The 115,343-nt window shown below is 51.5% G+C and carries 117 protein-coding genes, 1 pseudogene and 1 other annotated feature; of the genes and pseudogenes, 47 read left to right on the top strand and 71 right to left on the bottom strand.

The features are described 5' to 3' along the window. The first annotated feature begins 234 nt into the window (after positions 1-234). The 8 genes from ppsR to OGW16_RS23295 all read left to right on the top strand — a co-directional run bounded on the left by ppsR (position 235) and on the right by OGW16_RS23295 (position 8,321). Positions 235-1,068 carry a posphoenolpyruvate synthetase regulatory kinase/phosphorylase PpsR gene (ppsR, locus tag OGW16_RS23330; protein WP_043016583.1) on the top strand — a complete coding sequence of 278 codons (834 nt, stop codon included), beginning with the start codon at positions 235-237 and terminating at the stop codon, positions 1,066-1,068. Positions 1,069-1,194: 126 nt separating this feature from the next. Continuing rightward, positions 1,195-2,241 (top strand): 3-deoxy-7-phosphoheptulonate synthase AroH, encoded by a 1,047-nt coding sequence (aroH, locus tag OGW16_RS23325; RefSeq protein ID WP_286519042.1) that lies wholly within the window; start codon positions 1,195-1,197, stop codon positions 2,239-2,241. Positions 2,242-2,411: 170 nt separating this feature from the next. Then, entirely contained in the window at positions 2,412-2,600 is a 189-nt protein-coding gene (gene hemP / locus OGW16_RS23320; RefSeq protein ID WP_072033381.1) for a hemin uptake protein HemP, read from the top strand. A gap of 74 nt (positions 2,601-2,674) precedes the next feature. Beyond that, the gene (locus OGW16_RS23315; RefSeq protein ID WP_075146068.1) at positions 2,675-4,660 is read left to right on the top strand and encodes a TonB-dependent hemoglobin/transferrin/lactoferrin family receptor; all 1,986 of its coding nucleotides are present in this window, start codon (positions 2,675-2,677) and stop codon (positions 4,658-4,660) included. 47 nt (positions 4,661-4,707) lie between these two features. Continuing rightward, a complete protein-coding gene (gene chuS, locus OGW16_RS23310) occupies positions 4,708-5,739 on the top strand; it encodes a hematinate-forming heme oxygenase ChuS (RefSeq protein ID WP_286519040.1) in 1,032 nt (343 codons plus the stop codon). Further along, positions 5,736-6,557, top strand: a complete 822-nt coding sequence (locus OGW16_RS23305) for a heme/hemin ABC transporter substrate-binding protein (protein ID WP_043016587.1) — start codon at positions 5,736-5,738, stop codon at positions 6,555-6,557. The genes chuS and OGW16_RS23305 overlap by 4 nt, the downstream gene beginning before the upstream one ends. After that, the gene (locus tag OGW16_RS23300; protein WP_043016588.1) at positions 6,557-7,549 is read left to right on the top strand and encodes a FecCD family ABC transporter permease; all 993 of its coding nucleotides are present in this window, start codon (positions 6,557-6,559) and stop codon (positions 7,547-7,549) included. The genes OGW16_RS23305 and OGW16_RS23300 overlap by 1 nt, the downstream gene beginning before the upstream one ends. Then, a complete protein-coding gene (locus OGW16_RS23295) occupies positions 7,542-8,321 on the top strand; it encodes a heme ABC transporter ATP-binding protein (RefSeq protein ID WP_286519038.1) in 780 nt (259 codons plus the stop codon). Before OGW16_RS23300 ends, OGW16_RS23295 begins: the two co-directional genes overlap by 8 nt. Here the strand turns inward: OGW16_RS23295 and selO are convergent. The 14 genes from selO to thrS all read right to left on the bottom strand — a co-directional run bounded on the left by selO (position 8,318) and on the right by thrS (position 21,102). Beyond that, positions 8,318-9,760 (bottom strand): protein adenylyltransferase SelO, encoded by a 1,443-nt coding sequence (gene selO, locus OGW16_RS23290; RefSeq protein WP_043016590.1) that lies wholly within the window; start codon positions 9,758-9,760, stop codon positions 8,318-8,320. The two genes, OGW16_RS23295 and selO, sit on opposite strands and share 4 nt — an antisense overlap. Positions 9,761-9,821: 61 nt before the next feature. Further along, the gene (locus tag OGW16_RS23285) at positions 9,822-10,535 is read right to left on the bottom strand and encodes an EAL domain-containing protein (protein ID WP_043016591.1); all 714 of its coding nucleotides are present in this window, start codon (positions 10,533-10,535) and stop codon (positions 9,822-9,824) included. 318 nt (positions 10,536-10,853) lie between these two features. Beyond that, positions 10,854-11,318, bottom strand: a complete 465-nt coding sequence (locus tag OGW16_RS23280) for an NlpC/P60 family protein (RefSeq protein ID WP_003832591.1) — start codon at positions 11,316-11,318, stop codon at positions 10,854-10,856. 77 nt (positions 11,319-11,395) lie between these two features. Then, positions 11,396-12,145: a vitamin B12 ABC transporter ATP-binding protein BtuD gene (btuD, locus tag OGW16_RS23275; RefSeq protein WP_200001483.1), complete on the bottom strand. Its 750-nt coding sequence runs from the start codon at positions 12,143-12,145 to the stop codon at positions 11,396-11,398. Further along, a complete protein-coding gene (locus OGW16_RS23270) occupies positions 12,145-12,696 on the bottom strand; it encodes a glutathione peroxidase (protein WP_047411703.1) in 552 nt (183 codons plus the stop codon). The genes btuD and OGW16_RS23270 overlap by 1 nt, the downstream gene beginning before the upstream one ends. Positions 12,697-12,756: 60 nt before the next feature. Further along, positions 12,757-13,737: a vitamin B12 ABC transporter permease BtuC gene (gene btuC / locus OGW16_RS23265; RefSeq protein WP_043016594.1), complete on the bottom strand. Its 981-nt coding sequence runs from the start codon at positions 13,735-13,737 to the stop codon at positions 12,757-12,759. A gap of 121 nt (positions 13,738-13,858) precedes the next feature. Further along, positions 13,859-14,158 (bottom strand): integration host factor subunit alpha, encoded by a 300-nt coding sequence (ihfA, locus tag OGW16_RS23260; RefSeq protein WP_003030571.1) that lies wholly within the window; start codon positions 14,156-14,158, stop codon positions 13,859-13,861. A gap of 4 nt (positions 14,159-14,162) precedes the next feature. Further along, a complete protein-coding gene (gene pheT, locus OGW16_RS23255; protein ID WP_286519034.1) occupies positions 14,163-16,550 on the bottom strand; it encodes a phenylalanine--tRNA ligase subunit beta in 2,388 nt (795 codons plus the stop codon). Positions 16,551-16,565: 15 nt separating this feature from the next. Next, positions 16,566-17,549 carry a phenylalanine--tRNA ligase subunit alpha gene (gene pheS / locus OGW16_RS23250; protein WP_043016596.1) on the bottom strand — a complete coding sequence of 328 codons (984 nt, stop codon included), beginning with the start codon at positions 17,547-17,549 and terminating at the stop codon, positions 16,566-16,568. Between the two features lie 124 nt (positions 17,550-17,673). Next, positions 17,674-17,798, bottom strand: a sequence feature (Phe leader region). Beyond that, entirely contained in the window at positions 17,749-17,793 is a 45-nt protein-coding gene (pheM, locus tag OGW16_RS23245; protein WP_001386830.1) for a pheST operon leader peptide PheM, read from the bottom strand. It overlaps the preceding feature by 45 nt. 123 nt (positions 17,799-17,921) lie before the next feature. Beyond that, positions 17,922-18,278 (bottom strand): 50S ribosomal protein L20, encoded by a 357-nt coding sequence (gene rplT / locus OGW16_RS23240; RefSeq protein ID WP_003030578.1) that lies wholly within the window; start codon positions 18,276-18,278, stop codon positions 17,922-17,924. A 55-nt stretch (positions 18,279-18,333) separates the two neighbouring features. Continuing rightward, positions 18,334-18,531 (bottom strand): 50S ribosomal protein L35, encoded by a 198-nt coding sequence (gene rpmI, locus OGW16_RS23235; RefSeq protein ID WP_003030583.1) that lies wholly within the window; start codon positions 18,529-18,531, stop codon positions 18,334-18,336. A gap of 96 nt (positions 18,532-18,627) precedes the next feature. Next, positions 18,628-19,170: a translation initiation factor IF-3 gene (gene infC, locus OGW16_RS23230; RefSeq protein ID WP_048997935.1), complete on the bottom strand. Its 543-nt coding sequence runs from the start codon at positions 19,168-19,170 to the stop codon at positions 18,628-18,630. Positions 19,171-19,173: 3 nt separating this feature from the next. Further along, a complete protein-coding gene (gene thrS, locus OGW16_RS23225; protein WP_003832572.1) occupies positions 19,174-21,102 on the bottom strand; it encodes a threonine--tRNA ligase in 1,929 nt (642 codons plus the stop codon). 304 nt (positions 21,103-21,406) lie between these two features. On the opposite strand from thrS, the gene yniD reads away from it, so the two are divergent. Further along, entirely contained in the window at positions 21,407-21,514 is a 108-nt protein-coding gene (gene yniD / locus OGW16_RS23220) for a small membrane protein YniD (RefSeq protein ID WP_003030590.1), read from the top strand. Positions 21,515-21,680: 166 nt separating this feature from the next. Here the strand turns inward: yniD and OGW16_RS23215 are convergent, their stop codons facing one another. Beyond that, positions 21,681-22,439, bottom strand: coding sequence for a DUF481 domain-containing protein (locus OGW16_RS23215; protein ID WP_003030592.1), 759 nt, complete (start codon positions 22,437-22,439; stop codon positions 21,681-21,683). Between the two features lie 287 nt (positions 22,440-22,726). Here OGW16_RS23215 and pfkB point away from each other — a divergent pair, with 287 nt between their 5' ends. After that, positions 22,727-23,656, top strand: a complete 930-nt coding sequence (pfkB, locus tag OGW16_RS23210) for a 6-phosphofructokinase II (RefSeq protein WP_043016597.1) — start codon at positions 22,727-22,729, stop codon at positions 23,654-23,656. A gap of 270 nt (positions 23,657-23,926) precedes the next feature. After that, on the top strand, positions 23,927-24,787 hold the full coding sequence (locus OGW16_RS23205; RefSeq protein WP_087053186.1) for a fructosamine kinase family protein: 861 nt from the start codon (positions 23,927-23,929) through the stop codon (positions 24,785-24,787). Between the two features lie 53 nt (positions 24,788-24,840). Here the strand turns inward: OGW16_RS23205 and OGW16_RS23200 are convergent, their stop codons facing one another. Continuing rightward, positions 24,841-25,377, bottom strand: a complete 537-nt coding sequence (locus tag OGW16_RS23200; protein ID WP_043016599.1) for a YniB family protein — start codon at positions 25,375-25,377, stop codon at positions 24,841-24,843. A 167-nt stretch (positions 25,378-25,544) separates the two neighbouring features. Between OGW16_RS23200 and hxpB the strand changes: the two genes are divergently transcribed. The 4 genes from hxpB to tcyP all read left to right on the top strand — a co-directional run bounded on the left by hxpB (position 25,545) and on the right by tcyP (position 29,332). Further along, entirely contained in the window at positions 25,545-26,213 is a 669-nt protein-coding gene (hxpB, locus tag OGW16_RS23195; RefSeq protein ID WP_043016600.1) for a hexitol phosphatase HxpB, read from the top strand. Between the two features lie 147 nt (positions 26,214-26,360). Then, positions 26,361-27,122 carry a 2-dehydro-3-deoxy-D-gluconate 5-dehydrogenase KduD gene (kduD, locus tag OGW16_RS23190; protein WP_043017928.1) on the top strand — a complete coding sequence of 254 codons (762 nt, stop codon included), beginning with the start codon at positions 26,361-26,363 and terminating at the stop codon, positions 27,120-27,122. Positions 27,123-27,205: 83 nt separating this feature from the next. Beyond that, positions 27,206-27,805 carry a metal-dependent hydrolase gene (locus OGW16_RS23185; protein WP_087050648.1) on the top strand — a complete coding sequence of 200 codons (600 nt, stop codon included), beginning with the start codon at positions 27,206-27,208 and terminating at the stop codon, positions 27,803-27,805. 135 nt (positions 27,806-27,940) lie between these two features. Continuing rightward, on the top strand, positions 27,941-29,332 hold the full coding sequence (gene tcyP / locus OGW16_RS23180; RefSeq protein WP_043016601.1) for a cystine/sulfocysteine:cation symporter: 1,392 nt from the start codon (positions 27,941-27,943) through the stop codon (positions 29,330-29,332). Between the two features lie 63 nt (positions 29,333-29,395). Here the strand turns inward: tcyP and cedA are convergent, their stop codons facing one another. Beyond that, positions 29,396-29,659, bottom strand: a complete 264-nt coding sequence (gene cedA, locus OGW16_RS23175) for a cell division activator CedA (protein ID WP_072025560.1) — start codon at positions 29,657-29,659, stop codon at positions 29,396-29,398. A gap of 192 nt (positions 29,660-29,851) precedes the next feature. Here cedA and katE point away from each other — a divergent pair, with 192 nt between their 5' ends. Further along, a complete protein-coding gene (gene katE, locus OGW16_RS23170; RefSeq protein WP_221922463.1) occupies positions 29,852-32,110 on the top strand; it encodes a catalase HPII in 2,259 nt (752 codons plus the stop codon). 35 nt (positions 32,111-32,145) lie between these two features. Here katE and chbG read toward each other — a convergent pair whose 3' ends face one another. From chbG to osmE, 7 genes are all read right to left on the bottom strand, one after another. Next, positions 32,146-32,904 carry a chitin disaccharide deacetylase gene (gene chbG / locus OGW16_RS23165; protein WP_172863099.1) on the bottom strand — a complete coding sequence of 253 codons (759 nt, stop codon included), beginning with the start codon at positions 32,902-32,904 and terminating at the stop codon, positions 32,146-32,148. A gap of 12 nt (positions 32,905-32,916) precedes the next feature. Further along, positions 32,917-34,272, bottom strand: coding sequence for a 6-phospho-beta-glucosidase (locus OGW16_RS23160; RefSeq protein WP_100194466.1), 1,356 nt, complete (start codon positions 34,270-34,272; stop codon positions 32,917-32,919). A gap of 124 nt (positions 34,273-34,396) precedes the next feature. Continuing rightward, positions 34,397-35,239 (bottom strand): transcriptional regulator ChbR, encoded by an 843-nt coding sequence (gene chbR, locus OGW16_RS23155; protein ID WP_087050652.1) that lies wholly within the window; start codon positions 35,237-35,239, stop codon positions 34,397-34,399. Positions 35,240-35,249: 10 nt separating this feature from the next. Next, positions 35,250-35,597, bottom strand: a complete 348-nt coding sequence (chbA, locus tag OGW16_RS23150; protein WP_003030618.1) for a PTS N,N'-diacetylchitobiose transporter subunit IIA — start codon at positions 35,595-35,597, stop codon at positions 35,250-35,252. Between the two features lie 54 nt (positions 35,598-35,651). Beyond that, entirely contained in the window at positions 35,652-37,010 is a 1,359-nt protein-coding gene (chbC, locus tag OGW16_RS23145; RefSeq protein ID WP_043016606.1) for a PTS N,N'-diacetylchitobiose transporter subunit IIC, read from the bottom strand. An 87-nt stretch (positions 37,011-37,097) separates the two neighbouring features. Then, positions 37,098-37,418 (bottom strand): PTS N,N'-diacetylchitobiose transporter subunit IIB, encoded by a 321-nt coding sequence (gene chbB, locus OGW16_RS23140; protein ID WP_003030620.1) that lies wholly within the window; start codon positions 37,416-37,418, stop codon positions 37,098-37,100. 298 nt (positions 37,419-37,716) lie between these two features. After that, the gene (gene osmE / locus OGW16_RS23135; RefSeq protein ID WP_003030621.1) at positions 37,717-38,058 is read right to left on the bottom strand and encodes an osmotically-inducible lipoprotein OsmE; all 342 of its coding nucleotides are present in this window, start codon (positions 38,056-38,058) and stop codon (positions 37,717-37,719) included. A gap of 335 nt (positions 38,059-38,393) precedes the next feature. On the opposite strand from osmE, the gene nadE reads away from it, so the two are divergent. Continuing rightward, positions 38,394-39,224, top strand: coding sequence for an NAD(+) synthase (nadE, locus tag OGW16_RS23130; protein ID WP_075146061.1), 831 nt, complete (start codon positions 38,394-38,396; stop codon positions 39,222-39,224). A 132-nt stretch (positions 39,225-39,356) separates the two neighbouring features. Beyond that, positions 39,357-40,244: an excinuclease Cho gene (gene cho / locus OGW16_RS23125; protein ID WP_219921269.1), complete on the top strand. Its 888-nt coding sequence runs from the start codon at positions 39,357-39,359 to the stop codon at positions 40,242-40,244. Here cho and ves read toward each other — a convergent pair. The 7 genes from ves to astC all read right to left on the bottom strand — a co-directional run bounded on the left by ves (position 40,204) and on the right by astC (position 47,985). Beyond that, positions 40,204-40,779: an environmental stress-induced protein Ves gene (gene ves, locus OGW16_RS23120; RefSeq protein WP_003030626.1), complete on the bottom strand. Its 576-nt coding sequence runs from the start codon at positions 40,777-40,779 to the stop codon at positions 40,204-40,206. The genes cho and ves overlap by 41 nt on opposite strands. Positions 40,780-41,126: 347 nt before the next feature. Then, positions 41,127-41,612 (bottom strand): ATP-independent periplasmic protein-refolding chaperone Spy, encoded by a 486-nt coding sequence (gene spy / locus OGW16_RS23115; protein WP_286519029.1) that lies wholly within the window; start codon positions 41,610-41,612, stop codon positions 41,127-41,129. 348 nt (positions 41,613-41,960) lie between these two features. Then, entirely contained in the window at positions 41,961-42,926 is a 966-nt protein-coding gene (gene astE / locus OGW16_RS23110; protein ID WP_087053181.1) for a succinylglutamate desuccinylase, read from the bottom strand. Then, positions 42,919-44,262, bottom strand: a complete 1,344-nt coding sequence (astB, locus tag OGW16_RS23105) for an N-succinylarginine dihydrolase (RefSeq protein ID WP_100194467.1) — start codon at positions 44,260-44,262, stop codon at positions 42,919-42,921. Before astB ends, astE begins: the two co-directional genes overlap by 8 nt. Next, positions 44,259-45,737, bottom strand: a complete 1,479-nt coding sequence (gene astD / locus OGW16_RS23100) for a succinylglutamate-semialdehyde dehydrogenase (RefSeq protein WP_181231348.1) — start codon at positions 45,735-45,737, stop codon at positions 44,259-44,261. Before astD ends, astB begins: the two co-directional genes overlap by 4 nt. Continuing rightward, the gene (astA, locus tag OGW16_RS23095; RefSeq protein WP_043016613.1) at positions 45,734-46,768 is read right to left on the bottom strand and encodes an arginine N-succinyltransferase; all 1,035 of its coding nucleotides are present in this window, start codon (positions 46,766-46,768) and stop codon (positions 45,734-45,736) included. The genes astD and astA overlap by 4 nt, the downstream gene beginning before the upstream one ends. After that, positions 46,765-47,985 (bottom strand): succinylornithine/acetylornithine transaminase, encoded by a 1,221-nt coding sequence (gene astC, locus OGW16_RS23090; RefSeq protein ID WP_047411738.1) that lies wholly within the window; start codon positions 47,983-47,985, stop codon positions 46,765-46,767. The genes astA and astC overlap by 4 nt, the downstream gene beginning before the upstream one ends. A 444-nt stretch (positions 47,986-48,429) precedes the next feature. On the opposite strand from astC, the gene xthA reads away from it, so the two are divergent. The 7 genes from xthA (at position 48,430) to OGW16_RS23055 (ending at position 55,559) form a co-directional block, all read left to right on the top strand. Continuing rightward, positions 48,430-49,236, top strand: coding sequence for an exodeoxyribonuclease III (gene xthA, locus OGW16_RS23085; RefSeq protein ID WP_043016615.1), 807 nt, complete (start codon positions 48,430-48,432; stop codon positions 49,234-49,236). Between the two features lie 223 nt (positions 49,237-49,459). After that, positions 49,460-50,125 (top strand): TVP38/TMEM64 family protein, encoded by a 666-nt coding sequence (locus tag OGW16_RS23080; RefSeq protein WP_170928009.1) that lies wholly within the window; start codon positions 49,460-49,462, stop codon positions 50,123-50,125. Next, positions 50,113-50,823, top strand: a complete 711-nt coding sequence (locus OGW16_RS23075; RefSeq protein ID WP_075146054.1) for a TVP38/TMEM64 family protein — start codon at positions 50,113-50,115, stop codon at positions 50,821-50,823. Before OGW16_RS23080 ends, OGW16_RS23075 begins: the two co-directional genes overlap by 13 nt. Before the next feature lie 31 nt (positions 50,824-50,854). Next, the gene (locus OGW16_RS23070; RefSeq protein ID WP_043016619.1) at positions 50,855-52,024 is read left to right on the top strand and encodes an ABC transporter substrate-binding protein; all 1,170 of its coding nucleotides are present in this window, start codon (positions 50,855-50,857) and stop codon (positions 52,022-52,024) included. Further along, entirely contained in the window at positions 51,997-53,532 is a 1,536-nt protein-coding gene (locus tag OGW16_RS23065; RefSeq protein WP_286519024.1) for an ABC transporter permease family protein, read from the top strand. The genes OGW16_RS23070 and OGW16_RS23065 overlap by 28 nt, the downstream gene beginning before the upstream one ends. Beyond that, a complete protein-coding gene (locus tag OGW16_RS23060; protein ID WP_043016621.1) occupies positions 53,532-54,164 on the top strand; it encodes an ATP-binding cassette domain-containing protein in 633 nt (210 codons plus the stop codon). The genes OGW16_RS23065 and OGW16_RS23060 overlap by 1 nt, the downstream gene beginning before the upstream one ends. A gap of 87 nt (positions 54,165-54,251) precedes the next feature. Next, on the top strand, positions 54,252-55,559 hold the full coding sequence (locus tag OGW16_RS23055) for a sulfurtransferase (RefSeq protein ID WP_286519021.1): 1,308 nt from the start codon (positions 54,252-54,254) through the stop codon (positions 55,557-55,559). Between the two features lie 44 nt (positions 55,560-55,603). Here OGW16_RS23055 and OGW16_RS23050 read toward each other — a convergent pair whose 3' ends face one another. Both OGW16_RS23050 and OGW16_RS23045 read right to left on the bottom strand, forming a co-directional pair. Further along, entirely contained in the window at positions 55,604-56,227 is a 624-nt protein-coding gene (locus tag OGW16_RS23050; protein ID WP_172863106.1) for a CDP-alcohol phosphatidyltransferase family protein, read from the bottom strand. Beyond that, a complete protein-coding gene (locus OGW16_RS23045; protein WP_075146049.1) occupies positions 56,220-56,789 on the bottom strand; it encodes a carboxymuconolactone decarboxylase family protein in 570 nt (189 codons plus the stop codon). The genes OGW16_RS23050 and OGW16_RS23045 overlap by 8 nt, the downstream gene beginning before the upstream one ends. A 79-nt stretch (positions 56,790-56,868) precedes the next feature. Here OGW16_RS23045 and OGW16_RS23040 point away from each other — a divergent pair, with 79 nt between their 5' ends. Further along, positions 56,869-57,282, top strand: coding sequence for a pyrimidine (deoxy)nucleoside triphosphate diphosphatase (locus OGW16_RS23040; RefSeq protein ID WP_075146048.1), 414 nt, complete (start codon positions 56,869-56,871; stop codon positions 57,280-57,282). On the opposite strand, the gene OGW16_RS23035 is transcribed toward OGW16_RS23040, so the two are convergent. Continuing rightward, a complete protein-coding gene (locus tag OGW16_RS23035; protein WP_075146047.1) occupies positions 57,242-57,517 on the bottom strand; it encodes a YnjH family protein in 276 nt (91 codons plus the stop codon). The two genes, OGW16_RS23040 and OGW16_RS23035, sit on opposite strands and share 41 nt — an antisense overlap. Positions 57,518-57,754: 237 nt before the next feature. On the opposite strand from OGW16_RS23035, the gene gdhA reads away from it, so the two are divergent. Beyond that, positions 57,755-59,098 carry an NADP-specific glutamate dehydrogenase gene (gdhA, locus tag OGW16_RS23030; protein WP_075146046.1) on the top strand — a complete coding sequence of 448 codons (1,344 nt, stop codon included), beginning with the start codon at positions 57,755-57,757 and terminating at the stop codon, positions 59,096-59,098. A gap of 49 nt (positions 59,099-59,147) precedes the next feature. Here gdhA and topB read toward each other — a convergent pair whose 3' ends face one another. From topB to OGW16_RS23015, 3 genes are all read right to left on the bottom strand, one after another. After that, positions 59,148-61,094, bottom strand: a complete 1,947-nt coding sequence (gene topB / locus OGW16_RS23025) for a DNA topoisomerase III (RefSeq protein ID WP_043016627.1) — start codon at positions 61,092-61,094, stop codon at positions 59,148-59,150. A gap of 4 nt (positions 61,095-61,098) precedes the next feature. Beyond that, on the bottom strand, positions 61,099-62,142 hold the full coding sequence (selD, locus tag OGW16_RS23020) for a selenide, water dikinase SelD (protein WP_043016628.1): 1,044 nt from the start codon (positions 62,140-62,142) through the stop codon (positions 61,099-61,101). Between the two features lie 116 nt (positions 62,143-62,258). Next, the gene (locus tag OGW16_RS23015) at positions 62,259-62,810 is read right to left on the bottom strand and encodes an NAD(P)H nitroreductase (protein WP_047411778.1); all 552 of its coding nucleotides are present in this window, start codon (positions 62,808-62,810) and stop codon (positions 62,259-62,261) included. Between the two features lie 175 nt (positions 62,811-62,985). Between OGW16_RS23015 and sppA the strand changes: the two genes are divergently transcribed. From sppA to pncA, 3 genes are read left to right on the top strand one after another with little or no spacing between them, the layout of a single operon-like run. Beyond that, positions 62,986-64,842 carry a signal peptide peptidase SppA gene (gene sppA / locus OGW16_RS23010; protein ID WP_286519017.1) on the top strand — a complete coding sequence of 619 codons (1,857 nt, stop codon included), beginning with the start codon at positions 62,986-62,988 and terminating at the stop codon, positions 64,840-64,842. 55 nt (positions 64,843-64,897) lie between these two features. Then, positions 64,898-65,914, top strand: coding sequence for an asparaginase (gene ansA, locus OGW16_RS23005; protein ID WP_286519015.1), 1,017 nt, complete (start codon positions 64,898-64,900; stop codon positions 65,912-65,914). Positions 65,915-65,927: 13 nt separating this feature from the next. After that, positions 65,928-66,566, top strand: coding sequence for a bifunctional nicotinamidase/pyrazinamidase (pncA, locus tag OGW16_RS23000; protein WP_390646920.1), 639 nt, complete (start codon positions 65,928-65,930; stop codon positions 66,564-66,566). Positions 66,567-66,603: 37 nt separating this feature from the next. Here the strand turns inward: pncA and OGW16_RS22995 are convergent, their stop codons facing one another. From OGW16_RS22995 to OGW16_RS22960, 8 genes are all read right to left on the bottom strand, one after another. Further along, positions 66,604-67,962, bottom strand: coding sequence for an MFS transporter (locus tag OGW16_RS22995; RefSeq protein WP_286519012.1), 1,359 nt, complete (start codon positions 67,960-67,962; stop codon positions 66,604-66,606). Between the two features lie 140 nt (positions 67,963-68,102). Further along, positions 68,103-68,861: a DeoR/GlpR family DNA-binding transcription regulator gene (locus OGW16_RS22990; RefSeq protein WP_043016634.1), complete on the bottom strand. Its 759-nt coding sequence runs from the start codon at positions 68,859-68,861 to the stop codon at positions 68,103-68,105. A 136-nt stretch (positions 68,862-68,997) separates the two neighbouring features. Continuing rightward, the gene (ydjG, locus tag OGW16_RS22985) at positions 68,998-69,981 is read right to left on the bottom strand and encodes an NADH-dependent methylglyoxal reductase (protein WP_075146043.1); all 984 of its coding nucleotides are present in this window, start codon (positions 69,979-69,981) and stop codon (positions 68,998-69,000) included. Positions 69,982-69,990: 9 nt separating this feature from the next. Next, on the bottom strand, positions 69,991-70,938 hold the full coding sequence (locus OGW16_RS22980; protein WP_181231340.1) for a sugar kinase: 948 nt from the start codon (positions 70,936-70,938) through the stop codon (positions 69,991-69,993). 4 nt (positions 70,939-70,942) lie between these two features. After that, positions 70,943-71,779, bottom strand: coding sequence for a ketose-bisphosphate aldolase (locus OGW16_RS22975; protein ID WP_043016637.1), 837 nt, complete (start codon positions 71,777-71,779; stop codon positions 70,943-70,945). Between the two features lie 24 nt (positions 71,780-71,803). Continuing rightward, positions 71,804-72,847, bottom strand: a complete 1,044-nt coding sequence (locus OGW16_RS22970; protein ID WP_286519009.1) for an NAD(P)-dependent alcohol dehydrogenase — start codon at positions 72,845-72,847, stop codon at positions 71,804-71,806. A gap of 17 nt (positions 72,848-72,864) precedes the next feature. Beyond that, a complete protein-coding gene (locus OGW16_RS22965) occupies positions 72,865-74,244 on the bottom strand; it encodes an MFS transporter (RefSeq protein WP_213733108.1) in 1,380 nt (459 codons plus the stop codon). 26 nt (positions 74,245-74,270) lie between these two features. Next, entirely contained in the window at positions 74,271-75,347 is a 1,077-nt protein-coding gene (locus tag OGW16_RS22960) for a zinc-binding dehydrogenase (protein WP_043016640.1), read from the bottom strand. Positions 75,348-75,643: 296 nt separating this feature from the next. Here OGW16_RS22960 and chiD point away from each other — a divergent pair, with 296 nt between their 5' ends. Both chiD and yajD read left to right on the top strand, forming a co-directional pair. Beyond that, entirely contained in the window at positions 75,644-76,897 is a 1,254-nt protein-coding gene (gene chiD / locus OGW16_RS22955; protein WP_286519005.1) for a chitinase ChiD, read from the top strand. A 93-nt stretch (positions 76,898-76,990) separates the two neighbouring features. Continuing rightward, on the top strand, positions 76,991-77,335 hold the full coding sequence (gene yajD, locus OGW16_RS22950; RefSeq protein ID WP_043017929.1) for an HNH nuclease YajD: 345 nt from the start codon (positions 76,991-76,993) through the stop codon (positions 77,333-77,335). 44 nt (positions 77,336-77,379) lie between these two features. Here the strand turns inward: yajD and OGW16_RS22945 are convergent, their stop codons facing one another. Next, positions 77,380-77,655: a YeaC family protein gene (locus tag OGW16_RS22945; RefSeq protein ID WP_043016642.1), complete on the bottom strand. Its 276-nt coding sequence runs from the start codon at positions 77,653-77,655 to the stop codon at positions 77,380-77,382. A gap of 42 nt (positions 77,656-77,697) precedes the next feature. Continuing rightward, on the bottom strand, positions 77,698-78,111 hold the full coding sequence (gene msrB / locus OGW16_RS22940) for a peptide-methionine (R)-S-oxide reductase MsrB (RefSeq protein ID WP_043016643.1): 414 nt from the start codon (positions 78,109-78,111) through the stop codon (positions 77,698-77,700). Positions 78,112-78,452: 341 nt separating this feature from the next. On the opposite strand from msrB, the gene gapA reads away from it, so the two are divergent. Next, on the top strand, positions 78,453-79,448 hold the full coding sequence (gene gapA, locus OGW16_RS22935; RefSeq protein ID WP_003030697.1) for a glyceraldehyde-3-phosphate dehydrogenase: 996 nt from the start codon (positions 78,453-78,455) through the stop codon (positions 79,446-79,448). A gap of 199 nt (positions 79,449-79,647) precedes the next feature. Then, positions 79,648-80,532 carry a D-hexose-6-phosphate mutarotase gene (locus OGW16_RS22930; protein WP_043016644.1) on the top strand — a complete coding sequence of 295 codons (885 nt, stop codon included), beginning with the start codon at positions 79,648-79,650 and terminating at the stop codon, positions 80,530-80,532. Between the two features lie 82 nt (positions 80,533-80,614). Here OGW16_RS22930 and OGW16_RS22925 read toward each other — a convergent pair whose 3' ends face one another. The 4 genes from OGW16_RS22925 to OGW16_RS22910 form a co-directional block, all read right to left on the bottom strand. Continuing rightward, entirely contained in the window at positions 80,615-81,469 is an 855-nt protein-coding gene (locus tag OGW16_RS22925; RefSeq protein WP_286519003.1) for an aldo/keto reductase, read from the bottom strand. Between the two features lie 174 nt (positions 81,470-81,643). After that, a complete protein-coding gene (locus tag OGW16_RS22920) occupies positions 81,644-81,997 on the bottom strand; it encodes a hypothetical protein (RefSeq protein WP_043016646.1) in 354 nt (117 codons plus the stop codon). Positions 81,998-82,007: 10 nt separating this feature from the next. After that, a complete protein-coding gene (locus OGW16_RS22915) occupies positions 82,008-82,250 on the bottom strand; it encodes a hypothetical protein (protein ID WP_043016647.1) in 243 nt (80 codons plus the stop codon). A 579-nt stretch (positions 82,251-82,829) separates the two neighbouring features. Then, positions 82,830-83,576 carry a MipA/OmpV family protein gene (locus tag OGW16_RS22910; protein WP_043016648.1) on the bottom strand — a complete coding sequence of 249 codons (747 nt, stop codon included), beginning with the start codon at positions 83,574-83,576 and terminating at the stop codon, positions 82,830-82,832. Between the two features lie 433 nt (positions 83,577-84,009). On the opposite strand from OGW16_RS22910, the gene yeaG reads away from it, so the two are divergent. Together yeaG and OGW16_RS22900 are read left to right on the top strand one after the other, a co-directional pair. Continuing rightward, a complete protein-coding gene (gene yeaG / locus OGW16_RS22905; RefSeq protein WP_043016649.1) occupies positions 84,010-85,944 on the top strand; it encodes a protein kinase YeaG in 1,935 nt (644 codons plus the stop codon). Between the two features lie 130 nt (positions 85,945-86,074). Continuing rightward, entirely contained in the window at positions 86,075-87,358 is a 1,284-nt protein-coding gene (locus OGW16_RS22900; protein WP_286519001.1) for a YeaH/YhbH family protein, read from the top strand. Positions 87,359-87,433: 75 nt separating this feature from the next. On the opposite strand, the gene OGW16_RS22895 is transcribed toward OGW16_RS22900, so the two are convergent. The 3 genes from OGW16_RS22895 to OGW16_RS22885 are packed head-to-tail and all read right to left on the bottom strand — an operon-like array spanning position 87,434 to position 89,302. Next, positions 87,434-88,072, bottom strand: coding sequence for a CatB-related O-acetyltransferase (locus OGW16_RS22895; protein ID WP_286518999.1), 639 nt, complete (start codon positions 88,070-88,072; stop codon positions 87,434-87,436). A gap of 35 nt (positions 88,073-88,107) precedes the next feature. Next, positions 88,108-88,518 carry a hemerythrin domain-containing protein gene (locus tag OGW16_RS22890; RefSeq protein ID WP_043016652.1) on the bottom strand — a complete coding sequence of 137 codons (411 nt, stop codon included), beginning with the start codon at positions 88,516-88,518 and terminating at the stop codon, positions 88,108-88,110. A gap of 13 nt (positions 88,519-88,531) precedes the next feature. Beyond that, positions 88,532-89,302: a class I SAM-dependent methyltransferase gene (locus tag OGW16_RS22885; RefSeq protein WP_043016653.1), complete on the bottom strand. Its 771-nt coding sequence runs from the start codon at positions 89,300-89,302 to the stop codon at positions 88,532-88,534. A 165-nt stretch (positions 89,303-89,467) separates the two neighbouring features. Between OGW16_RS22885 and dgcJ the strand changes: the two genes are divergently transcribed. The 3 genes from dgcJ (at position 89,468) to OGW16_RS22870 (ending at position 92,091) form a co-directional block, all read left to right on the top strand. Then, positions 89,468-90,958, top strand: a complete 1,491-nt coding sequence (gene dgcJ, locus OGW16_RS22880) for a diguanylate cyclase DgcJ (RefSeq protein ID WP_043016654.1) — start codon at positions 89,468-89,470, stop codon at positions 90,956-90,958. 44 nt (positions 90,959-91,002) lie between these two features. Continuing rightward, complete coding sequence (locus tag OGW16_RS22875) at positions 91,003-91,506, top strand: YbaK/prolyl-tRNA synthetase associated domain-containing protein (RefSeq protein ID WP_043016655.1); 504 nt, start codon at positions 91,003-91,005, stop codon at positions 91,504-91,506. A gap of 138 nt (positions 91,507-91,644) precedes the next feature. Next, a complete protein-coding gene (locus tag OGW16_RS22870) occupies positions 91,645-92,091 on the top strand; it encodes a DUF441 domain-containing protein (protein ID WP_043016656.1) in 447 nt (148 codons plus the stop codon). Here the strand turns inward: OGW16_RS22870 and OGW16_RS22865 are convergent. Further along, positions 92,068-92,866 (bottom strand): annotated as a pseudogene (locus OGW16_RS22865) (AraC family transcriptional regulator). The gene OGW16_RS22870 and the pseudogene OGW16_RS22865 sit on opposite strands and share 24 nt — an antisense overlap. 98 nt (positions 92,867-92,964) lie before the next feature. Between OGW16_RS22865 and OGW16_RS22860 the strand changes: the two are divergent. After that, a complete protein-coding gene (locus tag OGW16_RS22860; RefSeq protein ID WP_087053164.1) occupies positions 92,965-94,152 on the top strand; it encodes a CynX/NimT family MFS transporter in 1,188 nt (395 codons plus the stop codon). 37 nt (positions 94,153-94,189) lie between these two features. On the opposite strand, the gene OGW16_RS22855 is transcribed toward OGW16_RS22860, so the two are convergent. Next, on the bottom strand, positions 94,190-94,897 hold the full coding sequence (locus OGW16_RS22855; RefSeq protein WP_181231334.1) for a CTP synthase C-terminal region-related (seleno)protein: 708 nt from the start codon (positions 94,895-94,897) through the stop codon (positions 94,190-94,192). A gap of 198 nt (positions 94,898-95,095) precedes the next feature. On the opposite strand from OGW16_RS22855, the gene OGW16_RS22850 reads away from it, so the two are divergent. Next, positions 95,096-95,443: a DUF488 domain-containing protein gene (locus OGW16_RS22850; protein ID WP_181231333.1), complete on the top strand. Its 348-nt coding sequence runs from the start codon at positions 95,096-95,098 to the stop codon at positions 95,441-95,443. Positions 95,444-95,450: 7 nt separating this feature from the next. Here the strand turns inward: OGW16_RS22850 and OGW16_RS22845 are convergent, their stop codons facing one another. Beyond that, positions 95,451-95,699, bottom strand: a complete 249-nt coding sequence (locus OGW16_RS22845; protein WP_047411803.1) for a putative hemolysin — start codon at positions 95,697-95,699, stop codon at positions 95,451-95,453. Between the two features lie 186 nt (positions 95,700-95,885). On the opposite strand from OGW16_RS22845, the gene OGW16_RS22840 reads away from it, so the two are divergent. From OGW16_RS22840 to yoaJ, 3 genes are read left to right on the top strand one after another with little or no spacing between them, the layout of a single operon-like run. Further along, the gene (locus tag OGW16_RS22840; protein WP_080625060.1) at positions 95,886-96,911 is read left to right on the top strand and encodes a sensor domain-containing diguanylate cyclase; all 1,026 of its coding nucleotides are present in this window, start codon (positions 95,886-95,888) and stop codon (positions 96,909-96,911) included. Between the two features lie 47 nt (positions 96,912-96,958). After that, positions 96,959-97,057, top strand: a complete 99-nt coding sequence (locus OGW16_RS22835) for a YoaK family small membrane protein (protein ID WP_032941789.1) — start codon at positions 96,959-96,961, stop codon at positions 97,055-97,057. Positions 97,058-97,059: 2 nt separating this feature from the next. Continuing rightward, positions 97,060-97,134: a protein YoaJ gene (gene yoaJ, locus OGW16_RS22830; RefSeq protein ID WP_099530266.1), complete on the top strand. Its 75-nt coding sequence runs from the start codon at positions 97,060-97,062 to the stop codon at positions 97,132-97,134. A 49-nt stretch (positions 97,135-97,183) separates the two neighbouring features. Here yoaJ and OGW16_RS22825 read toward each other — a convergent pair whose 3' ends face one another. Next, positions 97,184-97,432 carry a GlsB/YeaQ/YmgE family stress response membrane protein gene (locus OGW16_RS22825; protein ID WP_043016663.1) on the bottom strand — a complete coding sequence of 83 codons (249 nt, stop codon included), beginning with the start codon at positions 97,430-97,432 and terminating at the stop codon, positions 97,184-97,186. A 361-nt stretch (positions 97,433-97,793) separates the two neighbouring features. Between OGW16_RS22825 and fdhF the strand changes: the two genes are divergently transcribed. Continuing rightward, positions 97,794-99,941, top strand: coding sequence for a formate dehydrogenase subunit alpha (gene fdhF, locus OGW16_RS22820; RefSeq protein WP_047411813.1), 2,148 nt, complete (start codon positions 97,794-97,796; stop codon positions 99,939-99,941). Positions 99,942-99,993: 52 nt separating this feature from the next. Here fdhF and OGW16_RS22815 read toward each other — a convergent pair whose 3' ends face one another. From OGW16_RS22815 to OGW16_RS22765, 11 genes are all read right to left on the bottom strand, one after another. After that, positions 99,994-100,638, bottom strand: coding sequence for a hypothetical protein (locus OGW16_RS22815; protein WP_087050671.1), 645 nt, complete (start codon positions 100,636-100,638; stop codon positions 99,994-99,996). Between the two features lie 218 nt (positions 100,639-100,856). Then, complete coding sequence (locus tag OGW16_RS22810; RefSeq protein ID WP_003832433.1) at positions 100,857-101,039, bottom strand: DUF1869 domain-containing protein; 183 nt, start codon at positions 101,037-101,039, stop codon at positions 100,857-100,859. Between the two features lie 3 nt (positions 101,040-101,042). Continuing rightward, positions 101,043-101,405, bottom strand: coding sequence for a DUF1971 domain-containing protein YeaR (yeaR, locus tag OGW16_RS22805; RefSeq protein ID WP_003030735.1), 363 nt, complete (start codon positions 101,403-101,405; stop codon positions 101,043-101,045). Positions 101,406-101,578: 173 nt separating this feature from the next. Further along, a complete protein-coding gene (gene leuE, locus OGW16_RS22800; RefSeq protein ID WP_003840862.1) occupies positions 101,579-102,217 on the bottom strand; it encodes a leucine efflux protein LeuE in 639 nt (212 codons plus the stop codon). 140 nt (positions 102,218-102,357) lie between these two features. After that, entirely contained in the window at positions 102,358-102,987 is a 630-nt protein-coding gene (zinT, locus tag OGW16_RS22795) for a metal-binding protein ZinT (RefSeq protein WP_181634715.1), read from the bottom strand. A gap of 96 nt (positions 102,988-103,083) precedes the next feature. Beyond that, entirely contained in the window at positions 103,084-103,602 is a 519-nt protein-coding gene (locus tag OGW16_RS22790) for a phospholipase D family nuclease (protein ID WP_075146029.1), read from the bottom strand. Position 103,603: 1 nt separating this feature from the next. Continuing rightward, positions 103,604-104,221, bottom strand: a complete 618-nt coding sequence (locus OGW16_RS22785; protein WP_043016668.1) for an ATP-binding cassette domain-containing protein — start codon at positions 104,219-104,221, stop codon at positions 103,604-103,606. Beyond that, positions 104,205-104,999 carry an ATP-binding cassette domain-containing protein gene (locus OGW16_RS22780; RefSeq protein WP_193144949.1) on the bottom strand — a complete coding sequence of 265 codons (795 nt, stop codon included), beginning with the start codon at positions 104,997-104,999 and terminating at the stop codon, positions 104,205-104,207. Before OGW16_RS22780 ends, OGW16_RS22785 begins: the two co-directional genes overlap by 17 nt. After that, positions 104,993-105,805, bottom strand: coding sequence for an ABC transporter permease (locus OGW16_RS22775; protein WP_043016670.1), 813 nt, complete (start codon positions 105,803-105,805; stop codon positions 104,993-104,995). Before OGW16_RS22775 ends, OGW16_RS22780 begins: the two co-directional genes overlap by 7 nt. Further along, positions 105,795-106,769: an ABC transporter permease gene (locus OGW16_RS22770; RefSeq protein WP_047413516.1), complete on the bottom strand. Its 975-nt coding sequence runs from the start codon at positions 106,767-106,769 to the stop codon at positions 105,795-105,797. Before OGW16_RS22770 ends, OGW16_RS22775 begins: the two co-directional genes overlap by 11 nt. Next, positions 106,769-108,355, bottom strand: a complete 1,587-nt coding sequence (locus tag OGW16_RS22765) for an ABC transporter substrate-binding protein (protein ID WP_047411829.1) — start codon at positions 108,353-108,355, stop codon at positions 106,769-106,771. Before OGW16_RS22765 ends, OGW16_RS22770 begins: the two co-directional genes overlap by 1 nt. Before the next feature lie 430 nt (positions 108,356-108,785). On the opposite strand from OGW16_RS22765, the gene OGW16_RS22760 reads away from it, so the two are divergent. Next, positions 108,786-110,873 carry a TonB-dependent receptor gene (locus OGW16_RS22760; RefSeq protein ID WP_193144950.1) on the top strand — a complete coding sequence of 696 codons (2,088 nt, stop codon included), beginning with the start codon at positions 108,786-108,788 and terminating at the stop codon, positions 110,871-110,873. 104 nt (positions 110,874-110,977) lie between these two features. Here the strand turns inward: OGW16_RS22760 and pdeG are convergent, their stop codons facing one another. After that, positions 110,978-112,501 (bottom strand): cyclic di-3',5'-guanosine monophosphate phosphodiesterase PdeG, encoded by a 1,524-nt coding sequence (pdeG, locus tag OGW16_RS22755; protein WP_087053161.1) that lies wholly within the window; start codon positions 112,499-112,501, stop codon positions 110,978-110,980. A 241-nt stretch (positions 112,502-112,742) separates the two neighbouring features. On the opposite strand from pdeG, the gene OGW16_RS22750 reads away from it, so the two are divergent. Next, the gene (locus OGW16_RS22750) at positions 112,743-113,015 is read left to right on the top strand and encodes a hypothetical protein (RefSeq protein WP_043016674.1); all 273 of its coding nucleotides are present in this window, start codon (positions 112,743-112,745) and stop codon (positions 113,013-113,015) included. Between the two features lie 75 nt (positions 113,016-113,090). On the opposite strand, the gene OGW16_RS22745 is transcribed toward OGW16_RS22750, so the two are convergent. Further along, positions 113,091-115,343 (bottom strand): autotransporter outer membrane beta-barrel domain-containing protein (locus OGW16_RS22745; RefSeq protein ID WP_286518066.1); only part of this gene is annotated, 2,253 nt, incomplete at its 5' end.

Genomic DNA, 115,343 nt, shown 5'->3' with positions numbered 1-115,343 from the left:
AAGCAACTTTATTTTTTATTTTTTCAGATTGTTTACGCATTTGCGCAAACCCGCGAGCCACAGGGGATCACCACAAAAACTATCGGTATAAACATTTGTTCCGAAAAATGAAATGTACTTTTCATTAAATATAAAAATACCGTTTCATTTTATAAAATAGATGCAGCAATATTCGCTTCTGGCGAATTTTAATTTATGCTTTCAGAGAATTATGTCAGCCCCAGGATGAGCAAAATGGATAATGCTGTTGATCGTCACGTATTTTATATTTCTGATGGTACGGCCATCACCGCCGAGGTATTGGGCCACGCGGTAATGTCGCAATTTCCGGTCACGATCAGCAGCATTACGCTGCCGTTTGTGGAAAATGAGAGTCGTGCGCGGGCGGTTAAAGACCAGATTGACGCGATCTACCAACAAACTGGGGTGCGCCCTCTGGTGTTTTACTCCATCGTCTTGCCGGAAATTCGCTCAATCATTCTACAAAGCGAAGGATTTTGTCAGGATATCGTGCAGGCATTGGTTGCCCCACTGCAGCACGAAATGAAGCTCGATCCCACGCCGATAGCCCATCGTACCCACGGTCTGAATCCCGGCAACCTCAACAAGTACGATGCGCGCATTGCCGCCATTGATTACACCCTGGCCCATGACGACGGTATTTCGTTGCGCAACCTCGATCAGGCGCAGGTGATCCTGCTCGGCGTTTCTCGCTGCGGCAAAACCCCAACCAGTCTTTATTTGGCGATGCAGTTTGGTATTCGTGCGGCCAACTACCCCTTTATTGCCGATGATATGGATAATCTAGTGCTGCCAGCGTCACTGAAGCCGTTGCAGCATAAATTATTCGGCCTGACCATCGACCCTGAGCGCCTGGCGGCCATCCGCGAAGAGCGCCGGGAGAACAGCCGTTACGCCTCCATGCGCCAGTGCCGTATGGAGGTGGCTGAGGTGGAAGCGCTGTATCGTAAAAATCAGATCCCATGGCTGAACAGTACCAATTATTCGGTAGAAGAGATTGCTACCAAGATCCTCGACATAATGGGGCTGAATCGCCGCATGTACTAGAATGCTAGTGCATTGGTTCGATTTTTTGTTATTATGCTCGCCACCAGGCAGGATGAGTGTGATATTGTGATGTACATCACTTCCCGGTAGTCCTGCCGTTGAAGCAACAAATTTCTGAGACAAGTAATGAACAGAACCGATGAACTCCGTACTGCGCGTATTGACAATCTGGTCACTCCAGCAGAGCTTGCGCAACGGCATCCTGTTTCTTCCTCCGTCGCCCGTCATGTCACGGAATCCCGACGTCGGATAGAAAAAATATTAAATGGTGAAGACGCTCGTTTGCTGGTGATCGTAGGTCCCTGCTCGATTCACGATCTTGATGCCGCCATGGAATACGCGACCCGCTTGCAGGGGCTGCGCGAAAAACATCAGGCGCGCCTGGAAATCGTGATGCGCACCTATTTTGAAAAACCGCGCACCGTCGTGGGCTGGAAAGGCTTAATTTCCGACCCGGATTTAAACGGCAGCTACCGAGTGAACCACGGCATTGAACTGGCGCGCAAGCTGCTGTTGCAGGTCAATGAACTGGGCGTACCCACGGCAACAGAATTCCTCGACATGGTGACCGGTCAGTTTATTGCCGATTTAATCAGTTGGGGAGCCATTGGCGCGCGCACCACCGAAAGCCAAATCCACCGTGAAATGGCGTCTGCGCTCTCCTGTCCGGTCGGCTTTAAAAACGGCACGGATGGCAACACGCGTATCGCTGTCGATGCGATCCGCGCCTCCCGCGCCAGCCACATGTTCCTCTCTCCGGATAAAACCGGCCAGATGACCATTTATCAAACCAGCGGTAATCCTTACGGACATATCATTATGCGCGGCGGTAAAAAGCCGAATTATTATGCTGAAGATATTGCCGCCGCCTGCGATACCCTGCACGAATTTTCCCTGCCTGAGCATCTGGTAGTCGATTTTAGCCACGGCAATTGCCAGAAGCAGCATCGTCGTCAGTTGGACGTTTGTGATGACGTGTGTCAGCAAATTCGCAACGGTTCGACGGCGATTGCCGGGATTATGGCCGAGAGTTTCCTGCGTGAAGGTACGCAAAAAATCGTTAGCGGCCAGCCGCTGGTTTACGGTCAGTCCATTACCGACCCATGCCTGAACTGGGAAGATACTGAACTGCTGGTTGAAAAACTCGCCTCTGCGGTTGAAAGCCGTTTTTAATGTTGTTCGCCGGGTAACATCACGTTGCCCGGTGCTAATCCTTTGTTTTTCCCCTCCTTGTTGTACAAAATCTATTCTCGTCACAATTATTTCACAAAAATGCTTGCCGCAAATTTGCAGTTTGATGATAATGATTATCATTGTTAAATTGATTGTTATTTTTAAAAACTATTTCACGTATGGATAACACAACAACAACGCACGCAAAAGAGAAAGCCCCCCCTGCTGTCGCGCCAAACGAGCGTCGAATTGACAGTAAAAGTCTATTGGGCAAAGAGGGACGCGTGATCATAGAACACGATGGTCAGCTCTATCTGCTGCGCCAGACCCAAGCCGGAAAACTCATTCTGACTAAATAAACAACACTTTTCGCCAGCCACCCAGGTAATCCCCAGGCAGCCAGCGCTTTTCGATTTCCTAATGGAGAGTTGCTATGCCACACCTGCACACTGCATCCCTGCGTCCATCACTGTTGGCGCTGGCGATTATCAGTAACCTGCCCGCCGTCGCTTATGCGGCGGTTGAAGATATGACCGTTACCGCCACTGGCAATGCCCGTAGCGCCTTTGAAGCGCCGATGATGGTCAGCGTGATTGATGCCACGGCCCCAGAAAACCAGACCGCCAGCTCGGCAGCCGATCTGTTGCGGACGGTTCCGGGTCTGACCCTCGATGGCACAGGTCGTACCAATGGCCAGGACGTGAATCTACGCGGCTACGATCGACGCGGCGTTCTGGTGCTGGTTGACGGCGTTCGTCAGGGCACCGACACCGGACACCTGAACAGTACCTTCCTCGACCCGGCGCTTATCAAACGCATCGAAGTCGTACGCGGCCCTTCTGCACTGCTGTACGGCAGCGGTGCGCTGGGCGGCGTGATCGCCTATGACACAGCGGATGCCAAAGATCTGCTGGAAGCCGGACAAAACAGCGGTTATCGCGTGTTCGGTACTGCGGCAACCGGCGATCACAGCCTCGGTATGGGCGCCAGCGCTTTTGGGCGCACCGATACGCTGGACGGACTGCTTGCCTGGTCGAGTCGAGATCGCGGCGATTTGCGTCAGAGTGACGGTACAACAGCGCCAAACGACGAAGCGATCAACAATATGCTGGCGAAAGGCAGTTGGAAAATTGACAGCGCCCAGACGCTGGCCGGTTCGCTGCGTTACTACAACAATGACGCCCGTGAACCTAAAAATCCACAAACCAGCGCAGCGGATGCCACCAGCAACCCGATGACCAACCGTTCAACCATCCAGCGCGATGCGCAACTGACCTACTCGCTCTCCCCGGCGGACAATGACTGGCTGAACGCGGATGCTCGTATTTACTGGTCCGAAGCGCGCATTAATGCACAAAACACGGATAACACCGGCGAGTTTCGCAAGCAGACGACCAAAGGCGGTAAACTCGACAACCGTACCCGCCTGTTTACCGACTCTTTCGCATCTCACCTGCTGACCTACGGCGGTGAGTACTATCGTCAGGAACAACAGCCAGGTGGCACAACCACCGGTTTCCCAGAGGCAAAGATCGATTTCAGCTCCGGCTGGCTACAGGATGAAATCACCCTGCGCGATCTGCCGGTTACGCTGCTGGGCGGTACCCGTTATGACTCTTATCGCGGCAGCAGCGACGGCTATGAAGATGTCGATGCCGATAAATGGTCGTCCCGCGCCGGACTCACCGTTGCGCCAGCAGACTGGCTGATGCTGTTTGGTTCTTACGCTCAGGCCTTCCGTGCACCGACTATGGGCGAGATGTATAACGATGCGAAACACTTCTCGATTGGCCGTTTCTACACCAACTACTGGGTGCCAAACCCTAACCTGCGTCCGGAAACCAACGAAACGCAGGAATACGGATTTGGTCTGCGCTTTGACGATCTGCTGATGGCAAGCGATGCGCTCGAATTTAAAGCCAGCTATTTCGACACCAAAGCGAAAGATTACATCTCCACCAGCGTCGACTTCGCCGCCGCAACAACGATGTCTTATAACGTCCCCAACGCCAAAATCTGGGGCTGGGACGTCATGGCGAAATATTCCGCCGATCTGTTCAGCCTCGACATGGCCTATAACCGTACGCGCGGCAAAGATACTGACACGGGAGAATACATTTCCAGCATTAACCCGGATACGGTCACCAGCAAACTGAACGTGCCGGTTGCGCACAGCGGATTCTCCGTGGGCTGGATAGGGACATTTGCCGATCGTTCAACGCATATCAGCAGCAGCTACACTAAACAGCCCGGCTATGCGGTAAACGATTTCTACGTGAGCTATCAGGGCCAACAAGCACTGAAAGGTATGACCACCACACTGGTACTGGGCAACGCCTTCGACAAAGAGTATTGGTCACCGCAAGGCATTCCGCAGGATGGTCGTAATGGCAAAATTTTCGTGAGTTATCAGTGGTAATCACTTTTCCCCGGTTCGCCGGGGTAGCAATCTGGAAGGAAGAGACAATGAATCATTACACACGCTGGCTGGAACTGAAGAAAGAAAATCCTGGCAAATACGCACGTGACATTGCGGGGTTGATGAATATTAGCGAAGCCGAACTGACCTTCGCCCGCGTCGGTCATGACGCCTGGCGCTTACGTGGCGAAGTACGCGAAATCCTCGGCGCACTGGAAACCGTAGGCGAAACCAAATGCATTTGCCGCAACGAATACGCGGTACATGAGCAGGTGGGTGCTTTTACAAATCAGCACCTCAACGGTCATGCCGGGCTGGTTCTTAATCCGCGAGCCCTCGACCTGCGCCTGTTCCTCAATCAGTGGGCAAGCGTATTTCATATCAGCGAAACAACCGCCCACGGCGAACGTCAGAGCATCCAGTTCTTTGACCATCAGGGAGATGCGCTGCTGAAGGTCTACGCCACGCAGAATACCCTCATTGAGGATTGGGCGGCGTTGCTGACCCGATTCATCTTTGCCGAAAACCCGCCTCTGGTGCTGCAACCCGCCAACAATTCTGCTCCCGCCGTCGTCACGGTCGATGCGCAGACCGTTGATCAAGAGTGGCGAGCAATGACCGATGTCCATCAGTTCTTCGGTCTGCTGAAACGCCACGACCTCACCCGCCAACAGGCGTTTAATCTGGTGGGCGACGATCTGGCCTGTAAAGTTTCTAATAGCGCATTGGCGCAGTTACTCGACACCGCGCGTCAGGATGGCAATGAAATCATGATATTTGTGGGTAATCGCGGCTGCGTACAGATTTTTACCGGCGTGATTGAAAAATTGGTACCGATGAAAGGCTGGCTGAATATATTCAACCCGGCATTTACCTTACACCTGCTGGCAGAGAGCGTGACAGAAACATGGGTAACGCGCAAACCGACCGCCGATGGACACGTCACCAGTCTGGAACTGTTTGCTGCCGACGGCACGCAAATTGCCCAGTTGTACGGTCAACGTACGGAAGGCGAGCCGGAGCAGACGCAATGGCGTGCACAGATTGACGCGCTGACGCCGAAAGGACTGGCCGCATGAAAAAACTGCTGGTCCTGATCGCGCTGCTGCCCATTGCAGCGCTGGCTGCTGCCGGGGAACGGGTTGTTGCACTCGGTGGCGATGTTACCGAGATTGTATACGCATTGGGAGCACAGTCTTCCCTTGTGGCGCGAGACAGCACCAGCCAGTGGCCTGAAGCAGCAAACGCGCTACCGGATGTTGGTTACTTACGCCAGCTCAACGCCGAAGGGATCCTTGCTACACGCCCTACGCTGGTCCTTGCCAGCGCGCAGGCACAGCCCTCTCTGGCGCTAAAACAGCTTGAGCAGAGCAACGTCAGGGTTGTTACGATCCCGGCGAGCAACGATCTTGAGGTGATTGATGAAAAAATTCGCGTCATCGCCGAAGCAACCCATCGGCAGGCCGAAGGCGAAACGCTGCGCGCCAGCTTACGTCAGGAAATGGCGGCGTTGCCGTCATCTGAACTAAATAAACGCGTGCTGTTTATTCTTAATCATGGCGGGATGACTGCAATGGCGGCGGGCCAGCAAACCGGAGCCGATGCGGCTATTCGTGCCGCCGGTTTGCACAACGCCATGCAGGGCGTTAACCGCTATCAGCCGCTGTCACAGGAAGGCGTCATTGCCAGCCAGCCCGATCTGGTGGTGATTTCACAGGACGGCGTTAAGGCGATGGGTGGCGAAGATAACCTGTGGGCGCTGCCGGGCCTTGCGCTAACGCCTGCCGGGCGGAATAAACAGGTGTTACAGGTGGATGATATGGCGCTACTCGGCTTCAGCGTGCGTACGCCGCAGGCCATTTTGCAGCTTCGCGCTAAAGCAGAGCAATTGCCCTGATGTCCCGACGTATCAGTTATTCTTTATGGGCGCTCGCACTCATATTAGTCATGATGACAATCCTGGCTACCGGTTTTGGCGCGTTGCGCCTGCCGGTAAGTCTGCTCTGGCATGATGGCGATGAGGCACTGCGTCAAATCTGGCTCACAATTCGTCTGCCGCGTGTCCTGCTGGCGCTGGTGATTGGCGGCTCTCTGGCGCTCGCAGGCTGCGTGATGCAGGGGCTGTTTCGCAACCCGCTAGCTGACCCGGGATTACTGGGGATAAGCAGCGGCGCTGCCTGCGCCGTCGCCCTGTGGGTGGTGCTGCCTGTCTCTTTGCCCGCGCTGCTGATGCTGTACGCCCCAATGCTGGCCGCTTTTATGGGTGCCCTGGCGGCAACGGTGGTGATTTTTATCCTCAGCCAACAGCGCGACGGGTCACTCTCGCGTCTGCTACTGGTCGGTATTGCCATCAACGCGCTTTGCGGGGCGGCGGTTGGCGTTCTGTCGTGGGTCAGTAATGATGCGCAACTGCGCCAGCTGTCGCTATGGGGAATGGGAAGTCTGGGGGCCGCGCAATGGTCAACGCTGCTGGCGGTAACCTCGCTGACTATCCCGACGGTGCTGATTATCTGGCGTCTGGCACCGGCACTGAACCTGCTGCAGTTGGGTGAGGAAGAGGCGCATTATCTCGGCGTAGATGTGCGTACCGTTCAGCGTATTTTGCTGCTTTGTAGCGCATTGCTGGTTGCCGCAGCCGTGGCGGTAAGCGGCGTAATTGGATTTATCGGGTTGGTTATCCCGCATCTGATGCGCATGTGGCTTGGCTCAGATCATCGGGCCGTTATTCCGGGATCCGTGCTGGCGGGCGCGTTTCTGTTACTGATTGCCGACACGTTGGCCCGTACGGCGGTTGCCCCTGCAGAGATGCCGGTCGGTCTGTTGACCAGTCTTCTCGGCGCACCGTGGTTTTTATGGCTTATTTTTCGTCAGCGAGGACCGCATGGCTGAACATTTCATCGCTGAAGGGATTCATTATCACGTGGCTGGCAGAGCGGTAATTGACGATGTATCACTCGCCCTCGCAAAAGGTGAACTGGTGGCGCTCATCGGCCCAAACGGTGCGGGAAAATCCACCCTGCTGCGCCTGCTGACCGGTTTTCTCAAACCGGCAACCGGGCGCTGCGTGCTGGCGGGCAAACCGCTGGAGGAGTGGCCTACCCAAACGCTGTCGCGGCATCGGGCGGTAATGCGCCAGCAAACGCAACTGGGATTTGACTGGCCGGTAGAGGCCGTCATCGCGATGGGACGTGCGCCCTGGACCCAACAGCAGGAACCCCGGCTTATCGCTCAGGTAATGGAAATGACCGGGTGCACACCGTTGGCGGGCCGGCAATACGCCGCACTTTCCGGCGGCGAGCAACAGCGAGTGCAGTTGGCCCGTGCACTGGCGCAACTTTGGTGCCACAGCGCGCCTCGCGGTTGGTTATTCCTTGATGAACCCACCTCTGCGCTGGATCTTTATCACCAGCAGCACCTGTTGCGCTTGCTGAAGACGCTAACCGCTTCGGGAGAGCTACATGTGTGCATTGTGCTTCACGATCTGAACCTCGCCGCACTATGGGCGGACAGAATAGTGTTGCTGCACGATGGCAGGTTGGTATCGCAGGGAACGCCTGAGACCGTGCTACAGGCCGATGACCTGAAGCGTTGGTATGGCGCTCAGGTACACGTTGGCCAGCATCCGGCCAACGGATCTCCGCAGGTGTTTCTGGCCCCTTAACTTGAACAGCTCACTTCCAGCCGTTTACCCCAGTCAGGTGGACGGCTGACATAGTCATCATCACGATCGGTAAACGGGGTACGCAACGCCTGGTGCAACCGATGCAGCTCGGCGTAATCCCCCTGCTCTGCCTGACTAATCGCCCGTTGCGCCAGCCAGTTACGTAATACCATCGCCGGATTAGCCGCCTTCATCTGCGTTTGTCTGACTGCGTCAGCAATGTTGTCTTGCTGCAGACGCGAGCGATACCGCGTGAACCAGTCGTCAAACGCCGCGCGGTCGATAAACTCATCGCGCAGTGGGGATTGCGCACTGTGTTGTTCCGTTTGGCTGAGCATACGAAACGTTCGCGTATAGTCGCTTCTTTCCCTCGCCATCAGACTAAACAGTTCGCTTAGCAATTCGTTATCGTCTTTCTGCTCGCTAAAGAAGCCGAGCTTTTGCCGCATCCGCTGACCGTAGCGAGTTAACAGTGCCAGTTGGTAACCGTCCAGCGCATCATTGAGCGTCTCGACCGGGATAAATGGCGACAGGGTTTGCGCCAGACGTTGCAAGTTCCACAGCGCCGCGGCCGGTTGATTATCGAAACTGTATCGTCCCTGGTTGTCCGAGTGGTTGCAGATAAAATCGGGCTCGTAGTCATCAAGAAAACCGAATGGACCGTAATCCATCGTCAGTCCCAGAATCGACATGTTGTCCGTGTTCATGACTCCATGCGCGAATCCTACCGCTTGCCAGTCAGCGATTAACGTCGCTGTACGCGTGACGACATCGTTAAACCACAGCTGGTACTTATCGGCTTCTTCCTGCCATTGCGACCAATAATGGCGAATTGCAAAATCAGCCAACTGACGCACTTTTTCCGGCTCGCGGCGATAGTAGAAGTGTTCAAAATGGCCAAAACGCATATGGCTTTGCGCCACGCGAATGAGCATCGCCCCTGCTTCTACCGTTTCGCGATACACCGGCGTGTCGCTGGTAACAATCGACAATGCCCGCGTGGTTGGTATGCCCAGGTAGTGCATCGCTTCGCTGGCCAGGCTTTCGCGAATTGTTGAGCGCAGTACGGCGCGCCCATCCCCCATACGGGAATAAGGCGTAAGTCCGGCGCCTTTCAGGTGCCAGTCAAACGTTGAGCCATCAGCGAGCCGTTGCTCGCCCAGCAGGATCCCGCGGCCATCGCCAAGCTGGCCTGCCCAGACGCCAAACTGATGTCCGCTATACACTTGCGCTAAAGGCGACATCCCGGGGAGCAGCGATTCGCCACCCCAAACACCTGCTCCGCTCGGAATATCAAAAAGCGACTCAGGAATAGCTAATTGCTCCGCCAGCGCATCGTTATGCCAGATCAGGCGTGCGTTTTTCAGGGGTGTCGGCGAAAGTGCTGTATAGGTTGCTGGTAATTCATCACGCCAGCGAGTGGTAAAAGACAGGGTCATAGGGCCTCCTGTCTCTAGTGTAGACTGTTAAAAGCCTGTTAAACACCAGCAAATAAAAGGGTTATATTCTGGATAACGAAATTATCTGTGCCGGTGGCACGGCGGGCCACAGCCCGCCCTGTATGGCGCTGAATCCCAAAGGCAGTACGCGCGCTAACATCTCTGGCGTATCGATACCGCTAATGATGATTGACTCACTGCTGGGAGATAACTGTGCCAGAATAGCCCGCATAAACGGCTCAAACGAAATATGTGTAATCCTTTGTTGAACAAAGTTTTTATCTAACACAACGCGTTTGAACAGCCCATCAAAAATTGCCCGGGTGGATATACCGCCAGCACCATAGTTTGTCAGAACTAATGGAAATCTCGCCGCCAGCGCGGCCAGCGTTGGATTCTCTTTTCCATTATTTAACTCTGGATAGTTTTCATTAATAGCCAGTTCCAGAAATGAAAATCGTTCAACTTGTGAAGCAAATTTAGCATCTGATAATAAAGTATTAGCAATTGCCGGCGTTAAATTAATCCAGGCCAGGACATTTCGCTGAATAAAAAAATGTTGGCACGTTTCGATTAATTCAAGCTTTTCGGTAAATAAGCGACATTGCTCTTCATCCGACATCCGAGGTAGGACCAGCTCAGTGGGTATACGCACATCCCCATCCGCGCTGGCGAAACTGGTGATGATATCGACGTATTCAAGATCGCCTTTTTCGCTTCTCGCAGGCAAAAAAGAAAACTCTGAATGGTAAAGAGTATCCAGTGAAACAATCATCGCGCCAGCCCCTCTGCATAGGTGTTATCCGGCATCCTGTAGCAAAGGATGGAGAAATACGTTATTGCTGATGCAAGTAGAGGCCCTTTCATTTTTCCCTTTATAGCCAGTAAATCGAATCCTTTTTTTTAGCTTATCCTGATTATAAGCGAATATCCAGCTTTGCACTTTTTAATATCTCGGGATAAATCATATTTTTAGCAAGATACACTCTTACTGTTCAGGGGTATTGTCCGGCTGATGGCAGAATTAAAAAGTGACTTTCAAATGGAAATGCCGGGGCCGCACAGTCCTGAGCGGCCTCGAGACTAATGAGGATTAAATACGTCGCGCTTGCCAAAAGTTTTTACGCCAGTAAACGTTGTCCAGGGACGAGCGCATCACTCCGCGGCTGGTGGAGGCATGAATAAATTGATTATTGGTATCGTAAATTCCGACATGCAGACCACTTTCCCCAGACCCGGTTTTAAAGAAAACCAGATCGCCGGGCAGCAAATCGTCTTTATCAATTTCGGTACCAATCTTTGATTGCGTGCGCGTATCACGCGGGAGTTGCAGATCGAATTTATCGCGCATTGTCATCAAAACAAATCCAGAACAATCCACCCCGCTACGGCTCATGCCGCCATAACGATAGGGTGTGCCATGCCAGGTTTGTAGCTGGTCATTAAGACCGGCGATAACCGCGATAGAATCCGACAATCGGGCATTTGGCGCAGGAGCACGATGGCTGCTGCAGCCCGCCAAAAACAATGCTGTGATGAAAAGAAGCCAAAAGCGCATTCAGGACGAATCCTCTGAATTATATTTTTATGCCAATTTAGCGTGGAAATTATATGATTTTCAAGAACCCATTTAACTTAAGTGGTTGATATGAGCATTCTGTGGCCTTCAATATCCAAACGACGGAAGTTCACGCCATAAGCCGCAGACAGATTGGCGGGCGTGAGTACCGCATCACGAGCGCCGCTGGCAAGCAACTTCCCACGTTTGAGGAGCCAGGCCTTATGCGCATGACGTAAGGTGTGATTAAGGTCATGGCTGCTCATGACAATCGCTATGCCCTGCAGACACAGCCGACTCAACAAGCGGTCCAGCGCGTTTTGTTGCGCCACGTCTAGGCTGTTCATCGGCTCATCCAGCAGTAAAAGCTGGCCGAATGGATTCGCTTGCGGGCTAATCTGCAGGATAACCGCAGCCAGACGCACGCGCTGCCACTCACCGCCGGAGAGCTGATTCACGCTGCGCCCCAGCTTATCCCCAAGCCCAAGCGCATCAGCGACTTCCTGTAACAGATCGGTGCGCGCTTTGTCTGGCTGATGCAGCGTCAGAAAATGCCAGACCGGCATCGCAAACGGCGGGTTTTGCTGTTGCGCCAGATAGGCGCGGTATTGCGCCAGCTTTACTGACGGCCATTCGTCCAGCGGCATATCACCAAAGGTGATGCTGCCCTCACCGGTCGTCAGCCCCGCCATTCGTGCCAACAGCGTGCTCTTTCCAGCACCGTTAGGCCCCACTAAATGCAGGATCTCTCCGGCTTTTATCTCACCAGAGAGCGGACCAAGCCGGGTCGATTCCGCTACGTCCTGTAGCTGCATCAATCGAGACATTAGTTCGCCAGCGCCTTCTTGATAGATTGCACCAGAATGGGATCCTCAGGCGTCATATCGGGTGAGAATCGTTGCAATACCTGACCATCTCGCCCCACTAAAAACTTCTCGAAATTCCATAGAATATCGTCCGGATAGAGCGGTGCCCGACCTTTACTCGCCATACGCTCATAGAACCCACTATCCGCAGGCGCAGTGGCCGTTGGTGCGGCATCAATCAGCTTCTGATACAGCGGATGGCGTCCCTCGCCGTTAACGTCAATTTTACTGAACATTGGGAAGGTAACGCCCCAGGTGGTACTGCAATACGTTTTTATTTCCTCTTCGCTGCCCGGCTCCTGACCCAGAAACTGGTTACAAGGGAACCCAAGGACAGTAAAACCCTGTTGATGCCAGTCTTTCTGCAGATTCTCCAGTTGCTCGTATTGCGGCGTCAGTCCACATTTTGAAGCCACGTTGACGATTAACAGCACATTTCCGGAATACGGCTGCAGTGAGGTAACCTCACCGTCGATGGTCGTCACTTCTGTATCAAGAATAGTGTTTTGCATAGCATCTCCAGAACAACAGGTGAATTTTCAGTTTTTAATCATAGACCGAACCAACGCGTTCTAGCGCGCGGCTTTTAACAATAGCCAGATAAATACCGGTGCGCCCATGGTGGCCGTCACCACGCCGATTGGCAGCTCAGCCGAGGCCAGCACCAGACGCGCGACAACATCAGCAAACAGTAGTACGATTGCACCAGCCAACGCGCAGCCCGGCAGCAACACGCGGTGATCGGTTAAGCCGCACAGCCGCAAAATATGTGGGATCACCAGCCCGATAAAGCCAATCGCTCCGGCCAGAGCCACGCTTACGCCAACCATCCAGCCAGTGGCGACCACCAGCAGGTTGCGCCAGAACCACAGGGGCAGTCCCAGCTGACGTGCGGAAGTCTCCCCCAGCGCCAGCATATTCATCGGCTGCGACTGACAGCAGATCCACACCAGCACCGGAATCAACGCCACCATGAGCCAGGCCTGATGCCAGTCTACGCCACCAAAGCCCCCCATCATCCAGTACATCAGCTGTCGCAAATCAAAAGACGTGGAGAAGTAGATGGCCCATGTCATCAACGCGCTACAGATAATCCCCAGCGCTACTCCCGCCAACAACAGGCGGCTGGTAGACAAATGACGTCGGGCAAAACGTAGCAGAATAAGCGTGATAATCAGCGCCCCAGCGATAGCGCATAAACCCAACGCCCAGCCGGGGAGTTGACCCTGCCCCAGCAGCACCGCTGCGATAAGCCCGACTCCCGCGCCGTTAGACACGCCCAATAATCCAGGCTCTGCGAGCGGGTTTTCAAATAGAGCTTGCATCACGGCTCCTGATAAGGCCAACGCAGCGCCTACCAGCAAAACGGCAAGAGTACGGGGAAGTCGAATTTGCCAGACGAACAGATCGCCGCGGGCGCTGAACCAGTCGCCGGGGGCGATCCACTGTTCTCCTGCGCACAAGCTTAGAATCGTTGCCAGTAGCATCAGTACTGACAGTGACAGTATCCAGCGCACGTTTCGTCGCTGCTGTTGATGGGCGAAAGTCAGCATGTTTTCCATTCTGCTGAAAAGAGATGGAGGTGATTCTACGGTGCTGATTCAGTAGTGAAAAGGAAAAAGGCCGCATAGCGGCCTTTTTAGTTATACGCGTCATACTCTGCGTATCGTTAAATCACTCTTCTTTGGGCGTTGCGTTTTCGACCCGGCTTTTTAACTTCTGTCCGGGTCTGAAGGTCACCACGCGCCGTGCTGTAATGGGAATATCTTCGCCCGTTTTCGGGTTACGTCCCGGACGTTGATTCTTATCACGCAGATCGAAGTTACCAAAACCAGAGAGTTTTACCTGCTCACCATTTTCCAGAGCACGACGGATCTCTTCGAAAAACAGCTCGACCAGTTCTTTGGCATCCCGCTTGCTAAGCCCAAGCTTATCAAACAGATATTCTGACATTTCAGCTTTTGTAAGCGCCATAGGTTCAATCCCTCAATGATGCCTGGAATCGCTCTTTTAATGCCTCTACACATTTGGCGACGGTAGCGGCAATCTCCTCTTCTTCAAGTGTACGGCTGGTATCCTGAAGGATCAGGCTGATAGCGAGGCTCTTATAACCCTCCGCAACACCCTTACCGCGGTACACGTCAAATAAGTTTACGCCAACTACCTGATTTACGCCAACTTTCTTACACTCGGATAAAATATCCGCAGCGGGAACGTTTTCAGCCACAACGACCGCGATATCGCGACGGTTCGCCGGGAAGCGAGAAACTTCACGCGCCTGAGGCACCACGCGGTCTGCGAGCTTGTTCCACTCCAGTTCAAACACCAGAGTGCGACCGTTCAGATCCAGTTTACGTTCCAGTTCAGGATGAACAACCCCAATGAAACCAATGCGTTCACCTTTCAGATAAATCGCCGCAGACTGCCCCGGATGCAGTGCTGGGTTCGCTTCAGCTTTGAACTGAATGTCCGCCAGTTTGCCGGTCAGGTCGAGAACCGCTTCCAGATCGCCTTTCAGATCATAGAAATCAACGGTCTCTTTTGCCAGGTTCCAGTGTTCATCATGACGGTTACCGCAGATCACACCCGCCAGCATCAGATCCTGACGGATCCCGAGGTTGGCCTGCGTATCCGGAACGAAACGTAAACCCGTTTCGAAAATACGCACGCGGTTCTGCTGACGGTTCTGGTTATACACTACCGTAGACAGCAAGCCAGTCCACAGGGACAAACGCATTGCCGACATATCAATAGAGATTGGGCTTGGCAGCAGCAGCGCTTCTTCACCCGGATGCAGCAGCGACTGGACTTTCGGGTCGACGAAGCTGTAGGTAATGACTTCCTGGTAGCCTTTGTCATTCAGCATGGTTTTTACGCGTTTCAGCGACAAATCCGCTTCACGATGCGTACCCATGATAAGACCCGCCTGAATTGGCGTGTTCGGGATATTGTCATAACCGTATACGCGGGCGACTTCTTCTACCAGGTCTTCTTCGATTTCCATATCGAAACGCCAGCTCGGCGCTACCGCTTTCCACTCATCCTGCCCTTCCGTCACGTCACATCCCAGACGACGCAGAATGTCGCTCACCTGCTCATCCGCGATATGGTGTCCGATCAGACGATCCAGTTTGCTACGGCGAAGCGTAATGGTTGCGCGTTTTGGCAGCGTAGCTTCGTTCGTCACATCAATGATTGGACCCGCTTCGCCGCCGCAGATATCAATCAGCAGGCGTGTCGCGCGTTCCATGGCTTTATGCTGCAGAGCCGGGTCAACACCACGCTCATAGCGGTGAGATGCATCGGTGTGCAGACCGTGACGACGTGCGCGACCAGTAATAGACAGCGGGCTAAAGAATGCGCATTCCAGCAGGACGTTTTGCGTTTCATCATTCACACCGGAGTGTTCGCCACCAAAGATGCCGCCCATCGCCAGCGCTTTGTTATGGTCCGCAATCACCAGCGTATCCGCATTCAGCTTCGCTTCGCTGCCGTCCAGCAATACCAGGGACTCCCCCTCTTTTGCCATACGGACAACAATCCCGCCTTCAATGCGGTCTTTGTCGAAGGCGTGCATCGGCTGGCCCAGTTCGAGCAGCACATAGTTAGTCACGTCAACCACGGCATCGATAGAGCGGATACCGCAACGACGCAGTTTTTCTTTCATCCACAACGGGGTTGGCGCTTTAACGTTGATACCTTTTACCACGCGCCCCAGGTAGCGTGGGCAGGCTTCCACCGCTTCGACCTGAATCGGCAGGACGTCGCTAATGGTTGCGGCCACTGGCGCCATTTCTGGCTCAACCAGCGGGGCTTTGTTCAGTACAGCAACGTCACGTGCCACACCGATAATGCCTAAGCAGTCGGCGCGGTTCGGCGTAACGCTGATTTCGATAGTGTTGTCGTCAAGCTTCAGGTATTCACGGATATCGGTGCCAATTGGCGCATCGGCTGGCAGTTCGATAATACCGTTATGATCGTCGGAAATACCCAACTCGGAAAACGAGCACAGCATGCCTTCAGACGGCTCACCGCGCAGTTTAGCGGCTTTGATTTTGAAATCGCCCGGCAGAACGGCACCCACGGTTGCCACGGCCACTTTCAGGCCCTGACGGCAGTTTGGCGCACCGCAGACGATATCCAGCAGGCGGTCGTCGCCGACATTCACTTTGGTAACGCGTAGTTTGTCAGCGTTCGGGTGCTGAGCGCACTCAACCACTTCGCCCACCACAACGCCATTGAACGCGCCGGAAACGGGATCCACACCGTCAACTTCCAGACCCGCCATCGTGATTTGGTTTGACAGCGCATCGCTATCAATTGCCGGGTTTACCCATTCGCGTAACCACAGTTCACTGAATTTCATTGTTTTATCCTGCCTTTATTTAAACTGTTTGAGGAAACGCAGATCGTTTTCGAAGAAAGAACGCAGATCGGTAACGCCGTAACGCAGCATGGTCAGACGCTCCATACCCATACCGAATGCAAAGCCAGAGTAGATTTCCGGATCGATGCCGACGTTACGCAGCACGTTCGGGTGAACCATCCCGCAACCCAGCACTTCCAGCCATTTACCATTTTTGCCCATCACGTCCACTTCCGCAGAAGGTTCGGTGAACGGGAAGTAGGACGGACGGAAACGAACCTGCAGGTCTTCTTCAAAGAAGTTGCGCAGGAAATCGTGCAGCGTGCCTTTCAGGTTGGTGAAGTTGATGTTGGTATCAACAATCAGCCCTTCCATCTGATGGAACATTGGGGTGTGCGTCTGATCGTAATCGTTACGATATACACGGCCCGGAGCGATAATACGGATCGGCGGTTGTTTTTCCTTCATGGTGCGGATTTGCACGCCTGAAGTCTGTGTACGCAGCAGACGCGTCGCGTCAAACCAGAAAGTGTCGTGGTCAGCGCGCGCCGGGTGATGGCCAGGAATATTCAGCGCATCGAAGTTATGATAGTCATCTTCGATTTCTGGACCCGTCGCCACGGTAAAGCCCAGCTCACCGAAGAAACTTTCAATCCTGTCGATAGTACGCGTTACCGGATGCAGACCGCCGTTTTCGATACGACGCCCAGGCAAAGAGATATCGATCGTTTCTTCAGCCAGACGGGCATTCAGCGCGGCATTTTCTAATTCGGCTTTACGCGCGTTCAGTGCCTGCTGAACCTGCTCTTTGGCAACGTTTATCACCGCACCTGCAGCCGGGCGCTCTTCTGCCGGCAGTTCGCGCAGGGTAGTCATCTGAAGGGTCAGGTGCCCTTTCTTGCCCAAATATTCGACGCGGACATTGTCTAACGCGGCAACATCTGAAGCCTGGTTAATGGCGGCCGTTGCACTGGCAACCAGCTCTGCGAGATGTGACATGGTTTTCCTCGTTATGTTGCGATATTCACTAGTCGCTCGTCTATACGCCAAACCATTCAAGTTGTATCAACGCGGCAAAAGAGCAAATGCAGCCAATACAGAGACAACTTGAAGGATGACGCGTATAAAAAAAGCCTCCACCAGGGAGGCTTTTAGGCGCTGTTTTCCGTTTCTTCTTTCACGCGCAAGCCTCCTGAGTTCAGGTGCTAAAGTAAAAGAAGAAGCGGAAAATAGCAGCATTCATGCTTGCGTTACCTTGTGTGGTAAAAAAAACCGGACAACCGTTATTGAAAAGGCTTACGGATAAATTGTCAACTAATTGATTGCGCTACAAATAAAAGAGAGGGAGCCAGGCTCCCTCTTTTCACCGGCTTATGCCAGAGCTGCTTTCGCTTTTTCGACCAGAGCGGTGAACGCTACTTTGTCGAATACTGCGATGTCAGCCAGGATCTTACGGTCGATTTCAACAGAGGCTTTTTTCAGGCCGTTGATGAATTTGCTGTAAGAAATACCGTTCTGACGTGCTGCTGCGTTGATACGCGCAATCCACAGTTGACGGAACTGACGCTTTTTCTGACGACGGTCACGATAAGCGTACTGACCAGCTTTGATAACAGCCTGGAAGGCAACGCGGTATACGCGAGAACGCGCACCGTAGTAGCCTTTAGCTTGTTTCAAAATTTTCTTGTGACGTGCACGGGCAACTACACCACGTTTTACGCGAGCCATATGTGCTCTCCTGTATCTATATTCTTAGTAAAAAAATGAATTAAACGTTAACGGCTTATGCGTACGGCAGGCACGCGATAACCAGACCCAGATCGCCTTTAGACACGAGGCCTTTTGGACGCAGGTGACGTTTACGCTTAGTAGATTTTTTGGTCAGAATATGACGCAGGTTTGCGTGCTTACGCTTAAATCCACCACCACCGGTTTTTTTGAAGCGCTTAGCAGCACCGCGTACGGTCTTAATTTTTGGCATTTTAATAACTTCCACTTCGCATTGTTAATAAACGAAACGTAGGCGAACAACGGCTGTGGAACCCGCAGGCTCCACAGACATTGCTACTTGAAGGCCTTACTGTTTCTTCTTAGGAGCGAGCACCATGATCATCTGGCGGCCTTCGATCTTCGTAGGGAAGGATTCGACTACTGCCAGTTCACTCAGATCGTCACGGACGCGGTTGAGCACTTCCATACCGATCTGTTGGTGGGCCATCTCACGACCGCGGAAACGCAGCGTGATCTTAGCCTTATCGCCATCTTCCAGAAAGCGTACCAGGCTGCGGAGTTTTACCTGGTAATCGCCATCGTCGGTACCAGGACGGAATTTAATTTCCTTAACCTGGATAACTTTTTGCTTTTTCTTCTGTTCCTTAGAAGACTTACTCTTTTCATAAAGGAACTTGCCGTAGTCCATAATACGACAAACTGGCGGTTCGGCGTTAGGGCTGATTTCAACTAAATCTACTCCAGCTTCTTCAGCTTTTTCGATCGCTTCTCTCAGACTCACAATACCCAAAGCTTCGCCTTCCAGACCTGTTAAGCGAACTTCCAGGGCGCGAATCTCGCCATTGATACGATTCGGACGTGCCGTTTGAACTCGTTTTCCGCCTTTAATACCTTATTCCTCCAGTTGTTGAAGACTGCGGCTGCGAATCTCTTGTTGCAGCTTCTCAATCACTTCATTTACGTCCAGGCTGCCCAAGTCTTTGCCACGACGGGTGCGCACGGCAACTTTGCCTGCTTCTACCTCTTTGTCGCCACAGACCAACATGTAAGGGACACGACGTAAAGTGTGCTCGCGGATTTTAAAGCCAATCTTCTCATTTCTCAAGTCTGCTTTTACACGAATACCCGCATTTTGTAGTTTCTGCGTTAATTCGTTAACGTATTCAGACTGAGAATCGGTGATGTTCATGACAACAACCTGAACCGGCGCAAGCCAGGTCGGGAAGAAGCCAGCGAACTCTTCGGTCAGGATACCGATGAAACGTTCCATCGACCCAAGAATTGCGCGGTGAATCATAACCGGCACCTGACGCTCGTTATTTTCGCCAACATAAGAGGCGCTTAAACGGGACGGCAGGGAGAAGTCCAGCTGTACAGTACCGCACTGCCATGCACGATCGAGGCAGTCATACAGGGTAAATTCAATTTTCGGACCGTAGAATGCGCCCTCACCCAGTTGGAACTCAAACGGGATGTTGTTTTCTTCCAGCGCAACGGCCAGGTCAGCTTCAGCACGGTCCCACATTTCATCGCTGCCGATACGTTTTTCGGGGCGAGTGGACAGTTTGACGACGATTTTCTCGAAGCCAAAGGTGCTGTACATATCGTAGACCATACGAATGCAAGCGTTAACTTCATCACGGATCTGCTCTTCTGTACAGAAGATATGCGCATCATCCTGAGTGAAGCCACGAACACGCATCAGGCCATGCAGCGCGCCTGACGGCTCATTACGGTGGCAGCTACCAAACTCTGCCATACGCAACGGCAGATCGCGATAGGATTTCAGACCCTGATTGAAGATCTGCACGTGGCCTGGGCAGTTCATGGGCTTAATGCAGTATTCACGGTTCTCAGAGGAGGTCGTGAACATTGCATCTTTGTAGTTATCCCAGTGACCTGTTTTTTCCCACAGCACGCGGTCCATCATGAACGGACCTTTAACTTCCTGATACTGGTATTCTTTCAGTTTTGAGCGAACAAAGACTTCCAGTTCACGGAAGATAGTCCAGCCATCGTTATGCCAGAACACCATACCCGGCGCTTCTTCCTGCATGTGATACAGGTCAAGCTGCTTGCCGATTTTACGGTGGTCGCGTTTGGCCGCTTCTTCCAGACGTTGCAGATAGGCATTCAGGGCTTTTTTATCTGCCCATGCAGTACCATAAATACGCTGCAGCATCTTGTTATTGCTGTCGCCACGCCAGTATGCCCCAGCGGTCTTCATCAGTTTGAAGTGATGGCAGAAACGCATGTTCGGCACGTGCGGGCCACGGCACATATCGACATATTCTTCATGATGGTACAAGCCAGGCTTGTCATCATGGGCGATGTTTTCATCAAGAATAGAGACTTTATAGGTCTCGCCACGCTTCACGAAGGTTTCACGCGCTTCGTACCAACTGACTTTCTTCTTAATGACATCGTAGTTTTTCTCAGCGAGCTCGTGCATCCGCTTCTCGAGCGCGTCGACGTCTTCCTGGGTTAACGTACGGTCAAGATCGATATCGTAGTAAAAACCGTTATCAACAACCGGTCCGATCGCCATTTTGGTGTGCGGCCAGAGTTGTTTGATCGCGTGCCCTAACAGGTGCGCACAGGAGTGACGAATGATCTCCAGACCTTCTTCATCCTTCGCGGTGATGATGGAGAGCTTCGCATCATGCTCAATCAGATCGGAAGCATCTACCAGCTCACCGTCAACACGGCCAGCAATAGTGGCTTTCGCCAGACCTGGACCGATGTCCAGCGCAACATCCATGGGGCTTACAGCGTGGTCGTAATGGCGTTGGCTGCCATCAGGAAGAGTAATAACAGGCATGTTATATCCTTATTTGCAGTGGTGACCCACACGTAAGATCACATACAAAGATTCAATATTTAAAATTATCAAAAAGGTGTGGGCTGATTCCCGCTTCACTCTGCGAAATATGTCACTGATTGCCTCAATGGCTACACTGGACCTACACCCGCTTTTTGATAACACCGTTTCACAGTGTACACGGCATTTCGAGCCGATCAAAGCAACAATCAACGCGTACTCTATGATGTAAATCAATTCACTGACACCCTGACGTCTTTGTTACACTTGCAGAAAGTCATCTAATCTGAGCAGGAAAAGAACAATGCCAACAAATCGCTTTGCAAAGAAACACTGGAAGATGGTGGTGATCCTACTCGTTATTTGTGCTGCAATGCTAATGCTACGTTGGGCAGCGATGATCTGGGGTTAAAATACTGGCGCGCTGTTCCGGTTCGTATGTATTTATCAATTAAATCGAATTTGTCTGAAAAATAGCGCGTTATTGATAAATACTAAAAATAAAACACAGATTAACTATTAAATAACCTTAACTTTAATAGATAAAAGCCGGGCCAATTATTTGACCCGGTTTGTCATTACATCCGGTAGCCGAGTGAAACAGTAGTACGACGATCGGTATGTTCCGGCGCTGTTGCCGGTGGTTCAGAGTTCCAGGTGACGTTGTAAGCCACCTTCAACCCAAAGTGTTCGTTGATGGCAACGTTCAAGGCCGTTTCAGAGTTGAGCGTTGTATCGTCAGCACCGAATACCGACACGCCTTGCGTAAATTTAGTATTGTCCGTCATCTGCCACGCATAGGCCCCGGACGCATAGCCCAACGGCTGCGTTTCGGTGGTGCCATCCGTATGCTCGTCATAGCGCACGCCAGGACCGAATTCAAAACGGAAGCTATGTACTGGTCCGTTAAGGAACTGGCGACCATAACCGGCGGTCAGCACGTCACGCTCGCGATAGCCGTTGTAACGGTCGGTCAACCAGCTTGCCTGCCCAAAGAGGTAGTCATAGTCGGTCATGTTGTAACGACTACGACCACCTACGGCATATTTCTCTGATGAACGCTCATCATTTGAGGAGGTATTGCTGGCATTTCCCCACAGAGACCACGCCGTGGTTTCACCGTACCAGGTCATGGTGGTGTCTGCGGTTAAAGAAGAACTTTTTGTGTTGCCTGACTGGGCGAGATATCCCGCGTTCAGGTTACCTTCAAAGGGTTTTTTCGCGCTGGAAGGGTCATCCATGACAGTAAAAACGGAATCATCGGCGGCAGCATGCATTGACGCAAGCAGGCCACCCGTCAGCAGTAATGCTGCGGGCACTGTCTTCAAAAGCTTCATTTATTAAGAGTCCGTACAACAAAAAAAGAGACCATTACGGTCTCGGAAACTTTCATATGGATCAATGACAAAAGACCCTTGAAAGGTAACAAATTATAAAAAGACTCGAATAACATAGCAATAAATTCTTATTTCATTTTTTGAATAAGAGCGTTCCTAAACCGTTTTTTTATTTATATATCTTTGACGCAAATGTTTTAAATAAAGATATTAAAAATCATGTTGTTAATTACTTCACTTTCGCGGGGTTAAGTGCCAGACTGAAGACAGCCTAACAGGAGGTAAAGATGGTACGTATCTATACGTTAACACTTGCGCCCTCTCTCGATAGCGCAACAATTACTCCGCAAATCTACCCGGAAGGTAAACTTCGCTGTACCTCGCCGGTTTTTGAACCCGGCGGCGGCGGCATCAACGTCGCTCGCGCAATTGCCCATCTTGGCGGAACCGCGACGGCTATCTTCCCTGCGGGAGGCGCTACCGGAGAGCATCTTGTCGCTCTGCTCGCCGACGAAAATGTTCCCGTATCCACCGTTGAAGCCAAAGACTGGACCCGACAAAATCTCCATGTGCACGTTGAGTCCAGCGGCGAACAGTATCGCTTCGTCATGCCAGGTGCTGCGCTGACCGATGACGAGTTCTACCAACTTCAGGATCAGGTGCTGGAAATAGAGTCTGGCGCGCTGCTGGTTATTAGTGGCAGTTTGCCGCCTGGCGTACAGCTTGAGAAGCTGACCCGTCTCGTTACCACAGCACAAAAACAAGGGATTCGCTGTATTGTCGATAGTTCTGGTGAAGCGCTGGCGGCGGCGTTGGCTATCGGCAATATCGAACTGGTCAAACCTAACCTCAAAGAACTGAGCGCGCTGGTCAACCGCGAACTGACACAACCCGATGATGTGCGCAAAGCCGCGCAGGAAATCGTTCAAAGCGGAAAAGCCCATCGCGTTGTGGTCTCGCTTGGGCCGCAAGGGGCGCTGGGCGTTGATCGCGACACCTGCGTTCAGGTGGTTCCGCCACCGGTGAAAAGTCAAAGTACCGTAGGCGCGGGCGACAGTATGGTCGGTGCCATGACGCTTAAACTCGCTGAGAACGTACCTTTCGAAGATATTGTCCGCTACGGTGTAGCAGCAGGTAGCGCTGCTACCCTGAATCAGGGTACGCGTCTGTGCGCCTTAGACGATACGCAAAAAATATATTCGTATCTTACTCAGTAATGACACCTTCCCCCTTGTGTTGATTCAGGGGGATTTGCCCGTAAAACTGTCGGCATGGGTGTTATACGTCTATGATAAAAAATCACGTGATTACAAAGAAGTGAATCATGTGAAACAAGACGTCTTCACATCGATGCGAGGTGAAGAAGAACGACAAACATTAAGTGCCTTTCCAGCGATGACGCATCAGTGGTGTGCGTCAGTTCGTGTTTTTTAACCGCATTCTTGCGCTAACCTTATGATCTGGCAGACAACATGGGGAGAGACATCATGTGGCAGGCTATCAGTCGTCTTTTAAGCGAGCAACTAGGTGAAGGCGAAATCGAACTGCGTAACGAACTGCCCGGCGGAGAGATCCACGCCGCATGGCATTTACGCTATGCGGGGCGCGATTTTTTCGTCAAATGCGATGAAAGAGAGCTGTTAACCGGCTTTACGGCGGAAGCCGATCAGTTGGAGCTACTTTCTCGCAGTCAAACCGTATCTGTACCGAAAGTCTGGGCGGTAGGCGCAGACAGAGATTACAGCTTTCTGGTGATGGATTTCCTTCCTCCCCGTCCGCTTGATGCGCACAACGCTTTTATCCTCGGCCAACAGCTGGCGCATTTGCATGAATGGAGCGATCAGCCGCAGTTTGGGCTCGACTTCGATAATGCGCTCTCTACCACGCCTCAGCCCAACGCCTGGCAACGTCGCTGGTCAACCTTTTTTGCCGAGCAGCGTATTGGCTGGCAGTTGGAACTCGCCGCTGAAAAAGGCATTGCGTTTGGCAATATAGACGCCATTGTCGAGCATGTTCAGCAGCGTCTCTCTTCCCATCAACCGCAGCCGTCTCTTCTGCACGGTGATTTGTGGTCCGGGAACTGCGCTCTCGGTCCAAACGGTCCGTACATCTTTGACCCTGCCTGCTACTGGGGGGACAGAGAGTGTGACCTGGCCATGCTGCCGTTGCATACCGACCAGCCGCCGCAAATCTATGACGGCTATCAGTCTGTTTCGCCGCTACCATTAGATTTTCTCGACAGGCAGCCTGTCTACCAGCTCTATACGCTGCTGAATCGGGCAATTTTGTTCGGGGGGCAGCATCTGGTGGTCGCGCAGAAAGCGCTGGACAGGTTACTGGCGGCTTAGCCTGCTTATCAGGCCTGGCGTTTCACAACGCGGCAGGCCTGATAGACCTGCACTTACAAAAAGCCCAGCAATGAAAAGAAGAAGTAGCCGATCACGATAACAATCACCGGCAAAATATAGAGCGGGAAAATTTGCAAAAAAATCGTATGGTGCGGAACCACGATTCGCGACTCAAGTTGCGCGCGCGATAAACCTTCACTGCCTTTTGCCTGTTCCAGAATCAACTGGTCCTCAACGCCCTCGCGTAAAAAACGCGCCTGACGACTCATTCTGGCACCGGAGTCCTGCAACGCCAGACCGATAAAAATCAGAATGAAAATCAGCCAAAAGACGAGATTCAGTCCACTTTGAAAATCGGGCGTCGGCGAGTTATACCAAAACACGTTAAGAAAAGGTGTGTTCACCCGCATCATGTCGATCATCACATGGGCAAAATCGAGCATGACTGCGTTAATTCCTTCCTGCTTTTCGCTGTGCGCATACATAAACTTCAGTACTGAAACCAGCGTTGAAATCAGCGCGGGAATGAAAACCACCCATCCCACCAGCCTTTTCAAGATGGCAATGCGTCCAGCTTGTTGATACGTCATGAGTTCCCCTTGATTAAGACGTGTCATTTTGGCCTAAGTTTACCCGTTGATTACCGTTTTCGCCTGATCTTTAAAGGCGGTATACTGCCGAATTAGCCATAATGAACGCTCAGAGCCCGTTCTGGCTGGCTCTTAATCCCTTTTATCACCGTACAGGAGAGGTTGTGATGTCAACCCCGCGTCAGATTCTTGCTGCAATTTTCGATATGGATGGATTACTGGTCGATTCTGAACCGCTTTGGGATCAGGCTGAACTGGATGTGATAGCAAGTTTAGGCGTTGATATCTCCCGCCGCCATGAACTTCCCGATACCCTTGGTTTACGCATCGACATGGTGGTTGATTTGTGGTTTGCGCAGCAACCATGGAATGGTCCCTCACGTCAGGAAGTTACCGAGCGCATCATTACCCGGGCAATTGCGTTAGTAGAAGAAACAAAGCCGTTGCTGCCGGGCGTGCGTGAAGCCGTGGCGTTGTGCAAATCTCAGGGAATCAAAGTAGGACTGGCATCCGCCTCGCCGCTGCATATGCTGGAAAAAGTGCTGACCATGTTTGAGCTGCGCAGCAGCTTCGACGCACTGGCTTCTGCGGAAAAACTGCCCTACAGCAAACCGCACCCACAGGTTTATCTCGATTGCGCGGCGCTACTGGGTATCGATCCTTTAAACTGCGTAGCACTGGAAGACTCGGTAAACGGTATGATTGCTTCGAAAGCCGCCCGTATGCGTTCCGTCGTGGTGCCGGCGCATGAAAATCAGGACGATCCTCGCTTCGTTCTTGCCGACGTCAAACTGACCTCGCTCACCGAACTCACCGCCGCTCACCTGCGCGGCTAATCCTGTGACGGGCAATGTTCGGATTGCCCGCCTTCCCTGCTTTTTATTTTTTAAAACATCGTTTCATTTTCAATTGTATTTCTGTTTAACCTCTCCTATCCTTGCCCTACAGAGCAAGCGTTAATGGCATATATAGTTGAGGTAAACATGATTCAGGAAGCTTTTCGTCTCGAGGGTAAAATCGCTATCGTCACAGGATGTGATACCGGCCTTGGGCAAGGTATGGCAGCGGCGCTGGCGGAAGCGGGCTGCGATATCGTCGGCGTGAATCGTAAAATACCGCATGAAACCGCAGAGATAATTAACGGCCTTGGTCGGCGCTTTATGGCCATTCAGGCCGACCTCAGCCAACAGGATGCGCTCACCAACATTGTGACACAAGCGGTGGCGGCGTTTGGCCGGGTCGATATTCTGGTTAACAATGCGGGAACCATCCGCCGTCAGGATGCGCTGGACTTCAGCGAAAAGGATTGGGATGACGTGATGAACCTCAACCTTAAATCCGTTTTCTTTCTGTCACAGGCCGTGGCGCGCCAGTTTCTGGCTCAGGGCAACGGCGGAAAAATCATTAACATTGCCTCAATGCTCTCTTTTCAGGGCGGTATCCGCGTACCATCCTATACCGCATCAAAAAGCGGCGTGCTGGGTATCACCCGCCTGCTGGCTAATGAATGGGCGCCCCTGGGGATTAATGTTAATGCCATCGCTCCCGGCTATATGGCGACCAATAACACACAGCAGTTGCGCGAAGACAGTGAGCGTAATCAGGAGATTGTCGATCGTATTCCCGCCGGACGCTGGGGCACGCCAGATGACCTGAAAGGCCCGGTCGTTTTCCTCGCCAGTCCTGCCTCTGACTATATACATGGCTATACGCTGGCCGTGGATGGCGGTTGGCTGGCGCGGTAAAGGCGCACTTGTGACAAAGGGTTACAACGTCACCTCTTCCGCCTACTGTATAAAACCCCTATACTGTATGAATCGACAGTTTATTGGGTTTTATCATGACGGCGGAAGGTCACCTTCTTTTTTCTATTGCCTGTGCGGTATTTGCCAAGAATGCCGAGCTAACGCCCGTTCTTGCGCAGGGTGACTGGTGGCATATTGTTCCTTCAGCCATTTTAACGTGCCTGCTGCCGGATATCGATCATCCCAAATCCCTGCTGGGGCAGCGTCTGAAGTGGATATCAAAACCCATTGCCCGGGCATTTGGTCATCGCGGGTTTACGCATAGCCTGCTGGCAGTCTTTGCCCTGCTGGCCACGTTTTACCTGAAAGTCCCGGACACGTGGATAATACCGGCAGATGCCTTACAAGGTATGGTTCTTGGTTATCTCAGCCATATACTGGCCGATATGCTAACCCCGGCGGGCGTTCCTCTGCTTTGGCCATGCCGCTGGCGTTTTCGTCTGCCGATCCTCGTGCCGCAGAAAGGTAATCAACTGGAGCGGTTTCTGTGCATGGCGCTGTTCGCGTGGGCAATCTGGATGCCGCAGACCGTACAAGAGAACAGTGCGGTGCGCTGGTCATCACAGATGATAAATACGCTGCAAATGCAGTTTAATCGTTTTATAACGCACCAGGTTGACTAATTAATCAGCCAAAAAGTCATTTTTGGCATAAACAATTCCATTTGAATATAAGAGGCAAGTCACAGTTCTGCTAATCTTGCGCCAACAGAATCACCTTTAAACGGTGATACGCATAATAAGATCAGGAGAACGGGGATGAACTTTCCATTAATCGCGAACATTATCGTGTTCGTAGTGCTGCTGTTGCTGCTGGCGCAAGCCCGTCACAAACAGTGGAGTCTGGCAAAAAAAGTACTGGTCGGTCTGGTCATGGGTGTCGTGTTTGGCCTTGCCCTGCACACCATTTATGGCTCCGACAGCCAGGTTCTTAAAGATTCCGTACAGTGGTTCAACATTGTCGGCAACGGTTATGTCCAACTGCTGCAGATGATTGTCATGCCGCTGGTGTTTGCGTCTATTCTCAGCGCCGTCGCACGTCTGCACAACGCCTCTCAGTTAGGTAAAATCAGCTTCCTGACCATCGGCACCCTGCTGTTTACCACGCTGATTGCCGCGCTGGTAGGGGTTCTGGTGACCAACCTGTTCGGCCTGACCGCCGAAGGTCTGGTTCAAGGTGGCGCCGAAACTGCACGCCTGAATGCGATTGAAACCAACTACGTTGGCAAAGTGGCTGACCTCAGCGTTCCGCAACTGGTGTTATCCTTTATCCCGAAAAACCCGTTTGCCGACCTGACTGGTGCTAACCCGACGTCGATTATCAGCGTGGTTATCTTCGCTGCATTCCTGGGTGTTGCCGCGCTGAAGCTGCTGAAAGATGATGCACCAAAAGGCGAGCGCGTTCTGGTCGCTATCGATACCCTGCAAAGCTGGGTGATGAAGCTGGTTCGTCTGGTGATGCAATTGACTCCGTACGGCGTTCTGGCGCTGATGACCAAAGTGGTTGCAGGCTCCAACCTGCAGGACATCATCAAGCTGGGTAGCTTTGTCGTGGCCTCTTATCTCGGTCTGGGCATCATGTTCGTGGTTCACGGGATCCTGCTGGGTATTAACGGCGTTAGCCCGCTGAAATACTTCCGTAAGGTGTGGCCGGTACTGACTTTCGCCTTCACCAGCCGTTCCAGCGCAGCCTCAATTCCGTTGAACGTTGAAGCGCAAACCCGTCGTCTGGGCGTGCCTGAATCTATCGCCTCTTTCGCCGCCTCTTTTGGCGCCACGATTGGCCAGAACGGTTGTGCGGGCCTGTACCCGGCAATGCTGGCAGTAATGGTCGCGCCGACCGTCGGAATCAACCCGCTGGACCCAATGTGGATTGCCACGCTGGTCGGTATCGTGACCGTGAGTTCCGCAGGCGTTGCGGGTGTCGGTGGCGGAGCAACGTTTGCCGCGCTGATCGTCCTGCCTGCTATGGGTCTGCCGGTCACGCTGGTTGCGCTGCTGATCTCCGTTGAACCGCTGATCGATATGGGTCGTACCGCGCTGAACGTAAGCGGGTCTATGACTGCCGGTACGCTGACCAGTCAATGGCTGAAGCAGACCGATAAAACGATTCTGGACAGCGACGATAACGCCGAACTGGCGCATCGCTAAGCCGGTTAGTTGAAAAACAAAAAACCGCCGGAGTGTCATGCTCCGGCGGTTTTTTTATATCCATTAATCGCTCAGTTCATTTTCCTGACGAACCTGATTAGCCCAGCGTTGCGCTGATTCCGGGACCGTAAATGCAGGCGAACGTTGAAACGCCTCCCCCATTAAGACAAAAGCGACATATTTTCCGCGCAGTATCCATACGTCACGAAACGCATCCATTTTAACCGCATGCTCTGGTGGGGCTGGCTCCACGCGAGGAACATAGCTGATAACCGGACGATTTTGTTGGCGAAGAGGTTTCATAATCAGTTGCTTCACTAAAGACAAATTCTAAAAATCAGAAAACTGCTATCTTAGCCGATTTTGCCTCCTGACGTCCTGCCTTGCGTGCGCTGTTTGCCTGGTTCATCGCGCTTTACACCATCGGTCTGTTCCTGCGCCACTGAGTGAGTGGTCTATAGTTAAAGCTTTTGACGGCAACAACGACCCTTTAAGCGATGAAAGCAGGAGAAGAGTTTAATGTCACAGAATGATAAGCACCCACTCCATCACTCAGCGCCGGTTCATGATGCCAGCGAATCCCAGCCAGGACTTGACTCACTGGCGCCAACAGACGGTTCACATCGGCCAGCGCCTGAACCCACGCCTCCAGGCATGCAGCCCACTACGTCCGGCAGCTTAAAAGCGCCTGACGTCACAAGTGACAAACTCAACGCGCTGGAGAGTTTTCGCAAAGGAAGCGAGGATTTTGCCCTGACCACCAATCAGGGCGTGCGCATTGCGGACGATCAAAACTCTCTGCGCGCCGGAAACCGTGGGCCCACCCTGCTGGAAGACTTCATCCTGCGGGAAAAAATCACCCACTTTGATCACGAACGCATCCCTGAGCGGATCGTACATGCCCGAGGTTCTGCCGCTCACGGTTACTTTCAGCCCTATGCCAGCCTCAGCGCAACGACGAAAGCGGACTTTCTGAGTGATGAAAATAAAATCACACCGGTTTTTGTGCGTTTTTCTACGGTTCAGGGCGGCGCAGGCTCCGCGGATACAGTCAGAGATATTCGGGGGTTTGCGACCAAGTTTTACACTGAAGAGGGCATTTTCGATCTGGTGGGAAACAACACGCCTGTCTTCTTTATTCAGGATGCCCATAAATTCCCGGATTTCGTCCATGCGGTTAAACCGGAGCCGCATTGGGCAATCCCACAGGGCCAAAGCGCGCATGATACCTTTTGGGATTATGTCTCATTACAGCCGGAAACGTTGCACAACGTCATGTGGGCAATGTCCGACCGGGGTATCCCACGCAGCTATCGCATGATGGAAGGCTTTGGCATCCACACATTCCGGTTAATCAATGCGCAAGGGAAAGCCACCTTTGTCCGATTCCACTGGAAACCGCTGGCAGGCAAAGCGTCGCTGGTATGGGATGAAGCGCAAAAACTTACCGGTCGGGATCCCGATTTTCATCGTCGCGATCTGTGGGAAGCTATCGAAGCGGGCGATTATCCGGAATATGAACTGGGGCTACAGTTGATTCCCGAAGAAGACGAATTTAAGTTCGATTTTGACCTGCTCGATCCGACCAAGCTGATCCCGGAAGAGCTGGTTCCGGTGCAACGCGTCGGTAAAATGGTGCTGAACCGCAATCCGGATAATTTCTTTGCTGAAAATGAGCAAGTCGCGTTTCATCCCGGACACATCGTCCCCGGCATCGACTTTACCAACGATCCCCTGCTACAGGGCCGCTTGTTCTCCTATACCGATACCCAAATCAGTCGCCTTGGCGGGCCAAACTTCCATGAAATCCCGATCAATCGCCCAACCTGTCCGTACCATAATTTCCAGCGTGACGGCATGCATCGTATGGACATCGATACCAATCCTGCCAACTATGAACCGAACTCTATCAATGATAACTGGCCGCGCGAAACGCCGCCGGGACCAAAACGCGGTGGATTCGAGTCGTATCAGGAACGTATTGAAGGAAACAAAATCCGCGAACGCAGCCCCTCTTTTGGCGAATACTATGCGCAGCCTCGCCTGTTCTGGCTAAGTCAGACGCCAATTGAACAGCAGCATATTATCGGTGGATTCAGTTTTGAACTCAGTAAAGTTACGCGCCCCTATATTCGTGAAAGAGTGGTCGAACAGTTAGCTCATATTGATACGTCCCTCGCCAAAGCGGTTGCCGATAATCTCGGTTTTGAGCTAACCAAGGAACAGACCAACATTGCGCCGCCGCCCAACGTCAACGGTTTGAAAAATGCACCATCACTCAGTTTATATGCGGGTTCGCAGGGAGAGATTAAGGGCCGTGTGGTCGCCATCCTACTGAATGACCAGGTGAAATCGAGCGACCTGCTCGCCATCATGCAAGCCCTACAGGCTAAAGGCGTACATGCCAAATTGCTCTATTCCCGAATGGGTAATGTGGTTGCCGATGATGGTTCTGCCCTGACGATCGCCGGTACTTTTGCGGGTTCGCCATCCCTGACGGTCGATGCGGTTATCGTTCCGTGTGGCAATCTCGCGGATATCGTTACGAACGGTGATGCCCGATATTACTTACTCGAAGCGTATAAACACTTAAAACCTATCGCCCTGGCTGGCGATGCTCGTCAGTTTAAAGCAACGTTGAATATCAAAAATGAAGGAGAGGAAGGCGTGGTTGAAGCGGACAGTGCAAACGCACAGTTTATGGATACCCTGCTGACGCTGATGACCGCGCACCGCGTCTGGTCACGCGCCGGAAAAATAGACACGATTCCTGCCTAAAAAATGCGGCGCATTAAGCGCCGCAAACTCAGGAATTACACGTTCAGAAAACTGCCAAGACGATAACCGCGCTCCGCAATAGCATATTTCAGTGACGAAGACGTCAGCACGTCGAGCTCAGTTAAGCGGGGGTAACAGTAGGCACTTTGACGAATAATGTCATCGATAAAGGCCGGGTGACACATCACTTCCAGCGAGGACTCTCCCCGGTCTGCTGACGCGTCAAGCGTTTGCAAAAACAGGGCTTCAGAAATCGCCTCGCCGTAAAACTCGCTGCTGAATCCCTGGGAAGTCCGTAACGTCTGTGGAAAGTCAGACGCCTGGAATACCGCCTGACGATCGATCCGTAACGCAATCCCTTTTTGGGCAGCAAACCCGGCCACTATAGGGAAAATCTGCGGGAACATATGCACGTGGTGATGGCTATCCAGATGCGTCGGCTCCCGCCCAAACAGGTCAATAAAACGCTGATACTGCGCGGCCAGCTCCTGAGAAATTTCATCCAGCGGTAAGATGTCTTCTTCAGCCATCTGCCAGATCCATTTCCCCAGTAATCCGTCACGAGTAAGACCAGGCATTGCCGTCAACGGCCTGCCCAGTGTCAGAACAAAATGCATGCCGACGGCAAGTTCCGATATGTCGCGACTCAGCTGTACCGCATGGTCAATTGCCGCGCCGTTAACCAGTGCCGTCGTCGAGGTGACAACGCCATTGCGGCAGGCTTCAACAATGCCGTAGTTTTGTCCTTTGCTCAGGCCAAAATCATCCGCATTTACAATCAGTACGCGTTCCATAGCCGACCTCAGTTAGTGTTGTTCGCTTTTGAGTTTTTCAATACACCCGGCAAAGTTTGGCAGCCATTTTTCATGCGCCAGAATCAGCTCACGCGCCAGGATCTCGGCATCGCTGTCGGAGTGCACCAGCGGACTCAGGTTCAATGCCAGCAGCACATCATTCAGCTCGCCGCTCAACGCCGCATTGCTCGCCGCGACCTCGAAGCCTTTAATGGTATAGATAAGGCCGAGCACTTTCTCATCAAAATGGGTAATCCGTGGATGCGGTGTAGCCCCGTTACGTCCCAGCGTGCAGGTCATCTCTACCGCCCAGTCCGCAGGGATATTATCAACATGCCCATGGTGCGGAACGTTGACATAGTGCTCGGTCTGTTTGTCGTTGTAGATGGCGTTGATCACTTCGCAGGCCGCATCGGAGTAATAGGCTCCACCGCGCTGCTCCAGTTCTTTCGGCTTCACGTTCAGATCCGGGTTTTTGTAGAGATCAAACAGTTGTTTCTCCACTTTCTGTACCACCTGAGCGCGCGCGCCGCCCTTATAGTATTCACCCATTTCAATCGCCAGCATCTCTTTTGGCTTGAAGTAGTAGAGCAAATAAGAGCACGGCAGCAGTTTCAGCGAACGAATCAGTCCTTCACTAAACGGCAGGTCAAAGATGTTCTTCACGGTAGACGCTTTCAATTCGCCCGATGCGACGCCATCCAGCAGCTCATCAAAACGTGACACGCCGTTCACCAGTACGTCTTTAATAAAGACCATATGGTTGAGACCAAACAGATCGATGGATAAGTCGTCGCTCTCGTTAAGCGCCAGCACATCGCTAATGAACATTTTCATGCCGACAGGAATATTACACACGCCGATGAATTTCTTGAAATTCGTATGACGATAGACCGCTTCAGTCACCATCCCGGCCGGGTTAGTAAAGTTAATCACCCACGCATTCGGGCACAGTTCTTCCACATCTTTCACAATATCAAAGATAACCGGAATGGTACGCAAACCTTTGAACAACCCACCAGCGCCGTTAGTTTCCTGCCCCAGATAACCGTGACTCAGTGGAATGCGCTCATCCTTTTCACGGGCTTTTAGTTGCCCTACGCGCAGCTGGGTAGTAACGAAATCAGCATCTTTCAGCGCTTCACGGCGGTCCAGTGTTTTAAACAACTTCATCGGCACACCCGCTTTGTCGATCATTCGCTGGCAAAGGTCAAAAATAATGTCCAGTTTCTCTTTTCCACCGTCGACATCAACCAGCCACAACTCAGAAACCGGTAATTCATGATAGCGCTTAATAAAGCCTTCAAGTAATTCAGGGGTGTAGCTGCTCCCGCCACCGATAGTGACGACTTTTAATTTCTGGCTCATAATTTCTCCCTTCAGTGTCAAAACACTGACGTGTATTATGCTCAACCCGTTTGTCAGGTATAGCGTGGCTGTCCCGACGCTATTTTGGGCAAGCTATAAAAAATGGGTTATTGGCAAATAATATCTACTGATTAAATTCAGTTAATTTCTTACGATAGCTATTAGGTGTAAATGACGTCAGCTTTTTAAACGTTTTAATAAACAGGCTTGGACTACTGTAGCCAGACTCATAAGCAATATCCGTTACAGAGTAGTTAGTCATTTCCAGCTGTTTTTTAGCAAAGTTAATGCGGATTTCATTGATGATCTGCATCGGCGTTTTGCTGTAATAACGCTGGGTCGCGCGGGTCAGATACTCCTGGGATTTCGCGGACAGGTGTACCATATTTTCCAGCGCATTCTCGCTAAACTGCCGTTTGTCGTGCATGGTCTCGACGGTTATTTTGAGCCACTGCGGAATATCATCCAACACCTGCTCTTCGCGATGATGGCGTAACCGATTAATAATATAGAAGGTGACCACTTCTACAAATTCATCGAGTCCGCTCTCACGAAAGTTCAGTGATGCAATAACCGTTTCAATATAGGTAAGAAACGCGTTATTCGCGTGATAGACCTGCGATGCAACAAAACAAAATGGCAGCAGCGGGTGATAGTGCTGTTCAAAAAAACGTTTACTGATGCCGACGTTAAGGATCCTTGTTGCACCAAAATCATAAAAACTTTGGTGGTGCGATCCCAACGGGATAAAGACAAAGTCTCCACGTTCGAGCAGTACGCGTTTGCCGTTGATTTCCTGATAATAGCGCCCGGTTAACACCAGGGTGAATTCATAGTAGTCATGCTGATGCAGCCCGCTGATGCTCTCAGTTTTGTTATAGATGAACACATGGAAATTTTTGCCATTAAATAGCTGCTGCTCATAGACGGTCTTGATTTCCGGTGCGTTAATCTGTAGCTGCATTATGCACTCCTCGCTATTTCAGCTTTTCGTGAAGCTCAATCAGTTCAGTCACCAGCTCACGCGCCAGCATTGATGTCATCAGGTGGTCCTGCGCGTGGACCAGCACCAGGCTAACTTTCATTTTACCTTCGCCCTGATCGCCTTCAATCAGTTTCGTTTGCACGAGGTGCGCTTCGTTCAGCGCCAGGCGAGACTGGTCCATCATGGCCTTAGCCGACTCGAAATCACCTTGCTTGGCCATTTTGAGCGCGCCGTACGCCAGGCTACGTGCCTGACCAGAATTGATGATGAGGCCCATCACCACTTCTTCAAGTTCTTCTGCTTCTGACTGGGTGTCGACGATGTTTTCGATATCCAACATACTTTTTTCCTCTGGTTCAGTCCGGCATGACCGTGAAGCCATGCCGGATTAAATTTAGAATTTCAATGCGTTAGCGATATCTTCTTCGCTTTCTTCTTGATCAATAACGTTCTGCGCTTTATTGGCTACCACCACGAATGGCAGGTAAACCAGCGTTGCAATACCGAGGTTGAACAGCGCGACCAGCAGAGCAGCGACGCTACCGTTGGTGTTAAAGAACGCGCCCAAACCGGTTGGCATAGTCCACGGTGCAATGTTGGTAATCGGTGGAATAATGCCTGAGTAATAAGCTGCCAGCGTAATCGCCGCCAGAATCGGCTGAACCAGAATGAATGGGATAAACATCACCGGGTTCATGATGATCGGCAGACCGAACAGGATAGGTTCGTTAATCTGGAACAGACCTGATGGCAGCGCCAGTTTAGCAACCTGACGATAGTCAGGACGACGCGATGCCAGGAAGATAGCGATAATCAGACCCAGCGTTGCCCCGCTCCCTCCAAGGAAGATGTAGGAGTCGAGCATCGGTTTCGCCCAGACGTGGAACGTCTTACCGGCTTCCAGCGCGGCGTCTACGGAACCAAACTGTTGGTAGATGGAGATGTTTTCCAGCGCCCATGGCGTCATGATTCCGCTGTCCAGCGCGGTCAGCGCCAGAGAACCGTGAATTCCGAAGAACCACAGCAGTGGAACAAAAATCACGTAGGCCCAGCCCACCACGCTGCCCAATGACGCCAGCGGAGTTGAAATGGAATCCATGATGATCTGGTGGAAGTTCGTACCCCAGGTGTTCAACGCCCAGGCGATGATCCCCATAATGGAGAGGATAAGGAAGCCAGGAATCAGTGCAGAGAAAGAACGCGATACGGATGTCGGTACGCTATCAGGTAATTTAATAACCCAATTGCGACGGACCACAAAGGTAAACATTTCCGCGACCACGAGGCCGATAATAATACCGGAAATAATATTGGCACCGCCGAGCCAGTTTGCGCCAACGGCATAGGCTTCACCCACGCTATATGGCGTTACGGTCATAAACGCGGCGACGGATAACAGCCCGGCTGCCAGTGAGTCGACTTTGCGTTCTTCTGCCAGCGCCATGCCAATAAAGAACGGCGCCATCAAGGACATGATACCCAGCGTACCGTTATAGACGTTTCCACCAATGCCTTTCAAACTATTCAGCGTTTCAATAGTTGAGGCATCAAGTCGAATACCCATTGAATAAAAAAACGACCCCTCCCCAAAGCTCAGGAAAACGTTATTGATTAATACAAACATGGCCCCTGCGAGGGTTAACGGCATTAAACGAATAAAGCCGTTTTTGATTGCATTAACGTGTGGCTGCTTTCCAATTTTTACAGCAAAAGGAAGGAGTACCTTTTCAAGTGAAGCAATAGCGTTACTCATAGAAAAATACCCTTAAATACCGCAATTGATAATTACGGTGAATGTTAATGAAATAACTCTTTGACGGGAAAAATTAAAATAAAATAATTAATTTGCTGCGGCTTTTTTAATTGCTGCAACTGCAGCCTTAAGCACGCCTAAACCATCGACTTTGCCATACAGCAGCGAGTCAATCACTTCCACAGGCTTGTTGGGTAACAAGCGCTGAATTTCGGGCAACATATAAGCAATTTGTGGACCTAATAATACGACATCGGCCGCAGGACCTTTTTCTCCGGCCAGCGTCTCAGGAAACGCTTCAATAATAACCGGTACTTCGTATTTTTCGGCCTGAGCACGCATCTTCGAAACCAACAATGAAGTCGACATGCCCGCAGAACAAAACAGATAAATGTGTTTCTTTTCCATTAAAACGATCCTCATATGCGATTATCTGTCAACCAGACACTCCGCAAGCCATAACCTGCATCCATGCTCTGGGTAACTTGCGTCAGCTAAATTACTTTTTTAGGTGGCTGAAACGAGTATACGGGATTGCACCGATGGATGGTATTTCCTTGACCAACTAAATTGTCTCTCCTTGACCTGTCGTTATGACCACCCTCACATTTCGGGCAAATAATTCGCGGCAATAAATAAGATCGTGTGGCACAAAAAAACCGGCGCGATGGCCGGTTCTTCTGTGTGCTCAGGCAATAAACAGTTGTTACTTCTTCGCCGCCTGCGGGTCGGTGTCGTACTCTGCACAGGTCTGATAACCGGAGTTAATCACGTGTCCGGTGTCGTCCAGAGCAACAAAATAGGTTTCAGCTTTACCATCTCGTTGACCCAGGATGTAGGTCTGGCATGTCCCACGTGCATGGATCATACTGACTTCAGAAGAAGGTTTACCGGCGATCTGCGCCACCTGCGCCCGGCTCATCCCTTTCTTCACATCTTTCACCACGGGCTGAACAAATTGGTCTTTGGTACGGTCGTAGGCCGTACACCCTGCCAGCATAGTCAAAACAGCCGCTGCGCTCAGAATTCCTGTTAGATTCTTGTTCATATTCCGTCCTCTTTTATTTCAGCGTGTTATATAAGCCTGGAGCACAACAACGCATTTTTCAAGCAATCAGATGATACTTAGGTAGTTTCGGAAAATTCTATACCCTAAATAATTCGAGTTGCAGGAAGGTGGCAAGGGAGTGAATCCCCAGGAGCTTACTGAAGTAAGTGACCGGGGAGAACGAGCGCAGCCAACGCACATGCAACTTGAAGTATGACGGGTATATTAAAACAAAATCCTGCGATATCAGGCTCGGATCCCTTGTCGTTTGGGCCTCAACGCGTTAGCTTTAACACATCATTTTTTTGATCATTTTTATTTTAGGAGGGGGTTAAATGACTCTGCAGCAAGAGATAATTCAGGCGCTTGGCGCAAAACCGCACATCAATGCAGAAGAAGAAATTCGCCGCAGCGTGGATTTCCTGAAATCCTATCTGCAGGCCTACCCCTTTCTGAAATCGCTGGTGTTGGGAATTAGCGGCGGACAAGACTCGACGCTCGCTGGAAAACTGTGTCAAATGGCGATATCCGAGCTTCGCAACGAAACGGGGAATGACGCGTTGCAGTTTATTGCCGTGCGCCTACCGTATGGCGTTCAGGCCGATGAACAGGACTGTCAGGACGCCATCGCCTTCATTCAACCGGACCGCGTGCTCACTGTTAATATCAAGGGCGCGGTGCTGGCCAGCGAGCAGGCCCTGCGTGAGGCGGGTATTGAGCTGAGCGATTTTGTGCGTGGCAATGAAAAAGCCCGTGAGCGCATGAAGGCACAATACAGCATCGCCGGCATGACCAGCGGCGTTGTCGTGGGTACCGATCATGCAGCGGAAGCCATCACCGGATTTTTCACTAAATACGGCGATGGCGGCACCGACATTAACCCTCTATTCCGTCTGAACAAACGCCAGGGTAAACAGTTGCTTGCGGCGCTGGGCTGCCCGGAGCATTTATATAAGAAAGCGCCAACCGCCGATCTTGAAGACGATCGTCCTTCTCTGCCAGATGAAGCCGCTTTGGGCGTCACCTACGACAACATCGACGATTATCTGGAAGGAAAAGCACTGGCTGCCGACGTCGCGAAAAAGATTGAAGGCTGGTACGTAAAAACTGAGCACAAACGCCGTCCACCGATCACCGTGTTTGATGATTTCTGGAAAAAAGCGTAACCCTTTTCTCTTCATAATGCCGGATAGCGCCAGTATTGACGAAATCCGGCATTAGCCTGCTGACCTCATGCCGCTTTTTTAATCGCCTTCAAGCTGCTACACTGGATGAATAACCAGCATCCGGAGTCAACAGTGGTACAGCGTCAATCAGCCCCTCGCCTGTCATTTGAGGCAGCGGCAATCTATGAATATCCCGAACACCTGCGCCCATTTTTGAGTGAGCTTCCCACCGCGCCCGGCGTCTATCTGTTTCACAGTGATAGCGACACCATGCCGCTTTATATTGGTAAAAGCGTCAATATTCGCAGCCGCGTGCTGGCGCATTTACGTACCGCAGACGAAGCGGCCATGCTACGTCAGGCCAAACGCATTAGCTGGATTTGTACGGCCGGAGAAATTGGCGCCCTGCTGCTGGAAGCACGGCTTATCAAAGAACAGCAGCCGTTGTTTAACAAACGACTGCGACGCAATCGTCAACTTTGTGCCTTGCAGCTTACCGAGCGGACTGTTCAGGTTGTCTACGCACGAGATATTGATTTCTCCCACGCCCCCAATCTGTTTGGTCTGTTTGCTAATCGCCGCGCGGCGCTACAGACGCTGCAAAGTCTCGCCGATGAACAAAAGCTGTGCTACGGCCTGTTGGGTCTGGAACCCCTGAGTCGCGGGCGCGCCTGTTTTCGCTCCGCGCTTAAACGCTGTGCCGGAGCCTGCTGTGGGAAGGAAAGTCCTGAAGCGCATCATTTGCGTCTGGTAGAAGCACTGGAAAGAGTGCGCGTGATCTGCTGGCCATGGAGCAATGCCATTGCGCTGCAGGAAACCCGCGCTGAAATGACGCAGTACCATATCATCAATAACTGGCTGTGGCTGGGGGCCGTTTCTACGCTGGATGAAGCGGCAACACTGGCGCGTATGCCGGCCGGCTTTGACCATGATGGCTATAAAATTCTCTGCCGGCCTGTTCTGTCTGGTCAATTTGACATTATTGAACTGCGTCCGGAGAATGCCCCGGCATCCAGTTAATCTCACTAAACAGCAGTTTCCCCTCACGCTCCAGCAGTCGTAATGTGTGTTTACCGTCGTGCCAGCTTGCACCCTGATCGGCCGTCAACAGCTTATCGCCCAGTTGCCAGGCGCCGCTGATAACGAACACCACACCGCCGCGCGAACCAAAGGTCGTAAAGGTGCGATCGGCCACCCTGACTTTCGCCTGGCAGACATCCCGTCGGGTCATGATATTAAAATCCATCGACATCTGCCCTTCCGTCAGCTTCGCTTTTACCACCTTGTCACCGGCAAAGGTAAAAGGCTGATGCTGTTTCAGGGTATGAGTGAAGGTGTTCGACTCTTCCAGAGTCACTTCTCCGCCTTCCAGCAGGGTAATCACGCGTTCTACACCGGGAAAAAGAGAAAACTCACCGTTTGCTGCGATGGAGGCGATACTCGCCCGCCAGTGAAAATCTCGTGTTGCTGGCGGAAAACAGCAAATTTCACGCGTTTCTCCCGCACCATTTCGCCACAGATTGACCGGCATTTTGCGGATATCAAAGTATTCCATCATCCCTCCAGAAAGGCGCAGCACGGCAGCCCGCCATAACAGGCCGCCATAAATCATCATTGTTTTGTTCACCCTGCAGATTATTGTTATCGGCAGCAGAGTTGATTTGCCTTAGCGATGAACCCGGTGTTTTGCAAAAAAATTAGCGCCTTCCAGGTGGAATTTTCGCGGGCTTCAGGAGAATAACGCGTCACAAGCGCGGTGCAAGAGGCGGTAAAGAAAAAACCGCCGATCCTGCCCACCTCGTTAAACGTGTTGTGGACAAGAGCGGCGGTCTTGAGTTTGGTTTCACACTGCGCGGCAATCAGCACACACAGCGTGAATGATTTAGTGTAGACGCTGAACGATTACTCAGCAGCTTGCGGCATTTTACCTTTCTGCGCTGCACGTTCTGTCAGACGCTTCTCAAAATTGGCATTAAACTGCTTTTTCTGTTCCGGCGTCAGGATGTTGTAAATCTTGTTCTGGGTTTCCATATGCGCCAGCATATTGGCTTTGCGCTGTTCTTCCATCTTCGCAATTTGCGCTTCTGCTTTTGCTTTATCGAAGCTATCGCTGGCAATGATGTCGTGCATTGCGCGGCGCTCTTCCAGCGGTGGACGTTTCATCTGATCGCGCTGACCTTTCATGATTTCGCGAATCTGCTGTTTCTGTGCGTCGGTCAGGTTCAGGTCTTTGAACATCATGTCATGATGCGGGGCGAATTTGCCGTTGTGGTGCATCATCGGTTTGACATCCGCTGGCGCAGCTGTTGTCGTGTCAGCGGCGTGTGCCAGGTTAGCAGCGCCCAGCGCCAGGGTAGAGGCAACAAACAGAGCAGTCAGTTTACGCATAATTTCTATCCTTTCTTTCAGTTATTTTTACGACACTCATGCGACTCTTATGCAATGTGATGTCGTGTTGACGAGATTAACTTTACCGGCTTAAGCGTCAATTAATCAGAGCAACGGTAAAACAGTGAAAGTGTAAAAAACAAACTTTCATCAATTATGGAGAAAAAAAGAATTAATTGCGCAGAGTTGCAATGAAAAATTACAACAGGATGATTTTGAAGGGATTATGAAGAACTATACCTGAACCCTGATTATTAAGAAAGCAATTCACCAGGAATAATCTGTAATAAATAAAAACAGCACGCAAAATATGCCCTTAAGGATAAACCTGCAGGGCAAATATATTCGTCACAATTTTTCCAGCATCAATCCGGCACGTAAGCCACAGGCCACGTTAGGGTTCGGAAAGAGAACGTATTCAACATCATGGGTGACGATAAAACGTTCATCCCCGTCCTGCGCAAGCAAAGTCCCCTCTTTAAAAGGGGTAAAGTTGAGCGTCTGGTTATCCATATGGAGAATGAAATCATCACTACGCCGCGTAATTTGCGACACCACGCGGTAACGCAGCGGGGATGTTTCTCCGCAAGCCATTCGCTCGCCCCGCAGCAGCTTCGCCAGCGCATCTGACGTCTGCGAAAACTGGGCCAGATCGTTTTGTCCAAACGGTAGCGCTTTACCCAGCTCCAGCGTACAGGCCAGCGCGCCAAAATGTTCGGCGCTAAAATGGGTAAACGTGCCGCCAGGTGTCTGATGGAAAACCAGCGCCTCCAGCCCTGCATCACCCAGCCATCCCAGAAAATCTTCGTCCCAGGCAACGTTGCGTTGTGGCAACACGCCAAAGCGCAGATGCTGTGACCCGCGGATCGCGGTGTGCAGATCCAGATGCCAGCGTACTGGCTCTTTTGCCCGCGAATAGAAATCTTCCAGACACAGCTCAAGCTCGTGGGCGCGGTGCGTTTCTTCACTCGCGGCAAAAATCTGCCAACGACCGCCAAACATCCGGTTAAGGTCACTATGGCAATAACGTTTTCCCGCTGCCAGCGCCTGCGGGTTTCCCAGAATCACCAGCAGCCGCCATGTCAGTGCCAGCTCGCCGCTAAACAGCCTGGAAAGCAATGATTCGAGAATCTCTACCGGGGCCGTTTCATTGCCATGGATCCCCGCAGACAGCACCAGAGACTGTTCAACGGGTGCATTCGGCGTCAGTTCCAGAATCCCGCGCCCCACCCACTGCCAGGTAAAACCATGTGCTGTGCCCTGGATTTGCTCGGGGATTTTCCCGTTAAGCGTTTGGGTCAGAAAATTATCCATGACTGGTCCTCTCCTGCTGGAAAGGATACACAGAGCCGAGATTGAGCAATTGCGTCAGCGTATCCAGCGCTTCACGCCCCTCGCGCAACAGCTGCGGGTCGGCAAGATCCGCGGCGGTAAGACGATCGCGGTAGTAACGGTCAACCCAGTTATTCAACGTGTTAAACAGCGTGTCGTTCATGATAACCGCTGGGTTCACCACCTGCAGCTCTTGTGGGGTAAGCACCACTCTCAGGCGCAAACATGCCGGACCACCGCCGTTGGACATACTTTCGCGCAGGTCGAATACCCGCAGGTCATCGATCGGATTGTCTTCCTCAAGCAGACGGTTCAAATACCGCCACACGCCCGCATGCTCCCGACATTCCTGCGGCAGGACCAACATCATCGAACCGTCATCCCGGCTGAGTAACTGACTGTTAAACAGATAGGTAGTGACCGCATCCTGCACCGACACTTCCGCAGCCGGAACTTCCAGCGGAGTAAATCCAGCCACCTGGCTGCGTAACTGCTCTAACAACGCCTGCTGTCTGACAAATGCCTGTTGATGACAAAACAGCACCTGACGATTCGATACCGCAATCACATCGTTATGAAACACGCCGAGATCGATGACGTCCGGGTTTTGCTGGGCAAAAATGCGCTGATGCGGGTTAACCTGATTCAGTCGTGCGACCGCTTCGCTGGCCTCACGGGATTGCCTCGCCGGATAGCGCTTCGGCTGGGAGGCATTCCCTTCTTCACGACCGTAAACGAATAGCTGTACGCCAGGGTCACCGTAATCTCCACTGAGGCGGTTATGGTTTGCCGCCCCTTCATCACCGAAAAGCGCAACCTGAGGCAACGCGCCGTGGACCGCAAAGCTATGCTCATCACGGAAAATTGCCCGTAACAATGCTTCGGTAGTTGGCGCTTCCAGCGAACGGTGGAACTTATTATTCAGATTCGCCACTGTCAGATGTACTTTCCCGTCCAGCGAATCTGCCGAAGGGCAGACCGTTGCCGCGTTCGCCACCCACATAGGCGATGCGGAGCTGGCGCAGGAAAGCCAGTGAGGCGCCTGACGCGCCACCTTCTCCAGCACCTGTTCGTCACTGCCGTGAAACCCCAACTGACGCAATACCGGAATATAAGGCCGTTCGTGGGGAGGGATCACCGCCTGGGGAAATCCCGCATCCGCCAGCGCTTTCATCTTTAGCAGACCCTGTTTCGCCGCCAGACGCGGGTTCGACACCTGAAAACGATGTTTGGTTGAGGCCTCATTACCAAATGACAGCCCCGCATAATGGTGGGTCAGTCCCACCAGACCATCAAAATTTACCTCACGGGCTTTCATAGCTTGTCCTCGCGAGAAAAATCCAGTCCGGGGCTAAGCGCCGTTGGCAGCGTTAAGACAGGTGATTCCAGACTTGACATCGGCCAGGCGCAATAATCTGCGGCATACCACGCGCTCGCGCGATGGTTCCCGGACGCGCCAACCCCGCCAAACGGCGCTGTGCTCGCCGCGCCAGTTAACGGCTTATTCCAGTTGACGATCCCAGCCCGCGCCTCCAGCAGCAATTGGTCAAACTGGCTGCGATCGGGTGACACCAGGCCGCATGACAGCCCAAAACGGGTGTTGTTCGCCATACGAATTGCATCATCAAAGCTGTCATAACGCCAGACGCCGAGCAGCGGACCAAAAACCTCTTCATCAGGTACGTTTCCTGCCCCGGTCAGTTCGATAATACCAGGGGCCAGCAGTGACGTTCCGGCTTTCACCAGACGTGGCGCCAGCAGCGTACGGCCACCCAACGACTCCAGGCGCTGCCAGGCATCATAGACGTGCTGCGCAGCCTGTTCGGAAATCAGTCCGCCAAGAAACGGCTGCGGTTGTGCATCCCAGTTGCCGGGCATTAAACGCTGGCTGACCTCCACCAGACGCGCCAGGAACGCATCCCCCTGCGCGCCTTTTTTAACTAACAGGCGGCGGGCGCAGGTACAACGCTGTCCGGCGGTAACAAACGCGGATTGAATCGTCAGATGCACCGCGGCATCAATATCTTGCGGATTCTCAATAATCAGCGGGTTGTTGCCCCCCATTTCCAGGGCAAGGATTTTTTCCGGCTGGCCGGATAGCTGTCGATGCAGTTGATAACCGGTATTGGCACTGCCGGTAAACAGCAGACCATCAAGATCTTCCTGCGCGCTCAGCGCCTGCCCCGTTTCGCGTCCGCCCTGCACCAGGTTCAGCACGCCCGGCGGCAATCCCGCCAGCTCCCACAGCTTTGTCACGGCTTCGCCGGTCCACGGCGTCAGCTCGCTGGGTTTGAAAATCAACGTATTGCCTGCCAGCAGTGCCGGAACAATATGACCATTGGGTAAATGGCCGGGGAAGTTATATGGGCCAAATACCGCCAGTACGCCGTGCGGGCGATGGCGCAACGTTGCCGCGCCATCCGGTAACTCGCTGTGCTGCTCTCCGGTACGGGCATGATAAGCTTTCACGGAGATAGCAATTTTATTGAACATCGCCGTCAGTTCAGTCGCGGCTTCCCAATGAGGTTTGCCGGTTTCCCGGGCGATAATCTGGGTCAGCTCGGCTTTATTGCTTTCCAGTAATGAAGCAAACTTTTCAACAATAGTCTGACGGGCGCTAAAGGGCTGTTTAGCCCAACCGGTAAAGGCTGCGCGCGCGGCCCGACACGCCTGTGCTACCTGAGTTGCATCGGCATCATTGCCCTGCCACAGCGCATCACCGCTTACCGGATTGGTTTTCACCCGACGCTCACCCTGCCCGGTCACCCAGTCGCCGTTTATCCATAATGTCATGCTGTTTTCTCCTCTGCACAAAGACGCACAAAACGTACATGGTCGCCCGCATGGCATTTCAGGGCGTCCAGTTGCGCCGCCGTCAGTACCAGACGCTGAGTATCCGGGTCGGCACGAACCAACATGACGCGGAAGTTTTGATAATTTTCATTGGCAACCAGACAAGCTGGATAATCGCCCGGCGCAGGCTGCCCTTCAGCCACCTCCACCAGTCGGCTTTTACGGATAGCCCGCACCCGGTCAATATCACATTCCAGGGTCGGCCCGCCGTCGAAAATATCGACATAGTTACGGTAGCGAAACCCTTCTTTCTCCAGCACCGCCCGAGCAGGAGCCGTTTGCGGATGTACCTGACCAATCACGCTTTGCGCTTCATCAGACAAGAAATGGGTATAAATCGGATGCTTAGGCATCAGTTCAGCAATGAATGCTTTTTGCCCGGTTCCGCAGAGAAAATCCGCCCGACTAAACTCCATCGAGAAAAATCGTTTGCCGAGGCTTTGCCAGAACGGAGAGTAGCCATGCTCATCGATCACGCCGCGCATCTCGGCCACGACTTTCTCATTGAATCGATCGCGAAAGGCCGCCATAAACATAAAACGCGACTTCGACAGCAAATAACCGTTGCCCTCTTTACGCCAGTCCGGATCGAGAAACAGAGTGCAAAGTTCGCTACTGCCCGTATGATCGTTACTCAGAAACAGCGTCGGCAGCGCGTTGTATACGTTCAGCTCTTTCGACGCGTGCACCAGAGTACCGACCCGGTAGTTGTACCAGGGGTCGTTAAGTCCCACCGCCACCTCGATGGCGCAAATCCCCGCCACGGTTCCGCTGGCGCTGTCTTCCAGCACAAAGACATATCCTTGCTCACTTTTTGGCAACTCACCGCGCCAGGTTTGTAGCGAACGTTCGATACGCGCCATTAGCGTAGCTTCATTCGCCGGTAGCGAAGTCAATCCGCCGCCGGTCTTACTGGCAAGCTGCATCAACGCAGTGATATCCGCGCGTTCAATGGGACGAATCACCATCATGATGAACCTCCTGCTTTAATGCGTTCGCAGGCCAGCGCAAAGCGATCCAGCCCGGTGGCGACCTCTTCTTCGCTGACGTTTAACGCAGGGGCAAAACGCACCACGTTAGCACCAGCAATCAGTACCATCACCCCGGCAACGGCCGCTTCTTGCGAGATAAGTTTCGCTTTCCCGGCAAATTCCGCGTTCAGCACGCAGCCGATCAGCAGTCCGAGTCCACGAATTTCACTAAACAGTCCAAAACGTTCGTTAATGGCGTTAATACGCTCCACAAACCAGTCGTGGCGCTGTTTCACTCCGTTGAGCACTTCCGGCGTGTTAACAATTTCCAGCAGTTTGCCCGCCACCGCCGTGGCCAGCGGGTTTCCGCCGTACGTTGTACCGTGCGTACCGACCGTCATCACGCTGGCACAATGCTCTGTCGCCAGCAGCGCGCCGATGGGAAAGCCACCGCCCAACGCTTTTGCTGTCGTCAGTAGATCCGGCGTAACGCCATAATGCATATAGGCATACAGTTCTCCGGTACGGCCAACGCCGGTCTGAACTTCATCAAATATCAGCAGTGCATTATGGCGATCGCATAATTCACGCAGCCCCTGTAAAAAGGCATTCGTTGCCGGCACCACGCCGCCTTCACCCTGCACCGGCTCCACGATAACCGCGCAGGTGGTGTCATCAATCAGTTGGCTGGCAGAGTCGAGATCGTTGTATACGGCATGACGGATATCCGGCGGCAGCGGTGCGAAATCCTGTGAATAGGCAGGCTGTCCTCCGGCGCTGACGGTAAACAGCGTGCGGCCATGGAAAGCATTTTTAAACGCTACAATGCCGCTCTTCTGGCTGCCAAAACGATCGTGAGCATATTTACGCGCCAGTTTTAGTGCCGCTTCATTGGCCTCTGCGCCAGAGTTACAGAAGAAAATGCGCTCGGCGAAGGTGGCGTCAATTAACTTTTTCGCCAGACGCAGCACCGGCTCGTTGGTGTAGCCATTTCCCGTATGCCAGAATTTGCTCGCCTGGTCGTTTAATGCATCGCGCAATGCCGGATGGGCGTGACCCAGCGCGTTAACCGCAATGCCTCCCGCGAAATCGATATACTCTTTGCCCTGCTGGTCCCACAGACGTGAACCTTCACCACGCACCGGAATAAAAGGGGCCGGAGCGTATACGGGCATCATCCATTCATCAAAATTTTCACGCGTAATTGACAGAGACATAGCGACCTCAACGGTAAATAAAAAGTTATCTGTATGTTAATAAATATAGTGTTTGCGGTGTAAATGTAGATTGCAGGGTTCGTGCCAGCCAGCGAAAAAAGTGCATAAACAGAGGTTGGTAACGGAATATCAACAGGTTACAACGTGGCGATATTCACTATATGTGCATATAAAGTGAATATGTTTGCGCATCCGGCGACTAAACAGAGGAAAAAACGCAGTTTTATTCAGTCGCCAAATATAATTCTGAAATTGTGATCGTATACGAAATTTATCGGAAATTATTGCCCTATTCCGACGCGCTTCGCGCCAAAACGGTGCAGTTTTTGCTCCATCGTTAACGCCATTAGCAATCATTGTTGGAATCAGGTGACAAGAAGCAGTCAGCCTGCGGAAATTCTGCTACCATCCTTGCACTATTCATCTTGCAAAGTGGCAGCGACTATGAAATTTGTCTCTTTTAATATCAACGGCCTGCGCGCCCGTCCCCATCAACTGGCAGCCATTGTCGAAAAACACCAACCGGATGTTATTGGCTTACAGGAGACAAAGGTCCACGACGATATGTTCCCTCTCGAAGAGGTAGCAAAGCTCGGTTACAACGTCTTTTATCATGGACAGAAAGGTCATTACGGCGTGGCGCTGTTAACGAAAGAAACGCCAATCGCGGTGCGTCGTGGCTTCCCGGGCGATGGCGAGGAAGCGCAGCGTCGTATCATCATGGCGGAAATTCCATCCCCTCTGGGCAGCATCACGGTGATCAACGGCTATTTCCCGCAGGGCGAAAGCCGTGACCATGAAACTAAATTCCCGGCCAAAGCCGCGTTTTATCAGAACCTACAAAACTATCTGGAGACAGAACTGAAACGCGACAATCCGGTGTTGATCATGGGCGATATGAATATCAGCCCTACCGACCTCGATATCGGCATCGGCGAAGAGAACCGTAAACGCTGGCTGCGGACCGGTAAATGTTCCTTCCTGCCGGAAGAGCGCGAGTGGATGGAGCGCCTGCTGGGCTGGGGTCTGGTAGATACCTATCGCCACGCTTATCCTGAAAAGAACGACCAGTTCTCGTGGTTTGATTACCGCTCAAAAGGCTTTGACGATAACCGTGGCCTGCGTATCGATCTTCTGCTGGCGAGCAACCCACTGGCGGAGCGCTGCGAAGAAACCGGCATCGACTATGAAATTCGCAGCATGGAAAAACCGTCCGATCATGCGCCTGTATGGGCTAAATTCCGCGTCTGACCTTCTGCGTCTTTTCACTCTCCGGGCCCGGCCTGGAGAGTCTGTTTATTCTGTGCAAAATCAATAAAGCGACGGTAATACATTGTTACGGCCGGGAATTTATTATATCTTCCCGCGCACTTTTCGCTGACGAAAATGCTGCATTGCACTCGGTTTTACAGGAGAACCCCCATGAAAAAGAAGTTCGCATAAAGCAGAATACCGGCTGCTGATTGTCGCGGTCCTGTTCTGCGTTCTGGCGGGAGTTTTCCATCATTATGGTCTGACCGACCTGATAACCAATTTCCATCATTTACGAGACGTCATCCGCCAAAGCGGTATGTTCGGCTATACGCTTTATATCCTGTTGTTTATTGTTGCTGCGCTGTGTCTGATCCCAGGCAGTATCCTGGTGATCGTCGGCGGGGTGCTATTTGGTCCCGTGACAGGAACGCTCATCTCGTTAGTGGCGGCAACCGTTGCCTCGGCGCTGTCGTTTTTGCTGGCTCGCTGGCTTGGTCGGGATCTACTGCAAAAATACGTTGGGCACACAGCGACGTTTCAGGCTATCGAAAAAGGCATTGCCCATAGCGGAGTAGACTTTCTGATCCTGACCCGGCTCGTGCCGCTGTTCCCCTATAACATTCAAAACTACGCTTATGGGCTGACGGCGATTCCGTTCTGGTCATTTACCGTGGTATCTGTGGTAACCACCTTGCCCGGCATCTTCATTTATACGCTGATGTCGCACGAACTGGCCAGCGAAGGGATTAGCTGGGCATTTATCGGTACGCTCAGCATTGCGGGGCTGGTGTTATTCGCCCTCGTTCAGGCCGCCAAAGCCTGGGCCAGGTATAAGCATATCGATCCATCGTCCCGTCATGAGTGCACGGGTAAATGTTCAAAATGAATACACCGCGGCTGACACGCTATTACCGGGTAAGCTTGCTTGCTCTGCTGCTGCTCGCGCTAATCGCATGGGCGTGGATACCAGGCGTGAGCGACTTTCTCCACGCCAGCCTGGCGGCGTTTGCTACGCTCGATCAGCATGCTGTTGAGAACTTCATTCGTTCTTACGGAACCCAGGCCGCGGTGGTGTCGTTCTTCCTGATGATCCTGCAGGCCATCGTCGCGCCCCTTCCTGCCTTTGTTATTACGTTTGCCAATGCCTCGCTATTTGGCGCATTTTGGGGCGGCGTACTGTCCTGGAGCAGCGCGATGGTGGGTGCGGCGCTGTGCTTTTTTATTGCCCGCGTTTTAGGTCGCGGCGCGGTGGAGAAACTGACCGGAAAAACGGTGCTAAACAGCATGGACGCTTTTTTCGAGCGCTATGGCAAGCACACAATTCTGATCTGTCGCCTGTTACCTTTTGTGCCCTTCGACCCGGTAAGTTATGCAGCAGGCCTGACCTCGATTCGCTTTCGCCATTTTTTCATCGCCACCGGCATCGGACAATTACCTGCCACTATCGTCTATTCGTGGGCGGGTAGCCTGTTAACCGGCGGCACATTTTGGTTTGTTACCGGCCTGTTCATTCTGTTCGCCCTGAGCGTAGTGATATCCGTGGCGAGAAGCCTTTATCTTGAGCATCAACGGAAAAAAACCTGAGACTTCCCCCATTTTTAGCAATGGAGATATTATGCGTTACTGCTTATTGTGCCTGAGTTTGTTGCTCTGCCCGCTGGCGACGTTTGCCCAGGACGCCAACTGGCAGCAAATCAAAAAAGATGCCCGCGGTCAGACGGTGTGGTTCAACGCCTGGGGTGGCGACAATGCAGTTAATCAGTATCTCGACTGGGTTAGCGGTGAGATGAAAACGCACTACGCCATTAACCTAAAAATCGTGCGCCTGGCGGATGCTGCCGATGCCGTAAAACGCATTCAGACGGAAACGACATCCGGGCGAAAAACCGGTGGCTCTGTAGATTTACTGTGGGTTAACGGCGAAAACTTCCGTACGCTGAAAGAAGCCGGACTGCTGCAAACTCAGTGGGCGCAAACGCTGCCTAACTGGCGCTATGTTGATACCCAAAAACCGGTGACGGAAGATTTCTCCGTTCCAACGGAGGGGGCTGAATCACCGTGGGGCGGCGCCCAGCTAACCTTTATTGCCAGGCGCGATCTCACCGCGCAGCCGCCGCAATCCCCGCAGGCGCTTCTGGAGTTCGCGCAGGCGCACCCCGGTACCGTGACCTATCCGCGCCCGCCAGATTTTACCGGAACAGCGTTTCTTGAGCAGTTGTTACTATCGCTCACCACCAAACCGCAAGCGTTGAAAATCGCTCCTGATGCAACCACCTTCGCCGACGTTACTGCCCCGTTATGGTACTATCTTGATGCGTTGCATCCTGCACTCTGGCGCGAAGGCAAAGACTTTCCGCCCACGCCTGCGCGAATGGATGCGCTGCTTAATAGTGGCGTTCTGCGTTTATCAATAACCTTTAACCCTGCCCACGCACAGCAAAAAGTGGCCAGCGGCGAATTGCCCAAAAGCAGCTATAGTTTTGGTTTCTCACAGGGCATGCTCGGCAACGTGCATTTTGTCACCATTCCGGCGAATGCGCGCGCCAGCGCCGGAGCGAAAGTCGTGGCAAACTACCTGCTTTCGCCCGAAGCGCAACTGCGCAAAGCCGACCCGACTGTCTGGGGAGATCCTTCGGTGCTTGATCCACAAAAATTACCTGTCGAACAGCGTAATGCGTTGCTGGCGCGGATCCCGCAAGGACTCCCTGCCGTACTGCCAGAACCGCATGCAGCCTGGGTAAACGCTCTGGAACAAGAATGGCTACGCCGCTACGGTACGCATTAATACTGCTACTCTGGGCCATTATGGCGGCAGTTTATCTGCCGCTGGCGCCAGCGGCATTGTCGCTGATAGCACCGGCGCTTAGCACCGCACACTGGCTGGCGTTAGTCACCGATCCTCAATTCCCGCAGGCGTTACTGGCAACGCTGGTTTCCGTAATCCTCGCGGCTGGCGGCGCGCTGCTCATCGCTCTGCTGGCAATCCTCGCCCTGTGGCCCGGCGCTGGCTGGGTACGTCTGTATACGCGTCTTCCCTGGCTGCTGGCAATTCCGCACGTTGCCTTTGCCACCAGCGTGCTGTTAGTTTTTGCCGAAGGCGGCCTGCTCTGGCAATGGCTTGCGTTTTTCAGCCCCCAGCCGGATCGCTACGGCATTGGACTTGGCGTGACGCTGGCCGTGAAAGAGAGCGCCTTTTTGTTATGGATCCTCTCGGCCCTGCTAAGTGAAAAACAACTTTCGCAGCAGGTTATCGTGCTGGATTCGCTGGGTTACAGCCGACTGCAATGCCTGAAGTGGCTGGTTCTGCCCGCTATCGCCCCGGCGTTGGGCAAAGCTATGCTGGCGATTGTCGCCTGGTCACTCTCCGTTGTGGATGTGGCAATCGTTATTGGCCCCGGCAATCCGCCAACGCTTGCCGTATTGAGCTGGCAATGGCTCAGTCAGGGCGATATTGAACAGCAGGCTAAAGGTGCGCTCGCCAGCCTGCTGCTGGTGTTGTTACTTCTCATTATTGCGCTGGCGGGTTATCTGTTATGGCACGCCTGGCGACGCACTATTCCGGCAGTAAACGGTGAACGCCTGCGTTTTTCATCCGCTACGGCCGCACGCCCGCTGGTACAGCTTTTACCCCTGAGCGGTGTGATATGTGCGCTGGTGCTGGCGCTTCTCGCCAACTATTCCTCGCTAAACAGCGAGGCGCTCAGCAACAGCCTGCAACTGGGACTCCTTTCCAGCGTGCTGGCGCTGCTGATACTGTTTGCCTGGCTGGAATGGGGTCCACAAACCGGACACCGCTGGGTCTGGCTACCGCTCATTTTGCCTGCGCTGCCGCTGGTGACCGGACAGTACCTGTTGGCATTATATGGCGGACAGGATGGGCTGATGACGACCATTATCTGGGGCCACCTGCTGTGGGTGATGCCATGGATGCTGTTTGTTCTCAAACCGGCGTGGCAACGCATTGATCCGCGATTGATTTTGATTGCACAAACGCTGGGCTGGACGCGGGGGCGGATATTCTGGCAGGTGAAATGCCCACTGCTAGTGCGCCCGGCGCTGATTGCCTTCGCGGTAGGATTCTCAGTCAGTATTGCCCAGTATATGCCGACGCTGTGGTTAGGTGCCGGACGCTATCCGACGCTGACCACCGAAGCGGTGGCATTAAGCAGCGGTGGTAGCACCGCGATTCTGGCTACCCAGGCATTATGGCAGCTTCTGTTACCACTGTTAGTTTTCGCACTCACGGCGTTTCTCGCTGCGTGGATTGGCCGCTTTCGACAAGGACTCCGCTAATGCTTACCGTACGAGACGTTTCGTTGTACCAGGGCGCGACAGCGCTGGTAAAGGACGTGAATTTTCAGGTAAATAAAAGTGACATTGTCACTATTATGGGGCCTTCCGGCAGCGGAAAGTCTTCGCTATTTTCGTGGATGATCGGAGCGCTGTCTCCTCAGTTTCAGGCGTCAGGCGAACTGTGGCTCAACGAACGACGCATTGACACCCTGCCTACCGCGCAGCGCCAGATTGGCATCCTGTTCCAGGATGCGCTGCTGTTTGACCATTTCAGCGTTGGGCAGAATTTACTGCTGGCCTTACCCGCCAGTCTGCAAGGTCCCGCCAGGCGTCATGAGGTAGAAAGCGCCCTCGCGCGCGCGGACCTGGCAGGATTTTATTCACGCGATCCGGCTTCGCTCTCCGGTGGGCAGCGTTCGCGGGTCGCCCTGCTTCGCGCGCTGCTGGCGCAGCCTCAGGCGCTGTTACTCGATGAACCCTTTAGCAGGCTGGATGCGTCACTGCGCGATACCTTTCGCCAGTGGGTCTTCACTGAAGTCCGTAAGCTGGGTATACCGGTGGTCCAGGTTACCCATGACGCGCAGGACGTTCCGCCCGCAGGCCGTGTATTACAGATGGAAAGCTGGGCGTGAATGTAGCGATATGCTGCGTTAACGCAAGGTTTTTACTTCACTGGCGGCACAGAATGTCGTCCTCTTTTTTCAACGTCGGGCTATTCGATGAAACGTGTTTCTCAAATGACCGCGCTGGCACTGGCTTTAGGGCTCGCTTGCGCTTCATCCTGGGCTGCTGAAACAGCACAAACGCTCACCCTCAACCAGTTACAGCAAAAGCAAGGCGCGGCGATCGATACCCGTCAGAGCGCTTTTTACAACGGCTGGCCGCAGTCGCTCAATGGTCCTTCAGGACACGAACCTTCCGCGCTGAACCTGTCTGCCGCCTGGCTCGACACGATGAATGATGCACAACTCAGCGCCTGGGTTAAGTCACATCAGCTGAAAACCGACGCGCCGGTGGCGCTGTATGGCAGCGATAGCGACATGCAGGCCGTCAAATCTCGCCTGCAGAAAGTCGGCTTTAGCCATATCTCAACCCTCAGCGATGCGCTTACGGACCCTGCCCGTCTGCAACGTCTGCCGCACTTCGAACAACTGGTTTACCCGCGGTGGCTGCACGACCTGCAGCAGGGTAAAGACGTGACTGCTAAACCGACCGGTGACTGGAAAGTGATTGAAGCCGCCTGGGGCGCGCCGAAGTTGTATCTGCTGAGCCATATCCCCGGTGCGGGCTATATTGATACCAACGAAGTCGAAAGCGAACCACTGTGGAATAAAGTTTCCGACGAGCAGCTCAAAGCGATGCTGGCGAAACACGGTATCCGCCACGACACCACGGTGATTTTATATGGACGCGATGTTTATGCCGCCGCGCGCGTGGCGCAAATTATGCTGTACGCAGGCGTGAAAGATGTTCGTCTACTCGACGGCGGCTGGCAAACCTGGTCCGACTCAGGTTTACCGGTCGAACGTGGTACTCCGCCGACGGTGAAGCCAGAACCTGATTTCGGCGTGAAAATTCCTGCCCAGCCGCAGTTGATGCTGGATATGGAACAGGCTCGCGGCCTGCTGCATCGACAGGATGCGTCGTTGGTGAGCATTCGTTCATGGCCGGAGTTTATCGGTACTACCAGCGGCTATAGCTACATCAAGCCAAAAGGTGAGATCGCAGGCGCACGCTGGGGCCACGCAGGCAGCGATTCCACGCATATGGAAGATTTCCATAATCCGGATGGCACCATGCGCAGCGCGGATGACATCGCCGCCATGTGGAAACAGTGGAATATCACGCCAGACCAGCAGGTTTCTTTCTACTGCGGCACCGGCTGGCGTGCTTCAGAAACGTTTATGTATGCCCGCGCGATGGGCTGGCAAAACGTCTCTGTTTACGACGGCGGCTGGTATGAGTGGAGCAGCAATCCGAAAAACCCGGTTGCCCGCGGTGAACGGGGTCCGGACGCCAGCAAGTAAAATGGTCACGATTGCCGGATAAGCGCATCCGGCAACGCAAGACATTACGCCTGACGCTGAACCGCTTTCAGCGTCAGATATCCGCTCCAGATCCGGGTGAACGTCGTCATCCAGCACAGCGCGCCAAAGACCCACGCCATCACAGCGAAATATTCCGGGAACAGACATCCCAACACAAACAGCAAAATCGTCTCGGTTCCTTCGGTCAGCCCACCCAGATAATAAAACGATTTATGCGCGTAGCCAGGGTTATCTATCTGATGCTTAGCCGCCAGCGCGGCGAAGGCGAGAAAGCTGCTGCCGGTGCCAATAAACGCGAACAGCAGCCAGCCGCCTGCCAGCGCATTTTGCGCCGGTGCGGCAAGAATAAAACCAAACGGCACTAAAGCGTAAAACAGAAAATCAAGCGAGATATCGAGAAATCCTCCCGCATCGGTAAGCCCTCTACGCCGAGCCAGCGCCCCATCCAGCCCATCAAACAGCCGATTGAGCACAATGGCCACCAGCGCCGCCAGATACCAGCCTAGCGCCAGAAATGGCAACGCCAGCACACCAATGGCAAAACCGACAAGCGTAAGTCCGTCCGGAGTAATCGCCGGTTTATCAATGATGCCCACGCAGCGATGCAAAAGCGGTTTTAATCGCGGGTGAAGATGACGGTCAAGCATGCGGGCGTCCTTTATAACTGTCGCACAGTCCCTGGGAGGGGATATCGAGTGCGGCATTAAAACGCGCCGAGAGATTTTGAAACGCAATCAGCGCGGTCATTTCAGTAATGGCGGTATCGGTAAAATACTGCTTCATCTGCGCTTTCAGCGCATCGTCAACCTGTGGAGGCGTTGCGGTCACCGCATCCGCATAGGCCAGCGCTACGCGCTCTTCTGCACTGAACAGCGTCGATTCTTGCCAGTTGGCAACCTGCAAGACTTTATCCAGCGCGCCGCAGCGTTCAGCCAGCCGTAAACTGTTGGCATCAATGCAGAAAGCGCAGTGGCACACCTGAGATACGCGGGTCATTAGCAATGCGCGCATCACCGGCGTTAAGCGCGCCTTTTTACGCTCCAGAAATCCAACAAACAGCGCTACCAGCCAGAACAGAAATGGCATCCGCCCCCACCAGCGCGTGGGATGCAGCACATCGCCATAATGCTTTTTCTGCGTCGCAACGAGCGGTTTTAAACTGAAAGGGATACGCGTTAACGGTTTTACCCACGACTGAGGATCGTTCAACGGTTGCTCCTGAATACTTTAGATAAAACGAAGATAACGATAGTATGTCACTTTCTGCCGTTAGATCTTGATGAATATAATGAAAACCCTCGACGTGGTCGCCGCTATCATAGAACGTGATGGCAAAATTTTACTGGCTCAACGTCCGCAGCATGCGGATCAGTCAGGTATGTGGGAGTTTGCCGGCGGTAAGGTTGAGTCTGGCGAAAGTCAGCCCAAGGCGCTGGTCCGTGAACTGCGTGAAGAGTTGGGCATCGAGGCGGTCGTTGGGCGCTACATTGCCAGCCATCAACGCGAGGTTTCAGGCCGACTGATTCACTTACATGCCTGGCATGTGCCGTCATATCAGGGAGAACTGAAGGCGTATGAGCATCAGGATATCGTCTGGTGTTCACCCGAAGAGGCGCTGCGTTATCCGCTGGCGCCTGCCGATATCCCGTTGTTAGAAGCGTTTATCCTTTTACGCGCCGCCAGACCAGCGGATTTGTGCTGATCGTTTTATCATCACGCTGGCACTGCAACAGAACGCCATCCGCCTTAATCACCGCCCCTTCTGAGTAGTTTTGATCCTGATAAATACAGCACTGACTACAGGGTTGCACCCGCTGACCGCTGGAACTGAACACTTCCGGCGGCACATTCACCTGCACGTCCGGGCGATAAAGCTGATTTGCCAGCGTCGCGCTGGACATTATTGCCAACGCTCCTGCCACGATTAAACGGCGCATATTCTTTCCTTTTTGACTGACAGTTATGCTCAGTATAACGGTATAAATCGGCAGAAACTTTAGCCCCTTCCGTCATCGTTTTTGGTTATGACCCGCGGCGCAATATTAATTTACTTAGCGGGGTTAATTTTTTCTTGCGTCCCGTCACACTGCTGATGTTATAGTCAAAAACTGCAAAACACTTAACACAAAAATCAAAAATATAACCATATCAATACATAAGAGGTTCTTATATCTATGGATCAGACATGTTCTCTGGAGTCATTCCTTAACCATGTGCAAAAGCGCGACCCGAATCAGACCGAGTTCGCGCAAGCCGTTCGTGAGGTAATGACGACACTGTGGCCCTTCCTCGAACAAAACCCACGTTATCGTCAGATGTCATTGCTGGAACGTCTGGTTGAACCGGAGCGCGTGATCCAGTTCCGCGTAGTCTGGCTGGACGATCGCAATCAGGTACAGGTTAACCGCGCGTGGCGTGTGCAGTTCAGCTCCGCCATTGGCCCGTACAAAGGCGGTATGCGTTTTCACCCTTCCGTGAATCTGTCGATCCTGAAATTCCTTGGCTTCGAGCAGACGTTTAAGAACGCCCTCACCACGTTACCAATGGGCGGTGGTAAAGGCGGGAGCGATTTCGATCCGAAAGGAAAAAGCGAAGGCGAAATCATGCGCTTCTGCCAGGCGCTGATGACCGAACTGTTCCGCCATTTAGGCCCCGATACCGACGTTCCGGCGGGCGATATCGGGGTGGGCGGTCGTGAAGTCGGCTTTATGGCCGGGATGATGAAAAAACTGTCCAACAACAGCGCCTGCGTCTTTACCGGTAAAGGTCTCTCTTTTGGCGGCAGCCTGATTCGCCCGGAAGCCACCGGCTACGGCCTTGTGTACTTCACCGAAGCAATGCTGAAACGCCATGGTCTGGGCTTTGAAGGCATGCGCGTAGCGGTCTCTGGTTCCGGTAACGTGGCGCAATTCGCCATTGAAAAAGCTATGGAGTTTGGCGCCCGCGTCGTTACCGCTTCCGATTCCAGCGGTACCGTGGTTGACGAAAGCGGCTTTACCAAAGAAAAACTGGCGCGTCTGTGCGCGATCAAAGACAGCCGTGACGGTCGCGTGGCGGATTACGCTCGTGAGTTTGGCCTGACCTATCTGGAAGGCAAACAGCCGTGGTCGGTTCCGGTTGATATCGCCCTGCCGTGCGCCACTCAGAACGAACTGGATGTCGATGCGGCGCGCGTGCTGATCGCCAACGGTGTGAAAGCTGTCGCCGAAGGGGCCAACATGCCGACCACCATCGAAGCCACCGACCTGTTCCTCGAAGCGGGCATCCTGTTCGCACCGGGTAAAGCAGCCAACGCCGGTGGCGTAGCGACATCTGGTCTGGAAATGGCGCAAAACGCCGCTCGTCTGGGCTGGAAGGCGGAGAAAGTGGATGCGCGTCTGCATCACATCATGCTGGATATTCACCATGCCTGCGTCGAGTATGGCGGCGAAAGCAAGCAAACCAACTACGTACGTGGCGCCAACATCGCAGGATTCGTGAAAGTTGCCGACGCGATGTTGGGCCAGGGTGTGATTTAATTCATCCCGTACGCCGGATGCGGCACACGTGCCTTATCCGGCCTGCAAACTACACGCCTGCCTCTTCGGATGGCGGGCTTTTTTTCGCCGTACGTTTACGCGGCGCGCTCTTTTTCTTATCGCCACCACTACCGCCCGGAGCGGCAATGCCACGGAAGCGTCGTACCGGCGTGCTGCGCGCCTGATCGATAAGCTGATACAGCGTTCCCACCAACGGCTGCATGAAGTCCTGATAACGACACTGCTTTTCACTGATTTGGGTCAGGATAGATTCCCAGTGCGCGGTCATGTCCGGACGCGTCGCCATTTCGGGCAGCGAGTGAAACAGCGCTTTTCCCGCGTCGGTAGAATGGATATAACGCCCTTTTTTTACCAGGAATCCGCGTTTAAACAGCAGCTCGATAATCCCGGCGCGCGTCGCTTCCGTTCCTAATCCATCCGTGGCACGCAGGATCTTTTTCAGATCTTTATCCTGCACAAAGCGCGCAATCCCGGTCATCGCTGACAGCAGCGTGGCATCAGTAAAGTGCCGCGGGGGCTGGGTCTGACGTTCAACCACTTCACCTTTTTCGCACAGCAGCTCATCGTCTTTTGCCACCACCGGCAGCGGCGTCCCGTCGTTATCTTCATCGCGCTCTTTGTTGCCAAGCAGCGTGCGCCATCCGGCCTCCGCCAGAAAACGCGCTTTGGCGACAAACTTTCCTTTGGCGATATCCAACTCAATAACGCACTTCCTGAAGACCGCGTCCGCACAGAACTGCATCAGATACTGACGGGCAATCAGGTTGTAAATTTTCGCTTCGTTATCGTTCAGGTTGATGGACGAACTGCGTGCGGTAGGAATGATGGCGTGGTGCGCATCCACTTTTTTATCGTCCCAGCAGCGGTTTCGCGTATCAGGATTGACCGCTGGTTGCGGGAGCAAATCGGGGGCATGAACGCTAATCGCGTTCAACACCGCGTGACGTCCGGCAAAGTGTTCTTCCGGCAGATAACGGCTATCCGAACGCGGATAGGTAATCAGCTTATGGGTTTCATACAGCTTCTGGCAGATATCCAGAACGTTTTGCGCACTTAAGCCAAAGCGTTTCGCCGCTTCAATCTGCAACGCCGAAAGCGAAAACGGCAGCGGCGCAGATTCTGATTCCCGTTTATCGTTATAACTGGTGACTATCGCCGGCTGGCCGTTAATGCGGTTTACCACGTGTTCAGCCAGGGTACGATTCAGCAAGCGCCCTTCTTCATCCTGATACGGCTCACACGCTTCGCTCGGTTGCCAGATAGCGGTAAATCGCTCATCGGCAGGCGTCACGATATGCGCTTTTACCTCGAAGAAATCTTTGGCGACGAAGTTTTCAATCTCTTCATCGCGACGCACAACCAGGCCGAGCACCGGCGTTTGTACGCGCCCGACCGAAAGTACGCCCTGATAGCCCGCGTTACGCCCAAGAATGGTGTAAGCGCGCGTCATATTGATACCGTACAGCCAGTCCGCCCGCGCCCGCGCCAGTGCCGACACGCACAGCGGAATGAACTCACTGTTGGCGCGCAGGCGCTCAATAGCCCGCTCGACGGCCTGCGGGTTGAGGTCGTTAATCAGGCAGCGTTGCACCTGCTGGCGCTTTTCAGGGGCCAGTTGCAGGTAATCAAGTACCTCATCCACCAGCAGTTGTCCTTCACGGTCGGGGTCACCTGCGTGAATGACTTCGCTGGCCTCATGTAAAAAGCGCTTAATGACATTGAGCTGTTTGGTCACCGAGGGACGCGGCTGCAGTTGCCACTTTTCCGGGACAATCGGCAGATCGACCAGACTCCAGCGAGCATAGCGACTGTCGTAGGCATCTGGCTGCGCCTGCTCAAGCAGGTGACCAATGCACCAGGTCACCACTTGTCCGTTTCCGCATTCAATAAAACCGTCACCTTTGCGATGCGGCTTCGGCAGCACATCGGCGATAGCGCGCGCCAGACTCGGTTTTTCGGCAATAAACAACCGCATCGAGTTAACGGATCTCAACCATGGCGCGACCGCCACGAGCTTCCACTAACTCACCAATCGCGGTGAGGTCGATGCCAAACTGCGCTGCCGCCGCTTTCACTTCGGCTTCAGCTTCCGGCGTTACCGCCAGCAGCAGACCACCAGAAGTTTGCGGATCGCAGAGCAGATCGCGTACCGACTGCGGCATTTCACCCATCAGGTGTCCGTAGCTGGCAAAGTTACGCTGGGTTCCGCCCGGCACCGCGCCCTGCGCGATGTATTCTTCAACGCCAGGAAGCTTAGGAATATCCTGGTAGACGATCTGCGCCTGAACGCCCGCGCCCTGACACATCTCGCTCAGATGTCCCAGCAGACCAAAACCGGTAACGTCGGTCATGGCTTTCACGCCGTCGATATCGGCGAATGCCGCCCCTGCAATGTTCATCCGGCACATCACTTCCGTCGCCAGTCCTTTGTGTTCGTCTTTCAGCAGCGATTTTTTCTCTGCGGTAGTCAGGACGCCAATACCCAGCGGCTTGGTCAGGAACAACTTACATCCGGCCTCAGCGGTGCTGTTTTTCTTCACGCGTTCGGTCGGCACAATGCCGGTTACCGCAAGGCCAAAGATAGGTTCTGGGGCATCGATAGAGTGGCCGCCCGCCAGCGCAATACCCGCCTGACGGCAGGCAAAGCGTCCGCCTTCGGTAACTTCGCGAGCGATTTCCGGCGCCAGCTTATCCAGCGGCCAGCCCAGAATAGCAATTGCCATAATCGGTTTGCCGCCCATTGCGAAAATATCGCTGATGGCGTTAGTCGCAGCGATGCGGCCAAAATCAAACGGATTATCGACAATCGGCATAAAGAAATCGGTGGTGCTGATAACGCTGGTGCCGTTCCCCAGATCGTATACGGCCGCGTCGTCTCGGGTTTCATTACCCACCAGTAAGTTCGGATCAACAAACTTCGCCTGCTCGCTGTGCAGAATGGTTTCCAGCACTTTTGGGGAAATTTTACAACCGCAACCGGCTCCGTGGCTGTATTGCGTTAAACGAATAGCTTGCTCGCTCATGGACATCTCCTGTCATTGCAATCCGGATATGGTAGCGCTCATTCCATGATGTGGTAAGAGTGACTGTCTGAATTCGGGTGTCTTTGCTCATAATCCAGACAGTTTTGCCGTTGATATCAGAAATAACGGACGAATGCGCTCGGATCGGCAAGGTTAACCGTCGTGGACGCTTTGAGCTGTGGTGTGCCCAGATAGAGAAAACCAACGATTTTATCCTGCGGGCGACAGTCAAACGCGTCACGAACGACCGCACTTTCGGTTAATGCGCCGCTGCGCCAGATACCGCCAAAGCCCTGCGCAATTGCAGCCATCTGCATGGCCATCACCGCACAACCGGCAGACATTTCCTGTTCCCATAACGGAACCTTGTCGTTTTCTTCACATTTCGCCACCACGGTAATAATCAGCGGCGCGCGAAACGGTGCGCTGCGCGCTTTTTCCTGGGCTTTCTCATCGCTGCCTGCGGCAATCGCGCCTTTTTCCAGCACATCACTAAAGCGTTCACGTCCCTCGCCCTCAATAACAAAGAACTGCCACGGTTGCAGCGTTTTGTGGTCCGGCGCGCGCATTCCCGCCCGTAGAATATTTTGCAGTTGCTCTCCAGCCGGGGCCGGATCGACGAGACGAGAGGCGCTACGACGGGTCATAAGTAATTCGAGTGCATCCATTTGCTTAACTCCAACAATGAGATTTGTTCACAAAATTAACACGTGAGCGGATTTTGTTACAGCACAGGCGGTGATTCCTGCTGACAAGTGCCTGTCGGGTCATTACGATAGCCTCATCTTATCGCCTTTCTCCGGGATTTCGGGATGGCGTGTTGTTAATCGGTAGGGAGAATACATGCGAACCCTGTGGCGATTTATTGCCGGATTTTTTAAATGGACATGGCGATTACTCAATTTCGTCCGTGAATTTGTGCTTAACCTGTTCTTCATCTTTTTGGTGCTGGTTGGCGTGGGCATCTGGATGCAGGTCAGCAGCAGCAATACCAGCGAACACGCTGAGCGAGGCGCGCTGCTGCTGGATATTTCGGGGGTGATTGTTGATAAACCCTCAAGCACCAGTCGTTTAAGCGTGATTGGCCGTCAGCTGTTTGGTGCCAGTTCCGATCGTCTGCAGGAAAACTCCCTGTTCGATATCGTGAATACCATTCGTCAGGCAAAAGATGATCGCAACATCACCGGCATCGTGATGGATCTGAAAAATTTTGCCGGGGCTGACCAGCCCTCCATGCAGTATATCGGCAAAGCGCTGCGGGAATTCCGTGACAGCGGGAAACCGGTCTTTGCCGTGGGCGATAACTTCAGCCAGGGACAGTATTACCTCGCCAGTTTTGCCAACAAAATTTACCTCTCTCCTCAGGGTTCCGTTGATCTGCACGGCTTTGCCACCAACGGTCTGTACTACAAGTCTCTGCTCGACAAACTGAAAGTCTCCACGCACGTGTTCCGTGTCGGAACCTATAAGTCTGCCGTAGAGCCGTTTATCCGCGATGATATGTCTCCTGCCGCGCGTGAAGCGGACAGCCGCTGGATCGGCGAGCTGTGGCAGAACTATCTCGACACGGTCGCCGCCAACCGCCAGATCCCTGCTCAGCAGGTGTTCCCTGGCGCGCAGGCGATGCTGGACGGATTAACGAAAGTCGATGGTGATACCGCGAAATACGCGCTCGACAACAAACTGGTGGATGCGCTCGCTTCCAGCGCTGAAGTCGAAAAAATGCTGACCAAACAGTTTGGCTGGAGCAAAGCGGATAAAAACTATCGCGCCGTCAGCTATTACGATTATTCGCTGAAAACGCCAGCGGATACCGGAGACAGCATTGGCGTTATCTTCGCGAATGGCGCGATTATGGACGGTGAAGAAACCCCGGGAAATGTGGGTGGCGACACCACTGCCGCACAGATCCGCGAAGCGCGTCTCGACCCGAAAGTTAAAGCGATTGTGCTGCGTGTGAACAGCCCTGGCGGCAGCGTCAGCGCCTCCGAAGTCATTCGTGCTGAACTGGCTGCGGCAAAAGCGGCGGGTAAACCGGTTGTCGTGTCCATGGGCGGCATGGCGGCTTCTGGTGGATACTGGATCTCCACGCCAGCCAGCTACATTGTGGCAAACCCCAGCACCTTGACCGGGTCAATCGGGATCTTTGGTGTGATCAACACTGTCGAAAACAGTCTGGATTCTATTGGCGTACATACCGACGGCGTGGCGACATCCCCGCTGGCGGATATCTCCATCACCAAAGCGTTACCGTCTGAAGTCCAGCAAATGATGCAACTGAGCATTGAGAACGGCTATAAGCGCTTTATCACTCTGGTTGCGGATGCGCGTAATACAACGCCTGAGCAGATTGACAAAATCGCGCAGGGCCACGTCTGGACCGGTCAGGATGCGAAAGCCAACGGACTGGTAGACAGCCTCGGTGATTTTGACGACGCCGTCGCGAAAGCGGCTGAGCTTGCCAAACTGAAACAGTGGCATATTGAGTATTATCAGGACGAACCAACATTCGTCGATATGGTGATGGACAGCATGTCAGGCTCCGTTCGCGCCATGCTGCCCGAAGCCATTCAGGCTATGCTCCCGCCACCGCTTGCTTCTGCGGCGAGCGCGGTAAAAGCGGAAAGCGATAAGCTGGCCGCGTTTAACGATCCGCAAAACCGATATGCGTTTTGCCTGACCTGCGCCAACGTTCGCTAACTATTGACCCCTCTTCAGGATGAAGAGGGGTTTTCTTTGAGACAGAAGATAAGTCATGCAAAAGAAATCGATTTACGTTGCCTATACCGGCGGTACCATTGGTATGCAGCGCTCCGAACAGGGTTATATTCCTGTTTCCAGTCATCTCCAGCGTCAGCTGGCGTTGATGCCTGAATTCCACCGCCCAGAGATGCCAGACTTCACCATCCACGAATATGTCCCGCTGATGGATTCCTCCGACATGACGCCTGAAGACTGGCAGCATATTGCGGAAGACATTAAAGCGCACTACGACGATTACGACGGTTTTGTCATCCTGCACGGTACTGACACCATGGCGTTTACGGCTTCAGCGCTCTCTTTCATGCTGGAGAATTTGGGTAAACCGGTAATTGTGACAGGGTCACAAATCCCGCTGGCAGAGCTACGTTCAGACGGGCAAATCAATCTGCTGAATGCGCTGTACGTGGCGGCAAATTACCCGATCAATGAAGTGACCCTGTTTTTCAACAACCGACTGTTTCGCGGCAACCGTACCACTAAAGCGCACGCCGATGGTTTTGACGCCTTTGCCTCCCCTAACCTTGCACCGCTGCTGGAAGCCGGGATCCATATCCGTCGACTGGGTACACCACCAGCCCCACACGGCACAGGCGAACTGATTGTTCATCCTATTACTCCACAACCAATTGGCGTGGTCACCATTTATCCCGGCATCTCTGCTGATGTGGTGCGCAACTTCCTGCGCCAACCGGTAAAAGCGTTAATATTGCGCTCCTACGGCGTGGGCAATGCCCCACAAAACAAAGAATTTCTGAAAGAGCTTGAAGATGCGAGTTCGCGTGGCATTGTGGTGGTGAATCTGACCCAGTGTATGTCCGGCAAGGTAAATATGGGTGGCTATGCGACGGGGAATGCCCTGGCGCATGCTGGCGTGATTGGCGGCGCGGATATGACCGTCGAGGCTACGCTCACCAAATTGCACTATCTACTGAGCCAAGGACTGGACACGCAGACCATTCGTGAAGCAATGACGCAAAATCTGCGCGGCGAGCTTACCCCGGACGAATAAGGAGTCTATGCCCATGGCCCGAGCCTTACTGTTGGTCGATTTACAAAATGACTTTTGTGCCGGCGGCGCTCTCGCCGTTCCGCAAGGCGACAGCACAATCGATATTGCCAACCGTCTGATTGACTGGTGCACAGTACGCGGCGACACTGTCGTTGCCAGTCTGGACTGGCACCCGGCGAATCACGGTAGCTTTGCCAGTCAGCATCAGGTCGAACCCTACAGTCAGGGGCAACTCGATGGCCTGGCGCAGACGTTCTGGCCCGATCATTGCGTGCAAAACAGCGAAGGGGCAGCTTTGCATCCGCTGTTGAACCAACGTGCGATTTCTCAAACCTTCACCAAGGGAGAGAATCTACTGGTCGACAGTTACAGTGCATTTTTTGATAACGGCCGTCGTCAGGCAACCGCGCTGAACGCTTGGCTGCTCGAACATCGCATTGCCGAGCTTATTATCATGGGGCTGGCTACCGACTATTGCGTTAAGTTCACCGTACTGGATGCGCTCGATCTTGGTTACACCGTCAGCGTGATTACCGACGGCTGTCGTGGCGTCAATATTCACCCACAGGACAGTACAGAGGCTTTTATGGAAATGGCGGCAGCGGGCGCAACGCTGTATACGCTTGATGACTGGCTGGAAACCCAGCCGTAAGCGATGCCGACAGGGTCACTCCTGTCGGCGCATTTTCTCAGGCCAGCGCTGAAATCTCTTCCAGCGATACTTTGCGTGTTTCGATGCCAAAACAAAAAAGAATTAGCGCGCATAGCACCAACATTACGCCTAGCACGATAAAGACCGTAATCGACCCGTAACGGGTCAACAAAATAGCAACGCCATAGGGCGTAAACACCGCGACAATCCTTCCGACTGCATTCACAAAACCCGACCCCCGCAATCTAAGATGCGTGGGCCACAGTTCAGGGACATACACCGCAGAAGCAAAGCAAACATACATATACAGAAAAAAGATCATCACCAGCCCATAGCTCAGAATGGCCCACTCTTCGGTTTGAATCGAATAGAAATACCCGAGCAGCGCGATAATAACCAACAAGGATGAACCAAATAACCGCCTTGGAAAACGATCGATAATTAGCGCAGCAATAAATATTCCAACTGGCGCGCCAATCATAATTATCGCGGTCATAAAGATGGATTTCGTTACATCGATTCCTGAATTAACAAATATCGTCGGGATCCATACCGTAATGGTATAGAGCGAAATATTCATCGCGATAAGCACAGTGATCGCCACCAACGTACAGCGCAACATCGGCCCCTTGAACAGGAGCCAAAATGACCCACTTTCCGTGCTTAAGTCCGCCGTCAGGCAACCATTCTGGCAGGAGGATAAAGTGATGTTTTTTTCTTTCTCAATTTGCGATTCCACCTGCAAAAGATGTTTTTCAGCTTCACTTCTTTGACCTTTACCAGCCAGCCAACGCGGGGATTCAATATAGTATTTTCCCGACAGATACCAGGCCAACAGCATTGCCATACCACCAAGCAAAAACATCACCCGCCAGCTTATAAAGGCAATAATCACGACGCCAATTGCCGCCGATAGCATTGGCGCCCAGTTGCCGACAAACGACAGGCGGGCAGACCATTTTCCGCGCACCTCAGGCGGAATAAATTCCGTAAATGAGGCATAGCCCACCATAATTAGCGCCCCCATTCCAACCCCCATCAGACAGCGGAAAAAGATAAGCCAATACATGTTGGGCACAAACGTTGCCGCACAGGCTGAGGCCCCGACGATTAGCAAATTGATACGGAACGCTTTGCGTCGTCCGAAGTAATCACCAATAAAGCCACCGCCGAGTGAACCGATAAAGTAGCCGAACATCAACGCTGAGGTAAACGCGGCATTCAGATAATTATTTGACCAGCCGGTACTGACTAATTTTGCCAATACCACATTCCCGGAGTAGCTGAGAAAACCGGTTATTAATAAACTAAAACTAATAATGCCGAAAATACGAAAATGAAATCGAGATAAAGGTAAGCGATCTAATCTTGCGCCGATAGGGTCACATTTTTCCATCTGGATGCCTCAAACTCAGCTAAATAGAAAGTATGGCGATCGCGGCAGAAACAATTTTGCCGCGCCATCCATCATCATTAGATTCTTATGGCATTTTCCAGGTGCAAACTAAAATAATATCGACGCAACTCACGCTACAATTAATAAACGAGTTGAATATTATTCTCTTGGCAAAATGCAATCCACTCTGCACCCGGTGCCTTATTGGTTATAAGATAATTAATATGGCTAAAGTCAACGAGCTGGACGAAAGCTTTGCGATCAAATTTTGAGTGATCAACCAACAGCGCCACTTCAGTCGCCTGACGGATCATGGTTTTTTTGATTTCCGCTTCCGCTTCGTTAGAATCAAGCGCCCCGCTCTGCATATCCAGTCCTTTGCAGCTCATCACCATAATATCAACATGATAGCGGCTGATAATCTCCTTGGTGATCCTTCCCTGCAGCGACAGTGTATTCTTGTTCAATTCACCGCCGGTAGAAACCACGTTAATTTCTGACTGCGCCAATTCATGAAAAGCTTCAGCCGAGTTGGTAAGCAGTGTCAGATCGTTTCTTTCCTTCAACAGCTTTAATAATTCCATCGCAGTACTGCTGGAGTCGGCAGCCATCGTGGTCTTATTTTTAATAAACGGCAATGCATTACGGGCAATGATCTGCTTCTCTTCAAAGAAAGATTTTGCTCGCTTATAAAAATGAATATTATCAGACAACGCGGTGGTATTGAGCACTGCACCGCCATATGTTCGAGTCAAAAAACCTTCATCTTCCAGTTTTTCAAGATCGCGGCGAATCGTTTCCTCAGTTACCTGAAAGATTGAACTTAAATTCGATACCGCCACTTTCTTATCGTTAGCCACCATTTGCTTAATGGCCTGAATCCTGTCTTTTGCCGCCACGATGACACCTCTGTTTCCTGCAAAGTAATAATAAGACCCTAGTATCTCACAGGCTATGTTTATTTTCAAAAGAACATGTCTGAATCACAGATTTTAATGCTATTTTACACAGAAACAGAGGTCAGTCCCATCAGGCTTATTTGCTATCCAACGCTTCTGCCATTTGTCTCATCAATAATGAATCATCATCTGACAGAGGAATAGTTAACGCCTCAACATTCTCACGAACCTGCTCAGGCGCAGTTGCGCCGCTCAGTAAGGTGATTAAATCACTTTGCTTTAATATCCACGCCAGAGCCAGCGCGGGGATTGTACAATGGTATTTCTCGCACAGCGGCCGCCATTGCTCAAGCATGTCAATCACCCTCAGCATATTGTCCCGTTGGAACCAGACTTTGTTGGCCCGCGCACCGCCAGGGACATAATCCCGATCAATAGTCCCGGTCAGGAGTCCCTGCTCGAGCGGTGAATAAACCTGCACAACAATGCCATTCTGCTGGCATAACGGCAGCAGTTCAGTTTCCAGTGCGCGATCAAGAATGCTGTATTTGGCCTGGATGATATCCAGCTCACCATGTTTGAGATACTCTTTGATATGCCCGGCATCCACGTTTGCGGCACCTATAGATCGAATTTTGCCTTCTTTCTTCAGGGCGTTCAGCGTATCAACAGTTTCCGCTATCGGCGTAAAACAGGGTTCGACCGACTGCCAATGGGTCATATAGATATCAATGCTGTCGATACCCAATCTTTGCAGGCTGGCATCAACCTCTTCGCGAATAGATTCAGGCGTGAGGTTTTTATACAGCTGGCGATCGCCCACTTTGTTAAACAGGCTACCTGTTCGCTCCCAGACGATGCCGCATTTGGTTTCAACCACTACCTCACTGCGCGGCAGCTTTTTCAGCGCCTGCCCGACAATCACTTCACTGTTGCCAAAGTTGTAGCCTGGCGCGGTATCTATCAAATTGATACCGCAGCGATGAGCCTCAACAATGGTATCGATACAAATCTGCAGATCGAGATCGCCATTCCATGCTGGGCCGCCGCCAATGGCCCATGTGCCTAATCCCATGCGGGAAAGCATAATATCCGTACTGCCTAAAGGAATCATTTTCATCTGCCGCTATTACCCTTCGTATTCGTCAAGAAGTTGTTCAACCAACTTTCTGTTCTTCACGCCCGTCGTGGCGCCCACGCTCAGTACCGATATCGCTGCCGTTGCGTTAGCAAACAGCGCGCACTCGCGCAGCGGCTTGCCTTCAAGAAGTGCAGAGATAAATCCCGAGGCAAAATTATCTCCCGCACCGATGGTGTCGATAGCGGTAATTCCCGAAACTGCCGGGACCTCCATTTTCAGATCGGCACGTTTGATAAAGCAGCCTCTTTTGCCGGTCTTAATCACCACTGTTTTCACGCCACAGTCCAGGAAACTGTCGGCAATATCATCCAGCGTCTCTTTCCCGGTGAGCAGTTTTGCCTCCTCGAAATTGGGAAACAGATAATCGACGTAGCTTAACGCCTGGCGAATATCTTCCAGTGTTTCATTAAGCCGCGGCTTGATCATATCGGCACAAATAATTAACTGATGCGCTTTCGCCTGAGTGAAAATTGCCGTCAGCGCATCGCCATCCAATAATGGGCTATTAAAAATACTTGCCAGCGACAGCAGTTTTGCCTGAGAGAAACGGTCAAAATCTACATCGTTTATATTCAACTGCCACAGGCTGCCGTTGCGGTTAGTCACAAAAGTACGCTCACCATCAGCAGTGACTAAGCCCACATTGATAGAGGTATCAACATCGGCATCCTGTTTCAGACTCTGAATATTGATACTCTCCCGACGACAATGTTCGATAATAAAATGACCTGCCGCATCATCCCCCACCCGACTAATTAACGCTGTACGATGGCCAAGGCGAGAAATAATAGTCGCCTCATTAATAGCGTCGCCGCCCGTGGTCATGGCTATTCTTTCTAAAGGATAAGAGTCTACATCAAAGATATTTTTGCTCACTGGCTGCAAAGGAATATCAACAATTGCCGCCCCTATACAAATAACCTCGATATTATCCATATTGTCATTCCGCTTTACCGTCAGAGCCAAACAATTTAATTTTTTCTAATGCTCGCTCTTTTACTGCTTTACGAACTTCACGTTCAACGTGGAGAAACGGCTGATTCTGATTCGCTTGTACAGCCGCCATGGCGGCCTGGCATAGTTCAGTATGAATGTTGATTTTAGAGATGCCTAATGAAATGGCTTTTTTGATATCCGCATCGCTGATACCTGACGCACCGTGTAGCACCAGCGGAACAGAAACCGCCCGGCGTACGCGCTCAACAACCTCGAAATTAAGTTTCGGTTCAGAGGTATAAACCCCGTGCTGGTTGCCAATCGCCACCGCCAGAGAATCACAGCCGGTACGCTCGACAAATTCCGCCGCCTGGCTTGGGTCGGTATAGTGATAGCCCGCCAACGCCTCTTCATAAACCGTTTCATTCCCCACATGGCCCAGTTCAGCTTCGACCGGCACGCCCAGCGGATGGAAAAAATCCACAGCCTCTTTCGTCAGACGAATATTCTCTTCAAAATCAAAGGCAGAGGCATCACGCATTAGCGAATTCATACCATGGGTCCAGGCGTTATGGATAATTTCCATGCTGCGTCCGTGATCCCAGTGCGTAATAACCGGAACCGAGGCTTTTTTCGCCATTGAAACCATCATGTGCGAGAAATCTTCAAATGAGGTATTACCTACAAAACCAGTGCCGAAGGAAATAATCACCGGCGATTTAGATTCTTCCGCCGCATCCATCACCCCCATTAGCATTTCTGCATTCCACACGTTAAAGTGGGCAATTGCATAATGTTTATTTTGGGCATCATTTTCCCAATATTTAATATCTGCCAACATGGTTATTTCTCCCTTTTGAATAAATTAATGATTTACTTTAATAACGCCTTTGATAATTTCACGCTTGTTATTAACGGATTCATCAAACGCGCGCTGAACATCTGCATAATCGTAAATATGCGTCACCATCGACTTCACATCGAAACGACCAGAGGAGATGGCTTCAATCGTTACCGGGTAGCGGTTGGCATAACGAAAAACCGTCTGAATCGACACTTCACGGTTAATTTTGAGGAAATTAATCGCTGAATCACCAGGTACTGTACCCACGATCATAATTTTCCCGCCGCGCATCACCAGATAGGGAGTCTGTTTAACGGTGATGGCTGAGCCGGCGGTTTCGAAAACAATGTCCGCCCCCATGTCGCCAGAGAATTGTTGGCAACAGGCGATGGTGTCCTCTTTTGCACCGTTGATAACGGTCGACGCCCCAAGTTGCTCGGCCATCACCAGGCGTTTTTCCAGCACATCAACCACCGCAATGTCGGTTGCGCCCAAACATTTACAAGCTTGCAGGGTCATTAAACCAATACAGCCAGCCCCCAGAATGATGATTTTCTTGCCCGGCTTAACGTCCGCCAGCATTGCAGCATGGATACCGACCGCCGCAGGCTCCACCAGCGCGCCTTCCAGCGTGTCCATGTTATCGGGCAGCTTGTAAGTGAAGCTCTCCGGATGACACAGATAGTGGGTTAGCGCGCCGCGATAATTGGGCTGAGTGGCCATGAAATCGACGTCCGGACAGATGTTGTATTTCCCTTCAAGACAGTAGCGACAGTGACCACACGGCACGCCCGGCTCAATGTTCACCCGGTCTCCGGGTTTAAATTTTGTCACTCGGTTTCCTACCGCCACCACCGTACCAGCGCATTCATGCCCCAGACCAATTTCCTGATTGGGATCTTTCGGCGGAATAAAAGGACCCGATTCAAAACCATGAACATCTGATCCACAAATTCCAACGTATTCCACTTTAATCAGCACTTCATGCTCTTTTGGCACCGGAATTTCGGCGTCGATAATTTTCATCGTTCCCGGTGTTTTTAAGATTGCTTTTGAATTTTTCATCTTATTTCCCATCAATATTATTTGCTGGTAATTGCATCAATACCGAGACTTTCGACAGAGACGCCTTTTGTTTCGATTCCGATAGTGGCAATAGCAACCGCGACAATAATTGAGACAACGCCAAGTAGTACAAATACTCCCGTCACACCGTAGCTGCTAAGCAATACCGCGACAGCATAAGGTGCCGCGATACCGCTGATACGCCCTACCGCGTTGGCAAGCCCAGACCCGCGAAGTTTCGCCTCGGTCGGCCATATTTCCGGAACATAAACCGCTGAGGCATAACAGACGTACATATAAACAAATGTAATCAGGAAGAAACCAATTAATGTTATTAACAGCATGCTGGTTTGCAGTGAATAGATATAACCCAACACAGCGATTAATACTAATAAGCCAACTCCCATGATTTTTCTCGGAATTTTATCCATTACCAACATGGCGATAAAAATCCCAAACGGCGCGCCAAACATACTCATGGTATTTAAAACAATGGAGTCTTTCAGATTAATACCTTGAGTCATAAATATTGTCGGTAGCCAGTTAATTAAGGTGTACTGCACGACGTTCATGGCAATCAGAACAAAGGAACCCAAAATAACCCGTTTAAGTAACACCCCTGTTAATAAGGCGGAATACGGAACAGAACGCGGTTGTTTGCCATCATCATCTATTACGACTGGTGGCAGCGGCTTGCCGGTCTGGCGAATAACGCCCTCCTCAATTATCCGCATTACCTGTTCGGCTTCCTGGTAGCGTCCGCGAGATTCCAGCCAGCGAGGCGACTCCGGGAAACTGCGCCATGCAATAACAGTTGCTATAAGCGACAGCACAGCTGGAATCAACAACTGTACACGCCAGTTCCATTCCGCGCTGATAAGTGGTGTCAGCCCCATCGCAATCAGCGAACAAAGTGGATAAGACCAGTTACCGATAAACGATACCCGACTGGACCAGGTACCACGATTTCGGCCTGGCATATATTCGGTAAACCCGGCAAATAAGGTCACCAGCAATGCACCTAATCCAACTCCCATTACAAAACGACAGGCGATCAGGAAGGTCATGTTGGGTGAAAACGCACCAACTATCATAGAAATAATATGAATCGCTTCATACAAGATAAATGCGTTTTTACGCCCGGTTTTGTCACCGATAATTCCCCCCCCGAGCGCGCCGAGAAACATTCCTGCCGTCGTAATGGCAGAAAACGTGGCGGTGGTGGAATTATCGGTCCAGCCGAGTTCTTTTAACTGCGCGAGAATTAATCCGCCAACGGCATTACTCCAACAAACCAGTAATCCGAAGGCAACCATTGCAAACATCGACATGTGCCAGCGGCAGTCAGGCAGCCTGTCCAACCTCGCGCCGCAGTGCGGTTTTGCTATCTGTTCCATCCGGGAACCTTCCTTTAATAAATGGGTTATTCATCAAAGTCATAGGTCATGATGACCTTAATCGCGGTTTTATCGACCATGGCGTCAAAACCTTCGCGCCATTGCGACAGACCAATACGGTGAGTGATCATCGGTTTGACTTTGATCGCGCCGCTGGCCAGCAGACGGATGGCATTGCGCCAGGAGGTGGAATCGTAAGCCATATGGCCAATGATGCTTTTATTCCACGCAGTGATGTCGTTAATGGAAAATTCGAGAGGCTTGAAGCCCATGCCCACGCGGACGACTTCACCGTTGGGACGCAGCATTTCAATTGATTGTTTAAGGGCAATGTTGGCACCGGAACATTCGATAACCAGTCCCAGATTGTCTTTCCCGCAGATTTCCTGACAACGTGCAACCACATCTTCGGTCGAACCGTTGACGACCGCTGTCGCCCCCATTTCTTTGGCAATGGGGAAACGCACCGCGACATCGTCTTCCAGCCCGACCATCACGATATTAACAGCCCCCATAATGCGCGCCATTTGTACGGAAAAGAGTCCTAACGGGCCGGTACCGAAAACCACAACGTCCTGGCCCGGAAGAAATTTGGATTGCTGAGCGATAGATTTGTAGGCATTGCAGATAGGATCCAGCACAGCCGCTTCTTCATAATCGACCCCAGCAGGGATTTCCCACAGCGCGTGACGGTGAATCTTGAGGATTTCCCCAGGGACCAGACAATATTTCGAGAACCCACCGCCCCAGGTATTGTTATCCAGACCTAAATTCACCTTTTCTGTACAACAAAGAAAATCGCCTTGTTCGCATGCAGGACATACGCCGCAAACGTGCCCGCTGTTATCTGACACCACTCGCTGCCCTACCTTCCAGTCCTTAACCTTGTCGCCAACCTGTACAATTTGCCCAGCGAATTCATGACCACGAATCGAATTAAAAAGGTCGGATCCACTGTCGACATTGTAGTGTTTCATGTCCGCGCCACAGATAGCAGCCGCCTTGATTTCAATCACAACGTCATCCGGACCGCATACTGGCTCCGGAACATCAATCATCTTGTAGCCACCAAAGGCCTTGCCAAATCTTGCCAGTGCTTTCATTGAATTTTCCTTTGTGTTCGTTTTGCATCAGTGGTCATCATACTTATCCATATAATTTTTGAGGTCAACATTAAATCTTTAAAACACAGATACAGATCTGCATTTCACAACTCAGATCACAAATCAGTGCAAAGATGAACTGAAACTCAATGGAACACGGCAGCCGCTTCGCTAAAAATGGCGTGAACCTCTTCGCATTTTTTCTGTTATGAAACTGTTAACCTACGAGTGCTGTTTTTTTCGCCACGCCATTTCCGTGGCGTGTTTGCTTGTTTAAATGTCAAAGAGGAACACCGATGAAACTATTGCCTTTGTTGGCAGCATTACCCCTGCTCTGCGCCAGCGTTGTTTCCGCCAGTTCACTGATGTCAGTTGGCTACTTTAATGGTGGCGGCGACGTCACTGCCGGCCCCGGTGGCGACATCAATAAACTGGATGTTCGTCAGATAACCCACCTCAACTATTCATTTGGCCTTGTCTACAACAATGAAAAAGACGAGACCAATGACGCCTTAAAAGACGCCAGCAAGTTGCATCAGATTTGGCTTTCACAGAAAGTGCAGGATGATTTGCTGAAAATTCCACAACTGCGTAAACAAAACCCGAACCTGAAAGTTCTGCTTTCCGTCGGTGGTTGGGGCGCACGTGGATTCTCTGGCGCGGCGGCAACGAAAGAAACACGTGCGGTGTTTATTCAGTCTGCGCAGGAGATAATTGCGAAATATGGTCTTGATGGCATCGATCTCGACTGGGAATATCCGGTCAATGGCGCCTGGGGACTGGTCGAAAGTCAGCCGGGCGACCGCGCTAACTTTACCGCACTGTTAACTGAGCTGCGTGCCGCATTAGGGCATAAAAAACTACTGACCATCGCCGTGGGCGCGAATGCGGAAAGTCCGAAAAGCTGGGTGGATGTGAAAGCCATTGCGCCATCGCTCGACTACATCAACCTGATGACTTATGACATGGCTTACGGCACCCAGTATTTCAACTCGAACCTGTACGATTCGACGCATTGGCCGACGGTCGCCACGGCGGATAAGTACAGCGCCGATTTTGTCGTTAACAACTATCTTGCCGCTGGTCTAAAAGCGAGTCAGATGAACCTTGGCATTGGTTTTTATGGACGAGTACCAAAACGTGCCGTTGAGCCAGGCATTGACTGGAGCAAACCCGACGCGCAGAAAAACCCCGTTACCCAGCCCTATTTCGGGCCCGCGCAAATTGAGTTGTTCAAATCACTGGGCGTCGATCTGAGCAAAGATACCTATGTGAAGTACAACGATATCGTGGCGAAGTTGATCAACGATCCGCAAAAGCGCTTTAGCCAACATTGGGATGATGAAGCGAAAGTGCCGTGGTTATCGGTAAAGTCTGCGGATGGAAAAGCACTCTTTGCTCTCTCCTATGAAAATCCGCGCTCGGTAGCGATTAAGGCTGACTACATCAAGAGTAAGGGGCTGGGTGGCGCCATGTTCTGGGAATACGGTGCGGATGACCAAAATCAGTTGGCGAAGCAGTTAGCCGATTCGTTAGGCATCAAACACTGATCCCAACGCCTGACACAATAGGTTATGATTAGCGCATTCTGCTGCGCCCACTTTTGGCGCAGCTCTTCATTTTCTACTGGAGGCATGAGCTTTATGGCTTTTATCCCTAAAAATTACGCCCGTCTGGAAGTCGGTTACCGGGAAAAGGCGCTTAAACTCTTTCCCTGGGTCTGCGGACGTTGTTCCCGTGAATTCGCGTATTCAAATTTGCGCGAGTTGACGGTACACCATATCGATCACGATCACTCCAATAATCCGGAAGATGGTAGCAACTGGGAAATGTTGTGCCTGTACTGCCACGATCATGAGCACTCGAAATACACAGAAGTGGATCAGTATGGTTCTACCGTAGTGGCGGGCGAAGATGCGCAGAAAGACGTCGGCGAAGCGAAATATAACCCGTTCGCCGATCTGAAGGCGATGATGAACAAGAAATAACATCAGCTGCGGGCCCGACACCTATATATGCCGGGCCTGGGTAATCAAGATTTAAACGTCGCTATCGGTTCGGGTGAAATACCAAATTCCACTTTCAGCTGCTGCTTACTCTTCATCACCATCTCACCGTTGGTATCAATTGTCATATGCTGCGCGTCAATATTGTTTCGCGCCTGCCATAACATGACCAATTGCAAGCAGTTCTCTTTTTGTTCTGCCGTTAGCGCCACGCCATCCGGCCATTTTCCGAGTTCAACGGCAGTAGATAAGCGCTGATAAACTTCCGGCGTCATGCTGTTGATCATCTCATCAAGATTCATGTTAAATCCACTCTCCGCAGAATAATTTGCTGAATCGTTTCTTCAGCCCTTGGTTTGCTCACCGTTTTCACCATCGGTGAAGTTCAAAGACGCTGAGTTAACGCAGTAACGTTCACCGGTAGGTTTCGGGCCATCCGGGAAGACGTGTCCCAGGTGCGCATCGCAGTTACCGCAGCGGATTTCAATGCGCTGCATACCGTGTGACGTATCTTTTATGTAACGGATAGCCTCTTCACTGACAGGCTCGTAAAAGCTGGGCCAGCCGCAGCCAGAGTCATATTTTGTCTCGGAACGAAATAGCGGTTTGTCGCAGATCAGACAGTGGTAGATGCCGTCACGTTTGTTATGCAGCAAACGCCCGGTAAATGGCGGTTCTGTCCCGTGATTCTGCGTCACGTAGAACTGCATTTCGGTTAAATTATTTTTCAGTTCTTCTGGAGAAGGTTGATTAGCCATTTGCTCACATCTCGCTTTATCTAAACTCACATCGCGAGACAGATTCTAACAAAACATTAACACCGGAGTACGAACTTTTGTTCTAAACTTGATCCTTGCGAAATGGCAGCCTGCAATTCGTGATCAGAATCACATTTTTATCTTGATTGCCCTTTAAAATTCGGGCCGCCGACCCCATGTGGTTTCAAGCCCAAAGGAAGAGTGAGGCGAGTCAGTTGCGCAAAGCTTAGGCAGCAGTTTGATTTGTCGCAATGATTGACACGATTCCGCTTGACGCTGCGTAAGGTTTTTGTAATTTTACAGGCAACCTTTTATTCACTAACAAATAGCTGGTGGAATATATGACTATCAAAGTAGGTATCAACGGTTTTGGCCGTATCGGTCGCATTGTTTTCCGTGCTGCTCAAGAACGCTCTGACATCGAGATCGTTGCAATCAACGACCTGTTAGACGCTGACTACATGGCTTACATGCTGAAATATGACTCCACTCACGGCCGTTTCAACGGTACCGTTGAAGTGAAAGACGGTCATCTGATCGTAAACGGTAAAAAAATCCGTGTTACCGCTGAACGTGATCCGGCTAACCTGAAATGGGACGAAGTTGGTGTTGACGTAGTAGCTGAAGCTACTGGCCTGTTCCTGACAGACGAAACCGCTCGTAAGCACATCACTGCTGGCGCGAAAAAAGTGGTTCTGACTGGTCCGTCCAAAGATAACACTCCGATGTTTGTTAAAGGCGCTAACTTTGACAAATACGAAGGTCAGGACATCGTTTCTAACGCTTCCTGCACCACTAACTGCCTGGCTCCGCTGGCTAAAGTTATCAACGACAACTTCGGCATCATCGAAGGTCTGATGACTACTGTTCACGCAACCACCGCTACTCAGAAAACCGTTGATGGCCCGTCTCACAAAGACTGGCGCGGCGGCCGCGGCGCATCCCAGAACATCATCCCGTCCTCTACCGGTGCTGCTAAAGCTGTAGGTAAAGTACTGCCAGAACTGAATGGCAAACTGACTGGTATGGCGTTCCGCGTTCCTACCCCGAACGTATCTGTTGTTGACCTGACCGTTCGTCTGGAAAAAGCTGCTTCTTACGAAGAAATTAAGAAAGCAATCAAAGCTGCTTCCGAAGGCCCGATGAAAGGCGTTCTGGGTTACACCGAAGACGACGTAGTATCTACCGATTTCAACGGTGAAGTTTGCACTTCCGTGTTCGATGCTAAAGCTGGTATCGCACTGAACGACAACTTCGTGAAACTGGTATCCTGGTACGACAACGAAACTGGTTACTCCAACAAAGTTCTGGACCTGATTGCTCACATCTCCAAATAAGTTGAGATGAAACAGTAATCTGTAAGAGCGACTCAGGTCGCTCTTTTTTTTGCCCGAAGATACCCGTCATACTTCAAATTGCAGGTGTGTTGGCTACGCTCTCTCACCCGAATCACTTACTACAGTAAGCTCATCGGGGGTTCGTTCACTTGCCGCCGTCCTGCAACTCGAATTATTTAGGGTTAAAAAGGATTGCGTAATGATTAATAAAATTTTTGCACTTCCGGTTATCGAACAAATTTCCCCTGTCCTCTCCCGCCGTCAGCTTGATGAGCTTGAGGTTCTTGTTGTCGATCACCCACAGGTTAAAGCTTCTTTCGCACTGCAGGGCGCACACCTTCTTTCCTGGAAACCAAACGGCGAAGAGGAAGTTCTGTGGTTAAGTAACAACACTCCGTTTAAAACCGGCGTAGCGCTGCGTGGCGGCGTACCAATATGCTGGCCGTGGTTTGGTCCGGCGGCTCAGCAGGGTCTGCCTTCTCATGGCTTTGCCCGTAACCTGCCATGGACGCTAAAAGCACACAACGAAGACGACAATAGCGTGGTGCTGACGTTTGAACTGCAAAGCAACGCTGAAACGCGTCAGCTATGGCCGCATGAATTCTGCCTGTTGGCCCGTTTCAAAGTGGGCGCTACCTGTGAGATGGAACTGGAAGCTCACGGTGAGTTTGAAACCACCTCTGCGCTGCATACCTATTTCAACGTCGGTGACATTGCGGCAGTGAAAGTCAGTGGTCTTGGCGATCGACTGATCGATAAAGTGAATGATGCTAAAGAAGATGTGCTGGCTGATGGTATCCAGACCTTCCCGGATCGCACCGATCGTGTCTATCTGAACCCGGAAGCGTGCAGCGTGATTCATGATGCTGCGTTGAATCGCAATATCGACGTCGTCCACCACCATCATCTGAACGTCGTGGGCTGGAACCCGGGCCCGGCACTGTCCGTCAGCATGGGCGACATGCCTGATGACGGCTACAAAACGTTTGTTTGCGTAGAGACGGCTTATGCGACAGCTCCGCAGAAAACCACTGAAGAAAAACCGTCTCGCCTGGCGCAAACTATCCGGGTAGCTAAACGCTAACACAGCTCTGCGCACCATGCCGGATGCGGCTCACGCCTTATCCGGCCTACAAACCGCTCGCAGCCGTAGGCTATTCGACAAATCAGGCCATATCCAGCGCCGTTTTGCCTTTTGGTGCCGGATATGCCTTATCTAACTGCTTCAGCTCATCAACAGAGAGCGCTATCTCCAGGGCAGCGGCATTCTGTTCCACATGCGCTACGCTTGCCGCTTTCGGAATCGCCATTACGCCCGGTAGACGAATCACCCACGCCAGCAAAACCTGAGCAGCGCTGACATTGTGCGCGCGCGCGATGTCGTTAACCACAGAGTTAGCAAGCAAGTCACCGCGCAGTCGACCTGCCTGAGCCAGTGGGCTGTATGCCATAACTGGCATCTGCTGCTGCTGGCACCACGGCAGCAAATCATATTCAATACCGCGCGATGCTAAATGGTAAAGCACCTGGTTAGTTGCGCATTCCCGCCCACCAGGTACCTGCCATAACGCCTGCATATCATCATAATCAAGATTTGAGACGCCCCAGCGACGGATTTTCCCCTGCGCGATAAGCGCTTCCATGGCATTAACAGTCTCAGCAAATGAAAAATCGCCCGACCAGTGCAGCAAATAGAGATCCAGATAATCAGTTTTCAGTCGACGCAAGCTCGCTTCACAGGCAGTAATGGCCTTCTGTCCACCGGCATTCCAGGGATAAACTTTCGAGACTAAAAAGGCGTTATCACGCCGCCCCGCTATTGCTTCACCCACTACCTCTTCCGCTGCGCCGTCAGCATACATTTCGGCGGTATCAATCAATCGCAGGCCGAGATCCAGACCAGCCTGGAGCGCAGAAACTTCATCCCGGCGTCGGCTTCGGTCCTCGCCCATGTACCATGTTCCCTGCCCAATAGCAGGAAGCGATTCCTGCTTTGTAAACATCACCTGTTTCGCTGTCATCGCACCCTCCTGTGTTAATGCACCACAGTAAAGCAAAACAACCGGCATGTGTCCTGTTAAGGTGCACAAATTGCACCATCCGTGATTGGGATTGACCGCTATGCAATGGCATAAAAAACCCGGGAAGAAATAATGTTCCCGGGCTAAATAGAAAAATTCTTAACTGCGCGGCGATTATTTCAAGCGGCCTAAATATTTACCCTCTTTCATCGCATTGATCTTTCCATTTTTATAAACGATGACGGAAATCAGGCCCGCGCTATAAGTCTGAGCTTCTGCACTGCTCTCATCATTTGCCGCAGCTTTGCCATTAATATAAGCAATACCATCAGCGCCGCGTTTAAAGTCTACGCCCAGTTTATTCACATGCACTGGTGTGATTTTAGTGACGTGTACCGGAGCATTCGCATCGCTGACCATCGTTTTATGTTCATGCTGCAGCTGCTGTCGATATGCTTCACTGATGGCATAGGCGGGCACCGCTGCAGATGTCGCTGCCAGCACAGCGATAATTATTAATTTTTTCATAAGTTAAATCTTAATATTTGTCGTGTTTGTGGTGATGACTGGTATTAGTATCATTTGAGCTATATACGTTTTGCGCGTTTTCCATAGCCTGTTTTTCAGCTGCGGCATTGATTGTCGCCTGACGGTTTTGCTCTGCGATATAGCAGGCATCGCGGCTCACGCCCTTGCTTTCGCAAGCATTCATGCGTGAAGCCTCAGTGGAACATCCCGCCAGAACGCAGCTCATCATCGCTATCAAGATTAACTTTTTCATTATTTATACCCGGTTGATTCTCAAGAAAGCCACATGGCATGTAATACCTCAGCCACGCAGAGTTACTGTCTTAACTTTAAGTTGGATTAATATCTGCAATAGATAATTCAATGTCAATTTTTATTTTTCCAGATAAATACCTAAAAGATGTAAAGTAAAAATAAATTGAATGCTTTTCTTTTTTTTCAAATGAAAGTTAACTTTCAATGTTAATCAAAAAGAATAAAATAGTTATCAATTGTTTTATAGCGCACGATAAGAAATAATAAATGCATGCTACGATTATAAAAGAGAATCCTATCAAGATATTGCACAAACCAAAATCACTTACACAGGACAATGATTCGTAAAATTGTGCAGATACGCCTCCCTTACCAAACGAAGATATTTAAGGTTAATCATGCAAGAGGTTTAATTTTGGTAATTGCGACAGAGAAACTACGTTAAATATTCGTTGCGACCAGGTGTAATGTCATAATGGCACAAAAAATCGAATCTCATGTTTTAGATCAACATTCATCTCTGTTACGCACAAAAAAGCCCGCATCTCTGCGGGCTAGTGTTTGACACGCAGTGGTATCAGAACTTGTAGGTCACACCCACTGAGAAGATGCCAGACCAAGACTTGTCAACCATTGGGCTGTCCTTCACTTCATCACTCAAACGCACATAACGGCCAGTGCCGTATACGTTCCAGTTGCCAAGGAAGTTATAGCTCGCGGTTAACTCCAGGAACGGATCCCAACCATCGTCAGCGTTGTAGCTTTTCAGACCACTGCGGCGAGACTCGTTATTAGACACGCCATAATAATAGTCGTTGTAGTTTTCGCTGCTGTACTGCACACCGATACCCGGCGTCAGAGTCAGCGCACCGTTGGTGTAACGGTAGAGCCAGGCCAGATCCCAGATAAAACCATTGCTGTTATCCAGAGTATCACCCGCCAGTGCAGTACGCAGGAAACCATACTGGGTGTTATGTACATACGAGAGGCCAGCCATCAAGCTGCTTTTACGCTTGTCGAGTTGGCGCAAAGCATGGCTATCGCTATCACCCGGCTTGAAGTGCGTCGGATCATAGTACGCCATGATGGAGAGCTTATCTGCCGTATCATTCCACAGATAGTAGCCGCCACCCAGACCGTGGAACCAGACGTTATCGCCTTCATAGGTGACAACCGGAACGGGATAAACATCACGGTCATACTGTTTGTACGGGCTGTTAATCACGCCGGCACCTGCACCAACAGTCCACTGACTTTCCGCCTGTGCGGTGCTAACTGCGGTTGCTGCAAGGATGCCCAATGCCAGAAGTTTGAGTTTGGTCACAGTCCATAATTCCTTATTCAAATGTGTAGCGGTCAAAGTGTAACCGCCAATACTCTTCAGCCCAACTATTTTACGTATTCGCCCCGGAATGTAACCCCCTAATTTCTCAGCGAGTGATGACAATTTGCTTGCAGAAGGGTTAACACTGTATGAATCCTGCCTCATTTCTTTACATAAGATGTGCTTTTTTTGCTGATGAGTTATTGATATGCCATTGAAATTCATTTGCGCACACAGGCAAGTTTTGCAAATGCCATCTACGCTTAATTTTAGAAGGTGTATCACCGAATGCGTTGATCTCCTGACCACCACAATGGCATGAGAGTTGCTTATTTCTTCAGCGGCGACGTCGTTCAGTTTACCTCTTCAGGGGCCTCTACTATTCATATGAACGGCTCTTAACATGTGCTAAAAAACGAAAGGACGGCATACCATGAATATATTCGATCACTATCGCCAGCGTTATGAAGCTGCCAAGGACGAAGAGTTCACGCTGCAGGAGTTTCTTACCACTTGTCGGCAAGATCGCAGTGCTTATGCCAACGCGGCAGAGCGGCTATTAATGGCTATTGGTGAGCCTGTCATGGTCGACACTGCCCACGAACCTCGACTTTCTCGACTCTTTTCGAATCGGGTGATTGCACGATATCCCGCCTTTGAAGAGTTTTACGGCATGGAAGACGCCATTGAGCAGATTGTTTCTTATTTAAAGCATGCGGCTCAAGGTCTGGAAGAGAAGAAGCAGATCCTGTATCTGCTGGGGCCTGTGGGAGGGGGGAAATCATCTCTTGCTGAGCGGCTGAAGTCGCTGATGCAGCGAGTACCGATTTATGTCCTGAGCGCCAATGGCGAACGTAGTCCGGTAAACGATCATCCGTTATGCCTGTTTAATCCACAGGAAGACGCGCAGATTCTGGAAAAAGAGTATGGGATCCCGCGTCGCTATCTCGGTACGATCATGTCGCCGTGGGCTGCGAAACGTCTGCATGATTTTGGCGGGGACATTACAAAATTCCGCGTCGTCAAAGTCTGGCCGTCTATTCTGGAGCAGATCGCAATCGCCAAAACGGAGCCTGGTGATGAAAACAACCAGGATATCTCTGCGCTGGTGGGGAAAGTGGATATTCGTAAACTCGAACACCACGCCCAGAACGATCCTGATGCCTATGGTTATTCGGGCGCACTGTGCCGCTCAAACCAGGGGATTATGGAGTTCGTAGAGATGTTTAAAGCACCGATTAAAGTGCTGCATCCTCTGCTGACCGCAACCCAGGAAGGAAACTACAACGGGACAGAAGGTATCTCTGCCCTGCCGTTTAACGGGATTATTCTTGCCCACTCGAACGAATCCGAATGGGTGACTTTCCGTAATAACAAAAACAATGAGGCGTTCCTTGACCGTGTTTACATCGTCAAAGTGCCTTATTGCCTGCGGATCTCCGAAGAGATCAAGATTTACGAAAAACTGCTCAATCATAGTGAGCTGACCCATGCGCCTTGCGCGCCGGGTACGCTGGAAACGCTCTCTCGCTTCACCATTCTTTCTCGTCTGAAAGAACCTGAGAACTCGAGCATTTACTCGAAGATGCGCGTTTACGATGGTGAAAGCCTGAAAGATACCGATCCAAAAGCGAAGTCCTACCAGGAGTATCGGGATTACGCTGGGGTAGATGAGGGAATGAACGGTCTCTCCACGCGTTTTGCGTTTAAGATCCTTTCTCGCGTCTTTAACTTTGATCATGCAGAAGTTGCGGCGAACCCGGTGCATCTGTTCTACGTCCTGGAACAGCAAATCGAGCGCGAACAGTTCCCACAGGAGCTGGCTGAACGATATCTTGAGTTCCTGAAAGGTTATCTGATCCCGAAATATGCTGAATTCATTGGCAAAGAGATCCAGACAGCCTATCTCGAATCCTATTCCGAATATGGACAAAATATTTTCGACCGCTATGTCACTTATGCGGATTTCTGGATTCAGGATCAGGAGTATCGCGACCCGGATACCGGTCAGCTGTTTGACCGTGAGTCGCTGAACTCAGAACTGGAGAAAATTGAGAAGCCGGCGGGTATCAGTAACCCGAAAGATTTCCGTAACGAGATCGTTAACTTTGTTCTGCGTGCCAGAGCGAATAACAGCGGTCGTAACCCAAACTGGACCAGTTACGAAAAACTGCGCACGGTTATTGAGAAGAAAATGTTCTCCAATACCGAAGAGCTGCTGCCGGTGATTTCGTTCAATGCCAAAACCTCGACTGACGAGCAGAAAAAGCACGACGATTTTGTCGATCGTATGATGGAAAAAGGCTACACGCGTAAACAGGTGCGTTTACTGTGCGAATGGTATTTGCGCGTACGTAAATCGTCCTAATAGCATAAATGCCCGGTGGCGCATGCGCTTACCGGGCTTGCAAAACAATGTTCCGTAAGCCGGATAGCGCCAGCGCCAGCGCCATCCGGCACTTACAGACATGGCGAACAGTTGGCAGTACGGGGGGCATATGACCTGGTTCATAGACCGACGTCTTAACGGCAAAAACAAGAGCACGGTAAACCGTCAGCGCTTCTTACGCCGTTATAAATCGCAAATTAAACAGTCGATCTCCGAGGCCATTAACAAGCGTTCGGTGACTGATGTGGATAGCGGCGAATCTGTCTCTATTCCGACCGAAGATATTAGCGAACCGATGTTCCACCAGGGGCGTGGCGGCCTGCGCCATCGTGTGCATCCGGGTAACGACCATTTTGTGCAGAATGACCGTATTGAGCGCCCACAGGGTGGCGGCGGCGGTTCAGGAAGCGGGCAAGGCCAGGCCAGCCAGGATGGCGAAGGTCAGGATGAATTCGTCTTCCAGATCTCTAAAGATGAGTATCTCGATCTGTTGTTCGAAGATTTAGCACTTCCTAACCTGAAGCAGAATCAACAGCGTCAGTTAACGGAGTACAAAACGCACCGGGCAGGGTTTACCTCAAACGGTGTGCCTGCCAACATCAGCGTGGTGCGCTCCCTGCAAAACTCACTGGCGCGCCGCACGGCGATGACGGCGGGTAAGCGTCGCGAACTGCATGCGCTCGAAGCAGATTTGGAAACCATCGCGAAAAGTGAACCAGCGCAGTTGCTGGAAGAAGAACGGTTACGCAAAGAAATTGCCGAATTACGGGCAAAAATCGAACGCGTGCCGTTTATCGACACCTTTGATTTACGCTACAAGAATTATGAAAAACGGCCCGATCCTTCCAGTCAGGCAGTGATGTTTTGTCTGATGGACGTTTCTGGCTCAATGGATCAGTCGACCAAAGACATGGCCAAGCGTTTTTACATCCTGCTGTATTTGTTCCTGAGCAGGACCTACAAAAACGTGGAAGTGGTTTATATTCGCCACCATACCCAGGCGAAAGAGGTGGATGAGCACGAGTTCTTCTACTCTCAGGAAACCGGTGGCACCATTGTCTCCAGCGCGTTGAAGTTAATGGATGAAGTGGTAAAAGACCGTTACGACCCGGCCCAGTGGAATATTTATGCCGCACAGGCCTCGGACGGTGATAACTGGGCGGATGATTCACCGTTGTGTCACGAGATTCTGGCGAAAAAACTGCTACCGGTGGTGCGATATTATAGCTATATCGAAATCACCCGCCGCGCGCACCAGACCTTGTGGCGTGAATACGAACATCTACAGTCAACGTTTGAAAATTTTGCGATGCAGCATATCCGCGACCAGGATGATATTTATCCGGTATTCCGCGAACTGTTTCATAAGCAAAGTACGACCAGTAATAGCTGACCACATAAACAAATCAGCCAGAGATTACCTCCTCTGGCTGATTTTTATGACCACGTATCTTGACCAGACTTTATGTCATAGCGCATTTTGTCTCAGGCAAGCCACTTCCACTTCGAGCGCGGAAATATCGCCAGAAGACAACAGAGGTTGCATTTTCACGAGTGATTCCTCTGGTAGCTGGTACAAATTAAGGGCCAGTAATCGTTCAATTTCACCCATCGGCAGGCGATATTTTATTATTTTAGCCGGATTACCTCCGACTACAGCATACGGTGGCACATCTTTAGTCACCACCGTACCTGCTGCAACAACAGCGCCTTCCCCAATAGTAACGCCTGGCATGATCATGGCCCGCATACCTAACCAACAACCATCATGCAACACCGTGTCGCCACGAAACTCGTAAGCATCTTTGATTGACGCCATAAAAGGATAAAGGCTGATCCAGTCAAGCCGATGCGTACTATTTCCACCCATCAGAATAACGCTTTCCGCGCCTATGCAGACGAAATTCCCGATAATCAACTTATCCAAATGTCCAAGCGGTTCCCAGTCTTTGCTGATCTCATCGCCGAGTAAATACCTCACAACCGAATGTTCGAATCCTTGATCCCAGCAATCACTGTAATAACTATGTGTACCCTTAATAATAATATTAGGGTTGGTCACCGTCTGATGAAGATACTCCATTCTCGACCAGTGTTTTTCTGACACTTCACAATCCTTTTATCATTGAGTTTTAAAACACCCTACATCCTTTCCACCAGCGGATAGAAGTCTTTATTTTCTTTTTGCATACGCTCATACACTTTGCGTAAAACATTGTTGGCATCACATCTGAATGCCGCATCATTACCTACTAATTTACTGGCAATATTCCAGCGCCGGGAAAAAACTTCATATTCACTGACGATATCCGTCATTTCGCGTTGAAATTTTGAGCTAACCTGTCTGAGCGTGCTGCTTCCATCATGTTCAATATGCGGATAAAGGAACTGATCTTCAGCAGACAAATGCGTTTTAATAATTGCACTCATGCTAACGATCGCAGTAGCAATTTCCTGAGCATTGGAAGATACCCCTGCATGGCTCAACTTACGCAGAAATGATATTTTTTCCAGGATTTCAACATGCTGATTTTTCATTTTATCAATATTCATCCGGTTATCCTTTTCATTTTCCCTTTACGGAGCAGCAGGCAATGTAGTTGAGCTGGTGACGTTGCGAGCGGAAGAAGCGAAACATTTTCAGGAACCGGCGACGATTGTCACTCGTGCGTAAGCCGTTAAACACAATTTTAATCGCTCCTGTAAGCCCTTCATCACGAATTAATCCTCGCGGCGACATCAGCGACATATCGCCATTCTGCTGCAGGACCTGTTCAAACCCACAGTTGAGAAATAACTCGCGCCAGGCTTGTCTGGTCATCGGGCTGACATTCGACTTCACCACCTCTACAAGCTGGCCCTGCTCGCCCGCGCCCAGTTTTTGTGCGGTAAACATAATGTCGTGAGTGAGCAGACGACCGCCGGGCTTCAATACGCGAAAATACTCGGCAACTAACTTCGCCTTCGCTTTATCGGCATACATTGTCAGCATGGCTTCGTTAATCACAACGTCGAAACTGTTATCCGCAAAAGGAAGGATGTTGGCGTTAGCAGCCATGACGTGAATGTGATTTTCCAGACCTTTTGCCGCCACGTTGTTTCTGGCGTTTTCCAGTGCGGTTTTATCCATATCAATGGCGTATACCGTACAACCATAGCGTTGAACTAACTCTATCGCCGTCGTGGCCATGTTGCATGCCACTTCAAGTACCTGGCTGTTGGACGTTAACTGTGACTGGCTGAACAACCACTCTGTTGCTTCAACGCCTCCCGGACGCAGACGTGTTTTGCCCAGGCTGGCTAAGAAAGTATGCCCCGCTTTTTCAGTCGCGCTCATCTGTCTGTCTCCTTTTCTATAAGTTGCATTATAAATACAACATTAAGAGTTAAAGGTGAAGCACGCGAATGATTTTTATTACAAAATGTCCTTTCCAGTAGCGTTAGAGCGGATGTATGCCGTGTGATAGACTGAAGTATCAGACTTACAGGGCTGTAAATCATTATGAAATTGCATCATAAAGCGCTCAGGCTCTTTATCTCCGTCAGCGTAATTGTTTTGACGTCTTCTTTTTTGGTTTATGAGCTCATTGCCAGCGATAAAGCAATGAATGCGTATATGCGCTATATCAATGAGAAAGCAGACTCGTCGTTTCTCTATGATAAGTATACTAATCAAAGCATTGCAGCCCATCTGATGCGCACTTTTTCATCCCCCCAGGAACCTGCTTCTGTCGAGCAACAAAAAGCACTTTGCAACGCTTTCGACAGCGTTAACGGCACTCATGGGCTCAACCTCACGAAGCATAGCTACCAGCCATTACACGGTACGTTGCAAACTACCTCCACAAAATGTAGCGAGAAACTTGAAGATATATTTCTACTGCCTTCTTTTGACCAGGCGGTAAACGTTAATCGTGAGCAAAAAGATTACGGTCAGGGATTAGGTACGCTGGAGTATAAATTTCGATATTACGTCGATCTCAAGAATAATTATGTCTATTTCTATGATCTGATCGACTCGCGAAAATTTGCGATACACAACTGGTCGTTTTTGCAAAAAGGTACCCTGGGAATCGACCAGAATGATATTGACGGTATCTTCACGGGGCGCACGGTGATCTCCAGCATTTATGAAGATAATCTGACCGAGAAAAAGGTGATGAGCTTTTTAACACCGGTCTACTATGCCAGTAAGTTAAAAGGCGTGGTGATGGTGGATATCAACAAAGAGAATTTAAAGAATATTTTTTATACCAGCGACCGCCCTCTCGTCTGGCGCTATCTTAACGTAACGCTCTCGGACATCAACTCTGGTAAAGAGATACTCGTTCACCAAAGCGAGACCAACCTGTTTCGCTACGTTCACTACCAGAAGGAGATACCCGGCGGGATACGCATCACTTTATCGCTTGATTTTATGTACTTTATTGTCTCCTCCTGGAAAATATTCGCCTTCTATCTGCTGGCGACGATCCTGCTGCTGAATATGGTCAGAACACACTTTCGGCTGTACCACAACGTCACGCGGGAAAACATCAGTGACGCGATGACCGGGCTCTATAACCGTAAAATTCTCACGCCGACGCTCGAACAGCGTTTACAGCAGTTAGTAAACTCAGGCACCCTCGTGACCTTTATCGCCATTGATTGCGATAAACTAAAAGTCATTAATGATACGCTGGGTCATAAGGAAGGCGATCGCATTATCACCATTCTGGCCAAAGCTATTCAAACCTCGATTCGCAAAAGCGACTATGCCATCCGCCTCGGTGGGGATGAGTTTTGTATTATCCTCATCGATCACCCCGGCGAATTAACGCCTCGCCTGCTGGAGAGGATCCGCTATAACTTACAAATTATTGCGCAAGATATATCAATCAGCTTTTCCGCAGGGATTTATAATATGCAGCCAAACGACACCATCGATGATGCCTATAAAGCATCCGATGCACAGCTCTACCTGAACAAACAGAAAAAGCGCACCGGTGCGTGATCTTTTTTCTGACAGGATTTTCATTGTTGTACCAGGAGTAAGTCATGACGGAAGTGAACAAAGGTAACGCCACACATCAGCGTTTAATTTCGCTGTTGGCAGAACAAGGCGCAACGTATCGCGTAATAAGCCATGAAGCCGTAGGTAAATGTGAAGCGGTTTCTGAAATTCGTGGTACCGCGCTGGGTCAGGGAGCAAAAGCGCTGGTCTGTAAGGTGAAAGGCAACGGTGTAAATCAGCATGTACTGGCGATTCTGTCTGCTGACCAGCAGGCTGACCTGAGCCTGCTCGCCAGTCATATCGGCGGGTTAAGAGCATCACTTGCCAGCCCTGCGGAAGTCGATGAGCTGACAGGCTGCGTATTTGGCGCTATCCCACCGTTTAGCTTCCATCCAAATCTCAAGCTGGTTGCCGATCCGCTATTATTTGCGCGTTTTAATGAAATTGCGTTCAATGCCGGGGTGCTCGAAAAATCCGTGATTATGGATACCGCAGATTATCTGCGCATCGCGCAACCGGAATTAATCCCGTTCCGCCGCGAGCAATAACAGCCCGAGTTAGCAGTAAAATACGTCGCGTCGTGCGTTAGCCCAAAAAAAATCATAATCATTAAAAAAAGCCTGTTCCGTCACGCATTTACGCGTACAGTAAGCAGGCTTATTTTTTCTTTTGGCAAGGAAACTACGATGTTTGATGTCACTCTGCTGATCCTGCTCGGACTGGCAGCTCTGGGCTTTGTCAGCCACAACACCACTGTCGCTGTTTCAATTCTGGTGCTGATCATTGTCCGTGTTACCCCTCTGAATACTTTCTTCCCATGGATAGAAAAACAGGGCCTGACCGTCGGGATTATCATTCTGACCATTGGCGTTATGGCGCCGATCGCCAGCGGAACGCTACCGCCCTCCACGCTCATCCACTCCTTTGTTAACTGGAAATCACTGGTCGCTATTGCCGTCGGGGTATTTGTCTCCTGGCTTGGCGGGCGCGGTATCACGCTTATGGGCAGCCAACCTCAGCTCGTTGCCGGTTTACTGGTGGGCACGGTACTGGGCGTGGCGCTATTTCGCGGTGTGCCGGTGGGGCCGCTCATTGCAGCAGGTCTGGTGTCATTGATTGTTGGGAAGCAGTAGCCAGCCCAGCCAGATAACGGCCTGGCGTCTGCCCCAGGCCTTTTTTGAACATGGTGATAAATGCCGTGGTTGAATCGTAACCGAGCATTTGCGCAACCTGTTGCACGTTATGACCATCTATCAGCGCCTGCAGCGCCAGAATCAGTTGAAGCTGGTGACGCCAACGGCGAAAACTCAACCCCGTTTCCTTAACGACCAGACGGGCAAGGTTCCGCTCACTCATCGCAAATACGCTGGCCCACTGCCCCAAGGTCTGCCACTGCGCCGGTTCCCGCGCCATCGTCGCGACCATTTTGCGGATTTTCGGGTGTTCGGAAACCGGTAACTGCATTTGCTCCTGCGGCTGCTGCGGAAGTTCATCAAATAATACCTGCGTCAGTCGCTGGGTTGCCGGCTCCAGTCGTTGAGTATCCGTTTTGGACGCCAGCGCCAGAATAAGCTCCCGACATAACGGGGCGATTTTCAGCGTGCAGCAGCGTTCGGGCATCACGACGGCCTGCGGCTCAATAAACAAAAAGCACAATTGCGCGCCAACGGTAACGTGGTTGCTGTGTGGAATCTCACCGGGGATCCACACGGCATATTGTGGAGGCACCATCCACATGGCATTTTCAACCTCACAGGTGATCGCGCCATGCAACGCCAGAATCAACTGACCCTTACGGTGTTGATGTAGCGGACTGAAGAGTTCATCTTCCCGGGCCTGAATACAAAACGCCACCGCCGCATCGTGATGAAGGTCGGGCTCATACCCATCCAGCCTCAGTCCTAACATAAAATGTCCGTTTTTAGCGATAAACTGTCATTTTAGCTTGATTCATCCATAGAGTAAAAACGCTAAAGTATCGCCTCGCCTGACGATATGAGAAAAAAATGACAAATACGCCTTCCTCCCGCGGCAAAAACGCAGCTTTGCTGATTGCGGGGATCCTGATGATTGCCACCACATTGCGCGTCACCTTTACCGGTGCCGCCCCATTGCTGGATGCAATTCGCGCCGATTATGGTCTGAGCACCGCCCAGACGGGACTTCTGACTACCCTGCCGCTGCTGGCGTTTGCTCTGGTATCGCCTCTGGCCGCCGCCGTTGCGCGCCGTTGGGGCATCGAGCGCAGCCTGTTTGCCGCTATGCTACTGATTTGCGCAGGTATTGCGATACGTTCGCTACCCTCACCTGGGTTCCTGTTTAGTGGCACCGCCATCATTGGTTGCGGAATCGCACTGGGAAATGTGCTTTTACCTGGGCTGATCAAGCGTGATTTTGCTCAGCATGTGGCAAAACTCACTGGAGCATACTCATTGACCATGGGCGCGGCGGCGGCACTGGGTTCAGCTATTGTGGTTCCGCTGGCGTTGAACGGGTTTGGCTGGCGCGGTGCGCTGATGGTACTGATGGTTTTTCCGCTGCTGGCGCTGATTATCTGGTTACCTCAATGCCGCCAGAAGGCCAATGCCAGTCTGAGCAACTCGCGCGCATTGCATTCCCGCGCCATCTGGCGATCAAGCCTCGCCTGGCAGGTGACGCTGTTTCTCGGGATCAATTCACTTATCTACTACGTGATCATCGGCTGGCTGCCTGCCATTTTGATCAGCCACGGTTACAGCGAGGCGCAGGCTGGTTCGTTACATGGTTTACTGCAGTTGGCAACCGCCGCGCCAGGGTTATTAATCCCTCTCGTACTGAACAGATTTAAGGATCAGCGCGCCATCGCCGCTCTGGTTTCGTTAATGTGCGCCCTCGGCGCGGCAGGATTCGCGGTAATGCCAGACCAGGCATTGCTATGGACTATCCTGTTTGGCTTTGGCTCAGGCGCGACGATGATCCTCGGCTTGACCTTTATTGGACTGCGCGCAAGCTCAGCACATCAGGCTGCTGCCCTGTCCGGCATGGCACAATCTGTTGGGTATTTACTGGCCGCCTGCGGGCCACCGCTGATGGGTAAAATTCACGACCTCAACGGTAGCTGGCTGATTCCATTAGCGGGTGTCGCCGTGTTAGCGATGCTGATGGCAGTGTTTGGTCTGTGCGCGGGACGCAATCGGGAAATCGCAAACGCATAATACAGCGGGCAGGTTCGTGAACAACCTGCCTGTTTTTTCATCCACGCGCAGCGCGCAGCATCGCCTGAACTAACGGCACGGGTTTTCCCGCGAGAGCTCCGCGTTCATGCTGAAAGAGCGTACCGACATAAAATGGATGCGTCACCAGCTCAATGACGCGGATATCACCAGCTTCATCCCAACCGGTTACCCTAAGATCGCCGCTTTCAAGCTCGGCGGCAAAATCCTCCGATACGCCGTAGTTGCAGTGATACCCCTCGGTGATAACATCCCGTCCGTAGGCTTTGGCAATCAGCGTATTGGCTCGCAGCTCAATATCATCCGTTTTTTCTACCAGCGAGCAGGTTAACGGCGCGATCACCATCCGACCCGTGCTGTCCGTCTCCGCGTGTGCGGCGTCGCTCCAGCCCAGCACGTTGCGGGCATACTCCAGAATCGCATGTTGAAAACCGCCACAGGTCCCCAGGAATGGGATGCTGTTTTCACGCGCGTGGCGTATCGCTATCAACGCCCCTTCAACATGGCGATATGGACTGCCAGGAACGACCCAGATGGCATCATAGCCGATCAAATCTTCACTGCTGCTGATATCAGATGTGGTTAGCCAGTCATAATCAGCCACCAATTCCAGGACGGCGGCGGCATCATCGATGGCAAGAGGGATAGCCTGGTGCGCTACAATATCGGGACTGTAATCGCCCACCAGCGCAATGCGAAGCGTATCTTTAATTGGGGAAATTTCCATTAAGCTTTCCTTATGTCCAGACAATGAGGGACACTATAAGGAGCCTCAGCCTACCTATTTTTTGTTGATATCACAATCCCTTAAATTGGGTGTCAGAGCGGGCAGAATGCTATAATGGTCACGTTTTACGATCTTATTTAACCGTAATAAAGGTGATGAAATATATCAAAGCAGTGGCTTAAAGGAGCGGATGAAAAGATGAAAATTCAATGTAAACGCGTGTATGACCCCGCGGAAAAAGATGATGGCTATCGCGTACTGGTCGACCGGTTGTGGCCTCGCGGGATAAAAAAAACCGACCTTGTTTTTGATGAATGGAATAAAGCGCTTACGCCGTCATCTGATTTACGTAAGGCGTTCCACGCAGAATTGATTGATTTTTCTCACTTTTCCGAGCAATACCGCACTGAGCTGGCCCAACAGCAGCAGGAAGGAAAGCGTCTCGCAGAGATTGCCCGACACCAAACCTTAACGCTACTGTATGCGGCGAAAAATACTCAGCAAAACCACGCACTGGTGCTCGCTGAGTGGCTACGTCAATGCTGACCGCGTATCACTTACCCGTTTCCGGATGATCTCTACGCCAGAGCGCCCATTCATCAATAACTTCACCGCCGGGTAGTTTGCAGTCTGACCTTACGCCTTGTGGGGTCTGCACCGCAATCAGCGAGCCGCCCTTTTGTTCGCAATACACCGATGCCGGATTCGCCATGCCAATCTTAGGTGGTTTGGGGGCTTCAGGCTGAGCGGTACATCCCGCCAGCACCAACAAGCCGGGCAAAACAATAGACGCCAGTTTCATATTTACTCCTGTTAAAAAACTTATCCTGGCAGGTTACCCCGACTTTACATCTATCTCCATATTTTCCTGCCAGCTATCCATTTTATGTTTACATTCTGTGCTGGATGGCGTGTTTCATCTTTCACCTTGATGTTCTATCATGCGGGCAACGTCAGCCCAGTCATTACTCAGGAGCATTTACACCTCATGTCGGACATGATCCTTGCCAGAGTCTCACAATCCTTAGCTACGGAGCAGTCAGTTGAGAGTCTGGTTCGCCAACTTCTGGAGATGCTGGAAGTGGTGACAGAGATGGAATCCACCTATTTAACCAAGGTCGATTTAGATGCCCGCCTGCAGCATATTTTGTACGCGCGCAATAGCAAGCAGATGCAGATCCCTGAGGGGCTGTCCGTACCGTGGGATGAGACGCTGTGCAAACGCGCCATAGACGAAAACTGTCTGTACAGCGATAACGTACCCGCCCGCTGGCCGGAATGCACCGCCGCCCGCACGCTGGAGATAACCACCTTCCTGAGCACTCCGGTTCATCTTCCCGACGGAACGTTTTACGGAACGCTCTGCGCCACCAGCCGTCGCCAGCATGCCTTGAGCCAACGTGGCGAGCAGGTGTTACATCTGTTTGCGGGCCTGATCGCCCAGTCGATTCAAAAAGAGTCGCTGGTGGCTCAGTTACGCGAAGCGAATGCCGCGCTGATTGCCCACTCCTATACCGATGCCCTGACCGGATTACCAAATCGGCGCGCAATCTTTGAAAATGTCGAGACCCTTTTTTCGCTTGCCCGCCACCTCAGGCAGAAGGTAGTCGTCGCCTATATTGATTTGGATGATTTCAAATTGATTAATGACCGCTTTGGTCATGAGGTTGGCGATCAGTTCCTGATCCAGATTGGTCAGCGCCTGCTTGGTGAATGCGGTGACAATGATATTCTTGGTCGACTGGGCGGTGATGAATTTTTAGTCGTTAGCCTGTCACCGGAAGATGACAAAGAGCAACGCGATCGCCTGCTGCAGGTAAAGAATCAACTACATCAGCAAATTTGTGGCGACTACCTCCTGGGTGACATTCATCTGTTTTATCCTGGCGCCAGTCTGGGCATCGTGGAAATTGATCCGCTGGAGACTGATGTAAACTGTGCGCTTCACCTTGCAGACAGCGCTATGTACAAAGATAAGAAACGTCAGGATAAAACCCCTTTTGTCGTACATTAAGCCCTGCTATGCTGACTCGTCTTTAAATCACTCTGGCAGATAATCGTATGCGACTCGGTATTATTTTCCCCGTCATCATTTTCATTTCCGCTGTCGTTTTCTTATCCTGGTTTTTTATTGGCGGTTACGCTGCGCCGGGAGCATAACGATGAAAAAAACAACGTTGATTATGATTGGGGTGGCTATCATCGTCGTTCTGGGAACGGAACTGGGCTGGTGGTAATCAAAGAAAAAGGCCACTTATCAGTGGCCTCTGTTGTCTGTATGTTTACTTAGCTTTTGATTTTTCTGTAGATAAACAACACCACAATCGCGCCGATAACCGCTACGACGAAACTGCCGAAGTTGAAGCCATCGACTTTACCAAAACCAAAGAGGGTACTTATCCAGCCACCCACTACCGCGCCAACCACCCCTAAGATAATGGTCATAAAGAATCCGCCGCCATCTTTACCCGGCATAATCCATTTTGCCAAAATCCCAGCGATAAGACCGAAAACCACCCATGAAATGATGCCCATAATTTTCCTCACTTATGTTTTTAAATTAACGATTCACTCGTCGTATAAAAGCATAGCATAGCGCTGAAAAATTAAAATTTGTGATCATCATCACTTCTGATTTTCATCTTTTTCCGATGTTTCATAATGTTATGACTGCTGAGCAACGTGCTAAATTTTTGTCGCATCTCGTCATTAATGTCGAATCGTCAGTCATCATACTTAACGCTTTGGCTGTCAGCCGCGCTATTGCTGGGTTTTCACTTCTGGCACACTTTATGCTTTAACAGCCCGTCACCATGACAAATCGTAGCCCGCGATGCCTATCGCTTGGCTGCGTCTACAATTCGCGCTATTTCAGCATTTAACAGGTCTGTTATTGATGAAAAAAATCACCAGTGTTTGCCCATACTGTGGGGCCGGGTGCAAGCTTAAGCTTGTCGTTGAAAATAACAAAATCATCCGCGCTGAAGCCGCAGAGGGTGTAACAAACCAAAATCAGTTATGCCTGAAAGGCTACTATGGTTGGGACTTTCTTAACGATACTCGCCTTCTGACCCCTCGTCTGACTCGCCCGATGATCCGTTATGAAAAAGGTGGAAAATTCACTCCCGTTAGCTGGGATGAAGCCATTCGTTACACCGCTAAACGCTTATCTGAAATCAAAAATACCTATGGCCCTCGCGCCATCATGACCACTGGTTCTTCCCGAGGCACCGGGAATGAAACCAACTATGTGATGCAAAAATTCGCACGTGGCGTGCTACATACCAACAATGTCGATTGCTGTGCCCGCGTCTGTCACGGTCCTTCCGTTGCCGGGTTACAGGAAACGTTAGGCAATGGCGCAATGAGCAACTCCATCAGCGACATTGAAAACTCAAAATGCCTGCTGATCTTTGGTTATAACTGCGCAGACTCACACCCAATCGTGGCTCGCCGGGTAATTAAAGCTCGCCAGAACGGCGCAAAAATCATTGTCTGCGACCCGCGTCGTATTGAAACCGCCCGTATCGCTGACCAACATTTGCAGTTAAAAAACGGTTGCAATATGGCGCTGGTCAACGCCTTTGGCCATGTTCTGATCGAAGAGCAACTCTACGATCGCGAATATGTGCAAAAGCATGCGGAAGGCCTGGAAACATATTGGGAAGTCGTTAAGGACTATGCGCCTGAAGCTGTTGAACATTTGACCGGCGTTCCAGCACAACAGGTTCGTCAGGCAATGCGTACATTTGCCGCGGCGCCATCGGCAACCGTAATGTGGGGAATGGGCGTCACCCAGTTTGGTCAGGCCGTTGACGTGGTTCGCGGTTTATCGAGTCTGGCGTTGCTGACCGGAAATCTGGGACGTCCTAACGTCGGCGTTGGCCCGGTGCGCGGGCAAAATAACGTGCAGGGCGCGTGCGATATGGGGGTACTGCCTAACCAGTTCCCAGGGTATCAGGACGTGACCGATTTTGCCGTTCGGGAGAAATTCGCCACCGCCTGGGGCATCGATGTTAATCAGATGGATGACAAGGTCGGGACCCGTATCACCGAAGTTCCGCATCTGGCTATCGAAGGTAAAATCAAAGCCTACTACATCATGGGAGAAGATCCGCTGCAAACCGAGGCCGATTTGGGTCTGGTCCGCGAAGGATTTAACGCGCTCGATTTTGTCGTCGTGCAGGATATATTCATGACTAAAACGGCGGAAATGGCTGATGTTCTACTGCCTGCCACCTCATGGGGCGAACACGGCGGCGTCTTTACCTGTGCCGATCGCGGCTTCCAGCGTTTTGAGAAAGCGATTGACCCCACCGGTGATGTAAAGCGTGACTGGGAGATTATCAGCCTGCTGGCCAGCGAAATGGGTTATCCAATGCAGTATCAAAATAACCAGCAAATCTGGGATGAGATGCGCGAACTATGCCCACTGTTCTACGGCGTGACCTATGAGAAAATGGGTGAGATGGGGCATGTTCAGTGGCCATGCACGGATCTCGATAGTCCTGGAACACCATACCTTTACGCGCACAGCCAGTTTGATACCGCCAATGGCAAAGGCAAACTGTTTGCCGCACAGTGGCGAGCGCCCGCAGAAGTTCCTGATGACAAATATCCGCTGGTACTGTGTACGGTGCGCGAGGTCGGGCACTACTCCTGCCGTTCGATGACCGGCAACTGTGCAGCGTTGCAAGCGCTGGCAGACGAGCCTGGATATGTGCAAATCAATACCCATGATGCAGAAAAGCTGGGTATTCGTCATCGTGACCTGGTATGGGTCAGCTCGCGTCGGGGTAAGGTCATCAGCCGCGCAGACGTCTCCGAGCGCATCAATGCCGGAACAGTCTATATGACTTATCAATGGTGGATTGGCGCGTGTAACGAGTTAACCCAGGATAACCTTGATCCTATTTCGAAAACGCCGGAAACCAAATATTGCGCCGTGAATATTGAGCACATTACCGATCAGGGATGGGCAGAGAAATATGCCGCGCAAACGTATAGTGACATGAAATCACGCCTGTGTGAGGCTATTGCGTAAGTCAGCGCCATCATCGCCTGAGTCTAACTTTCCAGACTCAGGCCTTATCTCATTACTTCGCCAGCTGGGCTTCACTAAAACGGATGGAAGCAGTTTCCTCCTGCTTATCACGTCGCATAAAGCCCAGGTTCATCAGGAACAATCCCGCCATAAACGGTAGCTCATACAATTCTTCAATCAGATCGCCATACTGTGCATTGTGCAGAAAGATGGGGGCCAGCAGACGATGATGCTCCACCGTATCAGAGATTAAAAATGCACAGGTGGTGATCGCCAACAGCCAGAGCGGTAACGGTTCATTACGCACACGGCGGGCAATATCCTGGCGTAAGTGCTTCGACAGCAGCACCGGCAGAATAAGCATGGCAATTAATACAACTGAGATAGCTCTGAACAGAAGTTTAGGATGCTCAGGGAAGTAATCGCGTCCCCAACTGGTACTTCGGCCCAGCAAGACCACCCACCACGCTGCCGCCCAAAGCCAAAATTGCTTCTCGCCTACAGGACGTGATAAAGGTCGGATGTAGATAAGAGTAAATACCGCGCCAAACAGCAGCCAAAGCGCCTGGCCATTTTCAATCCATTTGACGACAGTCCCGTTGAGCAGCGGTAGATGCCAGTTCGCGACGAACGGGATTGCGACAATGACCAGTCCAAGAATGATTGTGGATAATGTAAGTCGGGTATTGAGTTTCATAAGCGCGATGTTCTGTATTGTTACTGTTTCGCGATCATAACCCCTGTGAATGATCAACTATTAGCAATCAATGCGAATTTCTTAAGGTATTCTTAAGGAATCCTTTTCCGGACACATTCGTGTTTCGCGCGGATAAAAAAACCGCACTGCGCCATCGAAACGCAGTGCGGTTTTTAGACTAAAAACTAATGTATTCAATCAGTAGCAGTAGCTAACGCTTACCACCCGCAGACTTCGTGCTCATTCTCGGTATCGTACGAACGCACGGTGTTGACCAGATCTTTGACAACTTCTGCTGCCACATCCGGCACCAGTAATGTCATAGGTGCTTCTGTTTCATAATCAACAGAAACACCGTTGCTGTTATTGGTCACTGTTACGGTATAGGTTGCTTTACCCATGATTTACTCCTTGCCGGTGCGCACGACTTTTCGTTGATTTGCGCTCTCCATCAGAACTTCCGGGGCAACGAAAAAATCGATATTAAAGTAAGTGTCGTCGGTCATCACTTCGATGTTATGCCATTTTTCCGGTGGAAAAACGCCAAACTGACCTGCTTCAATAACCATCACCTCTACTGGCTCCGGACTGTGTTCATCTGCGTATCCGAGATATTTGACCGCCCCCTGCATAACCGAAAGTCGAGGATAAACCCCGGCCCGGGTTCCTTTATCAAGGTGGCGTTCGAAAATTCCGGCAGGCGCCGTTTCTTTGTTCCAGAATGGAGTAGAGCGTGTATGGATATGATTCTGTGGAATTTGAAGCATTTTTCTTCCCTTTTCCAGTCGACAACCAGCGAGTCTTATTGAACCGCTGCTGTACACAGGGTACGCCTCAAAATATACATTTAAAATACCATTTATTGGTTATAACCATACGATTATCAATGAAAAGCAGAGCATCATATCGAAGGCCCGCCGCAATCAGCGGGCCGATAGCATCACGACTGAAGCGTGGCCAGACGAGCGGCAAAACCGACGAAAATCAGACCGATAAGGGAATTACCCACTTTGGCCAATTTTTTCTTCGTACGGATATACTGCGTCACGAACGCGCCGGAGAAAATAAGGAAGCTCAGGTAGAAAAAGCTCACTATCTCAAGCGTAATAGCCAAAATAAAGAAAGACAATCCTGAGTGCGGCGCATTGACATCAATAAACTGCACGAAGAACGAAACATAAAACAGAATAGCTTTGGGATTGGTCAGACTCAGAATGAGTGCGCGTTTAAAAATGGCACCAAACGGGACTTCCTCTGGCGCGGCGTCTCCTGCTTTCGATTTCAGTGTTGCATACAGGATCTTCGCGCCAAGATACAGTAAATAGAACGCGCCGAGGTAACGAACGATGTTAAACAAAACGGGCGTTGTTTTGATCAATGCGGCAACGCCGGCATAGGCCAAAAACATCAACACGGCATCACCGATAAACACACCGCTGGCTGCGAGATAACCGCCCTTCACTCCCCGACCGACGCTGTTCTTCAGCACAAATATCGTATTGGGCCCCGGTACCAGCACGATAAAAATAGCCCCCACCAGATACGTCCAGTAATTCAGAACTCCATACTCTGCGAACACGTTAACCTCTTCCTGAAAAAACACATGCACTTGCTGCAATACAATATGCTAACGAATGCGACAGGTGATGGAAAGAGAAGGTTATTAATTAAAAAAACCCGCCACTGGTGGCGGGTGTGTACAGATAAGGTTAATTTGGATCAGTGGTGCAGCATCTCATCCACAACCTCTTCGCCCTTTAACTGATAAGGGTAGTAGGTAGGCCAGTTTTCCATCTCTTCAAGCAAGGCTGCCTGCGAGGTATTTCCCATAAAGATATGGAAGTGGCTGGATTTACGCGGTGCGATAATATGATCGCTGAATTGCACGTATTTAGGTGCTTTGCTGTCAGCGGCTTTACACTCAAACAAATACCGTACACCTTTCTTGCCTGATTTATAGTGCAAAATTTTAAACCCGGCATAGTCGTATTTGCACGATGCAACCTGATTACCGGTGTGAAATTCCATCACGCCATTTTCTATGCCAATGGTGTCTACGTTGGTTGCATAGCCTGTACGATAATAAGCTTTAATTTGTTCTGCCGTTTTGCTTTTATCTTTCTCCGCTTTCTTTTTGAATACCGGATCAAGCTCGCCGCTGACCAGATACGGATAGACGGATTGCCACATGCCATCCCAGTCGGTCAGCGCCCTGTCCTGCACCTGGTTATCATCAAATATCCCCTCCGACGCCTTTTGTTCTGCCTCACTCATTGGCGCACCATGGGAATGATGACCATGCGCCAAAACCGAACCACTGACTAAAAGCATCCCCAGAGCGATTGTCATTTTTTTAAAACGAATAGCCAAAATTTCACCCTCAAATCATTTGCGAGTGAAATGTTATAATATAACGTTACATTTAAATCAACGCCGTTGTGAAAACTATTCAACGCTCCGGTGTGCGATTTTCCAACGACTGTCAAAATGGGCCTGATACTGCGCTATAACGGCAGGTTCGCCACGAACGATCAGCACATTTTCGGAGTTGGCAAATTCTGCAGATTTGGCAAAGTTGAACGAGCCGGTTTCCAGTGTGTCGCCATCTATTATCATTACTTTGTCATGTTGGATGTGGTAGTGGCCATCCAGTTGCACATCGACCCCATTCGCGGCAGCGAAAGCGATGGCCTTCTGGCTGACCTTGCCCTGATTTCGTTTTTTATCGATAACCGCCCGAACAACAACGCCCCTCTTTTCGGCATCTACCAGGGCCTGAACAATATCTGCCGACTGAAATGAATAAGCCATCATATCGATGCTGCGCTGCGCATGGTTAATCGAATCCAGCACTAAAACCCGGGCCGAACCTTCCGGCGAAAAGCCCACCTGAATCGAAGCATGCGCGGCAACAACAACTGCACCGCACAATAGCGCAGCCAAACCAATTGATTTTACGCTCACGTTAGATATTAGCCTGAAAGGATGAATCGTCCGAAGAGAGTAGCGCTCGCGTGCAGATCTGATCAAGCAACGCCTGCTGATGGCTGATAATTAGCATACCTAATGGCCGACGCTGACATTCTTCAAGCAGCAGCGCCCAGATATCCCGTTGGATGGAAGGATCGAGCTGGGCGGTAATTTCATCGGCAATAAGAAAACGTGTCCGCGGATCCAGCGCGCGAAGTAAGGCAATTCGCGCCAGTTCACCGCCGGAAAGCTGTCCGGGACGGCGATCCAACCACTCTGAGTTGATGTGAAGACGGGTAAGCATTTCAGCATCAGGTCGCCAGGCATCATGAACCGCATCGCCGGTGCTGCGCCGGGGGTTAAAGGTTAATTCCGGATGCTGGGGCACCAGTTGCACCGGGCAATACTGGTGCATTGGCAGCGGTTGCTCATCAACAACAATGTCACCCGAGGTCGGCTTTTGCCAACCCGCCAGCACGCGTCCCAGCGTCGTTTTTCCGGTTCCGCTGGGCGCGCAAATCCCAATGCGTTCTCCAGGGGGCAGAGAGAAGGTCAGATTTTGCCATAACACTTTTCCCCCCTGACAAATCGTAACATCACGACAGCACAGCATCGCGCTCTCCAAAAAGTTGATTTCTTTCAGGCAGCGCCCGCCATTGTCGTTGCAGATGCTCGCTAATCTCTCCGCGTAACAGCTGCTCCCGGCTGACGTTATCCGACACCCTACCCTGATGCAGCGCGACAATACGATCCGCATGACGGGCCGCCAGCGTGAGGTCATGCGTTACCCACAAAACGCCTGCCCCGTGCTCACAAAGCTCGCGCAGTTGTTCAAGCAGTTGATTCGCCAGCGGCGCATCAAGCCAGGCGGTAATTTCATCCGCCAGAATATAGCGAGCCTGACTCAGAGATGCGTGACAGGCCAGAACACGTTTCGCCATCCCCCCTGAAAGCTGGCGCGGGAAAGCATCTAATACCTGACTTTCCAGTCGGCTACGCTGGAGCAATCGGTCAATTTTTCCGGCATTCCATTGCTGGCCAGAAAGCTGGCTTGCCCTGCGCAGATGCTTTTCAATCGAGAGCAGCGGGTTAAGCGCCTGAACGCCTTGCGGGACATAAGTGAAGGTATTGCCGCGACATTTACGAATATCATCGTTGTCCAGCGTTTTGCCCTCAAGGGTGATAGCCCCCTGGAAGCGCAAATTATCCGGTAAGAGATCGAGCAGGCATTGCAGCAGCAGACTCTTCCCTTCCCCACTTCCCCCAACTAGCGCCACCATCTGACCAGGCGCTACGTCAAAAGAGATATCCTGCAACAGCGAACACCATTGTTTCGCGCCGTACCAGCGATAACGCGCTACATCCAGCGAAACCTGTCTTAAACTCAACATGCGTCACCTCGTAACCATAAACGATGCACCGCCCTTGCGAGCTGATCAAATAACATCACCAGACTGAACAGCATCAGTCCTGGAAACAGCACCAACCACCAGTCGCCATGACTGATAAATCTCAGCGCATCCGCCAGCAGCAGGCCCAGTGACGGTTCATGCGGCGCCAGCCCAAAACCGAGAAAGCTTAACGCCGCGCTGTGCAACACCGCGTGGGGAAACATCAGCAATGTTCCCGTTAACCACTGGGGTAATAATGCGGGTAGATAGTGGTGCCGCCAGCAGTAAAAATGTCCGTGTCCCAGACGCCAGGTCAGCGTCAGATAGTCACTATGAGCCACGCGCTGCGCTTCGGCACGCAGGATCAGCGCCAGTCGCGGCCAGTGGGTCAGCGCAACCGCCATGATCACCCCGTTTTTCCCGCCACCCAGCGTAAAGCAGATCAAAATGAGCAACAGCAGATGCGGCATCGACAGCATGGCATCGGTAATCAGACGCATAAGCACATCCAGACGCGGATGTATGCGCGAAACCGCCGCCATCATTAATGCGATGAAGCCGCTGCACAACGCCGCGCCAATACCAATTTGCAGACTGGTTAACGCGCCCTGAAAGCATCGTGTCCACAAATCGCGACCCAGGTTATCGGTGCCAAACCAGTAAAGCGCATCGGGTGGCAGATGACGGGCAAGCAGATTAACGCTCAACGGATTATCCAGCGTCGCTGCGCCATACACCGCAATAAAAAGCAGGCAGCTAAAAGAGAACAAAAGACGAATTAGCGTCGGCGTTGGGTTATAGAGCATCAGGTCGCTCCAGAGCGCGATTCAACACATGGATAAGCCAGGTTGACAGCGAGTTGCCAATGAACACCAATACGGTACTGAATAACACTATCCCCATCAGTAACGGCAGATCGCCGCGTAACCCGGCATCAATAGTGGCCTGTCCCAGTCCCGGGTAAGCAAACACTTTTTCCGCCAGCAGCGCGCCGCCCAGTAGTTCTCCCAGCGAAGCAAACTGCAGGCACAGCGCTGGCGTGATAGCGTGGCGCAGAACCTGATGACGCAACAGCGACCAACCTTTATCTCCCTGAGAACGCGCAAAACGAACAAAATCACTTTTCATCACGCTGGCGATACTTTCCCGCGTGTGAAGCGTAATTTGTCCCAGTCCCAGCAAACTTAGCGCGCAAACGGGAAGCACCAGATGGCGCAGACGCTCAGTCAGCGTGGCCATATCGCCGCTGTTGCCCGGCTCCCATGCGCAGCAGACCGGAAATACCGGCCAGCGCACAGCAAATAACGCCAGTAACAGCATGCCAATCCAGAAGGTCGGCAGCGAAGAAAGCAAATAGCTGAGGCGACAAATTGCTTTATCCGGCCAGCGATTCAGGTAGCGACCCGCGACAAATCCCATCACCGTTCCCAGTACACCGGAAAGTAACCACGCGCCGCCAAGTAGCGCAAACGAGGTAGCAAAGCGCTCTTTAATCACGCTGGCAACCGGCGCATTAAATAACATTGAATAGCCGAGATCGCCCTGCAATACGCGTATAAACCAGTGAACAAAACGCTCCCATAGCGGCTGGTCCAATCCCCAGCGAGCAGCGATCCGCGGATATTGTTCCGGCGGCACGTGCAGGAGATCGTTGCCGATATAGGCGCGAATCGGATCGACAGGAGAAAAACTGAGCAGCAAAAAAGTGCCAGCCGCAACCAGCACTAATAGCACTATCAGCCGTAGAAAATGGCCCACAACAGACTTCATCAACGGCAGGTCCAGGTCCATTCGTCCAGATTATTGAGCAGTGACCAGCTACCGTGAATTTCCGGTGCGCCTTTGCCCAGGTCAATACACGGATTAGCCAGGTAAGTGTGCTGAATGTTCAGCAGCCAGGCCCAGGCGGCATCGCCCTGCACGCCGGCCCCTTGCTTGCCATCCCACTCCACCTGTTGCCAGAAAGGCAATGCTTTTTGCCAGTCCGGAGCGTCAATAGCCTGTTTAAGATGCTGTTCAACAACGGGATTACTGTAATAGCCCGGATTGTAGTATTCCACGCCCGCGGCCTGATTACTGTAGTGATGGAAAAGCTCCATCGGATCCAGGCTTCCCCAGCCAAACAGCGTCGGATTCGCATGCATATGGCGCTCAACGGTTTCCCAGCTTCCGGATTGCAGCGAGACCTGAATACCCACGGGCTCCAGCATCGCACGTACGGCTTCGGCTAAATCCCGGCGCGTGCTGTCACCGCTGGCGTACCACAGCGTCAGGCGAGCTTCTTTGCCGTCTTTCACTCGTACGCCGTCTTTCCCCACCTTCCAGCCGGCCTCTTCCAGAATTGTCCGTGCTTTTTCGCTGTCGCCATCGTTGAACGCGACGGACTGCCCCTGCCATGGCAGGCCCTGAACCGCGCTATACGCCGGAATCGCATGGCCTTCCATGACCTGTTCGGCAAGCTGCTTACGGTCAATGGCGTAATTGATGGCGCGTCTGATAGCGACATCGGCAGTGATATCGTTACCAATTGGGTAACCATTGGCGTCTTTTTTACCCGCAGGAACCATCGGGAACACAATGCCACGGTTTTCCACGCTGTCGCGAACCCAAAGCTTCAAATTCTGCTGCTGAGGGGCGACTGCCATCGACGGCGCAATACGCACGAGTCCCAGTTGGCCACTGCGCGCTGCGGCATAAGCGTTATCTTCATCAAGGAAGACAAACACCAGCTTACTGAAATCATTTTTCTTACCGGCATACCAGGGGTTAGCCTCCACGATCAACTGCTGCCCCGGCTGAAAACTCACCAGCCGATAAGGACCCGCGCCTATTGGATTTTTGGCGAAGGTTTTTTCGTCATACCGTTTTTCCGGGACAATACCCAAAGAACCCAGCACGTTTACAAAGGTGCTCTGCGGGCTGCGCAGCGTAATTTCTACCGTGCGGTTATCTTTCAGGCTGGCATGGTTGAAGTTCCCCATGTCGATTTTGCCGCCGCTTTTTGCGGCTTTGTTATAGGTGAACACCACATCTTCCGCGGTTAGCGGGGATCCATCAGAGAATTTAAGGTCGGGTTTTAACGTCAATGTCCAGGTTTTGCCATCTGCGCTGGTCTCTACTTTTTCCGTCAGCAGGTTTCCCCAGCTCATATCTGCATTTTGTTTTAATAATGGTGCGTGCAAAAGCAAATAGCTGCCATGACTCCAGCCCAACATCGGGTCAAACCCTTCCGTTGGCTCCGGTCCAATTGCCAGTTTTAACGTCTGCCCTTCGCTCGCATTTTGCGCGGCGAGAAGTGGTGAGGTTAATGCGAGAGTCAATGCGCACGTAAGCAGTGCCAGCTTGCCTTTGATCATTATGTTATCCAGATTTACGTTATTTTTATGCCGCTCAACGATGTCTTGTCGTTTAACGGTCTCCTGGGGAAGGGATTATGGCGGACAGAAATGACGAAAAAAATGATGCGGCGCAGAAAAGTATGACGATTCTCTAAAATTATCATACTTTTTTCTGATACTCCGTTATGAGTACGCACTGAATTACAGAAACAGAGCAAAAGTTAGCCATTTAATTAATGGCAAATTAATGACAATCTAATGATTGCAAATACTAATTATTGGTCTTTTTCGCTATTCCCTTAGCTCAAATTAATGACAATTTATGTATATTTATTCAAGAAAAAGACCAGAAGTGATAAGTTATGTAAATACATAATGATAATTATTTGTATTATCATTCCCATCAATTATCTTACTGCCTTTGAATTTTAACAAAGGAAGTTTGACTATGCGCTTAAAACCTGTTGCTTCTGTTGTTCTGTCCTGTTTAGGATTTTCTAGTCCTCTGGTCTTCGCTGAAGATGTCATGGTGGTAACCGCTTCCGGTTATGAAAAGAAAATCACCAACGCCGCCGCCAGCGTCTCCGTTATTTCGCAGCAAGAGTTACAAACCAATAAATATAATGACTTAGGCGAAGCTCTGCGTTCTGTTGAAGGGGTCGATGTTGAAAGCAGTACCGGTAAAACCGGTGGGCTGGAGGTCAGCATCCGCGGTATGCCCGCCAGCTATACCTTGATCCTGATTGACGGTATTCGTCAAAACGGCAGCAGCGACGTGACGCCAAACGGCTTCTCTGCCATGAATACCAGCTTTATGCCTCCGCTGGCGGCAATCGACCATATTGAAGTGATCCGCGGCCCGATGTCGACGCTTTATGGCTCCGACGCAATCGGTGGCGTAGTGAATATCATCACCAAAAAAAGCACCGATAAATGGAGCACCTCCATCAATACTGGCGTTAACCTGCAAGAGAGTAATAAATGGGGTAACAGTACGGTCGCCAACTTCTGGTCAAGCGGCCCGTTAATCGCGGGCGTACTGGATATGCAGGTTCGGGGGAGCACAACCCAGCGTCAGGGTTCCAGCGTCACCTCCCTGAGCGATACCGCCTCCACCCGCGTACCTTATCCGACCGAATCGGAAAACTATAACATCGGTACGCGCCTCGACTGGAAAACGAATGAAAACAATACGCTGTGGTTAGATCTCGATTCTGCCAGACAGCGCTATGACAACGACGACGGTCAATTAGGAAACCTGACGGGGGGTTACGACAAAACGCTGCGCTACGAGCGTAACAAAGTTACCCTCGGTCACGATACCGCCTTAACCTTCGGCACCTGGAAATCCTCCCTCGGCTGGAATGAAACCGAGAACAAAGGCCGACAACTGGTCTCCTCGGCACTCACGCCAGAGAACGCAGGCCGGGCCGGTGATGCGCGTGAACTGAAGAACACCAACGTCATCCTGGACTCAGTGCTGCTGACGCCATTGGGTGATTCGCACCTCTTAACCCTCGGTGGGGAATATTGGGATGCACGAATGAAAGATGGTGTGGTGCTGGCCAATACCGGTGAGACGTTCCACCAAAAAACGTGGGCAGCCTATGTGGAAGATGAATGGCATATTCTCGATTCGCTGGCCTTAACCGCAGGAACACGCTATGAGCATAACGATGTCTTTGGCGGTCATCTCAGCCCACGAGCGTATATGGTCTGGGACGTTTCCGACGAATGGACGCTCAAAGGTGGCGTAACGACAGGTTATAAAGCCCCCTCGCTGAGCCAGTTGCATAACGGGATCAGCGGCGTAACTGCGCAAGGAACGGTGAATACGGTCGGTAACCCGGACCTCAAACCGGAGGAAAGTCTCAGCTACGAAACCGGGCTGTATTACGAGAACGATGCAGGGCTTAACGCCAACGTTACTGGCTTCTATACCGAATATAAAAACAAAATTGTCTCATATTCTATCGATGATAATACCAACAGCTATACCAACAGCGGCAAGGCAAGGACCGATGGCGTTGAATTTGCCAGCACCTTCCCGCTGTGGTCAGATGTGCTGACCTTATCCCTCAACTATACCTACACCCAGAGCAAGCAAAAAGATGGTGACAATAAAGGCGCGCCATTAAGTTACACGCCAAAACATATGGCTAACGCCCGCCTGAACTGGCAGGCAACGGAAGATATGAACGCCTGGCTGAGCGCACGTTATCGCGGTAAAGCTCCACGCTTTACCGAAAATTACGACAACCTCAGCGCGGTACAAAAGGCCGTATATGACGACAAAGGCGCTGATTTAAAAGCCTGGACCGTTCTCGACATGGGGATGTCTTATAAGCTGACCAAAGACCTGACGCTTAATACAGCGGTTAATAACGTGCTGGATAAAGACTTTAGTGAAGTCAAACTGTACCAGGTGGGCCGTAATAGCACCTACGCAGGTGATTATTATCAGACTGCGCAATCTACAACCGGATACGTAAACCCGGGTCGTAACTACTGGGTTTCTCTAAACTATCAGTTCTAATTTTTACAAATCCTGCTGGCCGAGCTATCACATGTATCTCAGTCAGCAGGAGCTCAAGATCTATAAGGCAACAGATATTCTTCTGGTACCGAGTTAATCCAGTTTTATTCGACAAAAACATTCACTTTAGGTTTTGACAGCAGAATAATGACGAACTCAGTGAAAGTTACGGGCTTATAGAAATAGTATCCTTGCAGGAAAACGATGTTGTTTTTATTCAGGTAATCAAGCTGCGCCTTTGTTTCAACCCCCTCTGCAACGATGCTTAAAGACAGTTTACGTGCCAGTTCAAGTACACAATCTAAAATCCGGGTTGAATCGGGATGCTCATTTACCCTTCCCACAAAGCTCTGATCGATCTTGATGTAATCAATATGCAAATCATGCAAATAAGAAAGGCCAGAATAACCGGTACCAAAATCATCCAAGGCGATCACAAAGCCATTTTCATGGAGCGTATTGAGTCTCTGCACAAGATCCTCGTCCACATCCAGCGGTTCGCGCTCAGTGACTTCGATGACCAGATTGAGATCATCGCGGTTAAAACTGTCCCTGTATTGCAGGCACTCATGCACGAATGTAGGGGATATGATATGGGATGCGCTGTAGTTAATACCGACATGGAAGCCGGGTGGCAATTTGCTGGAAATAGAGTTCATATTCGCAGCGACCTGCCTCATCAGGCTTTGTGTTAGCGGCACGATCAGACCTGACTTTTCGGCGATGGGAATAAAGGAAGCGGGAGAGATATACCCGACCTTCGGATGTTTCCATCGGGCCAGCACTTCAACGCCACGTAACGTCCCCTCTCGACCATTTACGATAGGTTGATAAAAAGGCACGATCTCTCCTTTTGCTATCGCCCTACGCAACGTTTCTTCGGGGGTATCATTCTTGTTCAGATATTTATCAATGGCATAAGCGGCTGCAACAGAAATTAACAGGACAAAAACCAGAATTCCTGAGCCTTGTGTAACCAGCCTTTTTGCACTGAATAATGGTGGTTTATTATAAATAATACTGAACGGATACTTTGCGGAATTCACCTGTCCAGACGTACGAGTACTTGCTGTGACGGTTTTCACATCGCCCACTAAACCGAGTACGTTATCGCCCACGAGCAGTGAGTATGCCGCACCCTTTAATGGAACTTTTAGAGCGCCACGAATATGCACCCCACTGATCGTGACAATAATACGACTGGTTTGAAAACGAGTTTGATACAGCAGAACGGGTATCTCGTTTTCCGTATTGCCTGCGGGAGTCAGCAGCAAATTTGAATCAGTTATTACAGGAATTCGCTTAAGTAAGATCCTGTTCCCCGGCAAAGACGTACACCAAACTTTCCCCTGCCGGATAATGATCAGCGTTCGCAAATGAGGCCGAAGCGCTGCCTCGGTTCCAAGTTGGTACTGAGCATCCTGGTCACATTTTTTTTCAGCGATACGCATGGCTGTACCGGTTGCCTGGAAAGCCTCATCGAGGATGTTATCCATATTTTTCGCGGCATATCTGGCTCCTCCAAGAGTTTCCAACGAGGAGGAATACCAGAGCTGCATATTGAGAATAAAAACACCGATGAATAAAAGGCACACCGCAGCAATTACCGGTAACAATGCTTTGCGCATTCTCGTGTCCTGTGGCAAAAATTAAAAACTCATGATGATGAACATTTACGTGTTCAAATTTATCTCTACAGAGCATGGTAGACAGAAACAGAAACCGCCATAAGCCCAGTCACTCTTCCCCAATAAAAACGTAACCGTATAATTTGTATATAAAAAAATCACTAAAAATAGCATTACATAACCGGCGTAGTACCTCATCCAATTTTGCTATCATAGAAATATACGAATAAGAGGTGAGCCAATGAAAATCTTTATCACTGACAGTGACGGGAACCTGATTCCTGTTGACGGAAAAAGCGTTGTCATCGAATTGAATAGCGGCGGCACTATCGAGATCGCCGAGGAGTACAGCCGGGACGATGTTCCTGAAGGTATTAATTTGTGGGGCGGACGAGAACCCTCCCCTTCACTCTCATTCGAGGAAATCAAAGCCAGAACTGAAGGCCTTGGCGTTTATCCCATCGCAGCCAACGCTCTGCATGTATTCCCGTACAAACTTTCATCAAAAGAATAATTGCACTCATTATTGGGTTTAAAATAACCAGACTGACATATGCCAGTCTGGCTGAACTTGCCCGGCAGAATCAGCTTAGAAGTTCCATTTCACACCGACCATCGCAGCGCTGTCGTTATAGCCTTTGTCGCCAGCCTGGACCCCGATGTTGCCCCACAGATTAAGACGCGGACTCACCTGTCCTTCCACACCCACTTTTACTTCGGCGATATTTTTCGCCCCGTCCTGACGAACATTCACGCCGTCCATGGTCGTACTGAAATCTCGTGAATTGTGCAGCCAGTTCAGTTCGGCAAACGGCTGGAATTCACGCTCTTTACCGTTATCCATCTGATGATGGCTCTTAATCCAGGTTTTCAGGCCCAGCCGGGTCTGTACATTGCCGTTACCGTTGCTGGTGATACGGGTGCCGTTGCTTTCCTGATGATCGTCCGCCTTCACGCCCATCCAGACCGCCTGCGCCTGAGGCTGGATGTACCATTCATTCAGCGTGCCATGACTGCCGGCAAATTCGCCCATTTTCTGGGCATATCCCATTTCCAGCGAGGCGGTCACCCCTTTCGATTTATATGACTCGCCCTGCAGATCATCGCCTTTAACATTGTTATCAAACCAGCTGTACTGAGCCCAGCTGTCCAGCCAGGCGCCGTTATGCGACGCATCATTGGCATACCATGTGGCATACACGCCGGTACTGTAGCCATTGACTGAACCCCGGGAACGATAACCCGTGCGTGATGACCGGGTGTTACTGTGGTCGTTCCCGTAGCCCGCCATCACGCCCAGGTGCCAGCGGTCAAGTCCGTTCTGGCTCCATTGCGCAATGTCGCCTCCCAGCTGCAATACATAACGGTTGCTCTGGGTTTTCAGCTGGCCGCTGCCGTCACGCCAGTTGTTGTGCCCGCCAACGTGGCGCATCCACATACTGGTGACTTTCTGCTCGCCGGTCAGGGCATCGGTATACTGCGTTTCGCCCAGGCGATCGTACAAACGGGTGACGAACATGTTGTTGGCTGCCGCCAGGTTAGCCGTGTAGCTGCCGCCTTCCGGGCGCAGATCTTTATCGGGATCCGGATCCGGATTTGGTTCGGGATCCGGATTGGTTTTGCCGCTGGTCAGATACCAGTTGCCGCTGTTCTCATCCTGACCGCGCCCAAGGCTGTAGTCATATGCCCCTGCCACAATACGGCCAGCCTGGGTGAACTCACCGTCCGATGCGCCATCAACATGAATAACTTCGATCCCATCAATCGTGGCGGCCCCTTTCCCACCGGCGTTGGTGACGCTGACGGAGGTGGTGCCACTGGTATCGCCTTTCACCACCAGCTTATCCGTAACGGAATTGTCATCCCCCAGCGCGGTATTCAGGGAAAGATGCCCACCATTCCCCGTATAATTGCCATTGACCACCAGCTGGTTACCGGCCTGCTGACCATTCACACCGGTTGCGAGGGTACCGCTGTTAACCAGGTCGCCCCCCACCGTGAACAGGAGGTTGTCGCCGGTCCCGGTTCCCACCTGCAGCACACCGGCGTTATTCACATGACCTGCAACGCCCCCCGTGCCCGAGAGCATCCCCGCAGCCGCAATGTTGACTTCGCTACTGGCCAGCGTGACCGGAGATGTGCCGTCCCCCAGTACCAGGCCGCCCTGCTCAATCTCCGTTTTGCCCGTCCAGGCGGCGTTATCGCCGACGGTAATGGAGCCGGCTCCCAGCTTGGTCACGTCCCCGCTACCATAAACATCGTTATTAAGCTGCCAGTCGGTATTACTGTTCAGCACCAGTGAACCGCTGTTGCTCACCTCTGCGCTGCCCAGATTTTCTGCAGTAAACACGGTGAGCCGGGAATCCGCATCCACAGCAAATTGCCCCGTAAAGGCGCTGTTGTTGCCCACCAGCGCGACATCGCTTTCGCTGAGTTCAACCCGTCCGGCATCGCTGATGCTGTTGTAAAGCGCGCCTGCGGCCTTGCTCATCGTCAGCGTTCCCGCCGCCACAATATCGCCGGTGCCAAGGCCCAGCGTGGTGTTCATCAGCACGCGCGCGCCTTCTGCAATGGTCGTTTTTGCCGTCAGCGTGCTGTTTTCACCGGTGATGGTCAGCGTGTCGCCATTGATGTTCAGCGCGCCGCTTCCGGTCAATATCCCGTCGGCTGTTCCGCCCTGCGCCAGGGTCAGGCTACCGCCATTGATGTTCAGCAGTGAGTCAGCCGCCGCCGTCAGCTTACCGACAGTCTGGCTATAACCGTTCATGTCAAAACCGGTATCAGCGGCCAGACGCAGTTCGCTGGTCTGTCCCAGAACATTATCGTTTTTCATCAGCAGGTT

Source organism: Citrobacter sp. Ce104 (assembly GCF_030334595.1).
GTDB classification, from domain to species: Bacteria; Pseudomonadota; Gammaproteobacteria; order Enterobacterales; family Enterobacteriaceae; genus Citrobacter; species Citrobacter europaeus.
The sequence above is the reverse complement of the archived record's forward strand: the minus strand, read 5'-3'. Positions and strand labels throughout refer to the sequence as shown.

Coding starts and splice junctions, on each gene's coding strand:
- pfkB (WP_043016597.1), top strand. CDS start 22,727: ATGGTACGTATCTATACGTTAACACTTGCGCCCTCTCTCGATAGCGCA.
- astC (WP_047411738.1), bottom strand. CDS start 47,985: ATGTCTCTGTCAATTACGCGTGAAAATTTTGATGAATGGATGATGCCC.
- OGW16_RS23200 (WP_043016599.1), bottom strand. CDS start 25,377: ATGACGTATCAACAAGCTGGACGCATTGCCATCTTGAAAAGGCTGGTG.
- OGW16_RS22750 (WP_043016674.1), top strand. CDS start 112,743: ATGAAAATCTTTATCACTGACAGTGACGGGAACCTGATTCCTGTTGAC.
- OGW16_RS23160 (WP_100194466.1), bottom strand. CDS start 34,272: ATGAGCCAGAAATTAAAAGTCGTCACTATCGGTGGCGGGAGCAGCTAC.
- selO (WP_043016590.1), bottom strand. CDS start 9,760: ATGACCCTGTCTTTTACCACTCGCTGGCGTGATGAATTACCAGCAACC.
- osmE (WP_003030621.1), bottom strand. CDS start 38,058: ATGAACAAGAATCTAACAGGAATTCTGAGCGCAGCGGCTGTTTTGACT.
- OGW16_RS23205 (WP_087053186.1), top strand. CDS start 23,927: ATGTGGCAGGCTATCAGTCGTCTTTTAAGCGAGCAACTAGGTGAAGGC.
- OGW16_RS23285 (WP_043016591.1), bottom strand. CDS start 10,535: ATGATTGTTTCACTGGATACTCTTTACCATTCAGAGTTTTCTTTTTTG.
- OGW16_RS22785 (WP_043016668.1), bottom strand. CDS start 104,221: ATGCTGTGCTGTCGTGATGTTACGATTTGTCAGGGGGGAAAAGTGTTA.
- kduD (WP_043017928.1), top strand. CDS start 26,361: ATGATTCAGGAAGCTTTTCGTCTCGAGGGTAAAATCGCTATCGTCACA.
- fdhF (WP_047411813.1), top strand. CDS start 97,794: ATGAAAAAAATCACCAGTGTTTGCCCATACTGTGGGGCCGGGTGCAAG.
- OGW16_RS23055 (WP_286519021.1), top strand. CDS start 54,252: ATGAAACGTGTTTCTCAAATGACCGCGCTGGCACTGGCTTTAGGGCTC.
- OGW16_RS23295 (WP_286519038.1), top strand. CDS start 7,542: ATGGCTGAACATTTCATCGCTGAAGGGATTCATTATCACGTGGCTGGC.
- OGW16_RS22810 (WP_003832433.1), bottom strand. CDS start 101,039: ATGGGTAAAGCAACCTATACCGTAACAGTGACCAATAACAGCAACGGT.
- OGW16_RS22920 (WP_043016646.1), bottom strand. CDS start 81,997: ATGAAAAAATTAATAATTATCGCTGTGCTGGCAGCGACATCTGCAGCG.
- topB (WP_043016627.1), bottom strand. CDS start 61,094: ATGCGGTTGTTTATTGCCGAAAAACCGAGTCTGGCGCGCGCTATCGCC.
- btuC (WP_043016594.1), bottom strand. CDS start 13,737: ATGCTGACTTTCGCCCATCAACAGCAGCGACGAAACGTGCGCTGGATA.
- OGW16_RS22925 (WP_286519003.1), bottom strand. CDS start 81,469: ATGACAGCGAAACAGGTGATGTTTACAAAGCAGGAATCGCTTCCTGCT.
- OGW16_RS22975 (WP_043016637.1), bottom strand. CDS start 71,779: ATGTTGGCAGATATTAAATATTGGGAAAATGATGCCCAAAATAAACAT.
- pdeG (WP_087053161.1), bottom strand. CDS start 112,501: ATGCGCAAAGCATTGTTACCGGTAATTGCTGCGGTGTGCCTTTTATTC.
- aroH (WP_286519042.1), top strand. CDS start 1,195: ATGAACAGAACCGATGAACTCCGTACTGCGCGTATTGACAATCTGGTC.
- tcyP (WP_043016601.1), top strand. CDS start 27,941: ATGAACTTTCCATTAATCGCGAACATTATCGTGTTCGTAGTGCTGCTG.
- OGW16_RS22850 (WP_181231333.1), top strand. CDS start 95,096: ATGAAAATTCAATGTAAACGCGTGTATGACCCCGCGGAAAAAGATGAT.
- katE (WP_221922463.1), top strand. CDS start 29,852: ATGTCACAGAATGATAAGCACCCACTCCATCACTCAGCGCCGGTTCAT.
- OGW16_RS22770 (WP_047413516.1), bottom strand. CDS start 106,769: ATGAAGTCTGTTGTGGGCCATTTTCTACGGCTGATAGTGCTATTAGTG.
- msrB (WP_043016643.1), bottom strand. CDS start 78,111: ATGGCTAATCAACCTTCTCCAGAAGAACTGAAAAATAATTTAACCGAA.
- xthA (WP_043016615.1), top strand. CDS start 48,430: ATGAAATTTGTCTCTTTTAATATCAACGGCCTGCGCGCCCGTCCCCAT.
- OGW16_RS22995 (WP_286519012.1), bottom strand. CDS start 67,962: ATGGAAAAATGTGACCCTATCGGCGCAAGATTAGATCGCTTACCTTTA.
- astB (WP_100194467.1), bottom strand. CDS start 44,262: ATGAAAGCCCGTGAGGTAAATTTTGATGGTCTGGTGGGACTGACCCAC.
- chbB (WP_003030620.1), bottom strand. CDS start 37,418: ATGGAAAAGAAACACATTTATCTGTTTTGTTCTGCGGGCATGTCGACT.
- OGW16_RS22760 (WP_193144950.1), top strand. CDS start 108,786: ATGCGCTTAAAACCTGTTGCTTCTGTTGTTCTGTCCTGTTTAGGATTT.
- thrS (WP_003832572.1), bottom strand. CDS start 21,102: ATGCCTGTTATTACTCTTCCTGATGGCAGCCAACGCCATTACGACCAC.
- pncA (WP_390646920.1), top strand. CDS start 65,928: ATGGCCCGAGCCTTACTGTTGGTCGATTTACAAAATGACTTTTGTGCC.
- chbA (WP_003030618.1), bottom strand. CDS start 35,597: ATGTTGGATATCGAAAACATCGTCGACACCCAGTCAGAAGCAGAAGAA.
- astD (WP_181231348.1), bottom strand. CDS start 45,737: ATGACATTATGGATAAACGGCGACTGGGTGACCGGGCAGGGTGAGCGT.
- ves (WP_003030626.1), bottom strand. CDS start 40,779: ATGGAATACTTTGATATCCGCAAAATGCCGGTCAATCTGTGGCGAAAT.
- OGW16_RS22870 (WP_043016656.1), top strand. CDS start 91,645: ATGTTTGATGTCACTCTGCTGATCCTGCTCGGACTGGCAGCTCTGGGC.
- nadE (WP_075146061.1), top strand. CDS start 38,394: ATGACTCTGCAGCAAGAGATAATTCAGGCGCTTGGCGCAAAACCGCAC.
- spy (WP_286519029.1), bottom strand. CDS start 41,612: ATGCGTAAACTGACTGCTCTGTTTGTTGCCTCTACCCTGGCGCTGGGC.
- btuD (WP_200001483.1), bottom strand. CDS start 12,145: ATGTCTCGATTGATGCAGCTACAGGACGTAGCGGAATCGACCCGGCTT.
- chbG (WP_172863099.1), bottom strand. CDS start 32,904: ATGGAACGCGTACTGATTGTAAATGCGGATGATTTTGGCCTGAGCAAA.
- OGW16_RS22960 (WP_043016640.1), bottom strand. CDS start 75,347: ATGAAAGCACTGGCAAGATTTGGCAAGGCCTTTGGTGGCTACAAGATG.
- yeaR (WP_003030735.1), bottom strand. CDS start 101,405: ATGCTTCAAATTCCACAGAATCATATCCATACACGCTCTACTCCATTC.
- ansA (WP_286519015.1), top strand. CDS start 64,898: ATGCAAAAGAAATCGATTTACGTTGCCTATACCGGCGGTACCATTGGT.
- yniD (WP_003030590.1), top strand. CDS start 21,407: ATGCCAACAAATCGCTTTGCAAAGAAACACTGGAAGATGGTGGTGATC.
- OGW16_RS22965 (WP_213733108.1), bottom strand. CDS start 74,244: ATGGAACAGATAGCAAAACCGCACTGCGGCGCGAGGTTGGACAGGCTG.
- OGW16_RS22860 (WP_087053164.1), top strand. CDS start 92,965: ATGACAAATACGCCTTCCTCCCGCGGCAAAAACGCAGCTTTGCTGATT.
- OGW16_RS23305 (WP_043016587.1), top strand. CDS start 5,736: ATGAAAAAACTGCTGGTCCTGATCGCGCTGCTGCCCATTGCAGCGCTG.
- OGW16_RS23035 (WP_075146047.1), bottom strand. CDS start 57,517: ATGCGCCGTTTAATCGTGGCAGGAGCGTTGGCAATAATGTCCAGCGCG.
- OGW16_RS22765 (WP_047411829.1), bottom strand. CDS start 108,355: ATGATCAAAGGCAAGCTGGCACTGCTTACGTGCGCATTGACTCTCGCA.
- OGW16_RS22900 (WP_286519001.1), top strand. CDS start 86,075: ATGACCTGGTTCATAGACCGACGTCTTAACGGCAAAAACAAGAGCACG.
- OGW16_RS22885 (WP_043016653.1), bottom strand. CDS start 89,302: ATGAGCGCGACTGAAAAAGCGGGGCATACTTTCTTAGCCAGCCTGGGC.
- OGW16_RS23050 (WP_172863106.1), bottom strand. CDS start 56,227: ATGCTTGACCGTCATCTTCACCCGCGATTAAAACCGCTTTTGCATCGC.
- OGW16_RS23300 (WP_043016588.1), top strand. CDS start 6,557: ATGTCCCGACGTATCAGTTATTCTTTATGGGCGCTCGCACTCATATTA.
- yajD (WP_043017929.1), top strand. CDS start 76,991: ATGGCTTTTATCCCTAAAAATTACGCCCGTCTGGAAGTCGGTTACCGG.
- OGW16_RS22970 (WP_286519009.1), bottom strand. CDS start 72,847: ATGAAAAATTCAAAAGCAATCTTAAAAACACCGGGAACGATGAAAATT.
- pheS (WP_043016596.1), bottom strand. CDS start 17,549: ATGTCACATCTCGCAGAGCTGGTTGCCAGTGCAACGGCCGCCATTAAC.
- OGW16_RS22815 (WP_087050671.1), bottom strand. CDS start 100,638: ATGAAACTCAATACCCGACTTACATTATCCACAATCATTCTTGGACTG.
- OGW16_RS22930 (WP_043016644.1), top strand. CDS start 79,648: ATGATTAATAAAATTTTTGCACTTCCGGTTATCGAACAAATTTCCCCT.
- OGW16_RS23215 (WP_003030592.1), bottom strand. CDS start 22,439: ATGAAGCTTTTGAAGACAGTGCCCGCAGCATTACTGCTGACGGGTGGC.
- ihfA (WP_003030571.1), bottom strand. CDS start 14,158: ATGGCGCTTACAAAAGCTGAAATGTCAGAATATCTGTTTGATAAGCTT.
- OGW16_RS22840 (WP_080625060.1), top strand. CDS start 95,886: ATGTCGGACATGATCCTTGCCAGAGTCTCACAATCCTTAGCTACGGAG.
- OGW16_RS22775 (WP_043016670.1), bottom strand. CDS start 105,805: ATGCTCTATAACCCAACGCCGACGCTAATTCGTCTTTTGTTCTCTTTT.
- OGW16_RS22855 (WP_181231334.1), bottom strand. CDS start 94,897: ATGGAAATTTCCCCAATTAAAGATACGCTTCGCATTGCGCTGGTGGGC.
- ppsR (WP_043016583.1), top strand. CDS start 235: ATGGATAATGCTGTTGATCGTCACGTATTTTATATTTCTGATGGTACG.
- OGW16_RS22915 (WP_043016647.1), bottom strand. CDS start 82,250: ATGAAAAAGTTAATCTTGATAGCGATGATGAGCTGCGTTCTGGCGGGA.
- OGW16_RS23075 (WP_075146054.1), top strand. CDS start 50,113: ATGTTCAAAATGAATACACCGCGGCTGACACGCTATTACCGGGTAAGC.
- OGW16_RS23060 (WP_043016621.1), top strand. CDS start 53,532: ATGCTTACCGTACGAGACGTTTCGTTGTACCAGGGCGCGACAGCGCTG.
- dgcJ (WP_043016654.1), top strand. CDS start 89,468: ATGAAATTGCATCATAAAGCGCTCAGGCTCTTTATCTCCGTCAGCGTA.
- ydjG (WP_075146043.1), bottom strand. CDS start 69,981: ATGAAAATGATTCCTTTAGGCAGTACGGATATTATGCTTTCCCGCATG.
- OGW16_RS22845 (WP_047411803.1), bottom strand. CDS start 95,699: ATGAAACTGGCGTCTATTGTTTTGCCCGGCTTGTTGGTGCTGGCGGGA.
- OGW16_RS23070 (WP_043016619.1), top strand. CDS start 50,855: ATGCGTTACTGCTTATTGTGCCTGAGTTTGTTGCTCTGCCCGCTGGCG.
- OGW16_RS23315 (WP_075146068.1), top strand. CDS start 2,675: ATGCCACACCTGCACACTGCATCCCTGCGTCCATCACTGTTGGCGCTG.
- gdhA (WP_075146046.1), top strand. CDS start 57,755: ATGGATCAGACATGTTCTCTGGAGTCATTCCTTAACCATGTGCAAAAG.
- astE (WP_087053181.1), bottom strand. CDS start 42,926: ATGGATAATTTTCTGACCCAAACGCTTAACGGGAAAATCCCCGAGCAA.
- hxpB (WP_043016600.1), top strand. CDS start 25,545: ATGTCAACCCCGCGTCAGATTCTTGCTGCAATTTTCGATATGGATGGA.
- OGW16_RS22875 (WP_043016655.1), top strand. CDS start 91,003: ATGACGGAAGTGAACAAAGGTAACGCCACACATCAGCGTTTAATTTCG.
- zinT (WP_181634715.1), bottom strand. CDS start 102,987: ATGACAATCGCTCTGGGGATGCTTTTAGTCAGTGGTTCGGTTTTGGCG.
- OGW16_RS22780 (WP_193144949.1), bottom strand. CDS start 104,999: ATGTTGAGTTTAAGACAGGTTTCGCTGGATGTAGCGCGTTATCGCTGG.
- chiD (WP_286519005.1), top strand. CDS start 75,644: ATGAAACTATTGCCTTTGTTGGCAGCATTACCCCTGCTCTGCGCCAGC.
- OGW16_RS22835 (WP_032941789.1), top strand. CDS start 96,959: ATGCGACTCGGTATTATTTTCCCCGTCATCATTTTCATTTCCGCTGTC.
- OGW16_RS23280 (WP_003832591.1), bottom strand. CDS start 11,318: ATGCGCTTTTGGCTTCTTTTCATCACAGCATTGTTTTTGGCGGGCTGC.
- sppA (WP_286519017.1), top strand. CDS start 62,986: ATGCGAACCCTGTGGCGATTTATTGCCGGATTTTTTAAATGGACATGG.
- chbC (WP_043016606.1), bottom strand. CDS start 37,010: ATGAGTAACGCTATTGCTTCACTTGAAAAGGTACTCCTTCCTTTTGCT.
- chuS (WP_286519040.1), top strand. CDS start 4,708: ATGAATCATTACACACGCTGGCTGGAACTGAAGAAAGAAAATCCTGGC.
- OGW16_RS22825 (WP_043016663.1), bottom strand. CDS start 97,432: ATGGGCATCATTTCATGGGTGGTTTTCGGTCTTATCGCTGGGATTTTG.
- rplT (WP_003030578.1), bottom strand. CDS start 18,278: ATGGCTCGCGTAAAACGTGGTGTAGTTGCCCGTGCACGTCACAAGAAA.
- gapA (WP_003030697.1), top strand. CDS start 78,453: ATGACTATCAAAGTAGGTATCAACGGTTTTGGCCGTATCGGTCGCATT.
- OGW16_RS22980 (WP_181231340.1), bottom strand. CDS start 70,938: ATGGATAATATCGAGGTTATTTGTATAGGGGCGGCAATTGTTGATATT.
- astA (WP_043016613.1), bottom strand. CDS start 46,768: ATGATGGTGATTCGTCCCATTGAACGCGCGGATATCACTGCGTTGATG.
- yeaG (WP_043016649.1), top strand. CDS start 84,010: ATGAATATATTCGATCACTATCGCCAGCGTTATGAAGCTGCCAAGGAC.
- pheT (WP_286519034.1), bottom strand. CDS start 16,550: ATGAAATTCAGTGAACTGTGGTTACGCGAATGGGTAAACCCGGCAATT.
- OGW16_RS23065 (WP_286519024.1), top strand. CDS start 51,997: ATGGCTACGCCGCTACGGTACGCATTAATACTGCTACTCTGGGCCATT.
- OGW16_RS23015 (WP_047411778.1), bottom strand. CDS start 62,810: ATGGATGCACTCGAATTACTTATGACCCGTCGTAGCGCCTCTCGTCTC.
- OGW16_RS22945 (WP_043016642.1), bottom strand. CDS start 77,655: ATGAATCTTGATGAGATGATCAACAGCATGACGCCGGAAGTTTATCAG.
- OGW16_RS22890 (WP_043016652.1), bottom strand. CDS start 88,518: ATGAATATTGATAAAATGAAAAATCAGCATGTTGAAATCCTGGAAAAA.
- OGW16_RS23040 (WP_075146048.1), top strand. CDS start 56,869: ATGAAAACCCTCGACGTGGTCGCCGCTATCATAGAACGTGATGGCAAA.
- OGW16_RS23270 (WP_047411703.1), bottom strand. CDS start 12,696: ATGCAAAACACTATTCTTGATACAGAAGTGACGACCATCGACGGTGAG.
- selD (WP_043016628.1), bottom strand. CDS start 62,142: ATGAGCGAGCAAGCTATTCGTTTAACGCAATACAGCCACGGAGCCGGT.
- rpmI (WP_003030583.1), bottom strand. CDS start 18,531: ATGCCAAAAATTAAGACCGTACGCGGTGCTGCTAAGCGCTTCAAAAAA.